The organism is Alteromonas sp. Cnat2-8 (assembly GCF_022348355.1).
Lineage (GTDB): Bacteria > Pseudomonadota > Gammaproteobacteria > Enterobacterales > Alteromonadaceae > Alteromonas > Alteromonas macleodii.
On record NZ_JAKREX010000004.1, the window covers coordinates 346,030 to 461,372 of the forward strand.

The following is a 115,343-nucleotide window of genomic DNA, read 5'->3' on the forward strand; positions in this document are numbered from 1 at the left end:
TTTTCGTCTCAAGGTCTTTAATTATCTCTTTCTCATCTGGAAGATTGAATTCGATGCTCTCTATTATTGAGTCGCCTTGCTTATTATAAGTTGAACAAAATTTCTCAATTTCTCTCAAAACTAAACTCTTACCTGAATTATTTGGGCCTACAAAAAGAGTTATTCCGGTAGGTTTAAGCTCTAAAGGGGCCGAGCCAGTTTTCGCTCCGAACTTTAAAGTAAGGGACTTAATGAGTTTCATATTTCTGAGAATTCCTTATAAATGTGCACACAGGCCGTTGGTGACATAGACACAATGGCTCCCTGTAAAAGTGCTAGCCCCCGCATTTTCGTGGGTTAACTTTTCAGCCAGAGCCATAATTAGTTTGTTCAATACTAAATCAATTTGGAGGCTAGCATGAACAAACATAGCATTGTAAAAAGATGACTGTCTTGTTAAGTGTATTTCTTGTACGCTAAGATACCTGTCTCGTTTAGTCTGCTACACAGGGCATCGTGCAATCTCAACGAAAAGGATTTTAATAATGAAAAAAGATTTACTTCTAATACTGCCAATATTTCTTTTCTATGGCTGTGGGGAAAAAACATATTCCAGTAAAGAAATTGAAGACTATAAGCTCACTGTGTCTTGTGAAGGCTATACGCAACCGAGCGACCTATCAGATATTGAAGATGAAACACTGAGAAAAGCGGCGTTAGAAGTTTGTGAAAGACAAAAATTCTTAAGTACGGACAACATAAAACCTAGTAAAAAACAGGGGTTCTAAAATAAAACAGGCATCATTCAACTTGGTAAGGCACGGTATTTAGACACAAACATGCCTGTCTTGTTTAGTTTGCTGAAGGGACCCCTCGCTGATTCATCTATAATAATTTTATCAGTGAACCACCATTTTTTAAGATCATAATGTTCAATGAGTCTAAAAATTTGTTCGCGTTTCAACTCTTCTTTCTCAGTGCCATTGGCAAGAGAAACGTCAATTTCGGCAGCAGCAATCTGCGATATAAAAAGAGTCAATATAGCTACTTTTATGAGTTTCATTTCGACCTCCTTGTCTTTGCAATTACCTAAGTAAAATAAAGGGTAGACTGGCAAACAATGTATGACTTTGCACACAAACATGCCTGTCTTGTTTGGTCTTTTTTAGTGTTCCTACAGCAAAAAACAAAATATCTAGGATGTTCAACTTGACTGTTTCGTTAGCTTTATGTGACTAGTGCCACTATAAAATCGACTGAAAAATATGTACTAAAACAACCGAACATAAATATAGTAACTGAAATACTACCGTGCCTTAGCAGCCAACGACTAGGCAGGTAAGCAAGAAAAGATATTAAAACCAGTAGCGCACCAAACATGATCATAGGTACGCTGTTAATATTTGTTGTGGGGATCACCTCCACACCATTTCGAAACGTGTTTATGTAGATCCAGCTTCCTTGAGGGCTTGATTGAATCAACTTGACTTGATCACCAATTTCAATCTTTCTATACAACCCTTGAGGAATTGCCTGCTTCTTCTTTTTGACACTTCCCCCGCTCAAATGAACCATATAACTATCGGTTTTTCTATTATCTTCCACCCATTTTTTCATGACACTTGCATCTACCGAGGGCGTATCTTTAGGTGTAAGCGCTGCAGAAAAAAGACATAGAAAAAAAACTAACGACGGTATCACCATCAACCTCAAAAGTAGTATTTTCTTTTTATCACTCATTATTTGATCATGGTTCTTAGAGAGTTAACTTTTAAATAAGGGCGCATACAAGTGGGGCGTAATAGCGAAGCCGCCGCGTTACTGTCCCAGTGACCGAAGGGAACGTGTTTAGCGCTTTGTTATGTGCCATTCTTGCCGGACTTACCATCAGTCCATACATCATGCATTTTTCGGATATGCTCGCCAATCCAGGTGAGTCTCCAAAACCTTGTTGATATAGCTATCCCAAAAATTCTAAAGGTTAAACTATTGTTAATTACGATATCTTTTTTCTCAAGTTCTCTAAGGTAATATGATTCTCTATCCGTTTCTGCAAGAAATTCCCATCTTTTCAACATTTTCGAATATTTAAAATGGAGCAATACTTCAGCTTCATGAGGAGTCATTAGTTTTGTTTTGTCAATTACAACAGGATCAATGGAAACACCATTTTTGATGTCTTTAAGGATTCCTCGCCAAATTGCGGACAGCTCTTTTTGCGTATCACTTATATTTTCGGCCCCTTCTAACCATTCAGAAAAAAGCTCTAATTGTTCTATAGATTCAACTTTTCCTTCTGGCTCTCGTTCGATCACTGCCGCTAAATGTAAGGATGTATTTTCACGTTTCTTCTTGTCCTTGTGCTCTTCTAGTTTAGCTTTGACACTGTCTCTAAGCTCTTCACCGAGATACTGAAAAGTTGGAGTAAGCAGTTTGTCAAACCCAACTAGCCAGTTCGTCGATTCCTTAGATTCTTTTTTTTCGTCAGTCATTTATTAATAACCTTTTGGCACATAACGCCGCGCTAAGCGGACTAAAATAGTGGGTTATAATGTGTAGCGAAGCGAAACTTAACCCACTGTTTTAGTTCCGTTTTAAGCGCCTTGTTAGGCTTTCTTTGCACCAGAAATAATTCCTTTGACGGAGTCTAAAACGCTTTTCATGTTATCTTGGTCTGCTCTGTACTTTTCAAGTTCTACGGTGCTTTCACCTTTAGATAACTTGAAATTTCTTTCGGTTTCCGAAAGCGACTCAATTACTTTTGATTGAGAATCGGTCGACTCAAGCATAATTGCTTTTTCCGCTGCAATAAACTTCATTTCTGCATTAGTTAATTCATTTTGGAAATACTTAATCTCACTTAACCCTGCTTTATATAACTTAAGAAAGAAAAATGAAAATATTTCCACAAATAGACTTAAAGTAATACGAGGAAGGTAATATGAAATCAACTCATCATTTGTCAGTTGTTTTTCACCACTTAAAACCGTAGATGCAAGTATCACGACAGCAACTACTGTTGTTAATACGCCGATGATTAAGTTTAAATTTCCTCGGCGTGTCAGTGAGTCAATTTCACGCATCAAACGACGCCTAGTCATCTCACATTGCTCACGTATGCTATCTAAAAAACGGTCACGCTTTATATCTTTAGAAAACTTTTTTTCAATTGCTAAAAGCACACTGTTAGAAGCGTCACCTACAATCGATGATTTTATATCGTCAACTATCTCAGCACGCTGATCACTCGTTAATATTTCCTCTTTATGATCAACTTCACCAACGATTTCTTTAAGCTGTTCAATTTGATGGCGTAAAATATCAAATTCTTTAGAGGATGATCTTCCATGGGCCAATTCGTTTCTCAGATGTCTAATTTCCTCAGACATCATTTCTTGCTTCTCATTTTCATTGAAAAAACTACCTGTTCTCAGATAGTTCATTAGAAAAATCATTGCACCAGATAACATAAGCACCAAAGGGATTATGAAATCTAATTCTGAATTACCAAAAAATGGGACCGTTGCAAACAAAAGTACAAAGCCTGTAACAAGTGTCATTGCTCCAAGGACAACCTTCATTCTTAGTGCTATTGTATTTGGCCGATAATCTGACATTTAATCTCCTGATGATGCTGAAAATATTGAGAAGCCTAACGCCTTACTAATAGGCGCAAAGTGCTTGGCTAAAATCAGCGACGAAGGAGCAAAGCCAAGCGTTTTGCGTCCTTTTGGGTAACTTGTTAAGTAACCTTTTGCCCCTGAACTAACGGAAGCATACGGTACTCACCCTGTTTCTTTTCGTGCATGACACCGGCGAGTTTTACTTCGCTACCATTCTGCGGCGATATTTCCATTACAAATGGAAAACCAGGGGCTGTATTTCTCTCAATTCTTACAGCCTGTGCGTTATATTCTCGACCATCATTTAACTTTATATTAGGGTTGAAGCCACCATACGTCATTGAGCTACTCAAACAATTAAATTGGATTTCACTTTCAGAGTTATGCGTCAAGATTAGGAAGCTCGATATTGGTTCTAAATAAAACTCTGCATGGCACTCAACATAAGTCTTACCTTCTTTTTGATAAGCGTAAGCTCTCATATTTGAAAATTCTTGCGGCCCTTTTTGAAAGGTATTTCTACCACTTGTGACGTCAACGACTTGACGTAGCGCCACCTCTAAGCCTTGACCATATAGATCTATATAAAGCGACTGCATCAGAATTGGCGGCATCATGCAGTCATCTAACTTTACTGGGATGATCTTCGTTTTTCCTTGCGATGCCTTAATAACGGCATTTTGCCACTCCAACTCTACCATTTTACTTTGTAGGCTGTTTTTTGAGACAAAAAATAAGAACAACTCACAATCACCAAGGCCTTGGTTCATACGGTCAATAATGCCATCACCCGGTTGAATTGACCATGCATCATAAAACACTTTGTCTTGACCAAAAAGCTCCTTCAGCCTGATTGCAATTTGTTCAACAACGGGCTTGTCATTATAATTATGGGATAAGAATATCACGGCATTTCCTTATGGTTACTTAACAGCTTACTCGTCCCCAAACCGACATGCTTTTACACACCACATTGGGATACTTGTCCTTTTTATTTATAACTACTCTAAACTATAACCACCAGAGAAATAAAGAAAAAACCGTAATGTCGTTTTTCGCTCATTAATTGAAAACACCAAAACAGCGTTCAACTAACTATGGTGTATTTCACGCAAGCCAAAAACAAAAAAGCCAGCTTCCGCTGGCTTCTAAAACAAATAAATTAACGTCACTTGAACTAAAAACTACTTTCCCTGCCTAGCAGCTAATTTCTCCAACTGCTCGTCAGTGGCAGGAAGCTGATGCTTCTCTTTCCACTCTGAATACGGCATTTTGTATACCACTTCACGTGCAGCTTCGTAGTCGATATCAGCGCCCTGCTCGCTTGCAGCTGCCGAATACCATTTTGCCAAGCAGTTACGGCAGAAATCCGCCAAAATCATCAGGTCAATGTTCTGAACGTCTTTATTTGCGTCTAGGTGTTCTACTAAGCGGCGGAATACCGCTGCTTCTACTTCAGTTTGCGTTTGCTTATCCATTATCTAATACCTCTAAAAAAGCGCTTTTCGTTATAGGTTGGATGTGAGGGTTAAAGAGTAAAACCCAACCCGTTACTGCTTTTAAAACCTAAAACGAAAAAAGGGAGCCAAGCTCCCTTTTTACTTATATACAGCTAACTAGGTTTAAAACCCAATCGGCATTACTCTGCGTCGTCAGACTTAGGCGCAGGCTTTTCTAGAAGCTCTTTAATGCTTAGGCGTACACGGTTTTGGCGATCGATTTCCATAACCTTAACGTCAACCATTTGGCCTTCTTCTAGGTAGTCAGTTACTTTGTTCACACGCTCGTGAGCGATTTGTGAAATGTGAACAAGGCCTTCTTTACCTGGAAGTACTTCTACAAACGCACCGAAGTCTACAATACGTGTAATCTTACCGTTGTAAGTCTTACCAACTTCAATTTCAGCTGTTACTTGCTCAATCTTGCTAATAGCGATGTCTGCTTTCGCACGCTCTGTCGCGAAGATTTTGATAGTACCGTCGTCTTCAATCTCGATGTTAGTGTCAGACTCTTCAGTAATTTGACGGATCATTGCACCGCCTTTACCGATAACGTCACGAATCTTGTCTTGGTCAATCTTCATTGTGTAAATGCGTGGAGCAAATTCACTTAGCTCTTTACGGTGACCGCCAATTGCTTCGTCCATTACGTTAAGAATGTGCAAACGCGCTTCTTTTGCTTGTTTAAGCGCAATTTGCATGATTTCTTTAGTAATACCTTCAATCTTAATGTCCATTTGAAGTGCAGTAATACCTTCGGTAGTACCCGCTACTTTAAAGTCCATGTCGCCAAGGTGATCTTCGTCACCAAGGATGTCTGAAAGTACGACAAAGTTGTCGTCACTCTTAACTAGGCCCATTGCGATACCCGCAACAGACGCTTTAATTGGAACACCTGCATCCATAAGCGCTAGTGAAGTACCACATACCGACGCCATTGAAGATGAACCGTTTGATTCTGTGATTTCAGAAACCACACGTACTACGTACGGGAATTCTTCTTCACTTGGCATTACTGCTTGAATACCACGCTTCGCTAGACGACCGTGACCAATTTCACGACGCTTAGGCGAACCAATCATACCTGTTTCACCAACACAGTATGGAGGGAAGTTGTAGTGAAGCATGAAACGGCTGTCGCGCTTACCTTGAAGCTCGTCAATCATCTGTGCGTCACGCTCTGTACCAAGCGTAGCAGCTACAAGTGCCTGCGTTTCACCACGAGTAAAAAGTGCAGAACCGTGAGTACGAGGAAGAATACCTGTCGCTACGTCAAGTGCACGGATCATTGCTGGGTCACGACCATCGATACGTGGCGCGCCAGATAGAATGCGTGAACGTACAACGTCAGACTCAAGGTCGTGAAGAAGGTCTAGTACTTCTTTCTTGTCTTGTTCTTCGTCTTCAGCAAGGATAGCTTCTAGTGCTTTTTCAGTTGCTGCAGTTACTGCGTCTTTACGCTCTAACTTGTCAGAAATCTGGTAAGCCGCAGTCATTTCTGCTTCAGCTAGTGCTTTAACTTTGTCTTTAAGTGCAGTGTTTTCTGCTTCTGGTGCCCAGTCCCACTTCTCAGTGCCAACTTCAGCAGCAAATTCGTTAACTGCATTAACTACAGTTTGCATTTGCTCGTGACCGAACATAACCGCACCTAGCATAGTGTCTTCAGAAAGCACGCTTGCTTCTGATTCAACCATAAGTACTGCGCCTTCAGTACCCGCAACAACAAGGTCAAGCTCGCTTTCAGCTTGCTCTTCTGCACGTGTATTTAGAATGTATTCACCGTTGCTAAAACCAACACGAGCCGCACCGATTGGGCCGTTGAAAGGAATACCAGAGATAGCAAGGGCTGCTGAAGTACCAATCATAGAGATGATGTCTGTAGGGATATCTGGGTTAGCAGACATTACAGTAACAACAACTTGTACTTCGTTTTTGAAACCTTCTGGGAATAATGGGCGGATTGGACGGTCGATAAGACGTGCAATCAGTGTTTCACCTTCAGATGGACGACCTTCACGCTTGAAGAAACCACCTGGGATTTTACCCGCAGCGTACGCTTTTTCTTGGTAGTTAACAGTAAGTGGGAAGAAGTCTTGATCTGCTTTGGCTTCTTTTTTACCAACTACTGTTACCAGTACAGACGTATCGTCCATGCTCGCAAGAACCGCAGCTGTTGCCTGACGAGCAATTACACCCGTCTCTAGAGTTACAGTATGCTGTCCATACTGAAATGATTTAGTAATAGGAGTCACTATTTGTCCTTTAATTTCAATCTTTATTTTATCGCTTTTAAACGCGGCGCATAGTATAGCCATGAAGTAGCGTTAATACCATGGTCAAATGCAGCCCCGCGCGGAATTTGTCGTGTTATTTGGTCATTAACCGCTACCACCTATAGCACCATGACTATATGAAATATCTGTGAAATTTCAATTATTGACTATATTTTCATCATACTGACACAAAACAGCGTATGCTAGAACAAAAAGCGAACAAAGTAAGAACTTAAATAAACATCACGTGCGACCAATGCGCAGAAGTGATTAACCACAACAAGAACGTCTAATATTAGTGTGCTAAAGGAGATAACCATGTTGGTACTTCGACTTAATAAAGCAGGCATGCCACAAGAGTGGATAGATGTTGAACAAGCCGCAAAGCTTTACAGTCAAGATAAGGTGCTATTTGAGCTAGGTAGCGATGCTATTACGCTTAAGGGAGGCTGGAATCACGAAGGGCTGCAAAGTCAGCTTACCCTGTCTAGTATTATCGCGTGCGACGGCAAGGTAACAGATTTATCTGGCAAAGTTGCCCTTACTAATCGCTATTTGTTTAGGCGCGATAGCTACCTATGTATGTACTGCGGCAATAAATTTACGCCAAAGCAGCTTACCCGAGACCACATTATCCCCCGCTCTCGTGGCGGAAAAGACAGTTGGACGAACGTTGCCACGGCTTGCCAGAGATGTAATCACGCAAAAGGTGCTAAAACGCCAGAAGAAGCCAACATGCCTCTACTAGCAGTACCCTTCAGGCCCAATGTGTACGAGCGCTTTTATTTAATGAACAGGCGAATTTTGGCTGACCAAATGGCCTTTTTACAAGGCCACTTTACCAGCCACAGAGAATGGACGTGCTTGGAATAAACGCTATAGCGCACCGCTAGTAGTTGTCTGTGCTTCGGGCATTGCTTTAGCTTGATTCTGCACTGAAGAGGAATCGCTGTGCTGTGCGTGAAGCTGGCGCTGCTCTTCTTTTTGCGCTTTGAACCACAGACTTAACCAATCTGAGCACATTTTGTGCTCTAACTCGTGAGCTTCGGCTGTAGGGCAAAACAAGCTTACCTTTACCACCACTTTGGCAAGTTCATTGGTTTTAATCTCAACCTCAGGGTCGATGCGAATAAACTCTTGCTCTAAGTGACGTTCAATTAAGCCTTTGTAGCGCTCTGCTACATCGCGGAAATATTCACAATGTGCCTGTGCCCTGGCATGAAACGCTGGAAGCAAACTATAGGCGTTAACAGAAGGCTCGTTCACTATTTCAAATGAATGCAAACGGTAGCGACGCATAAAGTTAAGATTTCGTACGGTTTGGGTCACTAGCTGACTGTTAGGCACGTACACGTGTTTACCCGTGTAGTTAAAGCTTTCAGGGTCTACTTCTAAAAGCGCAGTCTTTGCCCAGTCCATTTCTACCACTTCACCAATGATGTTGTTCATTTGGATCCAGTCGCCTACCCTGAATGGCCGAGCTCCCAAGTAGTAAATGAACCCCATAAAGCACTGAATAAACTCGCGGGTTGCCAACACAATGGCCACCATAAAGGCAGCAATGGAGATTGCCAGTGTTTGGATTTCAGAGCTCCACACCATCATTAACACAATAATGATAAAGGCATTACCCAGCTGCTCTAGGATATTGATTTGGTTTCGGCGGTCTTCGCCACGATGAGAACTAATGCGCCTGATAAGGCGCAACACACCCTTTTTGATAAAGTGCAGTACAATTAAAAGTACTAGAGATGTCAGCAGTTTATAATCATTGGCAAAACTTATAAATTGATGCCATAACTGCGCGGGGTCTATCACAATCTCCATGTAAGCTCCGTCTGTACTCCGAGGGTAAATATTTGAATAGGCGAAAAAAAGCGCCGACGAATGTCAGCGCTTTTAATTATGAAGCATGTAAACTCGTGGCACAATGCCGACCAGTTAAAACATCTTTTTATTAGTCGCGAATTTGGCCTTCGCCATTCACTAAATATTTCTCTGAAGTCAATGACTCCAAGCCCATTGGGCCATAAGCATGTAGTTTAGTGGTTGCAATACCAATTTCTGCACCTAAGCCAAGCTGGCTGCCATCAGAAAAACGTGAAGAGGCATTAACCATTACTACACTTGCATCAACTGCGCGTTGGAATAACTTGCCTTTTTCAGCATCTTCCGTACAAATTACTTCAGTATGGTTACTACCAAATTGCGCAATGTGGTCAACCGCTGCTTCGAAATCGTCAACTACACGGATAGCGATTTCAAGGCCAAGATACTCTTCACCGTACGCGTCTTCAGAAATAACGTCAGCACCATCAAAGTACTGGCTGCCTTTGTCGTTTACGTGAACCTTAACGCCCTTTTCTTTGAATGCATCGGCCACTTTAGGCAGAAAATCACCCGCAACGGCTTGGTGTACAACTAAGCCTTCTAAGGCATTACATACGCCAGTACGCTGTGTTTTACCATTTAGAAGTAGTGCCATAGCTTTATCTAGATCAGCATCTTTGTCTACGTAAAGGTGACACACACCTTTAAAGTGCTGAATTACCGGCACTTTAGCGTTGTCAGTCACGTAGTTGATTAGTCCTTCACCACCACGAGGAATAATTACGTCAATGTAATCACGCTGCTCCATTAGCTCTTGCATTAATGCACGATCGGGATTCGGAACTACCGTTACCAGCGCTTTTGGTAAATTGTGCTTCTCCAGCACGTCTTGCATAAGCTCAGCAATGGCTAAACTCGTATCTAGTGCTTCTTTACCACCACGTAATATCACTGCGTTACCCGATTTAAAGCACAGCGCGCCTGCGTCGGCAGTAACATTAGGTCGTGCTTCATATATCATGCACACAACACCAAGCGGTATACGCATTTTCTTAATCTCAATACCGTTTGGACGTGTACCGATAACGCGCTCTTTACCCACAGGATCGTCTAGTTCAACAATAACTTCGATGCCTTCAGCCATTGATTCAATACGCTCATCGTTTAGGATTAAGCGGTCAACCATCGCTGCGTCTAAGTTATTCTCTTTGGCGCGCGCGACTTCCTTTTCGTTTACTTCAATAATTTTGCTTTTGTTTGCACGAATTGCCGCGGCCATATCAGTTAACACCGCGTTTTTCTGGCTTTCACTTAAAATAGCCAGTGTACGTGCAGCTTTTTTTGCCTGTTGTGCTAACTCTGTAATAATGCTCATTCTTTCTCCAGATTTGCTATGTGCTGATCAGAAATAATTGGCCCAGTCTTTTCCTCAAACTCATGGGCGAATTCTTCGTTTTCCTGATTCGCAATGAAATTCAATAAACAGCTACTGTAATTCGACTTGGCTTTTACCAGTTTAGTACCGTCTTCTTTACGTACTAGAATGGTGTCGCCTACCGAGAACTCACCTTTCACGTCAATAATTTCGCTACTTGTCAGTTGCTCTGCGTCGCCAGCTAAAGAGGCGTCAAAGTCCCCTTCTACTATCACCTCGCCCTGCGCGTTTGACGTATGGCGCATCCAATGCACATTCTCTTGCATTGGCTTGGCGTGAGGTTTGAAATGCGTGCCTGGGTTTTCACCTGCTAGCAGCATATTAAACGACAGTTCAGTAAAGCCGTTAATAATATATGTATCTATACCATGCGAAACGGCTTTTTCGGCCGCTTCAATTTTAGTACGCATACCACCGGTGCCTACACCGCCTTTTACCGCACCGCCAGCCATGTCATAAATGCTTTGATCAATGGTATTAACTGATTTAAGCAATTGTGCGTCGTCGTGTTCATGCGGGTTTTTATCGTACAACCCATCAATGTCTGAACAAATGATAAGTGCATCTGCTTCAGCTGCCGACGCCACCATGGCCGATAAATTATCGTTATCACCCACTTTCAATTTGTCGGTGGTAACGGTGTCGTTTTCGTTAACGATAGGCAGGATATTGTTATCCAATAAACTGAATATCGTTTCACGGATACTTACGTAACGCTCTCTGTCTCGCAAATCAGCATGCGTTAAGAGCATCTGAGCAGACGGAAAATCAAACAGTCTGTCCCACGTGGCAATCATTTCGGTTTGACCCGCTGCTGCCATTGCTTTTTTAACTGCAATATCTGACTTTTCTTGCTCTGGAAACAGGTGCGCGCCCGCTGCGACAGAACCAGAAGACACGAGTACAACTTGTGTACCGTTGGCTCTGCATCGCACGATAAATTGCGCAATGCTCAAAAGGTAATGACTGCTACAACCTTGTTGGTTGGGCGATATCAATGCACTACCCACTTTGATGACTACGCGTTTCCAATTTGGATGACTCATAATAAACTTTTTAACCTTAAGATTGTTGATTTGCTAATTCTTCACTGGCTTGCGCGAATGTTGCCTGTACGTTTGACGATGGGTTTTCGCTAAAGCGACTTACCAAATAAAGCGTTAACGTACTTACCGCAAACCCTGGAATAATTTCATAAATAACGCTGCTTAACGTTTTACCGTCAGCTAAAACGGGCGCGTAAATCCAGAACAGTACGGTTACCGCACCGCTGATCATGCCCGCCATTGCCGCTTTCGCTGTAAGGTCCTTTTTATACAGACAAAACAGTACTAACGGACCAAATGCTGCACCAAAACCTGCCCAAGCATTACTTACTAAAGATAAAATTGTGTTCGACGCATCCATGGCTAATAACAATGCAACCACAGCGACACCTGCTACACCATAACGGCCAATTGTTACCGTTTGCTTTTCACTCAGCGCCTTGGTTGAAGACTTTTTATTTACCATTACGCGGTAAATGTCTTCGGTTAACGAACTTGCGCTAACCAGCAGTTGCGACGAAATTGTACTCATAATAGCGGCTAAAATAGCGGCCATTAAAAATCCACTAATAAGTGGGTGGAACAGCAATTGTGAGAAAATAATAAATATCGTCTCAGGGTCGTCGACAGCAAGACCAAACTGATTGGCATAAGCAATGCCTACGAATCCTGTTGCCAGTGCACCAATGATGGTCACTAACATCCACGACATACCAATATTTCGCGCTGTGCCAATGGCATTAACAGAACGAATTGCCATAAAGCGAACAATAATGTGCGGCTGTCCAAAGTAACCTAAGCCCCAACCTAAACTCGATAGCAACCCAACAATCGTTAGCGTTTCTAACGATTCAGAAAAATTGGGTACAGATTGATAAGCGGCGCTTGTCATTTGCGACACACTATCGAACTCGGTAAACGCGACGATTGGAACCAGTACAAGCGCCACGAACATAATGCACCCTTGTACAAAGTCCGTAAGACTTACTGCCAAGAAACCACCAAGTAGTGTATAAGACACCACTACACCCAGCGTAATAAATAGGCCTAACTGATAATCGACTGAAAATGCGCTTTCAAACAACTTACCACCTGCAACTAACCCGGCAGAGGTGTATAGCGTGAAAAACAGTACGATAATCACCGCTGAAACAATGCGTAAGCTTGAGTTAGGCGTATTAAAACGCTTCGCAAAAAACTCAGGCACAGTCAGCGAGTCGTTCGCTACTTCGGTATAAACGCGAAGTTTCGGCGCTACTAGTAAATAATTGGCTAACGCACCTGCAACCAACCCTATAGCAATATAAACCGCATCGAAACCGGTTAAATACATTGCACCTGGTAAGCCCATTAGCATCCAACCAGACATGTCAGACGCACCCGCAGACAGTGCGGTTACTTGAGGGCTAACTTGTCGCCCTCCCAAAATATAACCAGAAATATCACTGGTAGATTGTCGGTAAGCAAACAACCCTATCCCTAACATCGCTATAAAATACACCGCTAGTGATAGGTAACTTTCCATTGGCATAACGTTCGTTATTTCCTCTATTGCTCTTCGAAAACTCGTAAATGAAAACGCCATTTAACCTTTGCTAATTCAAATTCAAAAGCAAATAATTAAATCGAACAATAATCATTAGAGCTCTAACAATATAAGGATCTGACAGAAAATTTCAAGTGCAATTTTTAAACAACATCGTTTAACAGGCACTTATGTTTAAATTAGCACCAACCATGTTTCACAGCATATTACGCTAATAAAATCCCAAATTACCCCTAGTATTCATTAACTTAAAAACACTAAGTCATTTATGAAACAATTAAACTTTAGCTGAAAAGTCGCAAAAAACAGCAACTTTACTATCAGCTAAAACATTTTCATTAAAAATACTTTGTTACGCGCACTCAGACGAAATAACATCCAAAAGAAGCTTTTCTACAGGCAGTAAATGGGTAAGTTGCGTACAATCTTCACTATGTAGCGAGCGAACCCGATTAATTAGCTTCTCACACGCCTTTTCGTCATTTTTCACAGTAAATAGTTTCGGATGAATATAATATTTCCTGCAAACGGTGGGAGTATTGCCAAGTTCTGCTGCAACACACTTACTTAACGTACTCTCCCATTTCTTGGTTCTGGAGTTTGCTATCTGTTCATACACACTGGGCAGGTTTGTTAGTGCAAATCGACTTGATGCCCACGTTCGAAAGTCTTTACAACTGAACTGTTCACTTAGTTCGTTGTGGATGAACGCATTTACGTCTTCGCTCGTTACGTCGTGCCATTGTTTATTCTCATCTTGATAACGAAATAAACAGTAACCTTGTTGTTGCGCACAGTCACAAACTAATGAAGCAAGCTCAGGGTCATTTACTTTTAGTGTTCTTGGTTTGCCGTGCTTACCAATGTAAGCAAGTTCAACACTATCGTCACACTGCGCTTGTACATGCTTGCGCCGCAATGTAGTTAACCCATATGTGTTATTTTCCTTGCTATATTGAGCGTTGCCAACTCTAGCACCTGTGTAATCGAGCAACAGGCACACCAGCGCGCAAGCTCTTTCTTGCGTCCATGTTGGCTGTGAAATTAATGAAAGACAGTGCTCACGGAACTCAGGAAGTGCATTACCAAAGGCAACCAAACGCTCAAATTTTTCTACTTGCTGCTGCTCGTGCCATTTGCTGTGATAGATATATTGTTTACGTCCTTTTTCGTCATAGCCGACGGCTTGAACGCTGGCTTTACTGTCACGGCTTATAAAGGTGTCGCGCCAATTTGGAGGAATGACAAGCTTTTTGATACGCTTTAGCACGCGCTCTCCTGTGACTTTTTTTCCACTTGCATAGCGATAGTAAAACCGTTTATCACCGCAAGCGATGCGCCTTATTGATAGATGGCTATCATCAGAGTAGACGTTGCAATAGCCCTTAATCCGTTTCATTTATAGATACTCCTGTCCTTACCAGCTAAGAAGACCGACTGTTAAGGTGCTGCTACGGCCGCAGATGCTCGCTGTGCTTTCTTAGTCAGATTGCAAACAACGGTACCAAATCTCAATTTATAAATAGAATCTACAGAAGAACGTACAGAAATGATCACTACACGCAATTAACCTTGCCGCAAGCCGACGCTTCCACGGCAAGACAGTGATTTTAAAGGCCATAACGAATTTTCACGCTATGTGTAAAATTATCACAGTACCGGTTGCTTGGTCCGGCAGTGACGCTTGCTAAAACTCAGCATATCGCTTCGAAATCCTTCTTTATTTCGCCTTCCAGCTTACTAAATCATATTTAACATTCCGAAAATAACCATTAAAAACAACAATATAAAAACGAACCCTCTCTTTTTTCTACTAAAGTATAAACCGCTACTTTTCTTCGTCGGAATGCAACTTGAATAAGTATGAACAATAGTTGTCGAGTTACTTATGCACTTAGGTGAAGCCGAACAGCAATACCCTTTGAAGTGCAAGTGAAGTGGATTGATTTAGAGAGTCCAAGTAAGAAGTCGAGGATTTAAAGATGAATGTTCAAAGTTCGAAAAACGTAGAGTCAAAAAGCGAAAACAGTAATGAACATGAGAATTTGAGAGCCCATGTTGTATCAACCGGTGATTTGCAAGTCGCGGCTGTATTTCCGTCAAAACTTAAAGTGCAGGAAGTACTTGAGATAGTTCAAGACCAAACATCTGTTGAGGTATCTCAAGTAGAAATTATCGAAGCTGGCGACCCTAAAATGAGTGAAAAACTTGAACGTAACAGCGCATCCATTGGCAAAAGCATGTGGTCGTCCCACCTGTTGCTTGGTTCAATCGGTCTGATTGTAGGTTTAGTGGCGGCATTTTTGTTAACGCAGTTTGGCCCAGCGCTTACTCAACAAAATCCTTTGTTTACCTACATAGCACTAATTAGCCCAGGCATATTCATTGGGTTATTCATAGCGGGTTTAATCGGTTTACGTCCAGACAGAAATGAGGTTATACAGACCGTAAGACACGCGGTTAGATATGGTAAAGTTGCGCTGGTAATTAACCTTAAAAAGTCACAGTCTGCTTCTAAAGTCTCGCAATTACTGAAGCAGCACACCGACAAAGTGGTCGAATCTATTCGGTAGCAAGACTAGCGACATAATATGGAACGCTGCTTCAAAGCAGAATGTGATACAGTAATCATAGCGGAGTTATCAATCTAGCTGTTCCAATATTTTCGAAGGGCAATATAACGAACTCCACGTTTATTGCCCTTCGTCGTTTGGTCGGCGTTATTCTGAAAGAGAGATTAGGCACCAATTGTATGGATTTAATATTTTTTGATTTAGATGGCACTTTATTAAATAAGTCTTCTGAAATCTCCTCGTTTACTAAAGAGACGTTGGGCTTGCTTGGTGAGAGAGACATTGCATTCACCGTAGCAACGGGTCGTACCATGCATTCAGCGCAATTTGTGCTACAAGGTCAGTCTTTTGTACTCCCTCACATTTATAATAATGGGGTGGCAATTTGGGATCCTGCCGGAAACGCGCTAACACTAGAAAATTTGCTCGCGCCCAGTGAAGTAAATCTTATTATCGAGCACGCCGTAAATAATAATATTACGCCTTTCATTAACACAGTGAATATGGATAGCCCAGATCACGAGCACGTGATTTACCATTCGTCGCCTAAGCATCAGGTGGAACACGATTTAATTGAAAAGTATTTTTCGCGCACTAAAGCGCGATTAGCGTCTATTGAGTCGCTACCTGCTAATGCACATATAACAAACATCAGTATGATCGGAGATGCACCGCTAGTCTATGACATGTATAAGCAGCTCAACATGCACGAAGGACTGATAGCGTACTCTGGGCCAGCTATCGAAGGAGATGAGTACCGTTGGATGGATGTACACCACAATCTTGCGAATAAAGGTAGTGCGGTAGAGCTTTTGCGCCAACAGTTGAATGCAAGCAACGTTATTGTGTTTGGTGACAGTGATAATGATTTAAGCATGTTTAAGCTAGCAGACGAGGCTTATGCACCTTCTAACGCTAAACCTTATATCAAAGACGCCGCCACTTCCGTCATTGGGCATCACGATGAAGATGGAATCGCCCGCTTTCTACGAGAGCGATTCTCACTTTAGAAGATGCTGATTAAAAAGCATCGTGAAAATGGTAGCCTTCAAACTATATGAATTAGGCTAGTTAATTAAGGCTACCACTCTATAGGCTCTCTATCTTTTAAGAATTGGCCATGGGGACCGCCCTCTTCCATGGTTGCTAACCAAATAGCCGTATCTGCTCCCTCCTCGGGCGTTTTAGGCGCATCACTTCCACCCATTCTGGTATGCACCCAACCCGGGGTCATGCTATTAACGGTTACATCAAGAGACTTACCGTCAGCAGCTTCATCAACTACCGCTGCCATCTTAACCGTAAGCGCATTAATTGCAGCCTTTGTTATCGCATAGCACAGTGGCCCTTTCAGTCCCTCGGCGAAGCTACCGTAACTAGAGCTTACATTGATAATACGTCCAAAACCTCGCTCAATCATTTGCGGTAACGTTTGCTGGATAAGTGTAAGCGGGGCGTTCACATTAATTTGCATCGATTTAGCCAACGTCTCAGAATTTACATCTTTCCATGGCGTATCGTCTAAGATACCTGCATTGTTTATGAGGATATCAACAGGGCCATACACGGCCTCAGCTCGAACAAACGCATCGACGATGGCGGTTTCGTTATCAAGAGGCATCTCAATAATATGCAAATCCCCTCCCACAATATCTTTCTTGGCTTCAAAGCCGGCCTCTTCGTCTCGACACCCCATCAGCACTTTATAGCCTTTAGACAGCATTCCTTTTACTATTTCTAGACCTATACCTCTGTTTCCACCTGTAACTAATACGTTTTTCGTCATTGCCAATACACTCCTTGCATTTACGCTTGGGCTTGTTTTGCCTCAAAACGATTGGATAAATAAAAACACAGCGGGAAGATTACACTCCACACTAGAGCGATAAAAATATAAGAAAGCACTACGCTTGCGCCCAATTCAACCGCGCCGAATTTGGCGCCGGCGATATAACTGAGCGGCGCGAAGATAGCTCCAGCAACCGCCGCAACGGCCATTCGACCATTAAAGGCGGTTAAACTGTGATAGACCGTACCTGCAAAGGCTGCCCATAGAAGACTTAGCCAAATTGGAATTGGCCAGAAGCTGACCAGCGTTTCTGTCTCGTTAAAAATGAACAGCCCGCTTAAGGTTAAAAGCGCATCAACCACCGTGCCCAGTAAAAATACCGTGCCCATTAGCTTTATATCTTCCACTCGCTTGGGCGAAATGACTATCCATAGAAGGATTAACCCTAACACTGGAATTACTGCTTTATTCTGGAACAAGATGACCAGCCACCAAATTCCTTGGAACCATACAAAGTTCGCAACCTTTAGTACCGCACTATTCTTCATTTGAAACGCTCATATTTTCAATACCAAAGCATACGTTTACCGGTACGTGATAGTTCAACCCTATTGCGACAAAAGTAAACGAAAACGCTCTAGTGTAAGTATAGATGCATAGACTGTTTGCTCTTTCCAACTACAAAGGATGTGTTAATCGTGAAAATGGTGAAGTATTACGTACTTGGTGCATTAGTGGCGTTAGCACTAACGCTGACCGTGCCAGTGATATTGTTAAAAGTGGTATTTGGTTGGATTGCATTTTCCCTTATTGCCGTAAGCAGCGCCTATTTGCTCAACTATCCAAGCCTGTTTCGCAAACGTGAGGATGGCTCAATACCATTCTACATACGCTGGATTTTTGTACCTTTTTTACTGGGCTCTTGGCTTTACAATGAATACGCACGCAGAACGGATAAAGTCCCTCCCTTACAAAAAATCGAGCCGCACTTATTCCTTGCGTGCCGCATGTCGGGAAAACACGTTAGCCTTTTAAACGAAAACAACATTGATGCCATTCTTGACGTAACCGCTGAATTTGATGGACTGGATTGGACGGCATATCAAGAAGATTACCGCTATTTAAACGTACCGGTACTCGACCATACCAGCCCCACTCCTGAACAACTTGTTTTAGCAATAAATTGGTTGAATCAACAAATTTCTGAAAAGAAAAATGTTGTTGTGCATTGTGCGCTTGGACGAGGTCGCTCTGTTCTGGTAGTTGCAGCCTATTTACTGGCCAAAAACCCTACGTTGAGTGTAGATGATGCATTACGTGAAATTAACCAGATACGCCAAACAGCAAGGCTCAACAAACGTCAATTAGCATCGCTACAGCAGATTAGAGATGGTGGCCTACTTTCACTACAAAAGAATCTAACCCTTATCGTTAATCCAGTTGCTGGTGGCGGTAAATGGGAGCAATACCGAGATGACGTTCTTTCTCGATTAAATGAAAAATTCAAAGTGACCGTGAAAGAAACCACACCTGAAGTAGATGGTAAGGCACTAGCAGAAAAAGCAAAACAAGACGGCGCCCACATTATTGTCGCATGCGGAGGCGATGGAACGTTAACTGAAGTCGCTTCGGCTTTGGTCAACACCGACGTTACCATGGGGATTATCCCCTTTGGTACAGCAAACGCACTAAGCCAAGTATTGCATGGCTACATTAGTAAAGTCATGCCTATTAGTACAGCATGCGACATCATTATAGAGGGCAACACCTTAGCCATAGATACCGCGACCTGTAACGACCACGTTATGCTTTTGGTGGCAGCAGTTGGCTTCGAAGAAAAAATGATTTCGGCCGCTGATCGCGAAGAAAAGAATGTAGGCGGCCAGTTTGCCTACCTAAAAGGGCTATGGAACGCGATTTCAAATAACGAAAACATGACGTTTAAAGTAGCAAAAGATAACCAGCCAGCTGAAACATTAGAAACGCCGAGCTTTGTTATTGCAAACGCAGCCCCAATGACCACAGCACTTGCTCAGGGCGCAGAGCCGCCCGACATCACCGATGGGAAGCTTGATTTGACCTGGCTATTACCTCAGCCCAGCTCTGATAAACAATTCGCATCGTTAGCAGAGCTAGTGCTAAGTCCAGCTGAAGCAAAAAAGCAATCTGAATCAATACGGCACGAACGCGCATCAAGCATAACGTTAACATTTGATAAGCCCACGGCGTATGCTGTCGACGGCGAGATTTACGAAGGCGAAAAGCTTGAGATAAAAACATGCCCTCGAAGCCTTACCGTTCTCACCAATTTTGAAGAAAAGGATTAAGCAGTACATGACTCAGAAAAGTAACTTTGAAGAAATCTATACCTTTCTTAATGAAAAGTTTGCTAACGAAACGGAATATCTACAGGCGGTACACGAAGTATTAGAAGATATTGTTCCTATTTACAATGCAAACAAAGACTACAAAGCGTTCGATATTATAAGACGCATTTGCATGCCTGAACGCATTATTTATTTTACCGTGTCGTGGATGAACAGTGATGGCGATATTGAAGTCAATCAAGGTTGGCGTGTACAGCACAATTCAGCCATGGGTCCTTACAAAGGTGGCTTGCGCTTTCATCCTACCGTCAACTTATCGGTGCTTAAGTTTCTAGCTTTCGAACAGTGTTTCAAGAATGCCCTGACCGGCTTACCCATGGGCGGAGGTAAAGGCGGGTCAGACTTTAACCCCAAAGGGCGTACTGATCGCGACATTATGTTGTTTTGCCAAGCCTTCATGCGTGAATTACAGCGACATATTGGCGCAAATACCGATGTACCTGCAGGTGACATAAACGTTGGCGCAAGAGAAATAGGATACCTTTATGGCGAATATCGCAGACTAAACAATAAATTCGAAGGCGTGTTAACCGGTAAAGGCTTAGAATTTGGTGGTAGCTATGTACGTACTGAAGCTACAGGCTTTGGCTTAATTTACTTTTTAGAAGCGGTATGTCGACATCAAGGTACTCCAATTGAAGGCAAAACCATTGCAGTGTCTGGAGCCGGAAACGTAGCTTTGCATGCTGCACTTAAAGCGGTAGAGAAAGGCGGAAAAGTGATTTCGCTGTCTAATAGCCGAGGGCTTTTACATAATGAGAATGGGTTAACTGATACCGCGCTTAAATGGGCAATCGACAACCATGCAAACCGCAACAATATCCTTGCTGACATGGCAGATGAAAACATGGGCAAGTGGATAGCTGATAAAAAGCCTTGGCATTTAAAATGCGACATAGCACTGCCTTGCGCTACGCAAAACGAACTACTTGAAGAAGATGCAAAATCACTGCTAGATAACGGCTGTCAAATGGTACTAGAAGGTGCGAATATGCCGTGCACAAATGAAGCGCAGGCTTTGTTTTTAGACGCCCAAATTGCATACGTACCAGGCAAAGCATCTAACGCTGGCGGCGTTGCGCTATCAGGCTTAGAAATGAGCCAGAACGCCATGTTCAATCAACGTAACGCAAGCGCACTCGATGAACAGCTCTATTCAATTATGGAAAGCATTCATCAGCGCTGTGTTGATAAGGGTAAATCTGAAGGCGATGCTGGAAGCAGCTACGTTGATTATATGAAAGGCGCCAATGTAGCAGCATTTCGTAGACTCGCTGACGCCATGGTCGCACAAGGCGTGTAGCGCATATCCCATCTCCCTCTTTCGGTAAATTCACGGACTTACTGCCGTGAATTTATCGGAAACTGACTTGTAAAATTTGCGTTGTCCCCTTCCCCAACTCAATGACTCTGTGTCACTTCATTTGAAATTTCTTTTAAAAATCAGCGCGTAACAAATATCTCATTCATGGAATAAAAATAGCATTACCACAGGTGTGATTCATTTTTTTGGTATTTATAAGGAACTACCCATGAAAATTTTTGAAGCTTTGCGTCAAGACCATGAAAAGCAACGTTTACTGCTTAAAATTCTAGCTGAAACAAGCGGAAACACTGCTGCGCGCCGTGAATATTATCAAGAGCTTAAGACACAGCTTGAAAGTCATGCTATCGCTGAAGAGCGCCATTTCTATTCTCATCTTCTGGAGAAAGATGCCACTGTAGATTTAACACGTCACGGCATTGCAGAGCATCACGAAATTGATGAGCTACTCGCAAAGCTCGATGATACGGATATGAGTTCACCAGCTTGGTTGCGTCATTTGAAAACACTTCAGGAAAAGGTGGAACATCACCTTGCCGACGAAGAACAGGAATTCTTCCAAGTTGCAGGCAATGTGCTTAATGACCGCCAAAAAACAAAACTTGCAGATGAATATCAAAAAGAGATGAAGCAAGAGTTAGACGACGAAAAGCTCACCGCCTAACATGGAATATGTCACGTTGCCGAAATCGTCCTATTCGACAAACGTCATCACGTAAAAAGCCAGCTATTAAAGCTGGCTTTTGTTTATTTCATATTTGGTTGCTGTACTCGCTACGACTATGCGATTGATTGCATAGCCGCCAATACAGCGTTTTTCACCACCTACTTTTTGGCGATGATGTAAACAGCGTGAATAACACCTGGGAAATAGCCAAGAATAGTTAAAAGGATATTAATCCAAAAGTGAGCACCGATACCCACTTGTAAAAATACGCCCAGCGGTGGAAGTAAAATCGATAAAAGTATACGAATGATGTCCATAATAAATTCCTTGTTTTTGAAGTAATTTCACAACTCAGTGGGCAAAATACTCACACTTTGGCGAAGAAATCAGGCCCGCAGAGCGTTTTACACGCTTCATTATTAGTTTTGCATTTACGATGCCATGTCGCCAAATACTGCGACAAAGGCATAGTGATTACTGTAAAACAATAAATTTAATTTGAAGAAATAGCTATTCACCGAAAGGCGTATTTTGAAGCCAGTCTTCAAGGTCTGAACGGCTAAGTGGGCGACTAATGTAATAACCTTGAACGATATCACAGCCCCAGTCCTTTAAGATTTCAAGCGACGCTACGTCTTCAACACCTTCAGCCACAACCTTTAAATTAAACACATTCGCCAAACTCAGCACGGTATGAACAATTTGCTGGTCGTTTTCATCACTCGCCAGCGACAGAATAAAACTCTTATCAATTTTAATCGTTTTTACGGGCAAGTTCTTTAAATAGGCTAACGACGAATAGCCTGTACCAAAGTCGTCGATGGCGAAATGAAAGCCCCGCGCCGTTAGTTCATTAAGGTTCTCAATAGCAAGCGAGGCGTCAGCAACTAAATCGCTTTCTGTTATTTCAAGTTCCAGAGCTTCAGGTGACAGGCCTTCCTGAGTTAAAAGCGACACCAGCTTCCCTAGAAGTACCTTATTTTGAATATCCTGAGTAGATAAGTTCATCGCAACGGTGAACCCATACCCCATACCTCTAAAATAAGCTAAGTCTGAAATGGTTTGCTTCATTACCCAAGTCGTAACTTGCTCAATTAACCCTGCTTGCTCAGCAATGGTAATAAACTCATCAGGTGGAACAAAGCCCAGAACACTATTATTCCAACGAATAAGCGCTTCCATGCTGCATACTTTCATAGTCTGCAGATCTATTTTTGGCTGGTAAACCATAGACAGTTCGTTTTGCTGGCTAGCCAGTGCACGTTTTAGTTCGGTGGTAATTGATAGTCTTCGATTGTATTTATCTTCTAATTCCGTTCTGTAGCGAACGCACCAGCTGTCGCTGTGTATCGCTTCATCAGTAACAATATTCATTTTTCTGAATAATTCTTCTGATGTTGTTGCATCTTGCGGGCACTGGATAACCGCCATTGCGACTTTTACTGGAATTGCAATCAGGTTACTTTCCACTGGTTGCTCTAAAATGTGCTTGAGCGTTTCGAGCTGGTCATCATTAAGTGAATCTTGCGTAATATATAAAATCTCACCGCCAGCTAATCTTGCGGATGTACCAGGCCAACGCTGAAGCCTCTCGGCCAATGCTTTCAGTGTATTATCGCCGTTAGAGTAACCGTAGAGGTCGTTAATGGTTCGAAATCCGATTACGGTAATGGCAACAACCTGTAACTCTCTTTCTTCTTGAAGTTCTGACTCAAAGAAGCCTTCAACATAGTTCCGATTGAAAAGCCCGGTAAGCACGTCGTGCTCTGCTTGATAACGAATATGATTTTCACGACTTTTAATACTTGCTTGCATGCTATCGACTGCGTTGGCAAGTTCGGTAATCTCTTTGAGGTTCGACGGTGCGTCAAGGGTTGCGCCATAGCTTCCTGACGCGACCTTATTCACTGCTTTTACCAAGGTAGACACTGGTCGACTCACGTTCCTGGCAAGCAGCAGAGAAAGACCCAGAGCAATGAATATTGCGACTAAGCAAAATGCCAAAATCGTCAATTGAATACGTGTGAAAGCACTAAATGAAGACGTTGTATCTACAGCTAGAGTTATCTTAACCGGCAAATTGCCATCAGAGGCGATATTCACCTCACGGGCAAAGTAAGTAAGCTCGTCTTTAAAGGTTACATCTATCCACGAGGGGTCGTGTTCTGACGCGAGGATCCGTTGCGCATCATTTTCTTTTAAGGTAGTCGTAAGAACGTCATTGGTATCAGTTCTTGAGATAATAATTTCAGCGTCTACGAGCGCTTTTAGCTCTTCTAATAATCTGCTATCAAACTCAACGCCTATTAGCATGTAATATCTAAGCGTAGGTATTTCTACGCGAATTAGATTTAACTGTACTAATTTGTTATCGACTACGAAGAAACCGCTGTCTTTCCCTTTAGCAACCAATGCTAGGCTACTTTCCACATTTTGACCGACTTCGAATAGGTCTGTACGCGTTACAACTACTTGATGGTCTAGACTTACCAGAGCGATGATATCTGTGTTTAGTCGCTGCGCGTAACTGGTAAACGCGGCTTCAATAGAGGGTATATTCTCTGTGCCAACCGCACGCCTGAAATCAAATGAGCGAGACAGTACTTTTGAAACGTTGCGTATGACAGCTTGACGATCCGCAACCACTTTATCGAATACTTTCTCTGCTAAAACAATATTGTGGTCAATGTTTTGAACAACGAGAGTATTGGCTGAGCGCCACACTGCTCCAATTATCAGAAGTGATGCTATCACAATCCCTATGAATAGGGTTTGGAACAAACTCTGACTAAGTGTTTTTTGCACTATAGTGCCTCGTAAAAATTGTTTTGTTTATGTCGCAGACAGTATGACTAAGTATTGAAAAGCATAGCCGAATAATAAAAATAGGAACAGACATAACATCCTGTAAATTTTAGATTTTAACGCTTTGTTACAATTAACAAGGCCAATTAAAAGTGAGCGTACAGGGTCACCTTAACAAGAATTACACAGTGTAAAAACAGAAAAGGCCAGCATTGCGCTGGCCTTTACATTTATTTGGTGCGGAAAGCGGGACTTGAACCCGCACGAGCTATGCTCACCACCCCCTCAAGATGGCGTGTCTACCAATTCCACCACTTCCGCGAATACTTTTTAGTTTGAACCTTCAGCGTCGTCAGACTTTGGTACGTCTGTTACATCGCTTTCAACAACAGGAACATCACTTTGAGCTGCATCTTCAATAACTGGTACGTCTTGATCAGCTGGTAGCTCTACTGGCTCTTCCACTGCCGCTGGAACTTCTAGGTTGTTCCACTCATCTTCTGCGCTTTCACGGTTTGCAGTCATTGCACCCAAAGAAAGGCTAATTAAGAAGAATAAGCCTGCTAATATAGCGGTCGTACGAGTCATGAAGTTACCTGAACCTGATGAACCGAAAACAGTGTTTGAACCGCCTGAGCCAAATGAAGCGCCCATATCTGCACCTTTACCTTGTTGGATCAAAACAAATCCAATAAGTAATAGCGCTACAATTAGGTATGCTACTAATAGCACTTCGTAAATCATAAATACCTCGTCAGTTTGCCGCTTGGCAAATTGAAATAAAATCTTCAGCTTTTAAACTGGCTCCGCCAATTAAACCGCCATCTACATCTTTCTGTGCAAATAGGGTTTCAGCATTATCTGGCTTAACACTACCACCGTACAAAATACGAAGGCCTTGAGCCAATTGTGCGTCTACTTTATTAAAGTAGCCGCGAATAAATTCGTGTACTTCTTGTGCTTGCTCAGGGCTGGCTGTTTTACCAGTACCAATTGCCCAAATCGGCTCGTATGCAATAACAGTTTTGCTGAGTTCGTCTACCGACATGGCGCTAACTAGTGCATCTAGTTGCTCGCCAACAAACGATTCAACATCACCTGCTTCTCTCACTTCAAGTGGCTCACCTACACAAATGATGGGTACAACACCTGAAGAAACACATTGCTTTGCCTTTAATGCAACAAGTTCGCTTGACTCGCCTTGGTCTTCTCGTCTTTCTGAATGCCCAACAATTGCGTAACCGCAACCTGCTTCTTTAAGCATTTCAACTGACAACTCACCAGTGTGAGCGCCGTTATTAAGATGACTTACGTTTTGAGCACCAATGGCAAACGAATGGGTTTCAAATGCGTGTAAAAGAAGTGAAGGAGCGCAAATTACGATTTCCGAATCAGCTTTTACATTCGCCAGTTTTTGATTAAATTCAGCAACTAATGCCAAATTTCCGTTCATTTTCCAGTTGCCAGCCACGAATGGCTTTCTAAGATTTTTACTCACAACGCAGACCTTAGCCCTGTCTTCAAAGCGGGCGTGATATTAACTATTTAATTGAGAAGATACAAGCACAAAAAGCAAAATTTCCTGCTACGCCAACTAATTGGCGAGATTACGAACAGTTTCAGCAATATGCTCTGCCCATTTGTGAGATTGGCTTTCGTCATTCGACTCAACCATCACACGAATTAACGGCTCAGTACCACTTTTACGTAGAAGTACCCTGCCCGTTTTACCTAACGCAGACTCAGCCTCTTTCTTAGCATTTTGTACATTGCTGTGTGCTAAATAATCCACTTCTTGGTTAGCGTACCTCACGTTAACTAGCGTTTGCGGGTACATTTCAAACCCACTTGCTAAGTCGTGTAAGTCCATGTGCGAACGAAGCATTGCAGCAAGCACTTGAAGCCCAGCTACAATACCGTCACCCGTAGAGCTCATATTAAGATTGAGAACATGACCCGAGTTTTCACCGCCAATAGACCAGCCTTTCTGCTGTAGCAGCTCCATCACATAACGGTCGCCAACATTACTTCTTGCGAAAGGAACACCAAGCTTTGACAACGCATTTTCAAGGCCTAAATTGCTCATCAATGTGCCAACGACACCACCCTGCATTTTGCCGTTCTTGAGCGCGTCGCGGGCAATGATGTAAACAATCTGGTCACCATCAAGCACATTACCAAGGTGGTCTACCATCATAATGCGATCGCCATCGCCGTCTAGGGCAAAGCCAAGATCAGCGCCGGTCTCCTTAACCTTTTCAACAATCGCATCCATTGAGGTTGCGCCCACACCGTCGTTAATATTTAAACCGTTCGGCGCTGTACCAAGTTCGATAACCGTAGCACCTAACTCTCTCAATACATTGGGGGCAATGTGGTACGTTGCGCCATGTGCGCAGTCCACAACAATTTTAAGATCTGTCAGCGATAATTCTGAAGGGAATGTCCCCTTACAAAACTCAATATAACGACCCGCAGCGTCGTTTATACGCGTAGCCTTACCCAGCTTATCAGATGCCACACATGTCATTGGACGCTCAAGCATATCTTCAATCGCTAATTCGATATCATCATCAAGCTTAAAGCCTTGCGCTGAGAAAAATTTAATGCCGTTGTCATAAAACGGATTATGTGACGCACTAATCACTATCCCTGCTTCTGAGCGAAATGTTTTGGTGAGATAAGCAATGGCTGGCGTTGGCATGGGGCCTAGCAAGCCGATATTGATACCAGCAGCCGATAAACCCGCCTCTAAAGACGACTCTAGCATGTAGCCAGAAATACGCGTGTCTTTACCAATAAGTACTTTGTTCGTCCCTCGTCCGGCAAGGACCTTACCTGCTGCCCACCCGAGTTTTGTAACAAACTCTGGGTTGATATTGCTCTCGCCTACCTTTCCGCGGATACCGTCGGTGCCGAAATATTTGCGCTGCGTCATTATTATTCCTTATTTTACTGAATTCAGCATTTTCACGATATTGACAGCATCAGCTGTTTCTTTCACGTCGTGAACGCGAATTATCTGTGCGCCCATTTGGGCGACAATTGTAGCGAGGCTTATGCTTCCCGCCAAGCGCTCATCCACTTTTCTATTTAGCAAATTGCCAATCATCGACTTGCGAGACATGCCTACTAGCACTGGGTAACCCAGCTTCATAAGCGATGGCAAGTGTTTCACCAGCGTATAATTGTGTTCCAGTGACTTTCCGAAACCGTAGCCAGGGTCGAACAAAATCTTGTCTTTAGCAATGCCCGCTTCTTCACATACTTTGGTACGCGCGAGTAGAAACTGCCCCACATCATTCACTACATCATCATACTCAGGGCTTTGCTGCATGGTTCTGGGTTGCCCCTGCATATGCATTAAACAAACAGGTACTTGTGCTTCAGCTGCTACTTGCAATGCACCAGGCTCTTGTAACGCGCGGACATCGTTGATTAGCCCCGCGCCAGCTTTCACCGCTTCGCGCATAACGTCAGCCTTGCTGGTATCAATAGAAATAACACATGGGGTATTTTTAGCTACGGCTTCAATAATGGGTATTGTACGATCAAGCTCTTCCTGCAGCGATACGTCGGGCGCGCCTGGCCTTGTCGATTCACCACCTATATCAATAAAAGTTGCCCCTTCTTCAATCATGCGAAGCGCATGGTCAAGGGCTTGAGATACATTTGTGTGCTTGCCGCCGTCAGAAAATGAATCAGGAGTAACATTTAAAATGCCCATTACCTGAGGCTGTGACAGATCTATGAAGTACTTACCAAACTGCATGAATTACCTGCATTATCTTTATTTTGAAATTACCGTATTTCTTAGACAGAAAATATGTTGAGAAATGAAGCTATAAAGCAAACTGATTTTGACCCGCTGTTTTAGCAATGAAACCTACTTAAAAATGCATGCTCTTTGCCTTGTTGCTTGCTGAATTCTTTAGTTTGTTCTTCGCCGTGTTTTTTTCATTGTTCTTTGCAAAGAACAATGTAAAGCGTAACGAAATAAATAACTCAGCTAACACAGTGACATAAACTGTAAGTCAAATTCCCAGATTAAAATCAATCAGCTCTAACAAAAAACGCCAGTTAAACTGGCGTTTTTCAATGGATGTAGAAGGTTAGCTTGGAATATCGCCCGGCTTACCTACCGACGGTTTGTCTACACCGTCATTTTTAATTTCACCTTCACGAACCGGCGCACCACCACTTGGCTTATCGCCACCCGATGGCTTGCTGTCATCCCAGTCAGCAGGAGGACGAACGTCAGTGCGGTTCATCAGATCATCAATTTGCTTAGCATCAATGGTTTCGTACTTCATCAGTGCGTCTTTCATTGAATGTAAAATATCGATGTTGTCTTCAAGGATCTTTTGAGCACGCTCGTAATTGCGGTCAATCAGTGACTTAATTTCCGCATCAATAGCACGTGCTGTGTCATCAGACATGTTTGTTGCCTTAGACATAGACTTGCCTAGGAACACTTCACCTTCGTCTTCAGCGTAAAGCATTGGGCCCATTTTGCTCGACAAGCCCCATTGGGTGACCATCTTACGTGCAATTTCAGTTGCGCGTTCGATGTCGTTAGATGCACCCGTGGTTACTTTGTCGTCACCATAAATAATGGCTTCAGCAATACGCCCACCAAACAAGCTAGAAATCATACTTTCTAAGTGCTGTTTAGAGTGGCTCACTCGGTCTTGCTCTGGTAAGTACATGGTCACACCCAGCGCTCGACCGCGCGGAATGATTGACACTTTGTATACCGGATCGTGTTCTGGCACTAAGCGACCTACGATAGCGTGACCCGCTTCGTGATACGCAGTCATTTCTTTTTCAGGCTCAGACATCACCATAGACTTACGCTCAGAGCCCATCATGATTTTGTCTTTCGCTTTCTCAAACTCTTCCATAGAAACAAGGCGCTTGTTGCCGCGAGCAGCGAACAATGCAGCTTCGTTTACTAGGTTAGCAAGGTCAGCACCTGAGAAACCTGGTGTACCGCGAGCAATAACTGACGGTTCTACGTTATCAGCCACTGGTACTTTGCGAATGTGAACTTTAAGAATTTGCTCACGGCCGCGGATGTCAGGAAGACCAACCACTACTTGACGGTCAAAACGACCAGGACGAAGAAGCGCAGGGTCGAGTACGTCAGGACGGTTAGTTGCCGCAATAACGATAATACCTTCATGACCTTCAAAACCGTCCATTTCAACAAGCATCTGGTTAAGGGTTTGCTCACGTTCGTCGTGACCACCACCTAGACCAGCACCACGTTGACGGCCTACCGCATCGATTTCATCGATAAAGATGATACAAGGCGCCGCTTTTTTCGCTTGCTCAAACATGTCACGCACACGAGATGCACCTACACCCACGAACATTTCAACGAAATCAGAACCAGAGATAGTAAAGAATGGTACTTTCGCTTCACCGGCAATGGCTTTTGCAAGCAACGTTTTACCTGTACCAGGAGGACCTACCATAAGTACGCCCTTCGGAATTTTACCACCAAGCTTTTGGAACTTAGACGGATCGCGTAGGAAGTCTACCAATTCAGATACATCTTCTTTCGCTTCGTCACAGCCTGCTACGTCAGCAAATGTTGTCTTAATTTGGTCTTCACCAAGCAAGCGAGCTTTGCTTTTACCGAATGACATAGCGCCACGGCCGCCGCCACCCTGCATTTGACGCATGAAGAAAATCCATACACCAATAAGCAGTAACATGGGGAACCATGAAATGAAAATAGACGTCAGAAGAGACTGCTCTTCTGGTGGTTCACCGTACACTCTTACGTCGTTCTTAACCAAGTCAGATACTAACTTGTCATCGAAGTAAGGTACGAATGTTTGGAAAGTTTCGCCTGAACGCTTAGTACCTCGAATTTCGCCACTATTATTGATGCGAACTTCTCGAATATTTCCCTGTTCTGCTTCTCTCAAAAACGTTGTGTAGTCAGTTTGCGAACGAGACGATTCACTCGGTGAAAAGCTCTGGAAAACCGACATTAAAACAACGGCGATGACTAACCATAAGATTAAATTTTTTGCCATATCGCTCAATGCTACTAACCTCTATAAACCCGAATTGCTTGTATATTCAACAAGTTGTTTATTGAATAAACGACACAACTCGCAACGAAAACCGCTTATCTCAAAGCGTACTACACTTTATACCCACAAGCCACCAAATACACCTCTCGCGAACGTGATCTGGACGAGTCAGGCTTACGCGTCTTTATGGTTGTGAAAGATTGTTTAAGTGCGTTCATGAACTCAACAAACCCCTCACCTTGGAACACCTTTATGACAAACGAACCACCAGGCTTTAACACTTGGTGACACATATCAAGCGCTAGTTCGCAAAGGTACATAGAGCGAGATTGGTCAACCGACGCGTTACCTGCAAGGTTCGGTGCCATATCAGACAACACAATATCTACGGTGTTCCCACCGATTCTGTTCAATAGTGCGTCGAGAACAGCGTCCTCTCTGAAATCACCTTGTAAAAAGTCTACGCCCACAATTGGATCCATGGGCAAAATATCGCACGCGATAACTTGACCATTGTCGCCAACGAGCTGTGCGGCTAGCTGTGACCAGCCCCCCGGTGCAGCACCAAGGTCTACAAGTGTCATTCCCGGTTTAATAAGCTTATCTTTTTTCTGAATTTCTTCCAGTTTATAGATAGCTCGCGAGCGCCAACCTTCCTTATTTGCTTTTTGCACATAATGGTCGTTAACGTGTTCTTGTAGCCAGCGTTTACTGCTGGCGGAGTGTTTCTTTTTTGTCATTCCAATACAATGTCATTAGGATTGTAGAGAAGATGGCGTTAGAATACGTTATTTCAAGCATAAACTAACAGATTAATTGTAAGAAATATTACTTCATGAAACTTTCAAATAAACAGAAACAATTCCTAAAAGGCCTTGCACACCCTTTAAAACCTGTTGTGCAGCTAGGTGGGAACGGCCTGACAGAAGGTGTGGTTGCCGAAATTGACAACGCCCTTAGCCATCACGAATTAATTAAAGTTAAGGTGCCAACAGACGATCGCGAAGAAAAAGCGCTAATCATGGATGCCATTGTTCGTGAAACAAACTCAGTTAAGCTACAGGTAATCGGCCACACGCTAATTATCTACCGTCAAAGCGAAGACTGTAAAATTCAGTTGCCAAAATAGCTGAATATAAGGTGCCGATCCCCGTCGGCACCGTAGTTTTTCTTCTTACTTCCCGTTAACATCACATTAATAATAGTGAAAAACTAGGGTTTAAGGGAAATCTATGACGCTAAATAATCTTACTGCCATTGTTACTGGCGGTTGCTCCGGACTTGGTCACGCCACTGCTATCGCACTTCGAGATGCAGGTGCTAACGTCAGCCTTTTCGACTTAAATGAAGAGCTTGGCGCACAGCGCGTAGAGGAATTAGGCAGTAACAACACACTTTTCACCAAAGTCGATGTACGCGATGAAACTTCTGTTCAAGCGGCTATAGACGCGACAACCGAAAGGTTTGGCGCCATTTCTTTAGTGGTTAACTGTGCAGGCATCGCCCCAGCTAAGCGACTGCTCGACAAAGAAGGCAATCCGGCGCCGTTGGGTGACTTCCAGAAAACTATCGATATTAACTTAGTAGGAAGCTTTAATGTTTCTCGCTTAGTTGCAGCGACGATGGCAAAGCAATCGCCAATTAACGAGGAAGGCGAACGCGGTCTTATCGTAAACACTGCTTCAGTTGCTGGCTACGAAGGTCAAATAGGGCAAACCGCTTATGCCGCGAGTAAAGGTGGTATTATCGGCCTAACCCTTCCAATGGCTCGAGACTTAGCCCCGTTGGGTATTCGTGTTAACACCATTGCGCCGGGTGTAATGGGCACGCCAATGCTACTTGCTATGCCAGAAAAAGTGCAAGACGCCCTTTCTGCTAACGTTCAGTTTCCTAAGCGCCTTGGGCTACCAGAAGAATTTGCTAAGTTGGTTATCCATATGGCGAACAATAGCTACCTAAATGGTGAGACAATCCGCTTAGACGGCGGGCTGCGCATGCCTCCAAAGTAGTGAATAAGTACATTAATGCTTTAATCAAAAAAACCGCCTTTCGGCGGTTTTTTTAAAGCGTTATCTATTGTTAATAGTTAGCTTTTCATTTTAATTAGCGTATCAGCTTCTACGGTGAAACGATTAAAGAAATCGTCTTCTAGTTCGCCGGTGATGCGTACGCGCTCGCCTTTCATTAGCGTTAGGTAACCATCCGCATCAACAGGTGCGTCCTCTAACTCATCAAGATCTACCGTGAGGGTGGTATCGCCCACGTCAATTTGTAACGCTTCTTTGCCAATTGATTTAACGGTACCTACAAGCACCATTTCTTCATCGTCAAACTCAATGTTACTTGCTGTACTTAAATAAAGGTCTGCCGAAGCCTGATTAACCGACTCAGCTAAGTAAACAGTATCCATACCATCAACAATCACACTCTGAGCAACTAACCTTTCGCTCGAAAACATGCCATCATCAAGACGCGCCGTTACCATGACTTCTTCGCCTTTCATTTTTGCATAGGCATTACTGTCAAGGTCGGTGTCTCTTAACTCAACAAAGATATTCCCGTCACCGTAATCTAACGTAAAGAATTTTGAATCTACAGCAGACACCTCACCAGTCAACGTAATCCACGTATCACCAGACTCAGATGTTCTGGACTCAGGTTGCACTGACGCTGAAGCTGCTTGCATTTGCGCAGTTTTCATCTCGTCAACGTTAGCTTGTGCCATTGCAGATGAGCCCATCATAGCGAATGAAACCAGAGTTGCTGTAATCGTTCGTTTTGAGTTAAACATCGTAACCTCCTTAAAGGCATCATTGTTATCCATTCGATAATCTCTGATGCAAACCCAATGCCGCGCATATAAATCAACAACTTAAGTGGAACACACTTAAATTATCTATTTGCTAAAAAGAAAAATATTCCGACTATTGAAGAGATTACACTGTATCCTGCATGCGTATTTGTGGGGTGCTTGTCCTTCAGATAAAAGAGTTAAAATAACACGCCTTACTGTGTAAAGTAGTGTTATGGAATTAGGTTAAGCACAGTGGACGGCAAATGTCTCACCCTCATCAACATATTGATACGCCACCTCTTAGTAGTGATGTCGAAAATAATACTGCAGATAAATTAGAAACCGTTGAAACAAAGGATATAGTCACGCCCTATGCGTTTGGCGTGGCTAGCTCGCTGTTGGGCAAGCGTCTGGCTACACCTTTTCAACGAGGGTTGGCTCAGTGTATTGACCTACTATTTGTCGCCATTTTGAGCTCACTGGATGCACTGTTTTTGGCGATTATTGCTACAGTGACGTTTTATAAAGCTAGCCGCAACTTAGCCAATCAAAGCCATAAAAAAACTACGCGTTCATTTCTTCGAATAGGTGGAGCGTTCATGCTCTTTTGGACAGTGTTGCTTACGTTAGATGCTGCCAATGAGGCTAATTACTTTCGTGACGATGCAACTGTCAGCAACGTGATCGACTCGCCTAATCGCCCAGGTGAGAAAAATGGTGCGAATGATGATATTGGAGTAAATGAGCAAGTTGTAAATAAAGGTGTGCATGAAAATCGCCTACAGGAAGCTGAAGGTATTGAAAGTGACCTAGCAGATTTCGATGACGCAACTTCAGAGCCCTCAGCAAACACATACAGCATTGTCGCGTGGATCAAAGGGTTAATTACTGAGCTTGGCTTAGGCTTTGGTTGGGCCGCGCTTTATTACAGCGTGTTTACCGCTTGGTTTAACGGAAAAACTCCAGGTAAACGACTGCTAAATATACAAGTACTCAAACTCGATGGTTCTGGACTGTCGCTATGGGAGAGCTTTGGTCGTTATGGAGGTTATGGTGCGGGTTTAGCAACTGGCTTGTTGGGATTTGTGCAAATTTACTGGGATCCTAACCGACAAGCTATCCAAGATAAAATTTCAGAGACTCTGGTCATCAGCACCCGCGATTAGCGCGCTCTGGTACTTGCGTTTAGCATTGAATGGCTGTGTGCACGTTCTACTGAAAAAGCGCATCTTTATTAGCGCATCAACCAAGATTAATGCAAAAATCAAGAAGCGCGTCTCGACACTGCAAGTACGCGCTTCGTTTTTATCTATTCGCCATCGCCCCCATTAACAATAAGCGCAATATTGTATAGACGGTTTACGGCATGGTAATTGATTGAATTTTTGGGGTAACGACCTTTACTGCTTATTTTACCCGCTTCCTGTTCCATCAAAATAGATAGCGCATCATCAACAGTCTCTACAGTGTAAATATGGAACAGCCCTTTTTTCACTGCGTCGATAACGGTGGCGTCTAATACCAAATTAATCGCATTTGATTTAGGAATAATCACGCCTTGCGTGCCGGTGAGGCCACGGTGTTGACACAAGTCGAAAAAACCTTCTATCTTTTCGTTCACACCGCCAACCGCTTGCACTTCACCATACTGGTTTATGGAACCCGTGATAGCCAAAGTTTGTAAGCAAGGGATTTCAGTCAACGCAGAGATAAGCGCAACCAGTTCACCAAGGGATGCACTATCGCCATCAATATGTCCGTATGACTGCTCTAGCGCTATATTTGCCGATAGGGTTAATGGGAAATGCTGGGCATACTTGTTGCCCAAGTAGCCGTTCAGCAACATAACGCCCTTTGAGTGAATAGGCTGTCCAAGCTCTACCTCACGCTCAATATCAACTACACCACTTGCGCCGGCAAATACAGTAGACGTAATGCGTGCAGGCGTACCAAATGCAGTGTCACCAATATCCAATACCGTTAACCCGTTTACTTTGCCTACCGCTTTTCCTTCAGTGGCAATAAGCACGTGCCCTTCTTTAATATCGTTTAATAGTGTTTGACTGACGCGGCCGGTGCGACGCTTCTTGGCACTTAAGGCTGTTTTTAAATGATCAAGTTCTAGCGTGTCGGCATTAGATTTCTGACAGAAATAATAGGCTTCATTAACTAGCTCGATAACTTCAGCGAAGTGCGCAGATAGCTTTTCTTTGTGTTCAGCCATTCTTAACGAGTACTCAACTAGCCTGCACATCGCGTTAGCGGTAATGCCTTTAAGTCCTAACTGAATAAGGTGCGCACGTACTTTGCCCACGAAATCAAAAAGCGCCTGTCTGGTGACGGGAATTTCCAAATCAAAATCCACCAACACTCTAAACAGTTCATCAAACTCGTCATCGTAATCTTGCAGCGTGTAGTATAAATCACGCGAGCCTAACAGAACGATTTTCACATTTAAGTCGATGGGCTGTGGATTGAGCGTAATATTGTTCACCATACCCACATCTTGCTGGGGTAAGTCCATGCGCAAGCGCTGTGACTTGATGGCAAGCTTAAGAGTATCCCACACGAAAGGTTGTTCAATAAGTTGGTCGACATCCAACAACAAATAACCGCCATTTGCACGATGGAGCGCACCGGGCTGAATCATGCGATAGTTGGTAAACACGCTGCCGTGAATGTTGGTGTACTCTATTTTGCCAAACAAATTTTGATAAGTAGGGTTCGGCTCATAAATAACAGGGGCTGCGTCATCGAGTTTATTCGACACCAAAACGTTAGGAAGAAATTGCTCTTCTAAAAATATCTTCTTGTCGAAGTCATCACTCTTCTCTTCTTTCTGCTCTTCACTGTGAATGACTAAGATAGCATTGACTAATGCAGTTTTAAGCTGCTTGAGGTACTTCATTACCCCTAGCTCAGATGCGTATTTGTGTTCAAGCACTTTTAGCAGCGGCTTAATCCCCTGCTCTGCGGTCTTTTTGTCAAGCTCACGCAGACGCTCAGAGTTTTCGCGTTTCCATGTAGGCAGGCTTAACAGACCTTCGCTTAACCTATTTTCTAGCTCGTCAATAAGAGTATAAAACCCTTCCCGTTGTGCATCAGTTAATGACGCAAACTCTGTGTCACTTATTGGCTTGCCGTTAACGATAGGTGAAAACGTAATAGAGCCACCCTCTTCGTACAGCGCAACATCATTCGCTTGTGCGTAACGCTCTACCGCATCGATAGCCGCATCGTACTTTTGCTCGAACTCTCTGGAAATTGACGCGCGACGGCGCTGATATCCCGGGTTATCAAAAGCAATGGGCAGTGAGTCTAAGACATCGTCAATAAGCGCAGCCATGTCCTTGTGGAATGCTTTTCCACCACCGGGAGGAAATTTTAGCGCAACAGGTTCGCGCTCTTCGTCAAAATTGTTGATATAACAACAATCATCAGGCGCCGGTAGCTGGGCAACTTGGCGTTCAATGTAATCCTTCACTAGAGTGAAGCGCCCCGTAGCGGGCTCACCCATCACGTAAAGATTATAGCCTTTGGTGTAAATACCTAACCCAAACGTAAGTGCTTCACGCGCACGCTCTTGCCCAATGAAGGTCGCATTTAGCGCTTCATCATCTTTTAAGGCACTGTTTATCGCTCGGCGATTTATGGTAGGTGAAAGCGCGTCTACATCTAACGCATATAATTTACTGTCTACAGACATGTCTGTTCTATCTTTGTTTCTTTACTTAAGTGAAACCCTAATTAACATTAGTGTCAAACGCTTATCCTGAATAAGGCAGCTTTGCATCGCTAATTGCACAACAAACAACCACCTTCATGATTTTAGAGAGGAATTGACAAGCACTACGAGCTTTTTGTGGCCTTCATTAGAACTGATAACTTGCGACACAAGGTGTAGCGTTTAATTAAAGCCGAAAAGGAGTTAAGTACGAAAGAACTTACTTCAATTTAACCGCTGCATTTATTTCTGCCACATAATTTGGATCAGAGCATTAAAATCACAGCGATAAGAAAAGCGCGCCAAGGTCAGAGCCGTAAGGACAATGTGGTCAAGACAAAGCTCTGAAGAATCCTGTAACAGTAAGGCTTTAAAGTAGGTAGCAACGCAAGCTGCTTTCAATTACCTTAGAAAACACAAAAACCGAAATTCGTTTTGGCGACGAGACCAGGTTTCGCGCGCAATAACCAATGAACAAAAACAGGGTAATAACAATGACAAAAAAATTGAAAACTCGCTCACCCCTTCTGCTCACCTCCGCTTTCCTTGCTACTTTTCTGGGTACGGCATTTTCTTCAATGAGTATCGCTAACGTAAACTATGCAGATAACTCAGGGTTTTCTATCACCAATGAGAGTGAAAGCTATGCGCCAGTTGAAGTCGTGTACTCTCATTTTATTCAACATGTGGATATGTGGTGGCCGAAAGACCACACATGGTGGAAAGGTGCTTTGCGCATAGATGAGCAGGCTGGTGGCTGTTTCTGTGAAACGACAGACACGGCGAGTGCAGCGCATATGCAGGTAAGCTATGTTGAACCGAACAAAAAAGTGGTGATGACAGGTGGCTTAGGCCCGCTTCAAGAAATGGGTATGTCAGGTGCACTGACATGGGAATTCAGCACAATAGCATCGAGCACTTCATCGGATGCAAACACACAAGACGGTCGCATACCGAAAACTAAAGTCACCCTTACCTACCACGCCTCAGGCAATATTCACTTTAATGGCCAAAAAGCATCTAACGAAGACGCCGCCAATTTAGTTCGAGTAGTCGACAAAGTGCAGGCGCAACAACTAAATGCGCTAACCGCGTTTAGTGACAATAATTAGATGTGACACCGGGGCCTGTTTATCGACAAGATAAGATGGCGCCAAGAGAAAGTAAGATGAGCAAATGGGGCGTGTTCTGGTGTTCAATCGACGAAAACCGTGTCATTAATGCTCACTTTTCAAGCAAGCAACAATAAATATTGCCAAGTTCGGTGTTAAGCTATTGAGGCATGGCTTAGCGCTGGGTTATTCTATTGGGCTATATGTATGTTAAGTGGGTGAATCCCACGCGCGGTTAGTTGGCGTTGCTACAAACTCGCCTTATGCCGCCCCATAAACGTTTTAACTTTTAATGCGGAAGCCTAAGTTTCATGGCCGATAATCAGTACAATCCGAAAGACATTGAACAACGCGTTCAGCAATACTGGGAAGAAAACCAATCGTTTAAAGCAAATGACGACGTAGAAAAAGAAAAGTTCTACTGCCTGTCTATGTTCCCATACCCTAGTGGCCGACTTCACATGGGCCACGTGCGCAACTACACCATTGGTGACGTGATCAGCCGTTTCCAGCGCATGCAGGGTAAAAATGTATTGCAGCCTATGGGTTGGGATGCTTTTGGTCTTCCGGCTGAAAACGCAGCAATTAACAACAACACTGCACCTGCGAAATGGACATACTCAAATATTGATTACATGAAAAACCAACTTCGCTCGTTGGGTTTCGGTTACGACTGGGATCGCGAAGTAACCACATGTAAATCAGATTACTATCGCTGGGAACAGTGGTTCTTCACGCGTCTTTACGAAAAAGGTCTTGTTTACAAGAAAAACTCTACCGTGAACTGGGACCCTGTAGACCAAACGGTTTTGGCTAACGAGCAGGTAATCGACGGTCGCGGATGGCGCTCTGGTGCGCTGGTTGAGCAAAAAGAGATCCCTCAGTGGTTTATTAAAATTACTGACTATGCCGAAGAACTTTTACAAGACTTAGAACAGCTTGAAGAATGGCCAGACCAAGTACGCGCAATGCAGGCAAACTGGATTGGCCGCTCTGAAGGCGTTGAAATTACCTTCGATTTAGCCTCAGCGGTTAACGACATTGCCGATTTGACGGTATATACCACGCGTCCAGATACCTTCTACGGCGTTACTTACGTTGCAGTGGCTGCGCAGCATCCTCTTGCCGAATTCGCAGCAAAATCGAACCCAGATTTAGCGGCCTTTATCGACGAATGTAAAAACACCAAAGTTGCTGAAGCTGAATTAGCAACCATGGAGAAGAAAGGTTTCGCCACGGGTTTTGAGGTTGTTCACCCACTAACCGGTGAAAAGCTTCCAATTTGGGTCGCTAACTTCGTGTTGATGGACTACGGTTCAGGCGCGGTAATGGCTGTTCCTGGCCACGACCAGCGCGATTGGGAATTTGCGACTAAATACAACCTACCTATTCAACAAGTCATCGCGCCAAACGCAGGTGATGAAGATAAGTGCGACCTTACCGTCTCTGCATTTACTGAAAAAGGCAGCTTGATCAATTCAGGTAAGTTCGACGGTCTTGAGTTCGATGCCGCATTTAATGGTATTGCTGATGAACTTGAAAGCAAAGGCTGTGGAAAGCGCAAAGTAAATTACCGTCTTCGTGACTGGGGCGTAAGCCGTCAGCGCTACTGGGGCGCACCTATTCCAATGCTAAATTTGGAAAACGGTGAATCTGTTCCGGTTCCTGCTGACCAACTACCGGTTGTTTTGCCTGAAGACGTAGAAATGAATGGCGTTACCTCGCCAATTAAAGCTGACCCTGAGTGGGCAAAAACCACATACAATGGCGAAGCCGCGTTACGTGAAACGGATACCTTCGACACCTTTATGGAGTCATCGTGGTACTACGCGCGCTATGCCTGTGCTACTAACAACGATGCCATGCTTGATCCAACATCAGCTAACTACTGGTTACCAGTAGATCAGTACATTGGTGGTATCGAGCACGCTATTTTGCACTTACTTTACTCGCGTTTCTTCCACAAGTTGTTACGCGATGAAGGCTTGGTAAACTCTGATGAGCCGTTCAAGCGTTTGCTGTGTCAAGGTATGGTATTAGCCGACTCGTACTATCGTGAAGACGCGTCGGGTAAGAAAACCTGGTTCTCGCCTACCGAAGTAAGCACTGAAAAAGACGACAAAGGCCGTATTGTTAAAGCATGGCTAACCGCTGACGGTGAAGAAGTTATTCACGGCGGTATGACGAAAATGTCTAAGTCGAAGAATAACGGTATCGACCCGCAAGAAGTTATTGACCAATACGGTGCCGATACGGTGCGTTTATTTACCATGTTTGCTGCGCCACCGGAGCAAACCCTTGAGTGGGTAGACTCTGGTGTTGAAGGTGCAAACCGTTTCTTACGTCGTATCTGGAAATTAGTGACCGAACACGTTGAAAAAGGCGCGCCAGAAGCGATTGATGTTAAGGCACTGTCGAAAGACCAACAGGCTCTTCGCCGTGAAGTACACAAGACCATTGAAAAGGTGTCTGATGACCTAGGCCGTCGTCAAACCTTTAACACTGCGGTTGCAGCGGTGATGGAATTGTTAAACCACCTTCAAAAAGCACCACAAGAAAACGCGCAGGACATCGCAATTATGCGCGAAGCCTGTGAATCTATCTTGTTGCTTCTAAACCCTATTACGCCGCACATCGCTCACGAGCTATGGAAAGTGTTGGGTCACAGTGAAGATATCGATTTAGCACCATGGCCACAGGCTGATAAAGCCGCATTGGTTGAAGACGAAAAGCTAATCATTGTTCAGGTTAACGGTAAGGTTCGCGCTAAGATGACAATTGCTGCTGATGCTAGCAAAGAGAGCATTGAAGCATCTGCGAAAGAACAGCCTAACGTTCAGCAATTCATCGAAGGTAAAACCATTCGTAAAGTGATTGTTGTGCCTGGCAAGCTTGTAAACATTGTAGCTAACTAGGTCAGATACTGATGAAAAAGCACTTACAATTCGCAGTCGCTGTGTTGGGAACCGTATTGGTTACTGGCTGTGGCTTTCATTTGCGAAGTAGCCCTAGCTTACCTGACGACATAAACACCGTTGCTATTGAAAGTGCCCGAGCACACGCGCCCTTGGCGCGTGCGCTTGATAAACGCTTAAACGTTTACGGTTTATCCAGTGTTAGCGTAGATAAAACATCGCGCTCTAACCAAAACGTAAACATCTATTTGCTTCCAGAGAAATTAGAACGTCAGCTGCTGTCGGTTTATCCTTCGGGTCAAGTTGCTGAATATGAACTGATATATGTTGTGCGTTACCGCGTGCAGTTTCCTGGTAAGGAAGCGGTAATGGTGCAATTTGAAGTAGTACGTGACTATCAAGACGACCCTGACCAAGTGTTGGCAAAGTCTCGCGAACTTGAATTGATGCTAAGTGAAATGCGCGATGAAGCCGCTGATATCATGATCAGACGCCTTTCCAGTCAGGCAGCCGCTGCACCAAATGCATCAACTTCCGTTAGTCAGTAAACATCAGAATTTTTCATGCAGATTTATCCAAACCAATTTAGCCAAGATATCACCAAGGCACTTCGCCCGTGCTATCTGGTGTTTGGAGATGAACCCCAGCAGAAGTTTGATGTCATTGAGCAAATACGCGCTAAAGCAAAAGCCAATGGCTTTGAAGAGCGTACAGTACTTGTTGCTGAAACGGGCTTTAACTGGAATCAGTTGATTGAAGCCACGCAAAGCATGTCGCTTTTCTCAAGCCAACAGTTTATTGAACTAGAGCTGCCTACGGGAAAACCGGGCACTGAAGGCAGTAAAATGCTGCAAGAAGTCGCGGCATCATTAAACCCCGATATTTTGTTGCTGGTTCACGGCCCCAAAATTGGCAAAGACGTGCAGCGCGGCAAATGGTTTAAAGTGCTTGATGATTTGGGCGCGTCGGTATTGTGTTACCCGTTGGAAGGCAAGCAGCTCAATGCATGGCTAAACCAGCAGTTAAATGCCCACCAACTCTCCGTATCAGCGTCGGGTGCTAAGATGATTGCTGATTTCTGCGAAGGCAACATGCTTGCTGCTAAGCAAGAAATTGATAAGCTCGCCCTACTCTATCCACACCAGTCTATTTCAGACGAACAAATTGAAAAGGCGATGGTCGATCAGTCGCGTTTCAACGTGTTTCAACTAGTTGACGTTATGCTTAGCGGCGACAGTACCCGCTGCATAAAAATGCTATACCGATTAGAGAGCGAGGGTCTGGAGCCTAACATCATTATTTGGGCGCTGATTCGAGAGTGGGAGCAGTTATGGAAACTAAAACTAGTGCAGCAAAGCGGTGCCCCCATTCAGTGGCAAAAATTCGGTATTTGGCGTAATAGACAAGGTTTTTATCAAAGTGCCTTGAATCGTCTGAGCGTCGCGCAGCTAGAAGACATCCAAAAAGCGTTGACTCAGTCAGATCATGCATTCAAACAAAATGTCATTGCCCGCCCTTACGTCGAAATGTGTCACTTGTGCATGATGTTCATGGGTATGGACCTTCGCGAAATTCCTTTGTTACAGGCATAATGGGCAAGTCTAAGTGAGTCTTTCCGGCGCTTCTCGAGCATATCCAACGGTGAAAGCCATTCTTGGTGGTACGTTTAATCCGCCGCATAAAGGCCATATTGGTGCGGCACTAAAAGCGGCAGATGAAATTGGAGTAAACCACGTTCATCTCATGCCTTGTAAATTAGCTCCGCATAAGTCAGTAGGTGTGTCAGAAAGCCATCGGGTAAAAATGATTGAACTTTGCGCCCAAAACAATGACAGACTTATTCCAGAGTTAATTGAACTGACGCTTCCGTCACCTTCTTATACAGTTAAAACGCTGCGTGCACTTAAAGAGAAAAGCGATGACACAATCTGTTTTTTCATTGGCGCAGATTCACTGTATAATCTGGACAAATGGTACGAGTGGGAACACCTGCTCGATTATTGTCACTTAGTGGTTATGCGCAGAGACGATGAGAAATTTTCGCCTCCACCCGCAATACAAGCTTGGTTAGATTGTCATGTGGCTAACGATAAAAGTGTTATTCACGCAAAGCCTGCAGGCCATGTAGTGTTAACCAACACACCGCTTTTTAGTGTTTCATCTACTGAAATTCGTGACGTACTAGCAAGTGCTGCCACGTCCGAGAAATCGGGTACGCCAAACAGTTCAAATGCTGACCTATCTAACTTATGGTTAGAAGAAAGCGTTTTAGATTACATAAACGAACATCAGTTATATAAAAGTTAAGTAAGTGAGGAAAACTCTTGGAGAGTCAACAGCTCAAACAGTTTGTTAAAGACAAAATTGACGATATGAAAGGCCGTGATGTTATTGAACTAGACGTTCGCGGCAAATCAAGTATTACAGATACCATGATCATTTGTTCAGGTAACTCAAAGCGCCACGTTTCATCTATTGCAGAAAATGTCATGGTAGAAGCGAAGAAAGCGGGCCACGCACCTGGAAGCGTGGAAGGTAAGGAAACCGGCGAATGGGTTCTGGTTGATTTTGGTGATGTTATTTTGCACGTTATGCAAGATGAAACCCGTGATTTCTACCAGCTAGAGAAACTGTGGTCGTAGTGGCGTAAACGCCTGCTATAAACATGCAGTAACACGGTCAATAAAGGCCATACTCAAATGCGTATGGCCTTTATTGTATAAGTGAAATACTAATTCCTGCGGTAAGGGTAAAAGAAGTGCGTATACAAATCGTCGCGGTCGGAACAAAAATGCCAAGCTGGGTAAGTACAGGCGTGGATGAGTTTATTCGTCGTTTCCCTAGCGACATGCCAGTGTCCTTTACTGAAATACCCGCCGGAAAGCGAGGCAAAAACGCGGATATTAAGCGCATTTTGGAAAAAGAAGGCGAGCAAATGCTAGCCGCTATTCCCAAAGGAAATCGCATTGTTACGTTAGAAGTAACTGGTAAACCCTGGGACACTCCCACGCTTGCTAAACAACTCGACAATTGGAAAATGGACGGGCGCGACGTAAGCCTGCTTATTGGTGGTCCAGAAGGGCTAGCACCAGAATGTATTGCAGCGTCGGAACAAAAGTGGTCCTTATCAGCCTTAACTCTACCCCATCCACTTGTTAGGATCATTCTTACAGAAAGCTTATACCGCGCGTGGTCGGTGACGCAAAATCACCCTTATCACCGTGAGTAATTGGTCGCTTTATTAATGCAAAGGAAGTCAATGCAACGAAAACGTCAAGCAATACGGGACCACTCCGCTGAAGCGAACTTGTTCGCGCGCCGAGCGACCATTGCTTTTATTATTGTTGTGGCCATGTTGGGCATTGTACTTAACAACCTCTATTCTTTGCAGGTCACCCAGTTTGAAGATTATCAAACCCGGTCTAACGGTAACCGAATTAAAGTGCTGCCCGTAGCGCCTAACCGCGGTCTCATTTATGACCGTAACGGCGTGCTTTTAGCCGAGAACCGTCCGGTTTTCAGTTTGGAAGTTATTCCAGAGCAAGTGGATGATATTGAGCAAACCCTTGCAGATCTGACCGAGTTAATGAGCATCACCAGCGATGAAATTGAACGCTTTCAATCTACGCTTAAAGGAACGCGAAGATTTAAACCCGTTGCGCTTCGCACTCAGCTAAGCGAAGAAGAAGTAGCGTTATTCTCTGCCAGCAAACACAAATTTCCAGGTGTTCAAATTGAAGCGCGTTTAGCTCGTCATTACCCTTATAAAGAAACGCTTACCCATGCACTGGGTTATGTTGCACGCATTAACAAGCGAGACTTACAAAAACTTGTTGAAGCAGGCCAAGAAGATAATTACGCCGCAACCCACGATATCGGTAAGCTAGGCATAGAGAAATACCACGAAGAGCTGCTTCATGGAAAAGTGGGTTATCAGCAGGTCGAAGTAAACAACCAAGGCCGAATTATTCGTGTACTCAGTGTTGAGCCACCAACACCGGGCAAAGACATCGTACTTAACCTGGATTTAGAGCTTCAGTTAGAAGCCCAGCGAATAATAGAAGGCATGCGCGGCGCTGTAGTGGTTACCGATGTTAAAACAGGTGGCGTACTGGCACTTTACTCTAACCCTAGTTACGACCCCAATTTATTCGTGCACGGTATCAGCAGCAAGAATTACTCTGCGCTACTGAATTCGCCAGACCGCCCGCTAATTAACAGGGCGACACAAGGACAATACCCTCCCGCTTCTACCATTAAACCGCACCTTGGTTTTGTTGGACTAGAAGAAGGCATTATCACCAAAGACTACACCATTAACGATACAGGTCGCTATCAATTGCCAAATGTGTCGCACGTGTGGCGCGATTGGCGTAGATGGGGACATGGCAAAGTTAACGTATCAAAAGCAATAGAAGTGTCGTGCGATACTTATTATTACGAGCTAGCGTATAAATTGGGTATCGATAAAATCAGTGAATCTATGTACGAATTCGGATTCGGAGATTTCACGGGTATCGATCTTTACGAAGAGTCAGATGCCAACATGCCTAGCCGAGGCTGGAAACGCGCTCGCTTTAATCAACCTTGGTATATTGGTGACACCATACCCGTTGGTATAGGACAGAGCTATTGGACCACCACGCCGGTACAGTTAAATACATCGGTTAACACGCTGATCAATGCTGGGGAACGCTATATTCCACAAATCATTCGCGGTTATATGAACACCGATAGTTCTGTCGACCTCATCCCACTTAAGTCGCTGCGGCCTATAGAGATTAAGAACCGTAACAATTTAGATGTGGTGTTAAACGCCATGCGCGATGTTGTGAGTGGCGAAGAAGGCGGCGCGCGTCATGCATTTGCAGATACCCCATACGACTCTGCGGGTAAGACAGGAACAGCACAGTTATTTACCGTTGGTCAGAATGAAAAATATGACGCTACTAAAATTGATGAGCGTCTTCGAGACAATGCCATGTATGTTGGCTTTGCCCCTTTCAATGATCCAGAGATATCGGTAACCGTGGTCCTTGAAAACGTAGGCGGTGGTAGTAAGAACGCAGCACCCGTCGCCCGTCAAATCATGGATTTCTATTTCAGAGACCGAGTTTTTGAAACTGCCGAAGCTGACTCGGCAAACACTGATAATGAATTAGGGACAAACTAGTGAAGAGAACCACCATAAACCCTAATAAAATAAGTTTTCTTCAGCGCATTCATATCGATGGCTGGCTGTTAGTCGGGCTACTCGTGCTAAGTTGTGTTGGGCTATTTACTCTGTACTCGGCGTCAGGTCAGGATATGGAGCAAATGGAGCGCCAGTTTATCAGGCTGGGATTTAGCTTTATCGTTATGTTCGGATTAGCCCAAGCCCCTTTGGGCGTGTTTAGGTTTTTCTCAACCTATGCCTATGGTGCAGGCCTGCTCATGCTAATTGCCGTTTTATTATTTGGTGATATGGGCAAAGGCGCACAGCGCTGGCTAGACCTGGGCTTTATCCGTTTTCAGCCCTCTGAACTGATGAAGCTTGCCGTGCCTATGATGGTTGCATGGTATATCAGTAAATTCACTATGCCGCCACGCACCACCCACATTATCGTTGGGTTTGGTTTGGTGGTCGTGCCCACCATTCTCATTGCAAAGCAGCCTGATTTAGGGACCTCGTTACTCATCGCCAGTTCAGGTATTTTTGCCATATTCCTGGCAGGTATGAGCTGGCGTCTTATTTCAGTAGTGGGCGGCCTCATTGGCGCGTTTGCGCCTGTGATGTGGTTCTTTTTAATGAAGGATTATCAAAAGCAGCGGGTTCTTACTTTTTTGAACCCGGAAAGCGATCCACTAGGTTCTGGCTACCACATAATCCAATCTAAAATTGCCATTGGTTCCGGTGGTGTAGACGGCAAAGGCTGGCTGCAAGGCACGCAATCACAACTCGAGTTTCTACCTGAACGTCACACTGACTTTATCTTTTCAGTATTCAGTGAAGAGTTTGGTCTTACCGGTGTAATGTGTTTAATGGCAATATACATTTTTATAATTATGCGCGGCCTTATAATTTCTAGCCGGGCACAAGACGCCTATGCAAAATTGCTTGGAGGCAGTATTACCCTTACCTTTTTTGTTTATGTGTTTGTAAACATGGGCATGGTGTCCGGATTACTTCCCGTGGTGGGTGTTCCCCTTCCTCTAGTGAGCTTTGGAGGAACATCTATGGTGACTTTAATGGCAGGTTTTGGCATTCTTATGGCCATTGCCACTCAGAAACGTTTAATGTCTAGATAACTTGTATGTTGCAGCGCCTTTTTTCGGTACTTGATTTTGTAAAAGCGGGTTTAGTTAATGCGGGTCTTGTTAACCAGAATCTGGCAAACGGGCAGTTCTTTCGCTATGGCTCAGCTGTTTTTATAGTTTTGGCATTAGTGGGATGCCAAAGTGCACCTACACAATCTGGTCGCTATACCCAAAAGCAAGACTCAGCGCCTAAGCACGTAGCCAAGAAACCAGAAACACTTGATGCTGTACCAAAATACGAAGCCTACCGCATGTTTAACAGCAGGCCTTACAAGGTACTGGGCAAGCACTACACGCCAATGGATAGTGGTAAAGGCTATGAAGAGGTCGGCTATGCCAGTTGGTATGGCCAGAAGTTTCACGGTCACTTAACCTCAAATGGCGAAACTTACAATATGTTTGCCATGAGCGCGGCTCACAAAACATTGCCTCTGCCCTCTTACGTGCGTGTTACTAACTTGGAAAACAACAAACAAGCGATCGTCCGCGTTAACGACCGCGGCCCTTTTCACGATGATAGAATTATCGATTTGTCGTATGCAGCCGCAGTAAAACTAGGCTACCACAGCAAAGGCACAGCGCGAGTCAAACTTGAAGTTATCCACTTTGACGAACAAAACAATGTGACGGTGGGAAACAGTCCAACTGTTACTTACGATGAATATTTGGGTATTGCGGTAGTACCCGCACCGGCCTTGGCAGCAACTTCACCTACCCCGCCATTAGCCCCCTCTTCGAACACCGCGGATACCAACTCAAGCAGCAGTGAGAAAAGTAGCAACGCGGTAAGTGATGCGATCTATATTCAAGTTGCTGCGCTTTCAAACGCCGAGAAAGCAAAATCTATCTCTAACGTGCTATCGGCGTTATATCAAATTCCCGCTCACCTGCCAGTAGCAGATAACATTTATAAACTACAGTTAGGCCCTATCCACGATGAAGCAGTCGTCGCGGAGGTTCTTGAACAATTAAAGCAAAATGGCTATCCCAACGCTTACGCGATTACGCAGACCATGTAGTTAGTTGGGTTGTCGCACGCTCATAAAAACAACGACATTGTGGCAGCATTGTGTCATTCAGCAGGCAATATCACGGTTTCTTCGCCTAATACCTACAATCACGTAAACTTTTTTGATAAAACCTAGTCTTATAAGCAGCCTTTCGTTAAGATCTCTCGTCACCTCAGCTAATAAGTAGGTGAAACAACAGAATTCGGTTACGAACTGGACAAAAGCTAAAATTGGGTAGCCATGTTTTGCGGTCATCGTTTCGCGGTCATCGCAACAATAAGGTAAGCTTTAACTCACACGGATAAAACGGTCAAAGAAATTAGAACCATGCTCAGAATAATTCAACGCGCTAAACCGTCATTACTTTCATTTGCCTTTTTGGTGATAGGCACTTTACTACACACAGCAAATGCTGCCGTAGTCACTCCGCCTGCTCCTTCAGTTGCCGCAGAAGGTTTTCTTCTAACCGACTTTGAAACGGGTCATGTGATTGCATCTAAAAATGCGGACATGCAGCTTGCTCCTGCGAGCTTAACGAAAATAATGACTATTTATGTTATTGGCAAAGAACTACAGGCCGGTAACATCAGCTTAGACGACGAAGTGACTATCTCGGAAAACGCATGGGCGAAGAAATTCCCTGACTCGTCAAAAATGTTTATTGAAGTAGGTACACAAGTTTCAGTACGTGACTTACTACGTGGCATTGTTGTGCAGTCAGGTAACGACGCCTGTGTTGCTATGGCAGAACACGTAGCAGGTTCAGAATCTGCTTTTGCCAGCATGATGAATGCACACACGGCATCACTTGGCATGAGTGGTTCTCACTGGGTTAATGCTCACGGTCTTCACGACCCTGACCACTACACTACCCCTCGTGACATGGCGATTCTGTCTCGCGCGCTTATCGCAGAAACGCCAGAAATGTACAAGATTTATAGCGAGAAGGAATTCACCTACAACGGCATTAAGCAATACAACCGCAATAGCCTGTTATGGGACAAAAGCTTAAACGTTGATGGCATTAAAACTGGCCACACGTCTGATGCGGGCTACAGCCTAATCACTTCTGCAGAGCAAGGCGGTATGCGTCTAATCTCTGTAGTTATGGGGACTGATAGCGAACGTGCACGTAAAGTTGAAAACAAAAAGCTACTTAAGTATGGCTTCCGTTTTTACGAGACACTTACGCCATACCAAGCTGGTCATAGTTTCGTTGCTCACCGCATCTATATGGGTGATAGAGAGACAGTAGACCTTGGAATTAATCAATCTACCCCCATTACTATTCCACGCGGTCAGGCGGCTAATTTAGAAGCTAACTTCGAACTTGATGACAAGCTTGAAGCACCACTTGCAAAAGGTCAGGTTGTTGGAAAACTTTATCTACAACTAGACGGTGAAGATGTGGCTAGCTATCCCCTAGTTACCCTTCAAGAAGTAAAAGAAGGCAGCTTCTTTAATCGCATGAAAGACTACATTATGCTTCAGCTAGGATTTGACGACGAGTAAACACCTTTACTGAATACGTTAAAAAGCTAGTTGTGAAGCGGCCAGATTTGTTACAATCTGGCCGTTTTTTTATATGATATTTTAAGTACCAAGGATATCGCATGGATACCCGTTTCGACGAATTACTAGATTTTCCAACAAACCAAACGTTTAAAGTCATGGGCGTTGCTCATGAAGACCTACCTCAACAGGTAGTGAGCTGCCTTCAGCAACATGCGCCAGGCGATTACTCGCCTAACGTAAAACCAAGTAGTAAAGGTACTTACCACTCGGTGTCTATCAGTGTGCGTGTAACCAGCAAAGAGCACATGGAAACCATTTACACTGAACTTGCCAAATTAGAGCTGGTTAGGGTTGTACTTTAAGTGAATGAGCAGTCGATAGCGTCTGACGCAAACGGCGTTATAGTACGTCAGTTAGGGCGTCAGCCGTATGAGCCTATCTTCGAGGCAATGAAACGCTTCACCGATGAGCGAGACCAAAATACCCAAGATGAAATTTGGCTTGTTGAACACGATGCCGTCTTTACGCAAGGACAAGCAGGCAAAGCTGAACACATACTTATGCCTGGTGATATTCCTGTTGTTCAGGTTGACCGAGGTGGCCAAGTGACCTACCACGGTCCAGGCCAACAAGTGATTTATCTGATGCTAAACATAAGGCGCAGAAAGCTAGGTGTTCGCCATTTAGTCACTGCTATGGAAGAAGCGGTGGTCGGACTACTTGGAAAATACGGCGTAACCGCGTATCCAAAGCCCGATGCGCCTGGCGTATACGTCGATGAGAAGAAAGTTTGTTCATTAGGTTTAAGAATACGTAATGGCTGCTCGTTTCATGGCTTAGCTTTAAATGTTAATATGGACTTATCACCGTTTCAGCGTATTAATCCTTGCGGTTATGCCGGTATGGAAATGATCGATACCGCGCGCCTCAATGGTCCAACTACGCTTGAGACCGCTGGTAATGAATTAACGCATTTGTTGCTAGAAGCGCTTTCCATTGCACAGCCAACATACAAAGAAGGTTTTGATGAGTAATGCACGACCTCAAGCGGGGATAAAACTCCGTGATGATGAAAAAGTAAAACACATTCCCGTCACTATTATTCCTACTGAAAAGGAAGAAATGCTGCGCAAGCCGGAGTGGATTAAAATCAAGCTTCCTCGTACTACCGAGAAAATTGATCACATCAAACAGACACTTCGCAAAAACAATCTTCACTCTGTGTGTGAAGAAGCGAGTTGTCCTAACCTTGCCGAGTGTTTCAACCACGGTACAGCCACCTTTATGATTCTAGGTGATATTTGTACTCGTCGTTGTCCTTTCTGTGACGTAGCCCACGGTAAACCTCTGCCTCCTAGTGCAGAAGAGCCTGAGAAGCTGGCTAAAACCATTGCAGAAATGAATTTGCGCTATGTGGTTATTACTTCTGTTGACCGCGATGACCTTCGCGACGGTGGCGCTCAGCATTTCGTAGATTGTATTAACGCCATTCGCGAACACAGTCCAACAACGACAATCGAAGTATTAGTACCCGATTTTCGTGGACGTATGGATCGTGCACTTGAGATTTTCAAAGACGGCGTGCCTGATGTGTTCAACCACAACTTAGAGACGATCCCGCGTTTATACCGTGAATGTCGCCCTGGCGCGAATTACCAATGGTCGTTGGATTTGCTTAAGAAGTTTAAAGCGCAACACCCTGACGTGATGACCAAATCTGGTCTGATGATGGGTATGGGCGAAGAGAACGAAGAAATTCAAGGCGTACTTGATGATCTGCGCGCTCACAATGTGGACATGCTTACGCTGGGTCAATACCTTCAGCCAAGCCGTCACCACTACCCGGTTAAGCGCTACGTACACCCTAAGGAATTCGACGCCCTTGGTGACTACGCAAAAGAAATTGGCTTCACCCATGCAGCATGTGGCCCAATGGTCCGCTCGAGCTACCATGCAGACCAACAAGCAGCGGGTAAAGAAGTTAAGTAGTACCGAACTTCAGCATAGGGCTCAGCCTAACGTTGCTAAAAAGTTGATACAGAATAAAAGCGGTGATCTTCACCGCTTTTTTGTGCCTTCGTATTTCAGGGTGACAAACCCGTGGGTATTGTTAGAATGCCCGTCAAATTACGCTATCCCCTTTTGAAAAGTATTCCCAAATTAAGGGTAAGGTCATTTCATGCGCAAACATATATATATTGCCTATACAGGTGGAACTATTGGTATGAAGCCGTCTAAACAAGGCTACGTACCCGCTGCAGGCTTCTTGTCAGACACACTGAAAAAGATGCCGGAGTTTCACCGTTCTGAAATGCCCCTTTTTACCCTGCATGAATACGATAACCTTATCGATTCATCAGACATGGACCCGTCTGATTGGCAGCGTATTGCCGATGATATCGCCGACAACTACGACAAGTACGATGGCTTCATTATTTTGCACGGTACAGACACCATGGCATACACCGCCTCGGCGTTGAGTTTCATGCTTGAGGATTTGTCAAAACCTGTCATTGTTACCGGTTCTCAAATTCCACTGGCAGAGCTTCGCTCAGATGGTCAAGTCAACCTTCTAAACGCGTTATATGTTGCCGCGAACTTCCCCATTGCCGAAGTCGGACTGTTCTTCAACAATAGACTACTTCGTGGCAACCGCAGCCGCAAAGTAGATGCAGATGGATTCAGTGCCTTTGACTCCCCTAACTTTCCTCCACTGTTAGAAGCTGGCATTAACATTCGTCTGAAAGCCGGTGAATTAGCGAAGACACCAAATAACACCTTAACGGTATCGAACGTCAAAGCCCAACCGATCGGCATGGTAAGTTTGTATCCCGGTATTGCGCCAGAGGTGATTAAAAACACGCTACAGCAACCTGTGAACGCGTTGATTTTACTGAGTTATGGTGTGGGCAATGCACCTCAGAACCCTGAGCTTATTGCACAGTTAAAATACGCAAAAGCCAGAGAAATTCCTGTTTTGAATTGTACCCAGTGTATGCGCGGTCGCGTAAACATGGGTGGCTATGCCACTGGCCATGGCCTACAAGAAGTAGGAGTTTTATCGGGTAGCGATATGACGCCCGAGGCTGCCCTCGCGAAACTGCACTACTTATTAAGTAAAGGGCTTCCTTTTGAGGAAATAAGCCATCTATTAACGCAAAACTTGCGCGGCGAATTAAGCGACTAACAGCGTTACAAATAAAGTTTTTAAGAAAAAGGTTTCAACAAGTGACAACAACATATTCGGGTATGCTTAAAAAAATGCGTACCTCCGCCGATGAAAACAATACCGTGCACTACTCGCTTCCAATTGGTGATGAGTTGGTAGATATCAATTCTCTTATCGGCAAGGAAGTAACGGTAACCTACTCTGGTGAAATCAACTGTGTTCACTGCAACCGCAAAACCAAAAAAAGCTTCAACCAAGGATACTGCTACCCGTGTTTGATATCGCTGGCACAATGCGATAGCTGCATTATTAAGCCAGAAAAGTGCCATTACCACGAAGGGACGTGCAGAGAACCTCAGTGGGGTGAAGAACATTGCTTTAGTGAGCATTTTGTTTATTTGGCTAACACAGGTACGGTAAAAGTGGGCATCACTCGTCAAGTCACCGAAGGCGTGTCTACCCGTTGGATGGATCAAGGTGCCACGCAGGCTACCGTAATGCTGCGAGTTCCTGACAGGCTTACCAGTGGTTTGGTTGAAACGTTATGCAAAGATCACATTGCAGATAAAACCAATTGGCGAACAATGTTAAAGGGCAAACCTGACGAGGTTGATTTAGAACAGGTCAAAACCGAATTAATGGGTAAAATTGAAAGTGAGCTAGAAGCGCTGAAGCAAGAAAAAGGGCTTCAAGCAGTATCAGAAGTGACTACGCCTATCCATGATATTCATTACCCTGTTGAAGATTATCCGGTAAAGATAAAATCTTTAAACTTAGATAAGACACCGTCATTTACTGGTGTATTGCAAGGTATCAAGGGGCAATACTGGATGCTAGATGGCGATCGCGTTATTAATATCAGGAAGTTCGCTGGTTATAATGTAGACCTATCTTTCTAGGTTAAATGTTAGGGTCTTATGTTAACTTACTTATAAAAATAAGACCCTTATTACCCGCCGCTAGCTATCTAATGCGGCAGTTTATTCGAATAGGTATCAACTACTGCCAGAATTCAAAGTAGTCGTTACTATTTCTTTGCGGTTTAGGTGCAGGCTCAAACGCTGGCGTTCCTAAATATAAGAAACCTACCAGCTCGTCTTCTTCACTTAAACCTAATCCGTTTCTTACCGTCTCACAGTGTGCGTAGCCACCGGTGCGCCACATGCCGTTAAACCCTTGTGCTACTGCTGCCATTTGCATCGCCATCACGCCACAGCTTGCCGACGCTATCTGCTCAACACGCGGTACCTTTTCATGTTCCACATGCTTTGCGATGGCTACGATAACCATAGGTGCGCGGTGAGGAAGCTGCACGGCACGTTCAATTTCTTTCTGCGACTTTTCATTTTCAATAGCGGATTGCTCATAGAGTGTACCTAGCTTATCCAGCCCTTTTCCTGTGCACACGATAAAACGCCATGGAGTAAGACAAGCATGGTCTGGGGCACGTAGTGCAGCCTGCATAATATTCTCTAAGGCACCTCCACTAGGTGCTGGCGCTTCCAATCGAGGCTGAGAACTTCTGTTGAGTAACAATGTTAATGCGTCCATTTACGTCCCTACTTTATTTTTTCGCGTTGCTGTTGTCACGCTTCGATTTTCATAATCGAGACAAGCGTGCCAACAACAATAATTTACCTAACCTGAATGCTAGATCCTACGGTTCATAAACGAAAAAGACCAGAAAATTCCGGCCTTTTGTACAGGAAATGGAGCGTCCCTAATTACTTTTAGAACGCATGGCTTTATTCACATAGTAATCGACACTAAAGAAGCGTCCACCACCATAGATAAACAAAACTAAAAGCATAATAAAATAGGTCGCAGCGAATTCGATGCCGTTGTTAAGTACCACAAAGTTACCGCTGGATGTAAGCCAGTCATAATGGCCATGCTCTTGTAACAATGATTTAGCTGCCGCAAGCTTTTCTGGCGCAGCCATAATGTTTTCATTCAGTAAGATAGTACCGTCGGCTAACCATGAAGACGCATCAGCAATAGCGAGCCATCCATTCTTAGCGTGAACACTCACCATAGCGACTATCATGGTTACCATTAATGGAATACTCACCAAGCGCGTCAATGCACCCAATAACAATAGAACACCGCCCACGAGTTCTGCGGCTGTAGCTAAGAACGCCATTACCAAAGGCATTGGTAAACCAAGCCCATAATCATCGTTACCAAACCAATCTACAATACTGTCGAAACTGGATGCTTTATTCCAGCCAGCCTGTATCATCACTGGTGCTAAATACAAGCGCAATAAAAGTAAAGGAATGCCATCTGCCACTTGCAGTCGGGCTACGATTTGTTGGTAAATGTGTGTCATTGTTTTGCCTACTTTGTGTGATTAAGAAATAAGAACGGCACTTTATGAAAAAAATTTCATCGCGCGAAAATAAGCCCTCACCGTTTTTACGACTAATGAAAAAGGGCCATGGAAAAACCGGCTATAAAGCAAAGAATGGAAAATTTCTTATGACGATGAGCGAAGATAGTCACAAACGTATTGCCTCCCTCATTCGAAAGTGGCTGGAACAAGACGAAAAAAAGAACGCAGAATAAAAGTCATCGTAAGTCGCCGAAAACAAAGACACTCACAAAAAATTACAATTAAGTTCGCGATCTTACTCGATTTAGGTAACATAATAGAATGCAGTACGTGAGTAAGGTATGCCTGATCTATCTTGCTCTGGTTAGTTAATTCAAAAAAAGGTAGTGATTAAAATGGCAGCCAAAGGAAATTGGACTAAATCCTTGTTTATTGGCTTGTGGACGGTGCTTAACTTCACCCGCAAACTTTTCTTTAATTTGATATTCATTGTTATTTTTGTTGGATTGATAATCGCAATAACTGGTCAGGACGATGAACAGTTTACCGTAAACAAAGACAGTGCTTTGTTTCTAACGCTTAACGGCAAGCTAGTTATAGAAAAAGAAAGCATTGATCCTTTCGAACAGTTCTTACAAGAATCGCTAGGCAGTGAACCTGAAAACCCAGAAGTACTGGTACGCGATGTAGTGAAAGTGCTTGAAAATGCGCAAAAAGATCGCCGTATTAAAGCTTTGGTTCTTGACCTTCAAGGTCTTACCGGCGGTGGTTTAGACAAGTTGCGCACCGTAGCTAATGCTATTGACGCATTTAAAGAATCTGAAAAGCCCGTTTATGCCATTGGTGATTACTTTTCCCAAGACCAATATTACTTGGCAGCACACGCTGATAGCATCTATCTGAACCCAATGGGCGGGTTAATGTTTGAAGGCTACGGCCGTTATGGCATGTACTTCAAAGACATGCTAGAAAAGTTAAAAGTAACCACGCATATCTTCCGGGTTGGTACTTATAAATCTGCTGTTGAGCCTATCATGCGAAATGATATGTCTGAAGAAGCAAAAGAAGCGGAGAAACAGTGGTTAGATGGTTACTGGGCGCAATACAAAGCGGATGTAGCAGCAGCTCGCGGTATCGATGAAGCAAACTTTGACGAGACCCTTGAAGGTTTATTAGCAAAGTTTGAAGCGGCAGGCGGCGATTTCGCACAGTATGCGTTTGAGAATAATTGGGTAGACGCATTGAAGACCCGCGAAGAAGTAAGATTGGAGCTTACTGAGTTAGTCGGTGAAGATGAAAACAATCACGGCGTTAACCTCACTTCGTTCAATACCTATCTTAAAGTTGTTAACCCGCCTATGCCGGTTATCGAGTCAGACATGGATAAAGTGGCGATTGTAGTTGCCAAGGGCACCATCTTAGACGGTAATCAAAAAGCCGGTACTATAGGTGGCGACAGCACTGCGCGTCTTCTGCGTAAGGCTCGTCTTGATGACAACGTAAAAGCAGTGGTTCTTCAGATTGATTCTCCTGGAGGCAGCGCATTCGCCTCTGAAATTATCCGTCAGGAAGTGTTGCAGCTACAACAAGCAGGTAAGCCCGTTATTGCTTCTATGAGCACCTATGCAGCTTCAGGCGGTTATTGGATTGCAGCAAGTACCGATAGAATAATTGCAAGCCCTAGCACGATTACAGGCTCGATTGGCGTGTTTGGTATGTTTATGACCTACGAGAATTCACTGGATTATTTAGGTATTCACAGTGACGGTGTGGGCTCTACAGAGCTTGCAGGCTTCTCTACTGTGCGTCCACTAGCACCAGAATTCGGTCAAATTCTTCAGCGCAACGTTGAAAACACTTACGGAAACTTTTTGTCGTTGGTTTCAAATGCTCGTGGTATGTCGGTAGAAGAAGTGGATAGTGTTGCCCAAGGACGCGTGTGGATTGGCGAAGATGCAATTGAACTTGGCTTGGTAGACCAGCTTGGTACGGTTGACGATGCTGTAGTTGCTGCGGCCGAGCTCGCCGAGCTAGAAAATTATGATACGTTCTACGTACAACGTACGCTGAGTGCCCAGGAAATTTTCTGGAAGGAATTCTTTGGCCAGGCAATGACGTTTGTGGGCAAATGGCAATTTGCCCATGCCGACTCTGCACTGGTAAATGAATTTAAGCGCGTACTTAAAGAGTTCAGTTTAGTAAACCAACTAAACGACCCTAAGGGTACCTACGTGCTATGTTTACCTTGTGACGTTAAATAATTACGCGCAGCAAATAAGTAGAAACAGTAAAAAGACAGAGGCAGCAACATCGCTTCAAATGACTTAACTCAAGAACAGCGTCGCGTTATTACCGACGCTGTTTTTTATTGCTATGAGCAAGCAGAGCAATACTTCAAGCAAACGTTCAAGCGCCCTACCATCACTTTTAGACGGTCGGGGAAAAATGCGGGCACTGCGTTTTTACAGCAAAACCGCGTGAATTTTCACCCACTTCTGTTTAAAGATAATATCGATGCCTTTTTAAGTGACGTGGTACCACACGAAGTCAGCCATTTGTTGGTTTGGGTTCTGTTTGGCAGAGTTCAGCCCCACGGCAAAGAATGGCAGTCGATAATGCGCAGCGTATTTAACTGCACGCCTAATGCTACCCATCAATTTGACGTGAAACGGGTAGCCCGCACTTTTCATTATGTGTGTGACTGTGACACTTATGCGCTAAGTACACGCAGACACAATAATATTTTAAAAGGGGCACAATACAAATGTAGGAAGTGTCAGGCCTTGCTTCGCGCACCAGACGTTGGCAGCCCAAAAGCCCATTGACCCAAGACGCTGTCTGGCGAGCGGTATTTACAGGATACGTGCTGTTAATTAAACCAGTGTTTAGTAAATGCGTTGTCTAAATCGTTAAACGCTGTCTTAAGAAGTTGCGCTAGCTCTTTATATTTTGGTTTTGATTTAGCATTGGTCATAGCCACACCTTGCGAGCGCATTTTTGAGTGGATTTCTTGGTACCAGCTTTTCAGTTGTGGTGGAAGGTATTGGTCAGAGCGATGTCCTAGCCAAAGCAAACCTTGCATAGGCAGACTTAAGAAGAAAGCACCTATGGTAATGGTTTGAGGTAGATAATCGGCGCCTAAACTCTGATAGAGCAGCGCGCATGAAACCATAGCCACCGGCGGCATGGTTTTAATTGCAAACTTAGTCGCTGCTACAACTCTACACTCTGGGAAAAAGGCATAGAGTTCTTTTCTTACAGGCCATGTCTTCATGTACTGCTGACCGTTTTTCAACATTGTCATTATTGATTGAGACATGCCTCACCTCTTTGATAAACCTTACTATCAGCATTAATGCTGATATCACTCACGTCATTATTCGATAGTTATAACTAAATTGTAATCCGCTTTTTGGCTAATACAAACTGGTTCTTCTAAATCAGTACGTAATTACAGCGATAAACTATCAACATCGATCTTATCAAATATGATTGCACTGTAGTTAATTAAGTTTCGTTGATGTGGCGGCTGCCTTTTCGTCTGCTGTGAAGATCGGCGTTGTGTAACTAATACACCCTACGTTAATAATTAAAAGGTATAAGTTCAATCTATCTTTAAGTGACATTTTTCTCGCTTAAAGGCATCATATAGCGCTTAAGCCTAAACATTGTGCTGCATGGCTTTGTTGTTACTTTTGTTAAAGCAAGTGAATAACGACCTGCAGATGTTGCGCTGGCAAATTACTATAATAAAAGTAACTAGGTGTTGAGCTTGATTTACAGATTTTCGCCCCTACCTAGCTTTCTAAGAGAAATTTTATAAGTAACCCTTTTGGGTGAATTATTTGGAGAGGAAAATGGCAGAAAGCAGACACGTCCGTCTACTTATCTTGGGTTCAGGCCCTGCAGGTTATTCAGCAGCGGTTTATGCTGCACGTGCAAACCTTAAACCTGTACTGTTAACTGGTATTCAACAAGGCGGACAGCTTACTACCACGACAGAAGTAGAAAACTGGCCGGGCGATCCTGAAGGCCTTACTGGTCCTGATCTAATGGTTCGTATGCAAAAGCATGCTGAAAAGTTCGATACTGAAATTATTTTCGATCACATCAATAAGACCGACTTTTCGAAGCGCCCTTTCACGCTTTACGGAGATAGCGGTACTTATACGTGTGACGCACTAATCATTGCTACAGGTGCTTCAGCTAAATACCTTGGTCTTGAATCAGAGCAAGCGTTTATGGGTAAAGGTGTATCTGCTTGTGCAACCTGTGACGGTTTCTTCTACCGCAATCAAAAAGTAGCGGTAATTGGTGGTGGTAACACCGCTGTTGAAGAGGCGCTTTACCTTTCAAACATTGCATCAGAAGTACACGTTATTCACAGAAGAGATAGCTTTAGAAGTGAAAAAATTCTTGAGCAACGCCTTCGTGATAAAGCAGAAAACGGTAACGTGGTATTACACTTAAACCGTACGCTAGATGAAGTGCTCGGTGACGAAATGGGTGTAACCAAAGTCCGTATTAAAGATACGAACAGTGATGCCACTGAAGAGCTTGATGTTATGGGGCTATTCGTTGCTATCGGTCACAAACCGAATACCGATATCTTTGATGGCCAGCTTGAAATGAAAGATGGCTATATCGTTGTAAACAGCGGTACAAACGGCAATGCGACGCAAACAAGCGTTGAAGGTGTGTTTGCTGCAGGTGACGTGAGCGATCACATTTATCGTCAGGCCATTACATCAGCAGGTACAGGATGTATGGCGGCGCTAGATGCTGAAAAATACTTAGACGGTACGATGCCCGAACAAGGTTGATACTGTTTCCCAAGCCCTGCTGTTCAGTAGGGCTTTTTTCTGGCCCGATTATGATAGCGTTACATTACATCGAAGAAGGCGCGCCCTTCCCTCCAGTCGACACTGCATTAGACGAACCTAACGGCCTGCTAGCATTTGGTGGCGACCTCAGTCCTGCACGTTTATTTTCTGCCTACTCACAGGGCATTTTCCCTTGGTTCAGTGATGACGAACCGCTGTTGTGGTGGTCACCCGACCCCAGAGCCATTATTGAACTCGACAATTTTGTCGCATCGAAAAGCCTTAAGAAGCTTGCTCGAAAACAAAAATACACGGTAACGTTAAATTATGCGTTCGACCGAGTAATTGAAGCCTGTTCATCAACCCCTCGTAAAAACCCAAACACAGGTGAACTCAATAGCGAAACATGGATTACCGATGACATGATTGGGGCTTACCGGCAGCTCAATGGTCTGGGTTTAGCACACTCTGTGGAAGTTTGGGACGGCGAAACACTTGTGGGTGGACTATATGGCGTTGGAATTGGCAAGGTATATTGCGGTGAATCGATGTTTCACCGGGAAAGTAATACGTCAAAACTTGCTATGATGGCGTTGGTTGAGCACATGAAGTCTCACGATATGGCCTTTATTGATTGCCAGCTTCCTACCGATCATTTGGCATCCCTTGGTGCGAATGTGTTATCCCGTGAAAACTTTATTGAAAAACTGGAAAACAACAACCACACTTTAACTGAAGACGGTAGGCTGTCAGAAGACTACCTTAATCGTTGGAAGCCAAGAGTGATTACTCCGTGAAGTTTGGTATAACCCAATCATTTTCATGTAGCTATTTGCCCGATGAGCAAGAGCAATTATTAGTATACGCCGAAAACAATGATTTTCAGGCGTGGCGATACTCGCAACTTATTCAAGTGGGATTTCGACGAAGCGGTGAACAAATTTACCGTCCACACTGCCCAGCCTGCAAAGCGTGTAAGTCGGTGCGAATTCCGGTGAATGCTTATACCCCCTCTCGCAGTCAAAAAAGGCTGTTAAAGGCCAACCAAGGGTTTCGCGTTCAGCTAGTTAGTGAAACTAAAAGCACATACTACCCGTTGTATGAACGCTACATTACAGAGCGACATGCCGACGGTAGTATGTATCCGCCGTCACGAACCCAGTTCGACAATTTCGTTTTGTGTGATTGGATGACAACCCATTACCTAGAGGCCTATGATGGCGACAAGCTCATTGCAGTGGCTGTCACTGACGTCGTCGATGCTAACGAACATATGGGTGCCCTCTCTGCGCTCTACACGTTTTTCGACCCTGACTATAGCTCTGCGTCTTTAGGTACATGGATGATACTCATGCAAATTGAGGAAGCGAGGCGTTTAGGCCACCACTATGTTTATTTGGGCTATTACGTAGAGGGTTGTCAAAAAATGTCTTATAAACACAAATTTTTGCCATTTGAGCAGTTTAGTGACAATGAATGGCATCTATTTAGCAAAAATAGTAAAATACCCACTTAATTGCTTTACACCGAACCCAAGATTGGGTAAGGTCTGCGCGGCAAAAATTTTGAATTACTGAGGTAACTGCTTTACATGGCAAAAGAAGATTGTATTGAAATGGAAGGTACTGTGTTAGACACGCTACCTAACACTATGTTCCGCGTTGAACTAGAAAACGGTCACGTAGTGACTGCACACATCTCTGGTAAAATGCGTAAGAACTATATCCGTATTCTTACTGGCGATAAGGTCACCGTTGAGATGACTCCTTACGATTTGACCAAAGGTCGTATCGTTTATCGCGCAAGATAATGAGCCATTTAAGCGGTAACGCATAAAAAAAGCCCGATTAAGATCGGGCTTTTTCGTATCTGGGTTTTACCTATTTCATCCTCGAAGCACTATCGCTAAAAACAAAGTTACTAACGAAGATATAGCGCTTGATAGACGACATTAGTCTTTCTACTTAGCGCTACATGCTTTATTACATTAGCTTGGCTCTGCTTCTTCTGACGTTGCACCTACACCTGTGTACTCAAAGGTAAGTTTGTCATCAACGCAGTCTACTTTAACGTTTCCGCCTTTAGATAACTCGCCAAACAATAGCTCGTTCGCTAACTCTTTCTTCAGGTCATCTTTAATGACGCGCGCCATAGGACGTGCACCCATTGCCTTATCATAGCCTTTCTCAGCCATGTAAGCGCGGGCTGCACTAGTGACCTCTAGCGACACGCCTTTAACGTCAAGCTGTGCCTGAAGCTCAATAATAAACTTATCTACCACCTGCAAGATGATTTCAGGATCAAGATGGTTAAACCAAATAATACCGTCCAGGCGGTTTCTGAATTCAGGTGTAAACACCTTATTGATTTCAGACATCGCATCGTGACTGTGATCTTGCTGCTTAAAGCCAATAGATTTACGTACGGTTTCTTGAACACCTGCGTTGGTGGTCATCACTAACACTACGTTTCTAAAATCAACCTTACGTCCATTGTTATCAGTCAGCGTACCGTGATCCATAACCTGAAGAAGAATATTGTAGATATCGCTATGCGCTTTCTCAATTTCATCTAACAGCACTACTGAGTACGGGTTTTTGATTACCGCATCTGTTAACAGACCGCCTTGATCGAAACCAACGTAACCAGGAGGCGCACCAATGAGGCGGCTAACTGCATGACGTTCCATGTACTCAGACATATCAAAACGTACAAGCTCAACACCCATGATTTTAGCCAGCTGTTGGGTTACTTCTGTTTTACCAACACCAGTTGGACCGGCGAATAAGAAGCTACCAATTGGTTTTGCTTCAGCTCCAAGTCCGGAACGTGATAGCAATATAGCGTCATTAAGCGTCTCTATAGCCTTATCCTGACCAAACACGACCATTTTAAGGTTGCGGCCAAGGTTCTTAAGCACCTCTTTGTCAGAAGCCGATACAGACTTCTCAGGGATACGCGCCATTTTTGCAATAATTTGCTCTATGTCGCCCACACCAATCGTTTTTTTGCGCTTAGAAGGCGGCAACAAGCGCTGGCTTGCGCCTGCCTCATCCATTACATCAATGGCTTTATCTGGAAGATGACGCTCGTTGATGTATTTAGCCGACAATTCCGCCGCAGCTTGAATCGCCTTTTGAGTGAAACGCACATTGTGGTGCTCTTCGTAGCGACTCTTAAGGCCAAGCAATATCTTTGTGGTATCGCTGACGCTAGGTTCAGTAACGTCAACTTTCTGGAAACGACGTGCAAGGGCGCGATCTTTCTCAAAAATACCTTGATACTCTTGATATGTGGTTGAGCCAATACAACGTAGTTCACCGCTTGATAGCTTAGGCTTAAGTAAATTTGACGCATCCATTACACCGCCCGACGCAGCGCCTGCACCAATAATGGTATGGATTTCATCAATAAACAAAATGGCGTTCTTGTCTTTGCCAAGCTCTTTCAGAATTGCTTTCAAACGCTTCTCAAAGTCACCACGGTATTTGGTACCAGCAAGAAGGCCACCTAAATCCAGTGAATAAACAGTACTTTCAGCAATAACATCAGGCACGTCTTCGTTAACGATTCTGTATGCAAGACCTTCTGCGATCGCCGTTTTACCTACGCCCGCTTCACCCACAAGCAGCGGGTTGTTTTTGCGACGACGACATAGAATTTGAATAGTGCGCTCTACTTCCGAATCGCGGCCAATCAACGGGTCTATTTTGCCGTCTTTCGCGTGACGATTTAGATCAGTTGCGTATTTGCTCAATGCTGAGCCACCTTCTTCGCCTGCTTCAGCCTCTTCCGACGCTTCAGGGTTTACGGGCTCATCATCATCCGCTTTGCTTACGCCATGGCTAATGAAATTCACCACATCCAAGCGCGTTACATCCGCCTTCTTGAGAATATAAACGGCCTGAGACTCTTGCTCGCTGAATATAGCAACAAGTACGTTGGCGCCAGTAACTTCGTCCTTACCAGACGACTGAACGTGGAATACCGCACGCTGCAGCACGCGCTGGAAACCGAGCGTGGGCTGAGTTTCGCGTTCGTTTAACTGGTCATCTAAAATGAGAGGCGTAGTATCTTTAACAAAAGCTAACAGTTCGCTTTTAATTGCCTCAATATCGGCACCACATGCTTTGAGCGCATCGCGAGCAGCTGAGTTATCAAGCAATGCCAACAACAAGTGCTCAACCGTCATAAACTCATGACGATGCTCTCTGGCAAATACAAACGCGTTGTTTAACGTTTGTTCTAATTCTTTATTTAACATATTGCTCGCCCTCTACAAAAAACCTTATGCCTGCTCCATCGTGCACATCAACGGGTGCTGATGTTTGCGTGCGTACTGATTAACCTGCATCACTTTTGTCTCTGCTATCTCAGCAGTAAAAATGCCACACACGGCTTTTCCTTGATAATGAACGGTCAGCATAAGTTGGTTGGCTTTCTCAGCGTCCATATTGAAAAACTGCATGAGTACCTCAATGACAAAATCCATCGGTGTATAGTCGTCATTGTTCAACAACACTTTATACATGGGAGGCGGCTGCGGCTTCTGTCGCTGCGCGTCTTTCTGTTTTTCCTTTTCGATACTAATAGCGTTGTCTTTACTCATAACTTAATAATAGTGGTTTAATGGCACATATGTGTACAAACTTTTGGATAAATTTATTCACATTTGCCCTTGACATAATATGGTTAAAAAATCTACATTTTGTATAGTGGTTTTGAGTATTGCACGTTAGCTACGACATAACTTACTGCGTAGCAGCTACAATCAATACTCTTTCCACCGTGTCTCCGGATCTATAATGGGGGCATATACTCGTGAGTTCAAGGATTAAGAGGAAGTCGAAGTATGGCGGTTGGCAAAGTTAAATGGTTTAACAACGCAAAGGGTTTTGGATTTATCGTTCCTGAGGACGGCGGCGAAGATATTTTTGCGCATTACTCAACGATTCAGATGGAAGGCTACCGTTCGCTAAAAGCGGGTCAAGAAGTAACGTTCGAAGTTCAGCAAGGGCCTAAAGGTCTCCACGCTGAGAACATTGGCTTCAAAGAAGAACCAGAGCGTTAAGAAAAGAATTTTTAAAGCCTGACCTTTTACGTCGGGCTTTTGCTTTTCTTGCCATTCAAAATGTGTAGGTGCAGTAAAGCGCCTGTGCGGATAAGTGCGTTTAAATTTTCCCCACAAAAATAAGCATTACGTTATCTTAACGTTGTGTATTAAAGTTGCGTACTAGCTCAAATTAGACAATCAACGAGCTTTTTTCCTGTTCCTTTTATCTCCCGCTTATACATTCGTTTCCAAAACATAAGGTATATCGCCCTACCCCTTATTCCAGTCCGCGTAGACCATTGCCTACTCAGCTAGGCTTAATACCAGTCCGCATAAATAATTACCCACTCAGCGAGAGTTAAAATGTTCGTAATCGTGGCGTGTTACCGCAGGTATAGTGGATCTACATCAAGGTGACACAACAAAGAGTACGGACATTTTAAACTCGCCCTTCGGGAAGGCCTGGTAAGCTTCCTAGCTTCATTCTGGGAATTTGAAAGGGAACAGCCATTCCTGCATTCCCACGCTTCGCTAGGAAACTTGCCAGCGCCTTCTGAGAGGGCAATTATCTATGCGGATTGGTATAAAATGTTCGTAATCGCCGCGTGTTAGCGCAGGTATAGTGGTTCTACATAAAAAAAGCCCTCTCGTTTGAAGAGAGGGCTTTTAAACCTTGTTTTGAAATAGCTTCTCAGGTTTGAGAGTACTATTCTATGCGCTAGACCTATAAGCCTAACGCATATACACAAAATACTATGCGCCTAAGATAGCTTTTAATGTCTTACTTGGAGACATGGTTGCGAAAAGCTTGTCTTCGTCAGGGTAGTAGTAACCACCAATTTCTTGCGCGCTACCTTGCGTTGCATCAATCTCAGCCAAGATGTCGTCAATTTTCGCAGACAACTCTTCATACACTGGCTTAAATTGCGCAGCTAGATCTGCGTCTTCCGTTTGGTTCGCTACTTCTTCAGCCCAGTATAGACCTAGGTAAACATGGCTACCACGGTTGTCCAACTGACCTGCTTTACGAAGCGGAGACTTACCGTTGTTTAGTAGTTTTTCCGTTGCTTTATCAAGTGCAGTAGCAATAACTTTTGCTTTGGTGTTGCTATGCTTAATAGCAACATCTTCTAGCGATACCGCAAGTGCCAGGAATTCACCGAGTGAGTCCCAACGCAAGTGACCTTCTTCAACGAACTGTTGCACGTGCTTAGGTGCACTACCGCCCGCGCCCGTTTCATAAAGGCCGCCACCAGCCATCAACGGAACAATTGATAGCATTTTAGCACTGGTACCAAGCTCTAGGATTGGGAACAAATCAGTAAGGTAATCACGAAGTACGTTACCCGTCACTGAAATGGTATCCAGACCGCGAATTGCACGTTCCATGCTGTAGCGAATAGCGCGTACAGGAGACATAATTTGAATATCTAGACCGTTGGTATCATGGTCTTGTAGGTACTTTTCAACTTTCTTGATAAGTTGCGCATCGTGAGCACGTTCGTCATCTAGCCAGAATACCGCAGGCATACCAGATTGACGTGAACGCGTTACCGCTAGCTTCACCCAATCTTGAATAGGTGCGTCTTTCACCTGACACATACGCCAGATATCACCTTCTTCAACATCGTGAGAGATAAGAACATTGCCGTCTTGGTCAACAATTGAAACAGTACCGTCTGCTTCTAGTTCAAACGTTTTGTCGTGTGAACCGTACTCTTCTGCTTTTTGCGCCATTAGACCAACGTTAGGTACTGTACCCATCGTTGTCGGGTCGAATGCACCATGCGTTTTACAGAAGTTGATAACTTCTTGGTAAATGGTTGCATAAGTACTTTCTGGAATAACTGCTTTAGTGTCGTGCGCCTTTCCATCTGGTCCCCACATTTGACCCGAGTTACGGATCATTGCAGGCATAGAAGCATCAACAATTACGTCACTTGGTACGTGAAGGTTCGAGATTCCTTTGTCAGAGTTAACCATCGCTATTGGCGGACGGTCGGCATAACATGCGTTGATATCTTTTTGAATTTCAGAGCGTTGGCTCTCAGGTAGGCTTGCAATTTTGTCGTAAACGCTACCTAGACCATTGTTAGGGTTAACCCCTAGCTCTTCAAACAGGTCACCCCATTTGTTGAATAGATCTTTGTAAAATACTTTTACACAGTGACCGAATACGATTGGGTGAGACACCTTCATCATGGTCGCTTTTACGTGTAGTGAGAAAAGAATGCCTGTGTTTTTCGCATCTTCAATTTGCTCTTCGAAGAATTCACACAGCGCTTTTTTGCTCATAAACATGCCGTCGATAACTTCGCCAGCTAGCAAATCTACACGCGGTTTAAGGGTTTTCTTGCTGCCATCTTTACCCGTAAATTCGATGCTAACGTGACCGTCTTTCTCAACTGTCACTGATTTCTCACCAGAGTAGAAATCGCCACCGCGCATGTGCGCTACGTGCGAACGAGAAGCTTGAGACCACTCACCCATTGAATGCGGGTGCTTACGGGCATAGTTCTTCACCGCTGTCGGTGCACGACGGTCCGAGTTACCTTCACGTAGCACAGGGTTTACCGCACTACCTAATACTTTACCGTAACGCTCGCGAATTTCTTCGTCTTCAGCTGTTTTAGGTGAATCAGGGAACGCTGGTACATTAAAGCCTTTTGCGTTTAATTCTTTGATAGTTGCACGAAGCTGTGGAATTGAGGCACTGATGTTTGGAAGCTTGATGATGTTAGCGTTCGGGTCTTGGGTCATCTCACCCAGTTCAGCTAGCGCGTCTGGCACTCTTTGTTCTTCAGAAAGATACTCAGGGAAATTTGCCAAAACACGTGCAGCAAGTGAAATATCGCTTAGCTCAACGTCGATATCTGCAGCCGCAGCAAACTTCTGGATGATTGGAAGAAGTGAGTAAGTCGCCAGCATTGGCGCTTCATCAGTCTTCGTGTAGATGATCTTAGACTTGGTCATTATATACCTCAATTTTCTCGACAGGGTACTGTCGTCTTTAGTCCATTAGGTCGCAACAACCCGCAACATGTTCATGTCACGCCCACAGTCATTGCGAAACGTATTTGATGTTTTCCACCTTTTGCTTTTATTAAGCACTAGGTCACTTGCTGTTTTCTTCCCTACATATTATTCAATTCCCTATGTTAGCAATATGCATCTCATGGCTTTGCACTCGACTACCTAGTCGTACGCAATTTCGAGATACGATGTATAAGCAAGCCCGCTTATCACTGCTAAAACTGTCTAATAATTATGCAGATGCGCTCTCTTATAAAAATGGGAGCGTCCATTAGTATAGGGTCGAAAGTTTGAGTTACAAGTCATACCATTGTCTTAACTCATAAGATCACTGAATTTATCGACAAACTTCATTGAGCAAACCACTATTTGCGGTTGATTTTCCCATGCGAAGCATCGCCATTTGTCGTAAAATCCCCCCCGAAATTTTGAATTTAAACAAGCGGAAGTAATATGTCTTCAAACGCTAAAGTGGTGCTTTTTAATAAGCCCTTTCAAGTTCTTTCTCAATTTACTGATGCAGACGGTAGAGAAACCCTAAAGGACTATATTGATGTTCCCGGTGTGTATGCCGCAGGACGACTCGACAGAGATTCGGAAGGTCTTCTCGTACTCACCAATGACGGAAAGCTTCAGCATAAACTTGCTAACCCAAAAGCTAAAACCAGCAAAACCTATTGGGTGCAAGTTGAAGGTATTATGGACGAAAAAGCAATGCAGGCGTTGCGTGACGGCGTAGAATTAAAAGATGGAATGACTCGCCCCGCGAAAGTAAAGGCCATGGAAGCACCTAGCGTGTGGCCGAGGAATCCGCCCGTACGCTTTAGACAGTCGATCCCTACTAGCTGGGTAGAAATTACCATTACAGAAGGCAGAAACAGACAAGTGCGACGTATGACAGCGCACGTCGGCTACCCCACCCTTCGGCTCATCAGATATCGCGTGGGTAATTGGACCATTGATGGTATTGATAATGGCAGCTACGTTCACTTTTAAAGCAATTCAATTTCTAATACTTGAAATCACCTTCCTTGACCACACTAAAAGAGGCACCGAAACGTCACGGATTTTTAGCGCTGTTAAAGGTTGCTGTTCATCTTTGCATATAGACAATTTTTTACAGCAAAGGCCAACGGCCGCTTGGCACATATTTAATTACTTAATCAGATAAGGATTAAATGTGAATTAGCTATCGGAATCTGATAAAATCCGCGACCTCGAAAACGGGCCGATTTGTAAGTGGCTGATTAGTGGTATGGCCCACTGAGTGGGTAAGCGCCTTAGCATATTTATCAACATGTTAATTGGTGACTGATTTAACAAATACGGTTTCTTTTTTATTAATCAAATGAGTGTGCAATCCATAGTGAGTGATATTGAATCTAACGCCAGCAAAAAAGTGATCGTCGGAATGTCCGGCGGTGTCGATTCGTCTGTTTCAGCCTACCTACTCCAACAACAGGGTTATCAGGTTGAAGGTCTTTTCATGAAAAACTGGGAAGAAGACGACAACGATGAATACTGTGCCGCAGCGGAAGATTTAAAAGATGCACAAGCGGTTGCTGACAAACTTGGCATTGAACTGCACACCATTAACTTTGCAGCAGAATACTGGGATAACGTGTTTGAGTATTTCTTAGAGGAATACAAAGCGGGCCGTACGCCAAACCCAGATATTATGTGCAACAAAGAAATTAAGTTTAAAGCGTTTCTTGAATTTGCAGCAGAAGACCTTGGCGCTGACTACATTGCTACTGGTCACTATGTTCGTCGCCGAGAAGTTGACGGTAAATGGCAAATGCTACGCGGTCTTGATAACAACAAAGACCAGAGCTACTTTCTTTACACATTAGGCGAAGAGCACGTTGCTAAAACGCTCTTCCCTGTGGGTGACATCGAAAAGCCATTAGTTCGCAAAATTGCCGAAGAGCAAGGTCTTATCACTCATGATAAGAAAGACTCTACCGGGATTTGCTTTATTGGTGAACGCAAATTCAAAGACTTCCTAGCACGTTATCTTCCAGCTCAGCCTGGCGTTATTGAAACCGCAGAAGGTGAAGAAATTGGCCAGCACGAAGGTTTGATGTATCACACGCTAGGTCAGCGTAAAGGCCTACACATTGGTGGATTAGCCAAATACGGTGACGACCCTTGGTATGTGGTAGATAAAGATGTTGCTCGCAACGTGCTTATAGTGGGTCAAGGTGCCGACCACCCTCGCCTTTACTCTAAAGGCTTGGTAGCAAAGCAGCTGCACTGGGTAGATAGAAAAACGATTACAGAGCCTATGCGCGCTGTAGTTAAAACCCGTTATCGTCAGGCCGATATCCCTTGTACAATAACGCCAACTCAAGACGACACCATTGAAGTGATGTTTGATGAGCCACAAAAGGCGGTAACGCCGGGGCAGTCGGCGGTATTCTATAATGACGAAGTTTGCCTTGGCGGCGGTATTATTGAGAGTTATATTCGCTGATGTTAGATACCGACATAGAAAATAACCTAGCTCTTGCTGGAGTATGTCAAGCTGCTGCGCTGGTTCAGCAGCTTGCCAGACGAGGTTCAGCCGATAACGAAGCGATAGAAGCCAGCTTATCAAGCATACTGGTTACTGACCCAGAAACACCTCAACAGGTTTTCGGCCAGCTCGCCAACTTAAAAACCGGTTACACCACACTCGCAGCACAGCTATCTGACAAACAAGCAACAAAAGATACGGAATTAACCCGCTATATAGCTAGTATTCTAGGCCTTGAAAGAAAGCTAGCGAGAAAGCCTAAAGCAATGCAGGAACTGGGCGAACGTATTTCCCATGTTCAGCGCCAGCTTGCTCACATCGATTTCCAAAACCCACAAATAGTCGCCTCTTTAGCGAGCATTTACAGCGATATCATCAGTCCGCTAGCACCGCGTATTCAGGTAGCTGGTAACCCAGATTATTTAAGCCAACCTGCTACTCAGCATAAAGTGCGTGCGCTTTTGCTTGCAGGTGTTAGGGCTGCAGTAATGTGGCGTCAGATGGGTGGAAAACGAAGAAACATTTTATTTAAACGCAAACACATTCTTAACAGTGCTGTTAAAGCACTACGATTAATAAACTAGTGAGGAGCTTAAGGTGGAACTGAGTCAGTTAACTGCAATTTCCCCTGTCGATGGTCGATATGCTGGCAAAAGCGTAGAATTACGCAGTATTTTCAGTGAGTACGGCTTATTAAAATACCGTGTAGAAGTAGAAGTACGTTGGTTACAAATGCTGTCTACTAACCCACAAATTGAAGAAGTTCCTGCTTTTACAGACACGTCAAATGCACTACTAGACAAAATAGTAGCTGAATTTAGTGTTGAAGATGCTATGCGCATCAAAGAAATTGAGCGCACAACAAACCACGATGTGAAAGCGGTTGAATACTTTCTCAAAGAGAAGGTTGCCGACAATAGTGAGCTTTCAGCAGTAAATGAGTTTATCCACTTTGCGTGTACGTCTGAAGACATCAACAACCTTTCACATGGCTTAATGCTTCGCGAAGCCCGCGAGACCGTTATTCTTCCTTACTGTGACAAATTAATTGAAGCGCTAGTAGAGCTTGCTAAGCGCTACCAGAACGTACCTATGATGGCACGTACTCACGGTCAGCCTGCTTCACCTACCACCATGGGTAAAGAAATGGCAAACGTGGCTATTCGCCTAAAGCGTCAGCGTAGCCAAATCGCAGGTGTTGAGTTACTTGGTAAGATTAACGGTGCAGTGGGCAACTACAATGCACACTTGTCAGCGTATAAAGATGTAGATTGGCACGAAGTTTCAGAGAAGTTTGTTACCTCACTAGGTCTAACCTGGAACCCGTTCACTACGCAAATAGAGCCGCATGACTATATTGCAGAAATGTTTGATGCCATTGCGCGCTTTAACACCATCCTTATCGATTTCGACCGTGACGTTTGGGGTTACATTGCACTGGGTCACTTTAAGCAAAAAACGGTAGCTGGCGAAATCGGCTCTTCTACCATGCCACACAAAGTTAACCCTATCGATTTCGAAAATTCGGAAGGTAACTTAGGTCTGGCGAACGCTATTTTTGACCATTTAGCAGCTAAGCTTCCTATCTCTCGCTGGCAACGTGACCTTACCGACTCAACCGTATTACGTAACCTCGGCGTAGGTGTAGGTTATGCGGTTATTGCGTATCAGGCTACTTTGAAAGGTATCAGCAAGTTAGAAGTTAATGAGCAAAGCTTACTTAACGAGCTAAACAACAATTGGGAACTGCTTGCAGAGCCTATTCAAACTGTTATGCGTCGTTACGGTATTGAAAAGCCATACGAGAAGCTAAAAGAGCTGACCCGTGGTAAGAAAGTAAACGCTGAGGTCATTGCTGAGTTTATTGATAACCTAGATATGCCAGAAGCGGCCAAAGCAGAGCTTAAGGCATTAACGCCTGCTACATACATTGGTGATGCAATCAGGCTTGTAGATCAGTTATAAGCCCTTACGCTTTCCACTACACTGAAAAACGCGGTCATTAGTACCGCGTTTTTTTATTCCTGAATTTCTCTACATTGAATTTTCACCTACCCGTGGGAGCAAGCAAATGGATTTACGCAACACGAACCACACTCCTTTCTCATTGCAGGAAAAACACTGTGTTGTACTTTCCCCCACGGTTTCGAAGGTGTTAAGTACAACGCTGGAAACCAAAAGTAGTGCCGCGAATTTAAAAAGCTGTATAAAAAATGCCGTCGTCATTTTTTGTGACCTATCAGGCTTCCAACAACTCTCAGTTAAATATGGCGACATTACATGCGCCAGACTTGTAGATAGCCTGTTTTCTGAATTCGATGTGCTTGCCGCTGATTTACATCTTTCGCCATTAAAAACAAACGGTGATCAATATATTGCGGTTGGTTTTAGCGGCGAACACAGTAGTACAACACACTCGCTTTTGAACGCTCTGGTGAACGCCATCGAATTCGCATTTCGCGCTCGCGAGCTTGTAAATAGCAACGACCTTTTAGCTTCATCTTCAAGCCAACTGCGAGTTGGCATTGCGACAGGCTCTTTACTTGCCGGCCAATCTTCTCGCCCGCTTGCAGGCTTTGATATTTGGGGGACTACGGTAAATAGGGCTGCAATGTTAGAGCAATACACAGCACCTAATACAATTGCTATTTGTGAGAAGTCTTACAGCCTGGTTAAACGACAGATTATTCATCGCTCTAGCGCGAGTGCGAATAACCCTTGTTCCTTTAATACGTACTTCACTTGTGGTTCAAATATAAACGCTAACACTGAGCTTTCAACGCGTGAACACGACAAGCGGAAACTCAGTGAGTCAAAAATGTGTGGCGAAGATTGCAAAGAAACCACATTCCTACCAAAACAGCTGCACACGAAAACAATGCTAATGAGCGCATACGTTTGCTAACTCCTGTCTAGCGCATCTGATAACCACCCATGCCATGTAAACATTGAGCTAAAAAGCACGTGATTTCTAAGTTAGATGAATTACACCTGCAGTAACTCGCCGCGAGTACGAACATGTTAAGTTTCGCTGAGTGGGTAATTATCTATGCGAACCGTTATGAATTCGGCTCTCCCTACTGAATCAGGTGAAACAAATGCAAGGTAGCAATAAACGTTTCAATAATCGATAATGCCGCCCATAAGCTTCAACCTCGCTTTTGACAAAGTGCTAACGCTTACCGCATATTTGTAACGCCACGCACAATACTTAAATCAACAGATTAACCCCATTTAATTGGCTTACTATAAGAGACACTATGCCCACTAACGACAATTCGTACATTATTGATGCACAATCTGGAAACGGCTTTAATGCAGAAACCTTTCTAAAAAACTACTGGCAGCAAAAGCCGGTAGTCATCAAACACTTCTTTGACAACTTTGTAGATCCTATCGATGAGAACGATCTTGCCGGTCTAGCACAAGAGTCGGAAGTGGATGCACGTATTATCAGCAACGTGAAAGGCAGCTGGCATGTTGAACAAGGGCCAATTACCGATTTTGACAAAGCATGTCAGGGCAAATGGACATTACTAGTTCAAGGCGTAGATAAATATGTGCCCGACGTAACCCCTCTACTAGATCCCTTTTCTTTTATCCCTAATTGGCGATTGGACGACCTGATGGTGAGCTTCGCCACCAATGGTGCAGGCGTTGGTGCTCACATCGACCAATATGATGTATTTTTAGTTCAAGGTAAGGGCCGAAGACGCTGGCGTGTGGGCAAGCCGGCGGACTATAAAGAAGTTTTTCCACATCCAAAATTAAGACAAATTGAAGGCTTCGACCCTGTTATAGATGTTGTGGTTGAGCCTGGCGATGTGGTGTACGTACCACCGGGCTGGCCTCATGATGGAGCGACAATTGAAGATAGCCTGACCTACTCTGTGGGTTATCGTGCTCCGGACAATCTGCAACTAGCGGAAAGCCTGGCTATGATGTTGGATAAAGGCGCACATAATTATCGCTTTACCGATGCAAGCCGCTCTATGCAAGGCAATCGTGCTTGGGTAAATCCAAGCGATGTTGCCATTCTTAAGCAGCAGCTCATAGATGCGATAAACGGTGAAGACTTTACTTTGGCACTTCTAGAAGCCATGAGTGAACAAGGCATTCCTGAATATCCGCTAGAAGACGAAGTATCGCTAGAGCAAATTTCAAATGAGTTTGCCGCAGGCATTAGCTTTGTTCCTGCACCGGGTGTGCGTGCATTACTATGTGACGGTAAGCGTGGTCTTCCTCGCGCGCTCTTTGTAAATGGCAGTCAGTTCGAATTTGGTAAAAGTGACCAAGAATGGTTTGAAGTGCTGGCATCAGGAGGCGTTTTGAACGCAACGTGTTGCCAAGACGCGCCTTCTTTTACATTTTTAGAAACCTTAACTACACTTATCAATAATGGTTACTGGGAATGGTTCGAAGGTTAACAGGTAAGTATGGCGTTTACGATACAAAACGTCGATTGGGAAAAGGATAAACATCGACTGAAAGCACTAAGGGAACATGTATTTGTTTTAGAGTGGCGCGTCCCCGAGGCAAGCGAGTTCGACGAACACGACAGCTCAGCGTGCCATGTGCTTATCGTCAATGATGAAAACGAACCCATTGCCACTGGGCGCTTAACCAAACGAGGCGAACTAGGCCGAATTGCTGTTAAGCGCTGCCACAGAACATTGCCTGTTTATCGCGCTTTGTTTGAAGCGCTGATTGACACGGCAAAGCAAAACAACGTCCCCATTATCAAAGTAGTCTGCAATTTAGAAAGCGTGTCCTATCACCAATCCATTGGTTTTATTCCCGACGGGCAAGTGTTCATGGACGCAGGCGTTCCAAGACAGCGCCTAAAATGTCCGGCAGAGCGATTTCCTCTTCCGGACGTGACTCAACTTCATTAAGCTATGTATTTACAAAACGTCTCACTAATACAGGCTATTGCCTGGACTTAGTTCCAAAGATCTGGCGCGTTCTGCATGGCAAACAAGCTTTCAGCACGATTAATTAGTAAAGCACCAAACGCCTTTTGGGTATCGTCTGCGCCCTCTGCATTAATAAGGTTTTCTGCTTTCAACTGCCAATGCATAGCAAAGTGACGCAGTACGTCCTTGGCGTCTTTGGCGTTATCGACTGATGTGTAATCAGAAGGTAAATCACCACTAATAACCCAATAGCGTTTACTGTCCATTGCTCTAATTTTCCAAACTGCAAGGTACGGCATTAAATAACGACTTTCTTCGGTAATAACAGAATCAAACAACACGCCATTTTCCGCTAAAAATTTGTTTGCCTTTTGAAACTGTTCTCGTACCCATGTTGCGCGTTCTTCATCACTGATTGGTTGGTTTTCTGGTTGTTCTGCCATTTTTACTCTCGTTATTATCGTTATCTGTTCTTACTAGTACTGCTACTTGATACCCATGTCTCACTTACCTTCTAGGCAGTTTTGCCACTAGTTCGTAGCGTACGCCTTTTTTATCTTTGTACTTTATTTCATCCCTGCTTTCCACCGCAATTAGGGCATTGTGCCCACCGAAGGTGTTAACCGCTTACTTATTCGACAATCTTTAAGAATACCCAACACCCAGTTATTCAAAGATCGGGCACAAACATTTACATTTTTCATATTGGCAAATGTGCTTCTTTGAGCGAAACTGTGAGATGAAAACTTCACCAAGCCGAGTGTTTATACATGCGAATAGTAAGACTTACCCTTGGAGCAATCCTGTTTATCGGCGGTATTGTTCTAACATTGCTTCCGGGCTCTATCTTGTTAGTGGTAGGCGGTTTAGTGCTCTTAAGTTACGACTGGCCAAAAGCGCGAAGCTGGCTCAAATACAGCCAAAAAACAATGACGAGTGGTGCCCGTAGAATTGATCGTTTTCTTCTTATGCGAAAGCTGCGTTAATTGTTTTTGTTCTAACAGGTGTGCTTTTAGAAAGTTGAGCACGCCATAACGCACAGTGCGTTTCGCCCCCCTCCTCATCTCTCACCACTTTGTCGCAAAGTGTTAGCAATTAAACTTATGTAAATGCGTAATGATGCAATGCGTGTTAACGTAATCTAAAGTATAAATTGCGAAGCCTTTAACAATAATAATAGTGGCAATTATCTGAGCATGCTCAGCATCTTAGATAGTTCGTATCATCAGGCAATGTAACCGTATCGATATGATTTTGTGCAATGCGTTGACCCCGCATTGCGCTGCTAGGGTAGGCCAGATTTAAACAATCTGGTCCAAGTCATATCTTTCGCTTACCTATGGAGACAAGACCATGATCACGTTTACCGTTAATGGTAACAAACACGAATTTTCTGGTGACCCATCAACACCAGTGTTGTGGTACCTTCGTGACGAATTAAATCTTACAGGACCTAAGTTTGGCTGTGGTATGGCGCAATGTGGCGCTTGTACTGTTCACATTGATGGCATGGCACAACGCTCTTGCGTATTGCCTGTATCAGCCGTTCAAGGCAGAAAAATTACCACTATTGAAGGGCTAAGCGAAAATGGCGATCACCCTGTCCAAAAAGCGTGGGTAGAACATAAAGTACCACAATGTGGTTTCTGTCAATGTGGGCAAATCATGCAAGCTGCCAGTCTATTATCAACCAACCCAACGCCAAGTGACGAAGAAATTGTTCAGAATATGTCGGGCAACATCTGTCGTTGCGGCACGTACCCCCGCATTCACAAGGCCATTAAGTCTGCGTCGAAATCAATAAGCGGCAACGCTGGCGTAAGCTACTTTGACCCAACCCAAGCGGGAGAAGAAGCATGAGTGAGAATACCTATTTTGATATGAATCGCCGCAGTTTCTTAAAATCGACAGCAGCGGCGGGTGCACTGGTTCTTGGTACCTATTTTATGGGTGGTGCACCTCGCGCCATGGCTGGCGTATTAGCAAAGCCGGCGGAAAACGCAAAGCGCGCAAACTTGTTCATTGCACTTCGCCCTGACGGCATGGTTGAAGTAACGTGTCACCGCAGCGAAATGGGTCAACAGATCCGAACCGCCATTGCGCAAATTGTAGCTGACGAGATGGAAGCGGCGTGGGACAAAGTCATTGTTATTCAAGGCAAAGGCGACCCCAAATACGGTGACCAAAACACCGATGGCTCGCGTAGTATCCGCTTCAATATGCAGCGTCTTCGAGAAATGGGCGCAAGCGTGCGTTATATGATGCAACATGCAGCAGCTAAGCGTTGGGGTGTTGAGCCAAGTACCTGTGTTGCCGAGCAGCATGTGGTAACACACACTTCAGGTAAATTGCTTGCTTATAAAGACTTAATAGACGATGCATTAACCATTACGCCGCCAGAAGCAGATAAGCTTAAGCTTAAAGAAAGGAAAGAATGGCGTTACATCAATACCGGTATGGCGCATATCGACCTTCAAGATATCGTTACCGGTAAAGCAACCTTCGCCGCCGACGTGCGCGAGCCAAAAGCACTTGTTGCTATAATCGAACGCCCACCTGTAGTGGGCGGTAAGGTGAAAAGCTTCAATGCAGATAAAGCAAAAGCGGTTAATGGCGTTGTTGATGTAATTGAAATTCCAGCGCCAAAAGGTGCGCCTCAGTTCCAACCAAAAGGTGGGCTAGCCATTATAGCTAACAACACATGGGCAGCATGGCAAGGCCGCAAAGCATTAGACGTCACCTGGGACGATGGCGCAAATGGCGACTATAACTCAGCGAACTTTAAAGAGCAGTTGCTTAACACAGTAAATGCACCTCAAGCGCTTGTTAGAGAAAAAGGCGATGCGTTGAGCGTTTTAGAAAAAGCCAGCGACAAACTGGTTGCTGACTATTACGTGCCGCATTTAGCACAAGCCCCAATGGAGCCACCATGTGCTACTGCCATGTACTATAAAGATCGCGTTGACGTATGGGCAGCAACACAAAATCCGCAGGCTGATATGGAAACCGTGGGCGCTATGGTTGGCATGGACAAAGAAAAAATCAATGTTCACGTTACCATGCTAGGTGGTGCTTTCGGGCGTAAATCTAAGCCTGACTTTTCAGCGGAAGCAGCATTCCTATCAATGAAAACGGGCAAGCCAATTCGCGTTCAATGGACACGTGAAGATGATATTCAGCACGGTTTCTATCACGCGGTTTCCGCTCAACATGTTGAAGCTGCACTTGATGAAAACGGTAAAATTGACGCTTATCTTCACAGAACCGCGTTTTCACCTATTGCCTCTACGTTCCAAGAGGGCGCGAACGCACCCTTTAGCTTTGAGTTAGATTTGGGCTTTACGGATAACCCTATTCTTACGCCCAACATGAAGTTAGAGCGCGGTGAAGCGCCAGCCAAAGCCCGTATTGGATGGATGCGTTCAGTATCGAACATCTTCCACGCGTTTGCTGTACAGTCGTTTATTAATGAAGCAGCCCACAAAGCAGGCAAAGACGCTAAAGATTACCTATTGGAAGTAATTGGTCCTGATAGAATTATTGATGTGACGGATCAAAAAGCCGAATATCAAAACTATTGGGGTGATAAGTCGGTTTATCCTTTGGATACAGGCCGTCTTCGTAATGTAATTGAGAAAGTATCTGACATGGCAGGCTGGGGCCGCAACATGCCTAAAGGCCGCGGACTGGGTATTGCTGCGCACCGTAGCTTTTTAACTTACGTTGCTACTGTGGTTGAAGTTGAGGTGTCTGACGCTGGCGATCTTAGCGTGATTAAATCATGGGTAGCTATTGATGCAGGTACTGTAGTTAACACCGATACGGTCAAAAACCAAACCCAAGGCGGCTCGGTTTACGGTATCACAACAGCAATCAGTGACGGTATAACGTTTGATAAAGGGCGTGTACAGCAGAGTAACTTCCACAACTACCGTGTACCGCGCATGAGCGATTCACCACTAGAGGTAGAAGTTGAAGTAATTGAAAGCGATGCGCCGCCAGCAGGTGTAGGTGAACCTGCAACCCCCGTGTATGCGCCAGCGCTGTGCAATGCCATTTTTGCTGCATGCGGTAAGCGTATTCGCCAGCTACCTATTGGTAACCAGCTTAAAGCGTAAGCATTCTATAGATTCGGCTTAATCGCTGGTTTGATGAATAAATACTAACGCTATTTAAGACAGGCAATCATATCAAAAAGGGTTAACACACAGTGTTAACCCTTTTTTTATGGATGTATGCTGTTTTCGGGTGTGTCTCAATAGTAGCGAAAAAGCGAATTGCTTTATGAATAATAGAAAAGACTATATAAGTTATAGATACTTAGGCAAAAACACGCTATCGAGATAACAACGCAAGCAACAAAAAGGTGAATAAATACACCATAACTTGCATAGGCGAAAACTGCACATATCAGACCAATAGTGAATTCAACCAGCGCAGCTTCACAGAACGTTCTGATGTTACTGATTACAGGTTGTGCAAAAAACTTAAATTTATAAGCCATCTTAGTTTCCCTCCCTGCCTCATGCATACTGTTAGCCAAACGTTATTTACAATAGCACACTAATCCAACCGGACATAATTTAACCAAGTAATATAAGAAGGTCTTGAGTTTTGTTGCACATCAAAAAGGCGAAAAAACCTAGTCATTAGCATATTCGCCATTTCCAACTAACTAAGCCATTGCTTAAGAGCAGCAAACAACCATTAGAGACAAAAAAGGAGGCCAACATGACCTCCTTTCATTCAAACTGTAAATCAACCTGTAACCTTACAATTAGAAGGAAAACACTTTCAGTGTTTGACGGTTAATTCCCGCCTTATTCCAATAGGTTATTCTTACTCGTAGTTGCGTTCCATCCACATTAACTGCATTTTAAGCTCGTTAATTTCTTTTTGCGCTTCCGCCAACTGCTCTACCACAGAGCGTGATTGCATAACGTTTTCTTCGGAAGTATTTACTGAAACTGCGCTGTCATTATGTGCCATGAGAATTCAACCAAGTTAATTATTAATCAAAGATTCAAAGTGAAAGTCACTTTGTAATATTACATTTTTAATTACACAAAGTCATGTTATCAACACGCAAAAATGCATAGTTTTGCTAAATAACCACAGTTTTTTTAAGGAATGAAACACGAGCAAAGATTTGCTTCTAGATGAGTGGCCATCACTTTAAGTTGCCTAACAAAAAAAGAGACCTTATGGTCTCTTTTTCAATAATATCAAAGCGATAACGTCGTGAAATAACACGACGTTAGATAAAAACTAGATAATTCTGACCCTATCTCGCCTTCACATCCGAGCTACGTAATTAGCCGTGCTTTTCAGCCAGGTAAAGCCAGGTTTCAACCACGGTATCAGGGTTAAGTGATACCGAATCAATCCCTTCTTGAACCAGCCACGCGGCGAAGTCTTCGTGATCTGATGGACCTTGACCACAAATGCCTACGTATTTTCCACGCTTCTTCGCTGCCTGAATTGCCATTGACAACAGTGCTTTCACCGCTTCATCACGTTCATCAAACAAGTGCGCGATAAGACCACTGTCGCGATCTAGACCTAGGGTTAACTGCGTTAAGTCGTTAGACCCAATAGAGAAACCGTCGAAAATGTCTAGGAACTTATCAGCAAGCAAAGCGTTCGATGGCAGTTCACACATCATGATAACGCGAAGGCCATTTTCACCTTTCTTAAGTCCCTGCTCTTCAAGAAGCTCGATAACTTGACGACCTTCTTCTAATGTACGAACAAACGGGATCATGATCTCAACATTGGTCAAGCCCATTTTGTTGCGAACGCGCTTTATGGCTTCACATTCAAGGGCAAAACAATCGCGGAAATCTTCAGAGATGTAGCGGCTTGCACCACGGAAACCCAACATTGGGTTTTCTTCGTCTGGCTCGTATTGATAACCGCCCACTAAGTTGAAGTATTCGTTCGATTTGAAATCTGACATACGAACAATAACTTTCTCTGGTGAGAATGCAGCGCCAATGGTTGAAATACCCTCCACCAATTTCTCGATGTAGTATTCCGTAGGCGACTCGTAGCCTGCAATCATATCGCTAATTTCTTCTTTCAACTCTTCAGGCTGGCTGTCGAAATTAAGTAGTGCTTTAGGGTGCACACCAATCATGCGGTTGATAATAAACTCAAGACGCGCAAGACCAACACCTGCGTTTGGCAAGCGAGCAAAATCAAATGCGCGGTCGGGGTTACCCACGTTCATCATGACTTTCAGCGGTAGGTCAGGCATTGCGTCAATGCGTGAGGTCACTACGTCGAACTCCAGTTCGTCACCGTAGATAAAACCAGTGTCACCTTCAGCACAAGATACAGTAATTTTGTCGCCGTTCTTGATACTGTCAGTCGCGTTACCACAACCCACAACCGCTGGAATACCTAACTCACGCGCGATGATTGCCGCGTGACACGTACGGCCACCACGGTTGGTAACAATAGCAGAAGCCTTCTTCATGATAGGTTCCCAGTCAGGGTCTGTCATGTCAGTTACCAGAACATCACCCGCCTGGATTTTGTCCATCTCTTCAATTGAATCAAGCACTTTCGCTACACCAGCACCGATTTTGTGACCAATTGCACGGCCTTCACAAACAATGTTGCTTTGACCTTTCAACTGGAATCGCTCGATGCTCTGTGAGTCTTCACGGCTGCGTACCGTTTCAGGGCGAGCCTGAACAATGTATAGTTTGCCGTCTGCGCCATCTTTTGCCCACTCGATGTCCATAGGACGCTTGTAGTGGTTTTCAATGATCTGCGCCTGTTTAGCAAGCTCCATTACTTCGTCATCAGTCAACGAGAAGGTTTTGCTGTCAGCTGCATCAATATCGACAATAGACACTTGCTTACCGTGTGCTTCATCATCTGAGTACACCATTTTAGTAAGCTTACTACCAAGGTTACGACGAACGATAGCAGGCAGGCCTTTATCAAGTGTTGGTTTGTGAACATAGAACTCATCAGGGTTAACCGCACCCTGCACCACCATTTCACCTAAACCAAATGAGCTGGTAATAAATACAACGTCTTCAAAGCCAGACTCTGTATCGATAGTAAACATAACGCCTGATGATGCAATATCACTGCGCACCATGCGTTGAATGCCTGCGGATAGCGCCACGCCTTTGTGGTCGTACCCTTGGTGAACGCGATATGAAATAGCGCGGTCGTTAAATAGCGATGCGAACACGTGCTTAATTGCCACAAGCACGGCTTCATAGCCTTTAACGTTTAGAAAAGTCTCTTGTTGACCTGCGAAAGACGCATCAGGCATATCTTCAGCCGTGGCTGATGAACGCACTGCAAATGACGCTTCTTCACCTGCATCACCCTGTAATGTGACAAACGCAGTTTTGATTTCTTCTTCTAGCTTCCCTTGGAAAGGAGTGTCGATGATCCACTGGCGGATATTCTTACCCGCTTCGGTCAGTGCGTTTACGTCATCTACGTCTAACGAGTCTAAGACTTCGTGGATGCGCGCTTCTAGGCCACTTTGCTCTAGAAACTCATTAAATGCCTCGGCGGTGGTAGCAAAACCTCCCGGCACCTGCACACCGGCGTTCGCCAGGTTTGAAATCATCTCGCCTAATGATGCATTTTTGCCGCCTACGCGACCCACATCATGCATGCCCAGTTCTTGATACCAAAGTACGTATTCTTGCACAGCCCAAGCCTCCAGCTTTTTTATGTGTAGGGTATGAGGTTAATTTCAGGTTTGTGCTTTTTGTCACCTGAAACTCATCAAATTGTAGTCGATATGTGGTGAAAACCACTGTTAACGCTGTCCATTACGTTTGACAGCAAACCTATTGATATTTGCCATCATTCACAAGAACCGTGTAGCTTTTCGACGAAATCATCTTAGAATGGGGAAATTCAGAATGTAAACCCTTTATTACTTTTGTAATAAAATTACACCAATGTTAAGGATATGTTGTGCGCACAGCTTTTTATATTTCAGATGGTACAGCCATCACTGCAGAGGTCTTCGGCCACGCCCTGCTTTCCCTGTTTCCCGTTTCTTTCAATCACAACACCATTCCTTTCGTTGAAACTGAGGAACAAGCTCACAAAGTTTTACAGCAAATTTCTGAAAGTTTTCAAGACACCGGAGAAAGGCCGCTCGTTTTTTATACAATTGTGAATGTAGATATTCGCAAAATAATCTCGAAATCTGTGGGCATTAACTATAATTTTCTCGATCAATTCGTAGCGCCACTGGAAAAAGTATTGGGTGTTCCTTCAAAACCAGAAAAACATCGTACACACAGTATCCACGAAACCACCTACGATATTAGAATTGAGGCCGTAAACTACGCACTGGCTAATGACGATGGCTCTAATCTAAAAGATTACGATGAAGCAGACATCATTCTTACTGGTGTTTCACGCTCGGGTAAAACGCCAACAAGTCTTTACTTAGCACTTCAATACGGAATAAAAGCAGCGAACTACCCTTTTACAGAAGAAGACATGGGAGACATGCTGAAACTGCCTCCTGCCCTAAGACGATTTAAAAACAAACTCTTCGGACTAACAATTGAAGCCGATAGACTACATCAGATACGTTCAGAGCGACGCGCAAACAGTAAATACGCATCGCTACCACAATGTAGGATGGAGCTTCGTGAAGTTGAGAACCTGTATAGAAAGGAAAAAATTCCATTTTTGAACAGCACTAAATATTCGATTGAAGAAATTTCAGCAAAGATTTTAGCCGAAACTGGACTGAAGCGCCGTAAGTATTAGTGAATCTAACAATTGGCAAACAAAAAAGCGTGCCGCAATGTGCATTTTGCCTGCAGCTAATCGAAATGAACCTAACGATTAATGCGGTGCGTTATCTTTTACCAATTTTCGGTAGCGCGATAGCTGTAAAGATGGAAGCCCCTCAACAGATATTTGCTTGAGCCAACGTCTTGCTTTTTCAGGGTCGTTGCCAAGCGTAGCGTTTTCCGCTATCCGTAACTTAATACTGTTAATTTGAGCGATATCCTTCGCTTGCTCCGCACATGCTAAACCATTCAGGAAAGCCTGCTCTGCCTCCTGATAATTCCTATTGTTGCGAAGCGCTACAGCATAATTGCTGTAGGCGATAGCTTGCTGTTGATAATCGGGTAGCTTCAACGCCCAATTCAACGATTTAATTCGATATTCAATATGTTTTGCGTTATCGCCTTCTTTTAGCGCGGCGTGCCCAAGCTCAGCAAAGATCTCATGGTAAAAGACAGGCGCATTATAGTTTTCACCTTCCAGTTGCTCAGCAAAGTCCTGCGCTTCTTTCGTTTTACCAAGCACAGTCAAAAGATTTAAAATTCTTATACCTAATTGAGGGGACGGCATCTTTTCATATTGTGCTCTCAAGCCCGTCAAAGATTTAGTTAACGCTATTCTTGCTTCCTGCTCTCGGCCGCTGGCACGTAACCACTTGCCGAAAAACAGAGAAACTAGTGGCTTGTACTCTGGCATTCCTTTCAAATTTGTAGCCTCAAGCCATGGTCTTAGAAGGGCATAAAGCTCATCATAACGTTGAAAGTTAAATAAGATATCAAACCTTCTTACTTGAAGGTCCCACCATGGTGGTGTGTTCTTATCTAATAGAGATTGCTGCGCTCTGATTTTCGATAAACATTCGTCGACACTATCCTGGCAAAGAGGCTGAATATCTTTAATCGCGGCATTTGCATGAAATACAAAAAGCGCTAGGAATAATAAAATGGTGGCTAATAGAGATCTCATTATTATTATGGCAATGCGTCTATTTTGTATGAAGTATAGGTTAAAACCAGTTCTTATAATAGTTAGCGGAAGCTCCCAATTTCTCAGCTATTCAGCACAAATTGTTCACACCTTCTATAATCAAACCAATCAAAACTTAATCGATTAAGAATATTTTCGCATATATGTAAACGTTTTACCCGCAAGTGTTAATATGGTGTTAATAAAAAGTGATTTATTCAATATAGAGGAAGTTTTATGGAAGGTTATTTTGATGCAAACAAGAGAATCAGGACAGGACTAGTAACTCTGGCGCTGTTCATTGCGTCCCCTTGTTTTGGAGAAGAGCATACATTTACACTCGCTTCGCCCGATAAGAATATTGACGTTGAAATAGAAGTTAACCAAGGGGTTAGCTATCAGATTGCATTAGACGGAAAGAGTATACTGCTTCCTTCTAACATTGATTTGCAATTAGAAAGCTTACCGTCGTTGAGTGATGGCATAAGGCTAACCGACAAAAAATCACACCAAGTAAATGAAGTTTTAGAGCCTGAAGTTCGCGTAAAGTCTCAAAAAATACTCGACAGCTATAACCAACTCTCCCTTTCTTTTTCAAATAATTACACGGTAACATTTCGTGCATTCAACAACGGCATCGCTTATCGATTCGAGACAGACATCAACCAAGACATTGTTGTTATTGACGAACTCGCAGAGTTTAATTTTCCAGCCCCTTCCACCACGTACTTTCCTAAAGAAGAAGGCTTTTACTCACACAATGAACGAAGCTACCTAAAGGAAAAAGTAAGCGACATCAAAGCAACTGACTTAGCAAGTACGCCAACGCTAATTGATACTGAAGCAGGTAAGCTGTTAATCACCGAAACTGCATTGGAAAATTATGCGGGCTTATGGTTAATAGGTAGTGAAAAAGGACTTAAAGGAACCTTCGCACACTATCCTACACAAAAAGCAGTCGGAGAAACCCCTTGGCAAGATCGAAATGAACCTATAACCCATCGTGCCAAATATATAGCAAAGAGTAGCGGTAAGCGTACATATCCTTGGCGGGTGTTAGCCATCGCAAAACAAGACAAAGATTTGCTTACCAATCAATTAACGTATCAATTGGCAATACCATCAAAGCTCGCGGATACCAGCTGGATAAAACCTGGCAAAGTGGCGTGGGACTGGTTTAACGCGAATAACTTGCACGGCGTTGACTTTGAAGCAGGTCTGAACACTGCTACTTATAAACATTACATCGACTTTGCAGCTGAATATGGCCTTGAATACGTAATCCTTGATGAAGGATGGTATCCATTAGGTGATTTAATGGGAACTGTAGCAGGCTTTGACGTACCAGAGCTCATTCGTTATGGGAAAGAAAAAGGTGTAGGCATTATCTTATGGGCGTCTTGGTTGACGCTTCGAGATCAATTTGATGAAGCAATGGACCGGTTTCAACAGCTAGGCGCAGTAGGCATCAAGCCCGACTTTTTTCAGAGAGACGACCAAGAGATGGTTCAGTTTTATTGGAAGATTGCTAAGGAAGCGGCCGAAAGAGAACTTTTGGTAGATTTTCATGGCTCATACAAGCCCGCAGGACTAAGACGTACCTACCCTAATGTCATTTCCAGAGAAGGCGTAAAAGGCCTTGAATGGAACAAATGGAGCTACGACAGTACACCTGAGCACAACACGACCCTACCTTTCATACGTCAAGTAGCAGGCCCTATGGATTACACACCAGGCGTGATGTCAAATGCGATAGGCCCAGCCGCATTTGAAAATATAAATTACAGTGGTAAAGACAGTAATCATCAGGATTTTACAATTCGCTTTATGCGACCTATGAGTCAGACAACCCGCGTTCATCAAATGGCCATGTTTACTGTGTTTGAGAGCCCACTACAAATGATGGCTGATACGCCCAGTCAGTATAGAAAAAATAGCGAGTGCGCTGCATTCATAGCGAAAGTACCAACAGTGTGGGACGAAACAATTCCACTTGAAGGTAGCATAGGCGACTTCGTTATGGTTGCAAGAAAACATCAGTCTACTTGGCATGTCGGTGCTATGACTGATGAAAACGCGCGAACTCTTCCACTTGATCTATCATTTCTTGAGGAAGGAAAATGGAAGATGGTTATCTTTGAAGATGGCCCTAATGCAAAGCATTGGGCTGAAGACTATCGGTCAAAAACGCTGGAAGTGACAAACGAGACAAAGTTGTACATTTCTCTAGCGCCTGGCGGTGGCTATACCGCTAGATTAAGTAAAATGTAATTTATTGTGGCTGCACATCATTATGTGCGGCCTTTTTTTATGCCTTTCATTAACGACACTTTCCATTCTGACTTTTACCCCGTCAAAGGGGACTCTAACCGATTTTTTCACGTCAAACTTTTACAATAGATGTACCTTTAGTGGCTAGCATCATCGCATGCACCGTGACCTTTCGCTGATAGCAATTATCTATCACGGATAATCAGTTACATTTCATTGATTTAACGATATTGTTAAAACACAATTGATACAGTATAACATAACTATTAATTAAAGGAGTTAGCGTCATGTTTACAGAAGAGATGGTACATACAGCCCTTCAGACTTGGTGCGACAATGTTGTTGCGGTGGGAAAAGTACACGCTGAAGGTGGCGATGCGAAGGCGTTCGCATCAAAGGTTTTATCTGAAAACTACGATTACGATAATGGGAAGGTACTGTTTAAACCTACCTTAACGTTTGGTGCTCAAACATTTCGCCCAACAAAAGAAGGGGCGCTTTCATACTTCGTAGGTGGCAATAGCGACTACCCCAACGACAATGGGTTCAAGCTTAAGCCTTGGGTAAAGGTTTGGTATAGCAAGGAAGATTTCATATTGAACGGCGAGTTAGCCATTGTTCAATGCAACGTACATTTTATTGGTGCAGACGACAGCCATATTTTTGTGAACAAGAGCTTTGTCTTCAAGCAATGCGACGACGGTAAAATTAGAATTATCCTTCACCAATCTTCGTTACCTTATCAGCCATAAGCGTAAGGAATGGCTCTAATGGCACAGGCTTGACGCCTTTAAATGTCAAAAAACACGAGGTACGGTAAAAGTCGTGCCTCGTTTTATTCTAAAGGTGCTGTAACGCTGTAAATAAGTAACCGCCTAGTTTCAAAAGCTTGGCTTAGGATAAAGCCCAAGTTCAGTCGAGTCACGCTAGGTACGGCTATTTAACGCAAGGCGCTTCTACTGCGTCTTAAGCGCGTCCTTCAGCGATTCCAAGTTAGATTCAAATGGCTTCCACTGCCCCATCCCCGTTTTGTAAATAGGCTGACGAACCTGCTCTGAACTTGGAGTTTTGATTATCCGCTTGGTTTTATGAAACGCTAAGCATGCCTCTTCAAACTCTAAACCGCAGAACGCCAGAATACGCTTGACCTGCCCTTCTAAATCGTCGAGCACATCTTCGTGCTGCACCGTTAATATGTCGCCGGGCATCACCGTATGCCAATGTGACATCAACTTTTCATACGCGTTGTAATATCGGCCAATATCACTTAGCGAGTAGCTAAACTCCTGCCCTTCACCAAATAGTTGTTTGTACCCACTAAAACAGCAATCCATTGGATCCCTTCGCGCGTCAATAATTTTAGCGTTAGGCAGTATCTTTTTAATAAGCCCAATATGAATGAAATTGTTGGGCATTTTGTCAATAAATAACGGTGCGCCTTGGCGATATGCACGGGTCTGCTGAATATATTGCTCACCAAGTTTCGCCAGTGTTTCTTCACTCAATGCTGAAATATTAAACGGATATGGCGTAGATTGGTGGCTGAGCGAAGACGCTATACCCAGAATGTTATGCAGCTCCATGGTTCCGTCGACATTAGAGTGCGACGCTAGGATCTGCTCAAGCAGTGTAGAGCCAGCACGTGGAAGGCCGACAATAAAAATAGGATCTGACGCTTGGCAACCCTGTGTTTTTTTGAAATTGTCCTGACTAAAAGCCTGTTGCTGGGCATCTAATGCTTGCTCGGTTTTCCCAATATCGAATTGAAGCGTACTGCGTTTAAGCTCATTACCTTGCTGGTAATACGCAAAGGCCTTGTCATACTGAGCGTTATCTTCAAACCCTTTCCCGAGCGCAAAACAAATATGAATTTTATCGTCTAAGTTAATTGCATCATTGCTGGCTTGCTCAGTCATTTGCTTAAGCATCTTGTCACTAAACTTATACGTCTTCGTATTCGCCAAGCTCCAATAGGCATCGCCATAGTCGCGGGCAAAATCTACCGCTTTTTCGTAAGCGTTAACCGCATCGGCAGTATCGCCTTTGGCTTTTAGTGCATGACCCAACGACACCCAAACTTTAGGTCTATCTGGCGTTTGTTCTAGTACGCCATGGTAAATATTTATCGCTTCATCTAATTGCCCTACACCAACAAGCGCATGGGCAAGACTAGTTTTAATAACAAAACTGTCTGGGCTTTTTGAGAGTCTTTGTCGCGCAACGTTTACGGCCTCTGGAAACTTACCCAACTTTGAAAGCACGTTTTGATACGCTAGCGCCGATCGCTCGTTGTCCGGGTATAATTCCACACAACTTTCCAACAAAAATTCTGCATCACTGTACACCTTCAACTGCATACCAATCTCAGCCAACAACATCATAGCTTCAGGGTGATGCTTTTGTTTAGCCAAAAATTGGCGGCACACTTGCTCTGCCGCAGCGAACTGCTTTTCGTACATAAGGTCGTAGGCACCCAGAATTGGCGGAGGAAGAGACTGCAAATGCGCAATCTGATTTGATGCCATTTGTTCAGCGGTAGCGTCGCGATGATTTTGATAGATTAAGAGCAGCTTTTTCCAACTGCTTATAAGAGCGGGGTTAAAATGCGTTGCTTTAAAGAACGCACTTGCTGCGTTTTGCTGGTCTCCCACAGCTTCATGACAGTATGCAAGCTCTTGGTATCCCCTGCCGTAATCTGGGCGAAGAGATAGAAGAGTGTCGATAGCCTTAAAAGCATCGCTATGTTGGTTCGAGAGCCTGTAAGTGACAGCGGCCAAATAAAGTACTTCTGCTTCTTGCTGCTCATTTAGCGACAAGGGCAATAAATCTTGAATATACGATTTCGCAGTTGATAACTGACCGCGTTGAAGCGCTTGCTTAATAGCGCGAACTTGATGTTGAAAATCTTCTGTTGTCATAGCCTTCGTTATAATTCTTGGTAGCGCAGGTGATAATTGGCGAAAGCCAAAAGGGTATGTATTTAATACTACCGAATTTTTCTAAGATAAGTAATGAAAACGGCAGGCCTAGGCCTGCCGTTTAATGCACTGTGTACAATCTACTTCTTCGTTTACGACAAACGTCTATTAATAGTAATCGTAAGAGAAACGAAGACCTATAGTACGAGGGCGATTAGTCACAACCTTAGGCGTATACTGCTGTGTATCAATGTTCAAGATTGCTGATTTGTCGAAAACGTTGTCAACGAATGCTTCAACTTTCCAGTTTTGATACGTCATCCCCACAGATACGTTACCAATTACGTAACTTTCCTGAATGTAGCGGCCACCACGAATTGTTTCGCCATCTGCACCTGGATACGTTGCGCCTTTAAACTCGTCACCCTCATCTTTAATTTTCAGACCCGAGCCCGTGCCATAAATCAATCGAGTTGCATCCTCCATGGCATAGGCGTTCATCACCATGCCAGCAAGACGGTCGCCGGTGTAGGTAAGTGATGCATTAACATACCCTTCTTTACCGCCATCTAACTCAAAGAAATAACGTGCACTAATGTTGCCTGAGAAGTCAGCAGAGTACGGAAGCTCACTGCCTACGCCAGCCGCAATACCTTCTAGTTCAGGGTTAATACTAACCAGTTCAGTATCCAGTACGCTAAATGCTGCGTTAATGACTAGGTTATCTGTCGCTAACCAAGTAATGTCTGCATCAATCCCTTTAACTTCTGCATCACCAACATTATCGGTAAAGACTAAGAAACTAATATTCGCAGGATCGAAACGCGACGTTTGCAAGTCACTGATTTCTGAATAGTAACCAGTAGCATTAACACGCAAAATTCCGTCTAAGAAGTCACCTTTCAGGCCAATTTCGTAGTTATCCAGCGTATCTGTTGTTGAGTAAACCGGAACACGGAAATCCGCAAATGCCCCAGTGTCATTTGCCGCTGCGTCACCGCCTAGTCTGTTTGTTACTGGTGGACGGAAGCCTTCTGAATAGTTCGCGAAAAGCAATACGTTTTCATTTACTTTCCAGTCGAGGCCGAATTTGAAAATGGTATCGTCAACCGTGAGTACTCCGTCACCGTCTAGTAAGCCAATTTCCAATGAACCATCTTGGATAGCATCGACAACACCTTGGCCGTCAAGACCCAAACCATCATACACGGCGGGATCTAGCACGCCTTGACCATAGGCTTCTAATCGGCTTGTTACGTCGCGTGTTGACGTAGCGCCGCGATAAATATCGTCAATTTGATACCAGCGCGCACCAATGGTAGCAGTAAGCGTATCAGTAATTTCATAGCCTAGCTGACCAAATACTGCGATCTGCTCGATAGTATGCGTAACGTCGTTTACAAAGCTAATTTCAGGAGAGAAAGGGCCACCATCGCTGTTAATTCCACGGTCACCCGCCAGCGCATTCCATGAACTTGCAAGGTTCTCAAAGATTTCAGGGCTTGCGATTTTAAACTGGCCTACTGAGCCTACTTCCTGTTCGTCATAAAACACACCCGCCGTCAGCTGCCATGGTGTATCCATCGTTGTGCTGAAACGTAGTTCGTGGGTTAAGCGAGTGCTAGTAGTGTCTTCTTTGTAGTATTTACTCGGATCGAGGCAGCGCGCGTCATCTGGATTATCTGGCGTTTCATAGTGCGTACACACATAGTACGCGGAAAATAAGCCGCCGTTGGTGTAGCCGGTGTAATCGGTAAGCGTGTCTATTTCACGATCAAGGTAACCACCGGTATACACCACATCTAGTTTTTCCAAACGACCATTTAGGGTCCATGTGGTTAAGCCAAATTCGTCGGAGTTTTCATCGCTTTGAAAGCGAATTGCCGAGCTTTCGCCTTCCACTGTGGGGTCGTAGGCAAACACACCTTCAGTATCAAGTGTTTGTTGAGTGTGTTGAACCAGAACATCCCAATCTTCGTTGATAATGTAAGACAACCCGAATCGCGCCCCTGAGTAGACCGCGTCATTAAAGTTATCTTCAACATGTTCGCTGTTTCTTGGCGACACAACGGCGGCTTCACTGCGAGTAAAACCATTAATTTCACGACGTGCATCCATCGCAGCCGGATCGATGCCCTGTTTCTGCAATGCATTTCCAGAAATACGATCAATAACTACTGCACTTCCAATGTAACCACCATTTCCTGGCTCATTTTCAATGTTGTCAATCCAACCGCCCTGACTTTCATTGTAGGCAGCCACACGCAGCGCAAGGTTGTCAGTTGGAGTAACGTTGAAATATGCCTCCACCGTGTTACTCATATCTCCGCCTTTTGTGGTAGAGATACTGGTATCGAAGCCTGCAGCAAATCCAGAATGATCTGGCTTGTTTGTGATTAGGCGGACTGTACCTGCCTGAGAACTCGCACCAAATAACGTACCTTGCGGCCCAGGTAGAACCTCTACACGCTCAACGTCGGTAGCAAAAATATCTAAGTTTCGGCCAGCCATAGAAACAGGCATTTCATCAAGATAGAAAGCCACTGAGGGCTGAAGTGCTTGAACAGATGACAGGGTAATGCTTGATTGCGTGGTCGCCGCACCACGAATGTATATTTCGTTTTGCCCTGGACCTGTACCTTGGAATACCACATTCGGTAAAAACTCTACGTAGTCTTGGAAGTTATCAATACCGAGGTTTTCTAATGCTTTTCCATCTAACGCAGAGACTGCGACAGGGACATCTTGGATTGATTCACTTCTTTTCGTGGCGGTAACTTCTATGGTTTCAAGTTTAGCGGGCGCTTTAGATTCTTGCGCAGCCAGAGAGGTGGATGCCAGTGCAGCGATGATTGCACAGCTAAGCTGAGTTTTTCGCATTTGTGTGTGTTTCCTTCAATTGTTTTTTTATTCTTCGGACAGTGTTTACTTAAAACACATATCAAAAAGATCATATATTACGATACACAATCTATTAATTATTTCTACTCTAATGATTAATAATTAACCAAAAACACCTAAAACCTAGCAGAAAGTCTAATTTTTATTGTAAAAACAACTGCAAAAAAAATACTGCACTTTGACTCATTGACCAAATACATACAAATCAAATAATTTCATCTGATGTTTATAAAAAATGCTCCATGCGGTATATTTCTGCGTATAAACCGAAATTTATAAAAGGTGAAAGGAATTTACTGCGTGATTGAGAACGAAAATAAATCTCCACTCAACAAGCCGGTGTTTTTTACATCGTCAGCTTTAATCCTATGTTTACTTATCTTCGCTGCTGGTGCTCCTGAAACAGCAGACGCGCTTTTCCAAAAGCTTCAGAGCGCAATTGTGACCAACGGTAGTTGGTTTTATGTATTTACTGTCGCAGTAATTGTGGTGTTTGTTGTTTTCCTCGGCATGTCACGCTACGGCGAAATTAAGTTAGGCCCAGATCACGCAAGCCCCGAATTTAGCTTTGGGACTTGGCTTAGTATGTTGTTTGCAGCAGGAATGGGAATTGGGCTTATGTTCTTTGGCGTTGCCGAGCCCTTAATGCACTTTTTAGCGCCCCCCACTGCACAGGCTGAAAGTATTGATGCTGTTCGCGAAGCAATGAAAACCACATTTTTCCATTGGGGTGTTCATGCTTGGGCAATTTATGCGGTAGTGGCCCTGATTTTGGGCTATTTTGCGTACCGTCAAAACTTACCTCTTACACTGCGTTCTGCTTTATATCCATTAATTGGTGACCGGATTTATGGCTGGCCTGGGCACGTGGTTGATATATTCGCGGTTACATCAACAGTGTTTGGTGTATCGACGTCGCTAGGCTTTGGCGCTTCGCAAGTAAATGCGGGTTTTAACTATCTATTTGGTCTACCGTCAAATACTGGTGTTCAAATAGCTATAATGGCAGGCGTTGTTGGTTTAGCCGTAATTTCTGTAACTACTGGCCTGGAAAAAGGCATACGCCGTCTGTCAGAAACCAATATGGTTTTAGCCTTACTGCTACTTTTAATTGTTCTTGTTTTAGGCCCAACCGTATTTTTACTACAAGCGTTCATGCAAAACACTGGGGCTTATCTGTCTGATTTAGTGCGAAACACATTTAACCTGTTCGCCTATGAAAAAACGGATTGGATTGGTGGCTGGACTATCTTCTACTGGGGTTGGTGGTTAGCTTGGGCTCCGTTTGTTGGCCTGTTTATCGCGCGTATCTCATACGGTAGAACCATCCGCGAATTTGTAATGGGCGTACTGCTTATTCCATCAGCATTTACACTATTTTGGATGACCGTATTCGGCAACGCCGCTATTGATCAGGTGTTAGTGCAAGGTAAAGACGTACTTGCACAAATGGTAAATGAAGATACTTCAGTGGCACTGTTTGTATTTTTAGAGCAGTTCCCTTTCGCTTCAGTACTAAGCCTTATAGCAGTATTGATGGTCATTGTGTTCTTTGTAACCTCATGTGATTCGGGTGCCATGGTTGTCGATATGCTGTGTTCACACGGTGAAAACAATACGCCGTTGTGGCAACGAGTATACTGGGCTGTTGGCGTTGGTGTGGTGAGTTCAGTGCTGCTTTACGCTGGTGGGCTTGGCGCGCTGCAAACTATGACGATTGCCGCCGCACTGCCATTTGCTATTGTGTTGCTTATCGCTATATCGGGACTATTGAAAGCCCTTCGTATCGAGGCGTACAAACGTGAAAGTTTACAAGTACTAACGGGTACACCGCAGCATAATGACTCTGACAAAAACTGGAAAGAGCGCCTTGAAAATATTGTGACCTTTCCAGATGAAACTGCCGTTCGTCGTTACATCAACAAAGTGGTGAAGCCTGCGCTAACAGAAGTAAGCGAGGAGTTTAAAGCGCAGCAATTCGAAATAAAAATTGAAGATACGGACGAAGCACTCATATTAACCGTTGATATGGGCAATGACCCTGAGTTCATTTATGCTGTGCATCCTGTATCGACAGAACAGCCTGAATTTGGTCCAAGTGACACACCAGCACTGGACGAAAACAAAAAGGCCACGTACTATCGCGCCGAAGTGCACCTTAGTGAAGGTGGTCAGAACTATGATATTATGGGCTGGTCGAAGATTTCGGTCATTAATGACGTCATCGATCACTATCATAAGCACCAACATTTTATTCATTTGCTTAAGTAACCGCTGGGTTACGCATTTGTTGGAAGTAACATGCGAAAAGAAGAAGAACTATTAGTGGCACTACGGCGCGTAATACGCGCTGTAGACCTGCGCAGCAAGCAGCTAAGTAAACACGTGGGTTTAACAGGCCCACAGTTATTGGTGATGCAAAATATTGAAGAGCGCCCGGGTATAATGGTGCGCGAAATTGCAGAGAATATTAACTTAAGCCCTGCAACCATCACGAATATTCTAGATAGACTAGAATCACGAGACTTAGCTACGCGCATAAGAAGTACGCAAGATAAACGAAAAGTGGGCGTATTCTTAACCGAACGCGGTAAAGAGGCAGTGGTTGACGCACCTCGCCCTCTTCAAGAACACTTTGTCGAGCGTTTTTCACAGCTTAAAGAGTGGGAGCAAAGCCAAATGGTCGCTACCGTTCAGCGAATTGCTAGCATGATGGATGCTGAAGATATTGATGCCTCCCCTTTCCTGGAGTTAGGCAGTATTTCAGAAAAAAGCTAATAGCCTTTGTCTTCTTTAAAAAAAATGGCCTTCACTTGAAGGCCATTTTTGTATCTATCTTTGGCGCTGGCGTAGAAGCGCTCAGCTGACTGCTATGACTTCGCCTTAAGTGGATTTACCTTTCCACCTGTGATTTTGTCAGCGCGCCCTTCCTCTTTCGCTTTCTCAGCACGGCGCTTGCGGATTTCTTTAGGATCAGCAATAAGCGGGCGGTAAATTTCAATACGGTCGCCATCGGTAAGCGTGTCGCGAAGCTTAACCACGCGGCTCCAAATACCCACTTTCGTTGCTTTCAAATCAATCTCGGGAAACTGCTCAAGCACGTTAGACGCGTTTATCCCTTCTTCTACCGTCGCATTTTCATGAATAGCAACATCAATGATAGTTTGCTTGGTGGGTAACGCGTAGGCAACCTCAATATTGATGAGCTTCTTACTCATGCGTAAACGCTCCGCGCTCGGTCTGTAAACGCTGCAACCATACTGCTGGCTAAACTGTTAAACACTTTACCAAAAGCCATTTCAGCTAGCTTATTGCTGAATTCAAACTCTAGGTTTAATTCAATTTTACAGGCTTCTTCTGATAACGCTGAAAATGTCCAGCCACCGGTAAGCGAGCGAAACGGACCGTCGACCAGTTGCATTTGAATACTTTTACCTGGCTCTAACACATTGTGCGTTGTAAACCATTGCTTGATACCTGCTTTTGCAACTAACAATGACGCTTTCATGCTTTGCGCTGAAGTGTCGAGGATTTTGCTATCGGTACAGCCTGGCAAAAACTCTGGGTAGGAAGCTACATCGTTGACTAAGTTAAACATGGCTTCTGCGCTATGAGCTACCAGCGCGCTTCTATGAATACTTGGCATTGATTCCACTACAATTAAAACTCTTGGCCGCATTGTATCACAGAAAATTTGGTTCGCTCGTATTCGGTTTTGAACCAAATGCCCCAATATAAGATAACAATGACAACTAAAGACATTCCTTTGAACAATCAGTATAATAGCCAGCATGAAAAAGAATAAAGCCAACAAAAACACCACAGGAAATATCGCGCAGAATAAAAAAGCGCGTCACGACTATTTCCTAGAAGACAAGTTCGAAGCCGGACTTGAGCTTCAAGGGTGGGAAATTAAAAGTATTCGTGCCGGTAAAGTGAACATTACCGATGCGTACATTATTATCCAGAATGCCGAAGCGTATTTGGTAGGGTGTAGAATTAGTCCGCTGAATCAAGCCTCTACCCACGTTATCGCTGCTCCAGAGCGTGCTCGCAAATTGTTGCTGAACAAACGAGAAATTGACCGCTTAATGGGTGCACGAGACCGCCAAGGTTATTCAATCGTTGCCACATCTATGTATTGGAAAAAGTGTTGGGTGAAACTAGAAATTCACCTAGCAAAAGGTAAGCACGCCCATGACAAGCGTGACACCATTAAAGACAAAGATTGGCAACGTCAAAAAGAACGAATGATGAAACACAGCGTTTAACGCTGTGTTTTTATTTGGGCTGCCAAAAAAGAAGTGTAATAGGTTTAACCTACGTCTCGTTTCGTCATTTTCTTGCGATGTAGCATATCAAGAATCAGACTCCACAGCGGTGACGGGTTTCTTAAAGTGGTTAGGTTGTTCCCAAGGCGTCTAAGTTGTCTTCGCACCATGGCCATATTCGCAAGGCTTGCAAGCGATTTATCTTTCCAAGAGCAGTGTGGAATTATTCCCGAATACGCCCATTCTTGTTGCCACTTTTTAGCTAAGTCTGGCGTAATAGCAAGGGCACTGGCTAATCCAACAAGAGCACAGCCCTGCTCAATCACTTCCTCTGCTACCTCGGCCCTTTTTATACCGCCAGTTGTCATAAGCGGAATATCAGTTTTACTTACCAGTGCCTGCGCAAATTCCAAAAAGTACGCTTCTCTGGCCAGCGTGGTGTCGTCACGGGTTTGCCCTTGCATAGCAGGCGCTTCATAACTGCCGCCAGACAACTCTACAACATCAACACCCAAGGCTTCCAAGCGATTTACCACCTCACAGGCATCATCAAAAGAAAAACCATTTTTCTGAAAGTCAGCAGAGTTAAGCTTTACCATAACAATAAAGTCTTTAGCGCAAACCGCTCGAACCTGACTGACTATGTTTATCAGCAAGCGTGCGCGATTAATAATAGAACCGCCCCACTCATCTTGGCGCTGATTAGTAAGCGGTGATAAAAACTGCGTAAGCAAATAGCCGTGGGCAGCGTGAATTTCAACGCCATCAAACCCGGCTTTTTCAGCTTGCTTAGCAGTTTGAACGAAACGTTTGCATACATCGTGAATGTCTTGGCAGGTCATTTCTCGTGGTTGAGCAAACAGCTTGGAGTGTTTACCCATATCAAGCGGTACAGCAGAAGGCGCAATTGCTTTGCCTTTCATCGCTTTAAATACCTGTCGACCAGGGTGATTAATCTGCATTATGGCCAAAGCACCATTAGACTTAATGATTTTTGCCCACTTTTGAAACGGTGCGATGTCGGTATCTTTTTCTAGTGCAACGCCACCTGGCCCTGTCATGGCGCCTTTATCGACCATAACGTTGCCTGTGATCACCATGCCTAAATTGCCGTGGGCCCAATATCGATAGAGTGAGTACAAAGACTCTCCGGGAATATTTCCCATACTCGACATATTTTCTTCCATAGCAGCTTTAACAAGACGGTTTCGCGCTGTTACGCCACATGGCAAGGTATACGGAGAATACAATATGGAATCTGAAGACATTTACACTACAAGCCTTTTAATTATGCTCACGTACTTTAATGGTTCTTGCTACTAATTGCATCATTACATCAGCACTATTTCCTTAAAAATTCGCTAAAGTAATCAAATAAAAAGCGCTAATTTAGTTTATAAATTGCGTTTCTTGCACAGCCCTTGTGCGCTCGGCACTTGAATTTTACTCAAGCATCCACATATCTATGATAGTTCAATAATACTCAATGTTTGTGTGTTGCTGTTTAAGCAAAGCTTCAACTGAAGGCCACACAGGTAAGCTTTTGAAAAACTAGATGTTATTTTTGGTTGATTTATAGCCAAACCCTTAAAATTTATAGTAATTTTCAAAAGAATGTATTTCACCATGTAACAATTGTGCTATTATTGAAAATCACACTCGGGGCTGATTAGGATTCGACAGGATCTAGGAAGCCGGAGGTGCATGCAGAGGAGCGGTTTGCCTCTTAAAAAGCCGCATTTAAATAGTCGCAAACGACGAAACATACGCACTAGCCGCTTAATAACCGGCATAGGCCCTTCCACCCTAGTCTTTTCCTGCTAGCGGGGATTCGGAAGGTCATCCAAGTAGGATAGCGAGGGAACCTTGTCTAAGGGTGAACCGCGAAACAGTATTAGGCCAGCTGTAAGGAAATCCTGTTTGTCGGAGTTCCAAGCAGTTAAATAAATGACAAACTAAGCATGTAGTACCAAAGGTAGACATTTTCTGGACGCGGGTTCAAATCCCGCCAGCTCCACCAATTCCAGAAGCGGTCTAGACCAATCTAGACCGCTTCACCCCCTTAAATTCGCCACTTCTGGCGATACCAATCAAAACCAACCACAGGTCTCTAACGGTCTTAAAAGGGCTGTAAAGTGTCGCGAATCTGTACCTGAATGTCGCGAGACTGTCACTTCTCCAGAACAAATCACTTATGGTTTAGGCACACGGGAATGTCATAAATTTCGTGCTGAATTATTCAGTACAATGCCCTCACTAGCCTATGACGCTGCGCACAAATACGTAAAAATTTCAAAACAAGCAAGTTATGTTCAAGCAAATCTGTTTCTATCAAATCTCAGCAAAGAGCTTCAAATAGCAGACTTAAACCTTTCAAAAGATGTTCGTGAACTCAAGCTTTTTGCCAAGCAGAAAGCCAATCAATGCTTAAGGAATACCGCCCACCTAAATACTGAACAAGCGTTTGACTACTGCTTAAGTAAATTCGAGAAATACGGTTTCTCTATTCCATGTGATATGACACATGTGGAAGCCCTCACACTGTTTAGAACTGAAAAGTTTTGGTTTAACAAATTCAAAACGCTGGCTACGCAAAAAATGGAATCAATCAGACGCCAGCTTGATTTAGTAAATCAGTCGAAAAGCGCTTATTGCAGCGACGAAAGACTCAGACAACACCAGTGGGAAAAAGCGCAAGCAGAAGAATACATGCAAAACAAATGGTTTTGCAGCGCAGATGGTGAATATGTCTCCATGCTTGATGTATACAATTCTAATGTATCGAACCCAAAAGTAAGACGCGCTGAATTAATGGTGAGGATCAAAGGCACTGAGGAATACTCACAACTGCAAAAGCATGAGAGTTGGTTTTACACGCTTACTACACCCTCCAAGTATCATTCTCATTATCCGTCAGGTAAACCCAACCCTAAATACAAAGCATACTCGGTAAAAGATGCTAATGATTACCTTAACGGGCAATGGCAAAAGGCACGCGCTCAGTTTGACAGAGAAAACATCACAGTTTACGGGATACGCGTTGTTGAGCCACACCATGATGGAACACCACATTGGCATTTGATGCTATTTATGCCACCACATCAGTCAGCCAGAGTTACAGAAATACTCCATCAGTATGCTTTAGAACAAGATACAAATGAACGTGGTGCGGCAAAGAACCGCTTTAAGGCTGAGAAAATAACAAGCGATAAAGGCTCTGCACAAGCGTACATCGCTAAATACATTTGTAAAAACATAGATGGTGAATTTCTAGATACTGACACCTACGGAAACGACGCAAAAGTATCAGCAACAAAAATTACTGCATGGGCTTCGCTTTACAATATCAGACAGTTTCAATTCTTTGGATTACCGTCAGTTTCATTGTGGCGGCAGCTTAGAAAAATAAATCATACCATCGACGATATTGAATTGAACAAGCTAAGACAAGCCGCTGATGCATCTGATTGGCTAGCCTACTTATTGATGATGGGTGGCACTAATATTCGCAAATCTGAACGCCCTTTCGCCATGGAATATGAAAAGCAGTTAAAAGAACTATATGAGCATATAGAGCCTGAAAGCTTGTCTAAACATGCATATAACAATGTTCCCAAAACAATCTTATCTGTTTCCGCAAGATACCCCATCGAAAACAAACAATGGCTGCTTTTGGAATCACCCGCTGAACAAGTTGACAGTCCGCCCTTCCCTTGGGAAGGACGGACTGTTGACGAAGTCTCAGGGGGTAGCCGAAGGCAGTTGGGAGGGCCTCCGCCCTGCGGAGAGGGGCCCAAAAGCCGAAGGCGTCTTGGACTTGTGTAAATAACTGTACTGAAACTAAACCACCATATAAAGAGAATAGAAAATGAAAGACCCGTTAAGCATTCCATGTAATTGTGGAAGTGGAAAAAAATTGAAAGATTGTTGTCTTTTCGGACGAAACAAAACCGTAAACACCAGCATATTAGATAGCAATAACGTACCTGACTACACTGGCGTTTCTGTATTCTATGGCTTTCGCTCACAACTCAAAGACGTTAACCCATTTGAAATAGACTTTGAAACAGCTTGTTGCCAAGTAATACAAGCCAATAAATATCTTGCTGATACTCACAATACAATGATTCAGTTCCAAATGTTAAAGCCTGGCGACTGGTATGTCATGGGTAAAGAGGACGGACAAATGAAATATAGCTTTCGTTTCGATAACGAAGTTGAAGCAATGGAAGTCGCAAAAGAAAAGTTCCACGCAGTTAGATTCTTGCAAATGCCAGAGTTCGTTTGACTCTGGCCCGTTCTTTAACAATTTGACTTATTAACGTAAGAACTTACCCGTTTTTGTAACGTGGTCAAAAGAGTAAATATGCTCAGTAGGTGCAACAGTGCATTTACCGATAAAGCGTCCATTAAACTCTTTGCTTTTTTCTATGACAATATTTTCACCACAAATACCGCATTGAGCTTCGAAGGTCACGGCTTGCATTTTGAGTGAAACATTATCGTCTTTTCGCTCTTTATAAAGCACAAGCAAAGCATTTTTAGTTCGAATCGGAGCCATTAACGTAGGCAATTCGGTTATACCTTTATCGAGAATTTCTTTTAGCTTTGAAAGCAAATAAGCACTTGGAAAGAAAGTCGTAATCAAGGCTAGTTCCAAAACTCGCTCATCCCAACTAAAAACGTCGAGTAAAGTAAGAATTGCTATTAAACTGAGTAGTATCAATATAATAGAAACAACCATTACTCTGGAGAGTTTTAACTCCATATCTAAGAAAGGCTTCGTGAACGGGTACACCTTTGGAAGCTGTATTGCAGAGTACTGAACATTTGGGTTTTCGCTATTAAAGTTATACGTAGTGTTCTTACTTTGTATGACCGATAAACTTATTTGGGTTTTGCGCCCCCCAGTAGAAGATTCAACAATCAAAGAAAGCGGTGATTTTCCATGTTCCTTTAACTTTATATTTAGTGAGCTCGTTATCGCAAAACACTCATTTGTAACTTTCATGTGTCTTCGTATGTCGGCAGACGCTTTAACGCTATCAACCTCTTTACCCCACACTTCTTTGTAGATTTCTGAGTAATCGAAGTAAATATCCTTTAAACCGACACCCTCATTGATATAGCCAAGAGAGAGTTCACAGACTGCCCTTGCTATCTCATCACCCTTTTTAAGAAGTTTTTCATTAGTTTCAAAGTGTTCTAAGGCAATTTCAATAGAACTCTTAAGCTCTTGTATATCCATAATATTTTAGGACTGTATAACCCGTTCCTTACCCGTTAGGAATCTGTTTTACCAGACCATTGAGGACCAATCTAGTACTTCATTTATACGGGAGTACAAATTAATGAGCGGATTAGTAACAACAGACAAGCTTTCAGAAATGACGGGCTATACGAAAGAAGCGATTCGGATGAAAGTTAAAAAAGGGGTTTGGATAAAGCAACAACACTACCTGAAGGCACCTGACGGAAGACTAATTTTTATCGTCGAAATGATTTACCAATGGATGAAAGGAGACCAAGCAAATGAGTGTTAAAACAGTGAATGGCGGCTACGCTATCGACTTTACAATAAACAATAAGCGTTATAGGGAAACAATACCTGCACCACACAATAAGAAAGCGTTGCAAAGAATACAAGACCAAGAAAAAGTTTACAGAATGGCGATATTACTTGATGACAAAGCGATAGCAGACCGTTTTCCTAGTAGCAAGATCATTCAGAAAGCTTTTAATACCGAATGCAATTTTACTATTCATGACTATTCAAATATTTGGTTTAAACAAAAGCAGCGTAACTGGTCTCACACAACTATTCGCGGCTATTCCCAAAAGTACAATCGCTACATCAAACCTAACTGGGGTCACCTCAAGCTGACTAAGTTTAAAGCCAGTATGTTTGATGAATGGGCATCAGAGGTTCAACTTTCGCCTAAGTCGATAAACGAAACTAGAAATGTACTTCAGCAAATTTTTACTCGTGCAGTTAATGATGAAGTTATTGAAAAAAACCCAGCGAGCTTAATACAAAGATACAAGCAGCAGACTAAAGAACCTAAACCGTTCAGTCTTTTTGAAATTAATAAAATTCTCAATGCATTAGAACATCCTTATAAAGAGTTTTTTCAATTCGCTTTTTATACAGGATTGCGAACTGGTGAACTTCTAGGCCTTCGATGGCAAGACATTGACTTTGATAAGGGAGTTGCTCACATACGAGTTAACCTTACTTCAGGGCTAGAAAAGGAACCTAAAACCAAAGGTAGTCTGAGGACCGTAGAACTCCATGATGAAGCATTAATCGCATTAAAAAGCCTAAAAAATAGCGATTTCTTTGATAATTATAGAGTTTTTATTGACCCAAAATATATGAAAGAGTACAAATACGCTGACGGGTTAAGAAAATATGTTTGGAAACCTACGCTAGAAAAGCTAAACATAGAATACCGCTACCCTTATCAATGCCGCCATACATATGCATCTATGATGCTATCATCTGGTAAAAACCCCATGTGGGTTGCTAAGCAAATGGGTCACGCTGATTGGGGCATGATTAGAAAAGTGTACGGGCGGTGGCTTAATCAAGAATGACAATCTTAAAATAAACGGATTTATGGTGAACAAGCTGTGGCAGATTTGACGATTACCTTCGAAGGCGACTTGGTACAAGATAATCGTGTTCCTCTAAGAGTATTAGGGAGGACGCTCTTTCATCTTCAAAAGTCTCTTGATAGAGCATATCTAGACCTTAATGGTAACCTGTACAAAAATGCTAAGTTACACCCTTCTCATTATGCTGAAACAGAAATAATGGTTTTAGACGCTTATGAAGGAAGTTTTAAACTTGATTTAGGTAAACGTGGGCAATGGGTACAGGAGCAATTAGAAAGAGTGAAGCAGGCTCTTTCTGGTGTCAATGAAGAAATGGAGAGCCAAGGGATTGACACACTTAATAGGCTTAAGGTTGCGCACTCAGCTCGCATAAATCAGGTTGCACAGAACAGTGTTGAACCAATTCCATACGAACAAGCCGTACATGTTTTATCCCAAGAACACAGTAGGCGATATGGTGATAGAGCAATTCTGAGAGAGCTTGACCAAATATTAGCAATAATCAGATCTCCCACTTCTGGAGAGAGTTTTTTCGAGATTGAAATAGGCGGGACTAAGAGACAGAAGTTTTCTTTTGACCGACAAGATGCAGAATTATTTTCAAGCCTAATTAAAAGAAGATCGCTAAGTGTCCCAATAATCTTCAAAGGTCGACTAGAAGTAATGAGTCGAAAAAACCGTTCTGGTAGAATCGTCAACCTCGATACGGGAAAATCTTGCAACATTTATTTTTTCAACGAAAATTCATTTATTGAAGTCGTGGACAAATTCCGGACAAATGATGTGTTTTCATTCATCGGTTCTTCATTGGTTGAGTATGAAGCTTTTGACCCCGAAGCTGGTGATATTTATTACATAGGTTTGTGTTCCCCAGAATAGTGTGACAATAATGAGCAGCATAACTAGCACTTTACAAGACCGTTTTGCAGAAGAGATAGCAACCAAATATCCAATCTATAAATGTTTCATGTTCTTTGTAGTATTTTTGGGGTTGTTCATTGACAAAAGTTTTGACAAAATTTTTTCAATCTGGACTATTTTGGGCAAGATGAAATTGCAAGACACTTTTAATTTTAACAATGGAATGTATAGCCAAATGTCTATTCAAGACGTGTTGTTTTCATACCTTTTAGTCAGTGCAATTTGTTTTCTCTATGAGCGGTACAGCTTTGTTTTTTTCAAATTTGGTCAAAGCTCACTAAGTGATAACTACCTTAATGATCTGCACACGAAAGCCAAGGACAACATTTCTGATAATACAGACACAAACATGTCTTTCGCTATTACAGTTAAAGAAGAACTAAATACCACCAAAAAGTATCTCCAACAAAGATCCTTCCTAAATCAGGTTTTAATTTCTGTTCTTGTTGCTATTGGTTACAATCATAGATTTTTAGATGGCTGGCAAGAGTACATAGGGTTCGCATTACTTGCGCTATTCGTCGGTTATAACATTAGATTGGTGATAAAGCATTACGTTGTATCATTCATTCCTTTACATGTACAACTCGCAGTTCTTCATGGTAATAAAATAAGTTTCCCAGATGTCAACGAGGTGGCTAACCCAAATGCATCTTTATGATTTTCAAAAGAAATACGCGGGTTCAAATCCCGCCAGCCCACCAATTCGTATTAAGCCCCTATCTAAGGGGCTTTTTGCCTTTTTGCCCATCAATGAACATGTTTTGGTAAAAATGGAGAGGCTCAACAAAATAATTAGGAATATAGAGACTATGAACTAGTTATTCAGAAGAGCTCTAACCTTGTATAATCGTTGAAAAGCTTTTCACCGTTTACAGCACCTTCTAACAAGCCAAAATTTTATGTTTCGTTTTTAGATTTTGATGATATCAGCAGATATGTCGGCGTACCTTTACTTTTACAGAACTACCTCTAGTACGAATCCCTGTTCCTTTTAAAACATAGAGATGAAAATTCTAAAAACCTTCCAAATGCTCCAAATATCAAAAAATTAAAAGCCAATAGCGGCTTATACGCAGACGACAGAAGCCCCATTGAAACTCAATAGAATCAAAATAATAATATTGAAGCTATTGTAAGCTACCTCACTTCAATTTAACTCTTTAAAGTTTATAAAGAGTTTGTGCCTCTTCATTTTTAAATAAGCTGCAGTTAAATTGGTAGTTTACAGTATTGAAGTAACTCAGAATTCGCTCTACTGAATTTAGATAGGAATGAATGAATATTAGATACATTAAGTTATAATATGTTCAAAAAGAGTGACGCCTGAGATACTATTACTTAGAAAGCGAGAAGAATAGGTATTTGCCTGTAAGACGAGGGTTACCCCTTTAATCCCATTAGCTTTATAATAGAAATAATATGATAAAAATTTACAAATCACTCACTAAAGATCGCCCAATCTTTACAAGAAAAACTTTGTCTAAATTAGCTAAAACAATTCGTTTATTTGTCATTCCTATGCTAACAGTAGCCTTTAGTTATTTAGCTATTAAATCAACAGAAGAAAGTGCCGAAAATGCGTTAAAGGAGTCAAGGAAGTCTAGCGAAATTGCGTTAAAAGCTACCATGGAGGCCAACAACGAAGCGCTTAAAAATAGTCAAAAAGCCTATGAACTGGCTTTACTTTCTCATAAAGAAAGTATTGAAGTCACTATAAAAAATCATACTGAAAATTATAAGCTTTCAAAACAGCTATTAGATCACTTACTCAGCTCCCACGAAGAAAACTTAAAACAATCCGTTGATATATATAGACAAAACATCGAAAATAACTATAAAAACATTGTTCACCAACAGGATAGAGAGCGTTACTATCAGGTCTCATTGCAAATATCACGTCTGATACCAAGCTTAAAAAAACAGATGAATTTCTGTAATAAATATAATTATGAAATTCGAATGGCACATATAGAAGAAAAAAATAAGTACAGAGACTCTTTAATTTTGTTTGGTAAAAATTTCATAGAAAATGAAATAGAAAAACACTCTCAACTAGGTAAAACCCAATCTTATTATTTAGCATCTGAAGCGCTTTCATCCAGTTATTCATATCTTCAAGAAAGCGACACATTGTATTTGAGCGATGAAGAAAAGAGAAAAATTGAGGATACAGTTGAGTTCAAAAGATACCTTAAACTACATATTGAATCTAAAAAGTTCTATCAATATTTAGATAAGGAGTCAATACTTTGGGAATTTATACATTTAAAGCTAAGGAAAGAAGGAACGATTAGCTACAGCAGCAACTTTGACAATCCTAAATATAATTTGGAAAAATTGAAAAACAAATTCAATGATATATACAGAAAAGATGATAGTTTGGAGGAAATATACATTATTTTTAAACAATTGCAAAATATGTCTAGCCTCGCCGACTTTTTGTTTTTTAGCGAGCTACAGCACTTGTCTGATGTAGTACCGACTCTTCTTACAGTAGAAAGTTATTATAAGTTTGAAGATCTCCAATACACTGAAGAAAAAGGGGGATTATTTAAAACTCAATCGGAGTTATACCTCTTTAGTTTCTTCGAGCTATTATTATGGAATAAATTGTTTCTTGAGTCGACATCTGAATATATGAGATATACGAGTTACGAAGAGCACATCAATAACCAAAACCCGACTGATGAGGTGTTTAATATGATGTTAAAAAAACTCAATGACAGTAAAGATGAACAAAAATTCTTTATTTATAGATGCGAAAGTGCTTACGCTAAATCTACCGAAGTTATGTCCGCACTCTTGTCCGCACTCATAAATTATGATGATTCGCAACACATCAGCAATGATGAAGCTATAAATTATTTTTCATCAGTTTATAGTATGCTCTCATTTGATTCCGTTAGAATAAACGAAAGATTAAACGAGCTAAGTCTTATCGGGCCAGACTCAAAGAAATGAAACACAATCTATATATGTCTATAGCTTTACTGCTGTGACGAAATAGAACAACTAAAGCTCTTAAGGACTTTCAAAGCGGTTAAATTACACTCTCTAAAGATATACACAAAGTTTTGCGCTTGGCTTCATTTTTCGTAGACCCAGAGAGCAAAACAGAAATATAAACAATATGGTATTGGCAAGCATAGCTACTGTGCCGGCTATAGCTGTAAGGCCGCCAATTGCTTTACCGCCTTTTGCTAGAAATGATAGGCCGAAAACAACGGCTGCTAAACCTAACAATAGTTTTGCCGTATAGTAAATCATGAAAGATAAAGACACCACGCCGCCGACTAAAGGCTTAGTCCCTTCTACTGCGCCAGCGACTTTGTCGAAGGCCGTTGCTCACCTGGACTATATTAATCACTGCGCCAAAAGCAACAGCCGACCAACCTAGTTGCGCCTCTTCAGCTTGCACCATTGCGGTACTCGCAAAAGCAACTAGCACGGTAAAAATTGTCGCTTCAAATCCCTAGGCATACTGTCTTGAAAAGCTAATTCCGCCGCTGTAAAGCGCTGTAAAAACAGCCTGTGTTATTGCTAATAGTAATAATAACGACGCTGTAATTTGAATGGTGCGCTTATGTGTAAATTCCATTATGGCTCTCTTTTAATTTCATAGGTAAATAGCATTTATTGGTGTTGCTAAAAGACAGGTAAAGCAAACTAATAATTTCACAAAATTCGGTAAAAGTAGAAAAACCTCTAATAAAAATAGAAAGCTCAAATTCAATGAGATAGCCATATACTCATTGGTATGCTCTTTTCGTTCATAACTTCGACACTTTTCTGTTACGCCCTGCTTTTGTTCCTTGATTGGTCATTCCACACGCACTTTAAAGTAAAACGTATTCCCAACCACAAAGTTATAATATAACATTACTCAAAATTTCTGTTACGGCACGTTATACAATGCAAACAAATTCAGTGATATGCGCGGATGCGCTTACCGTGTGTGTTGACGATCGCACGCTTCTAGACAATCTCAATTTTAATGTAGGAAAAGGCGAAGTATTTGCACTTTTAGGTGGAAATGGCGCAGGTAAATCCACCACCCTTAAAACTTTTTTAGGGCTTATGAAGGCAAGTAGCGGTAGCGCCACTGTATTAGGGCATAATGCCTCTACCCAGCCAAACCAAGTTCAAAAATCTGTTGCCTACTTACCCGAATCTGTCACCTTATATGGCCATCTTTCTGGCGTAGAAAACATTCGTTATTTCTTGTCAGTGGCTGGAGTCGATAAGTCTGACGACGATATGTTCGCCGCACTTCGCAAGGTCGCACTTCAAGAAGATTCGTGGAATAAGGCGCTATCTAATTATTCAAAAGGCATGCGTCAGAAAACCGCAATTGCCTTGGCGCTACTGCGCAATGCGCCTGTACTGTTCTTAGACGAACCCACATCTGGGCTAGATCCAGCAGCCATCGACGAATTTAATGCGCTAGTGTCAGAGCTGGCAGCGGGTGGCGCTACTATTTTTATGGTTACCCACGACGTGTACGGTGCCTGCCAAGTTGCCCATCGAATTGTGCTTTTAAGTAATGGCAAATTAACCGGTTCTTTCGAGCGCGCTGGCGATACGCCAATAGATACTGAAGCCGTTCACGCAGCATTTGCAGGGCGTAATGTATGATACTGAATGTTGCTAAAATCATTTGTGCTGAACAGTGGCGCTATTGGTTGCGAACAAAAGTAGCAGCGACCGTTTTATTGCTAGGCGCTATGCTTACCATAGCTGCACTGGTAGTTAACGCCTTTCACATCGATGAGGCTGCCCACACCAGAGACCACCTTCAAACAGAAGCTGAACAACGCTTTGAGGCACAGCCCGACAAGCACCCTCATCGCATGGTGCATTATGGTCATTATGTATTTCGTGCCCCCACTCCACTGAGCGTAATTGAACCGGGTGTCGATACCTACACGGGGAACGCTATATTTTTAGAAGGACACCGCCAAAATAGTGCGATGTTCGCCGAGCAGCGCCAATCCGCAGAGCTTACACGCTTTAGTAGTTTAACACCCAGCTTTTTAGCTTTGGTTCTCGCACCTTTATTTATTATTCTAATTGGCTACGGCAGCGTGTCACGTGAACGCGAAGCCGGCACGCTAACCTTACTGCTTTCTCAAGGCACCACCCGTTGGCAATTGCTCTTAGGGAAGCTTCTGGCTCTCGTAATCGCTAGCAGCCTATTTTTACTCCCGCTACTGTTTGCCTGTCTTTATGTCGCGTTTTCAAACGAAAGTGCACTTGTCGTAATACTCTTTTGCCTTAGTTATGTGGTTTACTTTTTACTGTGGGCCACGGTAGTCACTGCGTGCTCGGCCATATTTGAGAAAAGCAGCGTTAGCTTCACCGTACTTGTTGTCATTTGGATGAGCGCTTGTGTGTTGCTTCCTCGTTTAGGGAGCAGCGTTGCCACAAACATTGCCCCTTCAATGGGAAAACTTGAAGCCGATTTCAAAGTGGAAGAAAAACTTAGAAGTTTAGGTGACGGTCATGACGTTAACGATCCTGCATTCAAAAAGCTAAAAGAAGATTTACTAGCTAAATACAATGTAGATTCAGTTGACGACTTACCCGTTAACTTCAGGGGCATTGTTGCCCAGTACTCCGAAGGTCGACAAGCCAAAGTGCTTAATGAGTTTGCTGAAACCCGCATGACCGAAGAGTTGGAACAAGCCCAAATAGCACGGCAGTTTGGCTGGCTTTCGCCTACGGTTGCGGTGCGCTCTATTTCTACGATCCTTGCGGGAACTAGCCTCGAGACACACCACCGCTTTTTAAGGGAAGCGGAAACGCTGAGACTTGAGTTTGTTCAGGCTTTAAACAAGGTTCACGCTGAAAAACTCGATTACAAGTTAGATATGAACCGCAACGCCAGTGAAGAAGCAGCAGACAAAGCTGTGGTTGGCGCAGATAACTGGGCGATCTTAGCAGAGTTTGATTTTAAACCAGAAGCAGGAAGCACACGCATCAGTAACGCGTTGATTTATTTTATTCAGCTGTTGCTTTGGATGGGACTTACCGCACTACTTCTTCAAGCTGCAGTTAGGAGATTAAATCCATGATGCGTTATAGCGATATTAAACGAGAAGCGGGTTTCGTATTTGGCCATCGTCAGACAAAACTAACGCTTTTGGTCGTGTTTCTTTTAAGCTCGGTGTCGTCGTGGTCTGGCTATTCGGAAATGCAAGAGCAGCAAGCCACTATAGAGCGCTTGTTAGATAAAGATGAAACAGAGCGCAACGCTGTCCTTACTCACCAATCTAATTATGGCATGGTAGCCTATTACGCCTTTCATTTGACCTATGCCCCGCCCTCGCCGTTGGCGTTTGCTGCCGTAGGAGAGCGCGATGTGTTTCCGTGGAAGCACCGTATTAGAATGCTAGCGCTAGAAGGTCAGATTTATGAAAGCGATACAGACAATCCGGAGCTTGCTTTCCTAGGGCGTTTTGACTTTGCTTTCGTTACCAGTGTGCTGTTGCCTCTGTTTATCATTTTGCTCCTTTACGACTTAAAAGCGAAGGAACGCGAAGCCCGCCGTTTTGACTTACTTAATGTAACCGCACGCAATTCGCATGCTATTTGGTCATCACGCGTATTGGTAACCCTGGTGCCCTTGGTACTAGTTACACTTATTCCGTTTATTGCCTTTAGTGTAGTGAATGGCGCGTCTGTGTTTCAAACAGTAACGATTTGTACCATCGTCATTGGCAGCATAATTGTTTGGAGCGCTATTGTGCTTGCTATAGGTGCTGCTAAGCGTTTTGCCAATTTCAGCGCCACGCACCTAGCTTCAATCATGTTAGGCGTATGGCTTGTCACAACGGTTATTGTGCCAGTTACCGGGCACACCATAATTAATGCGTCGGTCGATACACCTGAGGGCGGCGACATTGTGCTCACGCAGCGAGAAGCCGTTAACAGTGCATGGGACAAACCTGTTGAACAAACATGGGAAGCGTTTATTGAAACTCACCCACAGTGGGCGGATAAAACCGACTTTGATCCACAGCGAGACAGTTCATTTAATTGGAAGTGGTATTACGCATTTCAACAAGTTGGCGACCAAACGGCGAAGGAACTTTCAGAGGCTTATCAAGCCGCCACCTTACGCAAAGATAAAATTGCAAGCTATGTTGCTCTGCTATCCCCGTCTTTGTTAACGCAACGCTTATTAACGAGTGCGGCTGATACCGATGTTAAAGCCATGGTTAACTACGAAAATAATGTCCGCGAGTTTCATGCGTCGTTGCGCAAATTCTACTATCATCACTTGTTTGAAGCCCCGGAGTTTTCATCGGCCAGTTTTAAACAGCTACCTCAATTTTCACCAAAAATAAGAAAGACACAGGAAAACACTAATGAAGACTAGTTGGGTAAAATCTACCCTCGCCCTTTCTATCGCAACGCTTTTGAATGCGCCTGCAAATGCGCAAAATACTGATATTCAATCGGAAGCGGATGTAGAGAAAATTACGGTGCATGGTATGCACCGTGCGTATCAAGGGGCATTTGAATATAAAGAAGTGCCGGCAGCAGCGCAGGATATCGACCTTGGTCTCATCAATGATGCAGGCGCTATAAACCTTAACGACGCTTTAGACCTGTCCGCTTCGGTAGCAAGGCAAAATAACTTTGGTGGCCTTTGGAACAGCTTTGCTATTCGTGGTTTTTCAGGTGACGAAAACTTACCTAGCGGGTTTCTGGTAAACGGTTTTAACGCAGGACGCGGATTTGGCGGACCTCGTGATCTCTCTGGCATTGATCATGTTGAAGTCTTAAAAGGTCCTAAAGCTGCGCTGTTTGGTCGCGGTGAACCAGGTGGAGCGGTAAACCTTGTTACAAAGCGCCCCCAGTTTCGTCAAGGTGGTGAAATTAAAGCAACTTACGGAAGCTGGTCGCAGAAGCGCATTGAGGCTGATGTACAATCGGTTGCAGGCAGTACTGAAAATGTAGGTGTACGCTTAGTAGGCTTTTATGAAGATGCTGAAAGTTTCCGCGATACAGTAGAAACTGAGCGTTTTGGCTTTTATCCATCGGTTACTTGGGAAGCATCAGCAGACACCACGGTTACGTACGAACTTGAATACACCGAGCAAAAAATTCCTTTCGACCGTGGCGTAGTGGCCATCGATGGTGAATTGGGCCACCAGCCAATTGAAACCTTTACTGGCGATCCTAATGGCGACACCATCGATACGGAAGTGGTTGGTCATCAAATTGAGATTTCTCATAAACTTGCTGACGAATGGAACCTGCTTTTGGGTGCTGGCTTACGCGATACCACTTTCGAGGGTAATGCATTAGAAAACAACTTTGGTGGTCGCCAAACGTTATTTATCGATCCTAATCAAGCCTTGTTGTCTCGTTTTAAGCGCTACCGTAATTTCCAAACCGATTACTTCGTTTTACGCGGCGAAATAGCGGGACAATTCGATACTGGGTCGCTATCACATCGCGTGATTATTGGTGCTGACTACGATAAGTTTGAAAATGACCAGATTATTCTGCGCTATCGCCCGCCATTCTTTTCAAGCGATACTGACATTAACGACTTGGACTTAGAACAGTACTTAGTGGTCGATATTTTTAATCCGGATTACTCACCACTTCCAGATGTGGAATTGTCTGACAACTTGGACCGTTTTGAAGTTCAGGAAGCGTGGGGTATCTATTTCCAAGACCAAATCAACATCACTGATAATTTCCAAGTTAGGCTGGGTGGTCGCTTCGATAAGTTCGAGCAGGAAATTGATAATCGCCTGGCGTCACCTGTAAGTACCACATCACAAGACGACACACGCTTTTCTCCACAAGTGGGTGCTGTTTATCTGTTTGATGACACCACAAGTGTGTACGCAACTTACGGTGAAGGTTTCCGTCAGCTGACGGGGTCGGATTTCGCCGGAAACCCGTTTGAACCTAACGAATCGAAATCTGCGGAAATTGGTGTTAAAGCCGACCTCACATCAATGTTTAATAATATACGGGGTGATATCACCTTCGCCGTGTTTAATATCGAGCAAAGTAACATCCTTGTTTATGATGATAGCCCTGAGGCGTCTGACGGCTTCTTCTTAACCCCTGCTGGCGAAGCCCGTAGCCGTGGTGTTGAGTTAGACATTAACGCTGAATTTGAAAATGATATTTCGCTTTGGGTGTCGTACACCTTCGTAGATGCTGAAAGTACAAACGATGCGGCGGATGCTAACTTTGTTGCAGCCATTGAATCTGGCGATCCTTTAATTAACGTTCCAGAAAACCAATTGAGCATTCAGTTGAGCAAGGGACTTACATTTGCTGATATGCCAGTACGTATCGGTTCAGGACTGTTGTATGTTGATGAGCGCTTAGGTCAAACCGCTACCGACTTCTACTTACCAAGCTACACCACGGTTCGTGCGTTTGCTGAAATAGAGCCTATAGAAAACTTGTCAGTTAAAGTTGCAGTAGATAACCTGTTTGATGAAGAGTTTTATACTAACTCTTTCGCAGATGTGTGGGTTGAACCTGGCGCGCCTCAACGCTTTAGGCTTACCGCCGCCTATCGCTTTTAAGGTTTAAGGAGAGGCTTTTAAAGCCTCTCCGTTTATGATGTTCAGGTGTTGTTTTAACTAAATTAGGCGTTG

Annotated in this window: 103 protein-coding genes, 1 tRNA gene, 1 other RNA gene and 1 pseudogene (2 of these 106 only partly in view); 62 read left to right on the forward strand and 44 right to left on the reverse strand. The window is 43.6% G+C overall.

The window, feature by feature from the left end; all coding sequences use genetic code 11:
- Positions 1-241: the beginning of an AAA family ATPase gene (locus MHN00_RS12400; RefSeq protein WP_239301321.1), read on the reverse strand. 1,439 nt of this gene lie to the left of the window's left edge; 241 of the gene's 1,680 nt are visible here — the first part of the coding sequence; it begins with the start codon at positions 239-241; its stop codon lies off the left edge, out of view.
- Positions 242-524: 283 nt separating this feature from the next.
- Between MHN00_RS12400 and MHN00_RS12405 the strand changes: the two genes are divergently transcribed.
- The gene (locus MHN00_RS12405) at positions 525-767 is read left to right on the forward strand and encodes a hypothetical protein (protein ID WP_239301323.1); all 243 of its coding nucleotides are present in this window, start codon (positions 525-527) and stop codon (positions 765-767) included.
- 17 nt (positions 768-784) lie between these two features.
- Here the strand turns inward: MHN00_RS12405 and MHN00_RS12410 are convergent, their stop codons facing one another.
- The 7 genes from MHN00_RS12410 to pnp all read right to left on the reverse strand — a co-directional run bounded on the left by MHN00_RS12410 (position 785) and on the right by pnp (position 7,353).
- Positions 785-1,042, reverse strand: coding sequence for a hypothetical protein (locus MHN00_RS12410; RefSeq protein ID WP_239301325.1), 258 nt, complete (start codon positions 1,040-1,042; stop codon positions 785-787).
- A gap of 164 nt (positions 1,043-1,206) precedes the next feature.
- Entirely contained in the window at positions 1,207-1,719 is a 513-nt protein-coding gene (locus tag MHN00_RS12415; RefSeq protein WP_239301327.1) for a hypothetical protein, read from the reverse strand.
- Positions 1,720-1,838: 119 nt separating this feature from the next.
- Positions 1,839-2,471 (reverse strand): hypothetical protein, encoded by a 633-nt coding sequence (locus tag MHN00_RS12420; RefSeq protein WP_239301328.1) that lies wholly within the window; start codon positions 2,469-2,471, stop codon positions 1,839-1,841.
- Positions 2,472-2,585: 114 nt separating this feature from the next.
- The gene (locus MHN00_RS12425; RefSeq protein ID WP_239301329.1) at positions 2,586-3,596 is read right to left on the reverse strand and encodes a hypothetical protein; all 1,011 of its coding nucleotides are present in this window, start codon (positions 3,594-3,596) and stop codon (positions 2,586-2,588) included.
- Positions 3,597-3,721: 125 nt separating this feature from the next.
- Positions 3,722-4,510 (reverse strand): toll/interleukin-1 receptor domain-containing protein, encoded by a 789-nt coding sequence (locus tag MHN00_RS12430; protein WP_239301330.1) that lies wholly within the window; start codon positions 4,508-4,510, stop codon positions 3,722-3,724.
- Between the two features lie 276 nt (positions 4,511-4,786).
- Positions 4,787-5,080 carry a DUF1244 domain-containing protein gene (locus MHN00_RS12435; RefSeq protein WP_012518312.1) on the reverse strand — a complete coding sequence of 98 codons (294 nt, stop codon included), beginning with the start codon at positions 5,078-5,080 and terminating at the stop codon, positions 4,787-4,789.
- Positions 5,081-5,241: 161 nt separating this feature from the next.
- Positions 5,242-7,353 carry a polyribonucleotide nucleotidyltransferase gene (pnp, locus tag MHN00_RS12440; protein ID WP_239301331.1) on the reverse strand — a complete coding sequence of 704 codons (2,112 nt, stop codon included), beginning with the start codon at positions 7,351-7,353 and terminating at the stop codon, positions 5,242-5,244.
- 339 nt (positions 7,354-7,692) lie between these two features.
- On the opposite strand from pnp, the gene MHN00_RS12445 reads away from it, so the two are divergent.
- Positions 7,693-8,247 carry an HNH endonuclease gene (locus MHN00_RS12445; RefSeq protein ID WP_014949384.1) on the forward strand — a complete coding sequence of 185 codons (555 nt, stop codon included), beginning with the start codon at positions 7,693-7,695 and terminating at the stop codon, positions 8,245-8,247.
- A 3-nt stretch (positions 8,248-8,250) separates the two neighbouring features.
- Here the strand turns inward: MHN00_RS12445 and MHN00_RS12450 are convergent, their stop codons facing one another.
- The 5 genes from MHN00_RS12450 to MHN00_RS12470 all read right to left on the reverse strand — a co-directional run bounded on the left by MHN00_RS12450 (position 8,251) and on the right by MHN00_RS12470 (position 14,630).
- The gene (locus MHN00_RS12450) at positions 8,251-9,201 is read right to left on the reverse strand and encodes a mechanosensitive ion channel family protein (protein ID WP_039229391.1); all 951 of its coding nucleotides are present in this window, start codon (positions 9,199-9,201) and stop codon (positions 8,251-8,253) included.
- A 130-nt stretch (positions 9,202-9,331) separates the two neighbouring features.
- Positions 9,332-10,579 carry a glutamate-5-semialdehyde dehydrogenase gene (locus MHN00_RS12455; RefSeq protein ID WP_061485817.1) on the reverse strand — a complete coding sequence of 416 codons (1,248 nt, stop codon included), beginning with the start codon at positions 10,577-10,579 and terminating at the stop codon, positions 9,332-9,334.
- Positions 10,576-11,685 carry a glutamate 5-kinase gene (gene proB, locus MHN00_RS12460; RefSeq protein ID WP_014949381.1) on the reverse strand — a complete coding sequence of 370 codons (1,110 nt, stop codon included), beginning with the start codon at positions 11,683-11,685 and terminating at the stop codon, positions 10,576-10,578. Before proB ends, MHN00_RS12455 begins: the two co-directional genes overlap by 4 nt.
- A 16-nt stretch (positions 11,686-11,701) precedes the next feature.
- Positions 11,702-13,216 (reverse strand): sodium/proline symporter PutP, encoded by a 1,515-nt coding sequence (gene putP / locus MHN00_RS12465; protein ID WP_156087337.1) that lies wholly within the window; start codon positions 13,214-13,216, stop codon positions 11,702-11,704.
- A gap of 367 nt (positions 13,217-13,583) precedes the next feature.
- The gene (locus tag MHN00_RS12470) at positions 13,584-14,630 is read right to left on the reverse strand and encodes a DNA topoisomerase IB (RefSeq protein WP_110289664.1); all 1,047 of its coding nucleotides are present in this window, start codon (positions 14,628-14,630) and stop codon (positions 13,584-13,586) included.
- A 583-nt stretch (positions 14,631-15,213) separates the two neighbouring features.
- On the opposite strand from MHN00_RS12470, the gene MHN00_RS12475 reads away from it, so the two are divergent.
- Positions 15,214-15,804 (forward strand): hypothetical protein, encoded by a 591-nt coding sequence (locus MHN00_RS12475; RefSeq protein ID WP_039229403.1) that lies wholly within the window; start codon positions 15,214-15,216, stop codon positions 15,802-15,804.
- 179 nt (positions 15,805-15,983) lie between these two features.
- The gene (locus MHN00_RS12480) at positions 15,984-16,814 is read left to right on the forward strand and encodes an HAD-IIB family hydrolase (RefSeq protein ID WP_014949377.1); all 831 of its coding nucleotides are present in this window, start codon (positions 15,984-15,986) and stop codon (positions 16,812-16,814) included.
- 71 nt (positions 16,815-16,885) lie between these two features.
- On the opposite strand, the gene MHN00_RS12485 is transcribed toward MHN00_RS12480, so the two are convergent.
- Positions 16,886-17,590, reverse strand: coding sequence for an SDR family NAD(P)-dependent oxidoreductase (locus MHN00_RS12485; RefSeq protein WP_239301332.1), 705 nt, complete (start codon positions 17,588-17,590; stop codon positions 16,886-16,888).
- A 20-nt stretch (positions 17,591-17,610) separates the two neighbouring features.
- A complete protein-coding gene (locus MHN00_RS12490; protein ID WP_131136470.1) occupies positions 17,611-18,141 on the reverse strand; it encodes a DUF2878 domain-containing protein in 531 nt (176 codons plus the stop codon).
- A 150-nt stretch (positions 18,142-18,291) separates the two neighbouring features.
- Here MHN00_RS12490 and MHN00_RS12495 point away from each other — a divergent pair, with 150 nt between their 5' ends.
- The 3 genes from MHN00_RS12495 to MHN00_RS12505 all read left to right on the forward strand — a co-directional run bounded on the left by MHN00_RS12495 (position 18,292) and on the right by MHN00_RS12505 (position 21,968).
- Positions 18,292-19,920 (forward strand): diacylglycerol kinase family protein, encoded by a 1,629-nt coding sequence (locus tag MHN00_RS12495; RefSeq protein WP_239301333.1) that lies wholly within the window; start codon positions 18,292-18,294, stop codon positions 19,918-19,920.
- Between the two features lie 7 nt (positions 19,921-19,927).
- Positions 19,928-21,283: an NADP-specific glutamate dehydrogenase gene (gene gdhA, locus MHN00_RS12500; RefSeq protein ID WP_239301334.1), complete on the forward strand. Its 1,356-nt coding sequence runs from the start codon at positions 19,928-19,930 to the stop codon at positions 21,281-21,283.
- A 229-nt stretch (positions 21,284-21,512) separates the two neighbouring features.
- Positions 21,513-21,968 carry a hemerythrin domain-containing protein gene (locus tag MHN00_RS12505; protein ID WP_014949372.1) on the forward strand — a complete coding sequence of 152 codons (456 nt, stop codon included), beginning with the start codon at positions 21,513-21,515 and terminating at the stop codon, positions 21,966-21,968.
- A 161-nt stretch (positions 21,969-22,129) separates the two neighbouring features.
- Here the strand turns inward: MHN00_RS12505 and MHN00_RS12510 are convergent, their stop codons facing one another.
- The 9 genes from MHN00_RS12510 to rlmE form a co-directional block, all read right to left on the reverse strand.
- Positions 22,130-22,288 (reverse strand): YqaE/Pmp3 family membrane protein, encoded by a 159-nt coding sequence (locus tag MHN00_RS12510; RefSeq protein ID WP_014949371.1) that lies wholly within the window; start codon positions 22,286-22,288, stop codon positions 22,130-22,132.
- A 193-nt stretch (positions 22,289-22,481) separates the two neighbouring features.
- Positions 22,482-24,776 (reverse strand): GGDEF domain-containing protein, encoded by a 2,295-nt coding sequence (locus MHN00_RS12515; protein WP_061485811.1) that lies wholly within the window; start codon positions 24,774-24,776, stop codon positions 22,482-22,484.
- A 235-nt stretch (positions 24,777-25,011) separates the two neighbouring features.
- Positions 25,012-25,097 (reverse strand) — tRNA-Leu (locus MHN00_RS12520).
- A gap of 9 nt (positions 25,098-25,106) precedes the next feature.
- A complete protein-coding gene (secG, locus tag MHN00_RS12525) occupies positions 25,107-25,520 on the reverse strand; it encodes a preprotein translocase subunit SecG (RefSeq protein WP_039232721.1) in 414 nt (137 codons plus the stop codon).
- A 10-nt stretch (positions 25,521-25,530) separates the two neighbouring features.
- On the reverse strand, positions 25,531-26,274 hold the full coding sequence (gene tpiA, locus MHN00_RS12530) for a triose-phosphate isomerase (protein ID WP_039229431.1): 744 nt from the start codon (positions 26,272-26,274) through the stop codon (positions 25,531-25,533).
- Positions 26,275-26,370: 96 nt separating this feature from the next.
- Positions 26,371-27,714: a phosphoglucosamine mutase gene (glmM, locus tag MHN00_RS12535; protein ID WP_014949367.1), complete on the reverse strand. Its 1,344-nt coding sequence runs from the start codon at positions 27,712-27,714 to the stop codon at positions 26,371-26,373.
- A 9-nt stretch (positions 27,715-27,723) separates the two neighbouring features.
- A complete protein-coding gene (gene folP / locus MHN00_RS12540; RefSeq protein ID WP_239301335.1) occupies positions 27,724-28,548 on the reverse strand; it encodes a dihydropteroate synthase in 825 nt (274 codons plus the stop codon).
- A 340-nt stretch (positions 28,549-28,888) separates the two neighbouring features.
- Positions 28,889-30,835: an ATP-dependent zinc metalloprotease FtsH gene (ftsH, locus tag MHN00_RS12545; RefSeq protein WP_014949365.1), complete on the reverse strand. Its 1,947-nt coding sequence runs from the start codon at positions 30,833-30,835 to the stop codon at positions 28,889-28,891.
- Between the two features lie 101 nt (positions 30,836-30,936).
- The gene (gene rlmE / locus MHN00_RS12550; protein WP_014949364.1) at positions 30,937-31,566 is read right to left on the reverse strand and encodes a 23S rRNA (uridine(2552)-2'-O)-methyltransferase RlmE; all 630 of its coding nucleotides are present in this window, start codon (positions 31,564-31,566) and stop codon (positions 30,937-30,939) included.
- A 95-nt stretch (positions 31,567-31,661) separates the two neighbouring features.
- Here rlmE and yhbY point away from each other — a divergent pair, with 95 nt between their 5' ends.
- Together yhbY and MHN00_RS12560 are read left to right on the forward strand one after the other, a co-directional pair.
- A complete protein-coding gene (gene yhbY / locus MHN00_RS12555) occupies positions 31,662-31,955 on the forward strand; it encodes a ribosome assembly RNA-binding protein YhbY (RefSeq protein WP_014949363.1) in 294 nt (97 codons plus the stop codon).
- A gap of 103 nt (positions 31,956-32,058) precedes the next feature.
- Positions 32,059-32,835, forward strand: a complete 777-nt coding sequence (locus MHN00_RS12560) for a 3-hydroxyacyl-CoA dehydrogenase (protein WP_239301336.1) — start codon at positions 32,059-32,061, stop codon at positions 32,833-32,835.
- Positions 32,836-32,912: 77 nt separating this feature from the next.
- Here MHN00_RS12560 and MHN00_RS12565 read toward each other — a convergent pair whose 3' ends face one another.
- Positions 32,913-33,617 carry a hypothetical protein gene (locus MHN00_RS12565; RefSeq protein ID WP_075176515.1) on the reverse strand — a complete coding sequence of 235 codons (705 nt, stop codon included), beginning with the start codon at positions 33,615-33,617 and terminating at the stop codon, positions 32,913-32,915.
- A 266-nt stretch (positions 33,618-33,883) separates the two neighbouring features.
- Here MHN00_RS12565 and MHN00_RS12570 point away from each other — a divergent pair, with 266 nt between their 5' ends.
- A complete protein-coding gene (locus MHN00_RS12570) occupies positions 33,884-34,786 on the forward strand; it encodes an RDD family protein (RefSeq protein WP_239301337.1) in 903 nt (300 codons plus the stop codon).
- A 143-nt stretch (positions 34,787-34,929) separates the two neighbouring features.
- On the opposite strand, the gene MHN00_RS12575 is transcribed toward MHN00_RS12570, so the two are convergent.
- Complete coding sequence (locus MHN00_RS12575) at positions 34,930-37,326, reverse strand: ATP-binding protein (RefSeq protein ID WP_239301338.1); 2,397 nt, start codon at positions 37,324-37,326, stop codon at positions 34,930-34,932.
- A 512-nt stretch (positions 37,327-37,838) separates the two neighbouring features.
- On the opposite strand from MHN00_RS12575, the gene MHN00_RS12580 reads away from it, so the two are divergent.
- The 16 genes from MHN00_RS12580 to MHN00_RS12655 all read left to right on the forward strand — a co-directional run bounded on the left by MHN00_RS12580 (position 37,839) and on the right by MHN00_RS12655 (position 54,261).
- Positions 37,839-38,456, forward strand: a complete 618-nt coding sequence (locus MHN00_RS12580) for an SRPBCC domain-containing protein (RefSeq protein ID WP_239301340.1) — start codon at positions 37,839-37,841, stop codon at positions 38,454-38,456.
- A gap of 311 nt (positions 38,457-38,767) precedes the next feature.
- On the forward strand, positions 38,768-41,371 hold the full coding sequence (leuS, locus tag MHN00_RS12585) for a leucine--tRNA ligase (protein WP_239301342.1): 2,604 nt from the start codon (positions 38,768-38,770) through the stop codon (positions 41,369-41,371).
- A gap of 11 nt (positions 41,372-41,382) precedes the next feature.
- Positions 41,383-41,919 (forward strand): LPS assembly lipoprotein LptE, encoded by a 537-nt coding sequence (lptE, locus tag MHN00_RS12590; RefSeq protein ID WP_014976413.1) that lies wholly within the window; start codon positions 41,383-41,385, stop codon positions 41,917-41,919.
- 15 nt (positions 41,920-41,934) lie between these two features.
- Complete coding sequence (gene holA, locus MHN00_RS12595) at positions 41,935-42,963, forward strand: DNA polymerase III subunit delta (protein ID WP_239301344.1); 1,029 nt, start codon at positions 41,935-41,937, stop codon at positions 42,961-42,963.
- 13 nt (positions 42,964-42,976) lie between these two features.
- Positions 42,977-43,678, forward strand: coding sequence for a nicotinate (nicotinamide) nucleotide adenylyltransferase (gene nadD / locus MHN00_RS12600; RefSeq protein WP_232379148.1), 702 nt, complete (start codon positions 42,977-42,979; stop codon positions 43,676-43,678).
- A gap of 17 nt (positions 43,679-43,695) precedes the next feature.
- Positions 43,696-44,013, forward strand: coding sequence for a ribosome silencing factor (rsfS, locus tag MHN00_RS12605; RefSeq protein ID WP_014949353.1), 318 nt, complete (start codon positions 43,696-43,698; stop codon positions 44,011-44,013).
- A 116-nt stretch (positions 44,014-44,129) separates the two neighbouring features.
- Positions 44,130-44,600, forward strand: coding sequence for a 23S rRNA (pseudouridine(1915)-N(3))-methyltransferase RlmH (gene rlmH, locus MHN00_RS12610; RefSeq protein ID WP_014949352.1), 471 nt, complete (start codon positions 44,130-44,132; stop codon positions 44,598-44,600).
- Positions 44,601-44,630: 30 nt separating this feature from the next.
- Positions 44,631-46,544, forward strand: coding sequence for a penicillin-binding protein 2 (gene mrdA / locus MHN00_RS12615; protein WP_014949351.1), 1,914 nt, complete (start codon positions 44,631-44,633; stop codon positions 46,542-46,544).
- The gene (gene rodA / locus MHN00_RS12620) at positions 46,544-47,659 is read left to right on the forward strand and encodes a rod shape-determining protein RodA (protein ID WP_039232696.1); all 1,116 of its coding nucleotides are present in this window, start codon (positions 46,544-46,546) and stop codon (positions 47,657-47,659) included. The genes mrdA and rodA overlap by 1 nt, the downstream gene beginning before the upstream one ends.
- Before the next feature lie 5 nt (positions 47,660-47,664).
- Positions 47,665-48,687, forward strand: a complete 1,023-nt coding sequence (locus tag MHN00_RS12625; protein ID WP_239301346.1) for a septal ring lytic transglycosylase RlpA family protein — start codon at positions 47,665-47,667, stop codon at positions 48,685-48,687.
- 318 nt (positions 48,688-49,005) lie between these two features.
- A complete protein-coding gene (locus MHN00_RS12630; RefSeq protein ID WP_014949348.1) occupies positions 49,006-50,190 on the forward strand; it encodes a D-alanyl-D-alanine carboxypeptidase family protein in 1,185 nt (394 codons plus the stop codon).
- Between the two features lie 101 nt (positions 50,191-50,291).
- On the forward strand, positions 50,292-50,555 hold the full coding sequence (gene ybeD / locus MHN00_RS12635; protein ID WP_014949347.1) for a DUF493 family protein YbeD: 264 nt from the start codon (positions 50,292-50,294) through the stop codon (positions 50,553-50,555).
- The gene (lipB, locus tag MHN00_RS12640) at positions 50,556-51,227 is read left to right on the forward strand and encodes a lipoyl(octanoyl) transferase LipB (protein ID WP_239301348.1); all 672 of its coding nucleotides are present in this window, start codon (positions 50,556-50,558) and stop codon (positions 51,225-51,227) included.
- Positions 51,220-52,182, forward strand: a complete 963-nt coding sequence (gene lipA, locus MHN00_RS12645; RefSeq protein WP_049588697.1) for a lipoyl synthase — start codon at positions 51,220-51,222, stop codon at positions 52,180-52,182. The genes lipB and lipA overlap by 8 nt, the downstream gene beginning before the upstream one ends.
- A gap of 190 nt (positions 52,183-52,372) precedes the next feature.
- On the forward strand, positions 52,373-53,380 hold the full coding sequence (ansA, locus tag MHN00_RS12650; protein WP_014976407.1) for an asparaginase: 1,008 nt from the start codon (positions 52,373-52,375) through the stop codon (positions 53,378-53,380).
- A 41-nt stretch (positions 53,381-53,421) separates the two neighbouring features.
- Complete coding sequence (locus MHN00_RS12655) at positions 53,422-54,261, forward strand: DUF2797 domain-containing protein (RefSeq protein ID WP_014976406.1); 840 nt, start codon at positions 53,422-53,424, stop codon at positions 54,259-54,261.
- A 100-nt stretch (positions 54,262-54,361) separates the two neighbouring features.
- Here MHN00_RS12655 and MHN00_RS12660 read toward each other — a convergent pair whose 3' ends face one another.
- Both MHN00_RS12660 and MHN00_RS12665 read right to left on the reverse strand, forming a co-directional pair.
- The gene (locus tag MHN00_RS12660) at positions 54,362-54,913 is read right to left on the reverse strand and encodes an NAD(P)H nitroreductase (protein ID WP_239301350.1); all 552 of its coding nucleotides are present in this window, start codon (positions 54,911-54,913) and stop codon (positions 54,362-54,364) included.
- Positions 54,914-55,082: 169 nt separating this feature from the next.
- Positions 55,083-55,694, reverse strand: a complete 612-nt coding sequence (locus tag MHN00_RS12665; protein WP_014949341.1) for a DoxX family protein — start codon at positions 55,692-55,694, stop codon at positions 55,083-55,085.
- Positions 55,695-55,738: 44 nt separating this feature from the next.
- On the opposite strand from MHN00_RS12665, the gene MHN00_RS12670 reads away from it, so the two are divergent.
- The 3 genes from MHN00_RS12670 (at position 55,739) to MHN00_RS12680 (ending at position 58,522) form a co-directional block, all read left to right on the forward strand.
- A complete protein-coding gene (locus tag MHN00_RS12670; protein WP_014949340.1) occupies positions 55,739-55,930 on the forward strand; it encodes a hypothetical protein in 192 nt (63 codons plus the stop codon).
- A gap of 162 nt (positions 55,931-56,092) precedes the next feature.
- Positions 56,093-57,958 (forward strand): signal peptide peptidase SppA, encoded by a 1,866-nt coding sequence (gene sppA / locus MHN00_RS12675; protein ID WP_239301352.1) that lies wholly within the window; start codon positions 56,093-56,095, stop codon positions 57,956-57,958.
- 87 nt (positions 57,959-58,045) lie between these two features.
- The gene (locus MHN00_RS12680; protein WP_239301444.1) at positions 58,046-58,522 is read left to right on the forward strand and encodes a SprT family zinc-dependent metalloprotease; all 477 of its coding nucleotides are present in this window, start codon (positions 58,046-58,048) and stop codon (positions 58,520-58,522) included.
- Between the two features lie 44 nt (positions 58,523-58,566).
- Here the strand turns inward: MHN00_RS12680 and yfbV are convergent, their stop codons facing one another.
- Positions 58,567-59,016 (reverse strand): terminus macrodomain insulation protein YfbV, encoded by a 450-nt coding sequence (gene yfbV / locus MHN00_RS12685; RefSeq protein WP_014979203.1) that lies wholly within the window; start codon positions 59,014-59,016, stop codon positions 58,567-58,569.
- 538 nt (positions 59,017-59,554) lie between these two features.
- Here yfbV and trxB point away from each other — a divergent pair.
- The 4 genes from trxB to infA all read left to right on the forward strand — a co-directional run bounded on the left by trxB (position 59,555) and on the right by infA (position 62,330).
- Positions 59,555-60,520, forward strand: a complete 966-nt coding sequence (trxB, locus tag MHN00_RS12690; RefSeq protein WP_014949336.1) for a thioredoxin-disulfide reductase — start codon at positions 59,555-59,557, stop codon at positions 60,518-60,520.
- A 50-nt stretch (positions 60,521-60,570) separates the two neighbouring features.
- Complete coding sequence (aat, locus tag MHN00_RS12695; protein ID WP_061486964.1) at positions 60,571-61,317, forward strand: leucyl/phenylalanyl-tRNA--protein transferase; 747 nt, start codon at positions 60,571-60,573, stop codon at positions 61,315-61,317.
- Positions 61,314-62,036, forward strand: a complete 723-nt coding sequence (locus MHN00_RS12700; RefSeq protein ID WP_014949334.1) for an arginyltransferase — start codon at positions 61,314-61,316, stop codon at positions 62,034-62,036. The genes aat and MHN00_RS12700 overlap by 4 nt, the downstream gene beginning before the upstream one ends.
- 75 nt (positions 62,037-62,111) lie before the next feature.
- On the forward strand, positions 62,112-62,330 hold the full coding sequence (gene infA / locus MHN00_RS12705; RefSeq protein ID WP_014949333.1) for a translation initiation factor IF-1: 219 nt from the start codon (positions 62,112-62,114) through the stop codon (positions 62,328-62,330).
- A gap of 177 nt (positions 62,331-62,507) precedes the next feature.
- On the opposite strand, the gene clpA is transcribed toward infA, so the two are convergent.
- Both clpA and clpS read right to left on the reverse strand, forming a co-directional pair.
- Entirely contained in the window at positions 62,508-64,784 is a 2,277-nt protein-coding gene (gene clpA, locus MHN00_RS12710; RefSeq protein WP_014976401.1) for an ATP-dependent Clp protease ATP-binding subunit ClpA, read from the reverse strand.
- 24 nt (positions 64,785-64,808) lie between these two features.
- Positions 64,809-65,129, reverse strand: coding sequence for an ATP-dependent Clp protease adapter ClpS (clpS, locus tag MHN00_RS12715; RefSeq protein ID WP_014949331.1), 321 nt, complete (start codon positions 65,127-65,129; stop codon positions 64,809-64,811).
- A gap of 243 nt (positions 65,130-65,372) precedes the next feature.
- Between clpS and cspD the strand changes: the two genes are divergently transcribed.
- Entirely contained in the window at positions 65,373-65,591 is a 219-nt protein-coding gene (cspD, locus tag MHN00_RS12720; RefSeq protein ID WP_014949330.1) for a cold shock domain-containing protein CspD, read from the forward strand.
- Between the two features lie 735 nt (positions 65,592-66,326).
- On the opposite strand, the gene MHN00_RS12725 is transcribed toward cspD, so the two are convergent.
- Positions 66,327-68,546: an NADP-dependent isocitrate dehydrogenase gene (locus MHN00_RS12725; RefSeq protein WP_075176505.1), complete on the reverse strand. Its 2,220-nt coding sequence runs from the start codon at positions 68,544-68,546 to the stop codon at positions 66,327-66,329.
- A 513-nt stretch (positions 68,547-69,059) separates the two neighbouring features.
- On the opposite strand from MHN00_RS12725, the gene MHN00_RS12730 reads away from it, so the two are divergent.
- The 7 genes from MHN00_RS12730 to MHN00_RS12760 all read left to right on the forward strand — a co-directional run bounded on the left by MHN00_RS12730 (position 69,060) and on the right by MHN00_RS12760 (position 76,019).
- Complete coding sequence (locus tag MHN00_RS12730; protein WP_014976399.1) at positions 69,060-69,602, forward strand: rRNA large subunit pseudouridine synthase E; 543 nt, start codon at positions 69,060-69,062, stop codon at positions 69,600-69,602.
- Between the two features lie 352 nt (positions 69,603-69,954).
- Positions 69,955-71,082, forward strand: a complete 1,128-nt coding sequence (gene mnmA / locus MHN00_RS12735; protein WP_101564456.1) for a tRNA 2-thiouridine(34) synthase MnmA — start codon at positions 69,955-69,957, stop codon at positions 71,080-71,082.
- Positions 71,082-71,708 carry a high frequency lysogenization protein HflD gene (gene hflD / locus MHN00_RS12740; RefSeq protein WP_014998222.1) on the forward strand — a complete coding sequence of 209 codons (627 nt, stop codon included), beginning with the start codon at positions 71,082-71,084 and terminating at the stop codon, positions 71,706-71,708. Before mnmA ends, hflD begins: the two co-directional genes overlap by 1 nt.
- A gap of 13 nt (positions 71,709-71,721) precedes the next feature.
- Positions 71,722-73,089, forward strand: coding sequence for an adenylosuccinate lyase (gene purB / locus MHN00_RS12745; RefSeq protein WP_039229483.1), 1,368 nt, complete (start codon positions 71,722-71,724; stop codon positions 73,087-73,089).
- Positions 73,090-73,195: 106 nt separating this feature from the next.
- A complete protein-coding gene (locus MHN00_RS12750; protein WP_239301354.1) occupies positions 73,196-74,029 on the forward strand; it encodes an adenylate/guanylate cyclase domain-containing protein in 834 nt (277 codons plus the stop codon).
- Between the two features lie 355 nt (positions 74,030-74,384).
- The gene (locus MHN00_RS12755) at positions 74,385-75,551 is read left to right on the forward strand and encodes a cupin domain-containing protein (RefSeq protein WP_039229486.1); all 1,167 of its coding nucleotides are present in this window, start codon (positions 74,385-74,387) and stop codon (positions 75,549-75,551) included.
- Positions 75,552-75,560: 9 nt separating this feature from the next.
- Entirely contained in the window at positions 75,561-76,019 is a 459-nt protein-coding gene (locus MHN00_RS12760; protein WP_239301355.1) for a GNAT family N-acetyltransferase, read from the forward strand.
- Positions 76,020-76,066: 47 nt separating this feature from the next.
- Here the strand turns inward: MHN00_RS12760 and MHN00_RS12765 are convergent, their stop codons facing one another.
- Positions 76,067-76,483: a DUF4826 family protein gene (locus MHN00_RS12765; RefSeq protein WP_014949321.1), complete on the reverse strand. Its 417-nt coding sequence runs from the start codon at positions 76,481-76,483 to the stop codon at positions 76,067-76,069.
- A gap of 327 nt (positions 76,484-76,810) precedes the next feature.
- Between MHN00_RS12765 and MHN00_RS12770 the strand changes: the two genes are divergently transcribed.
- The 3 genes from MHN00_RS12770 (at position 76,811) to MHN00_RS12780 (ending at position 80,158) form a co-directional block, all read left to right on the forward strand.
- A complete protein-coding gene (locus MHN00_RS12770) occupies positions 76,811-77,026 on the forward strand; it encodes a PGPGW domain-containing protein (RefSeq protein ID WP_014976394.1) in 216 nt (71 codons plus the stop codon).
- Between the two features lie 367 nt (positions 77,027-77,393).
- Positions 77,394-77,900 (forward strand): (2Fe-2S)-binding protein, encoded by a 507-nt coding sequence (locus MHN00_RS12775; protein WP_014949319.1) that lies wholly within the window; start codon positions 77,394-77,396, stop codon positions 77,898-77,900.
- Positions 77,897-80,158: a molybdopterin cofactor-binding domain-containing protein gene (locus tag MHN00_RS12780; RefSeq protein ID WP_239301356.1), complete on the forward strand. Its 2,262-nt coding sequence runs from the start codon at positions 77,897-77,899 to the stop codon at positions 80,156-80,158. The genes MHN00_RS12775 and MHN00_RS12780 overlap by 4 nt, the downstream gene beginning before the upstream one ends.
- Before the next feature lie 721 nt (positions 80,159-80,879).
- Here MHN00_RS12780 and MHN00_RS12785 read toward each other — a convergent pair.
- Together MHN00_RS12785 and ppsA are read right to left on the reverse strand one after the other, a co-directional pair.
- Positions 80,880-81,029, reverse strand: coding sequence for a hypothetical protein (locus MHN00_RS12785; protein ID WP_155279892.1), 150 nt, complete (start codon positions 81,027-81,029; stop codon positions 80,880-80,882).
- A gap of 325 nt (positions 81,030-81,354) precedes the next feature.
- Positions 81,355-83,727, reverse strand: coding sequence for a phosphoenolpyruvate synthase (gene ppsA / locus MHN00_RS12790; RefSeq protein ID WP_014949316.1), 2,373 nt, complete (start codon positions 83,725-83,727; stop codon positions 81,355-81,357).
- 272 nt (positions 83,728-83,999) lie between these two features.
- Here ppsA and MHN00_RS12795 point away from each other — a divergent pair, with 272 nt between their 5' ends.
- Complete coding sequence (locus MHN00_RS12795) at positions 84,000-84,812, forward strand: pyruvate, water dikinase regulatory protein (protein ID WP_014949315.1); 813 nt, start codon at positions 84,000-84,002, stop codon at positions 84,810-84,812.
- A gap of 78 nt (positions 84,813-84,890) precedes the next feature.
- On the opposite strand, the gene MHN00_RS12800 is transcribed toward MHN00_RS12795, so the two are convergent.
- Positions 84,891-85,802 (reverse strand): hypothetical protein, encoded by a 912-nt coding sequence (locus tag MHN00_RS12800; protein WP_039229490.1) that lies wholly within the window; start codon positions 85,800-85,802, stop codon positions 84,891-84,893.
- 237 nt (positions 85,803-86,039) lie between these two features.
- Between MHN00_RS12800 and MHN00_RS12805 the strand changes: the two genes are divergently transcribed.
- Positions 86,040-88,073, forward strand: coding sequence for a glycoside hydrolase family 97 protein (locus MHN00_RS12805; RefSeq protein WP_239301357.1), 2,034 nt, complete (start codon positions 86,040-86,042; stop codon positions 88,071-88,073).
- Between the two features lie 287 nt (positions 88,074-88,360).
- Positions 88,361-88,825, forward strand: coding sequence for a hypothetical protein (locus MHN00_RS12810; RefSeq protein WP_069944203.1), 465 nt, complete (start codon positions 88,361-88,363; stop codon positions 88,823-88,825).
- A 204-nt stretch (positions 88,826-89,029) separates the two neighbouring features.
- Here MHN00_RS12810 and MHN00_RS12815 read toward each other — a convergent pair whose 3' ends face one another.
- The gene (locus tag MHN00_RS12815; protein WP_239301358.1) at positions 89,030-90,991 is read right to left on the reverse strand and encodes a sulfotransferase; all 1,962 of its coding nucleotides are present in this window, start codon (positions 90,989-90,991) and stop codon (positions 89,030-89,032) included.
- A gap of 168 nt (positions 90,992-91,159) precedes the next feature.
- Positions 91,160-93,871, reverse strand: coding sequence for a TonB-dependent receptor (locus tag MHN00_RS12820; protein WP_039229498.1), 2,712 nt, complete (start codon positions 93,869-93,871; stop codon positions 91,160-91,162).
- Between the two features lie 321 nt (positions 93,872-94,192).
- On the opposite strand from MHN00_RS12820, the gene betT reads away from it, so the two are divergent.
- Together betT and MHN00_RS12830 are read left to right on the forward strand one after the other, a co-directional pair.
- Positions 94,193-96,163, forward strand: a complete 1,971-nt coding sequence (gene betT / locus MHN00_RS12825) for a choline BCCT transporter BetT (RefSeq protein ID WP_014976385.1) — start codon at positions 94,193-94,195, stop codon at positions 96,161-96,163.
- A 30-nt stretch (positions 96,164-96,193) separates the two neighbouring features.
- A complete protein-coding gene (locus MHN00_RS12830; protein WP_012518305.1) occupies positions 96,194-96,670 on the forward strand; it encodes a MarR family transcriptional regulator in 477 nt (158 codons plus the stop codon).
- A 92-nt stretch (positions 96,671-96,762) separates the two neighbouring features.
- Here MHN00_RS12830 and MHN00_RS12835 read toward each other — a convergent pair whose 3' ends face one another.
- Positions 96,763-97,110: an RnfH family protein gene (locus tag MHN00_RS12835; RefSeq protein WP_014976384.1), complete on the reverse strand. Its 348-nt coding sequence runs from the start codon at positions 97,108-97,110 to the stop codon at positions 96,763-96,765.
- Positions 97,107-97,538: a type II toxin-antitoxin system RatA family toxin gene (locus MHN00_RS12840; protein WP_014949308.1), complete on the reverse strand. Its 432-nt coding sequence runs from the start codon at positions 97,536-97,538 to the stop codon at positions 97,107-97,109. Before MHN00_RS12840 ends, MHN00_RS12835 begins: the two co-directional genes overlap by 4 nt.
- A 145-nt stretch (positions 97,539-97,683) precedes the next feature.
- Here MHN00_RS12840 and smpB point away from each other — a divergent pair, with 145 nt between their 5' ends.
- Positions 97,684-98,163, forward strand: coding sequence for an SsrA-binding protein SmpB (gene smpB / locus MHN00_RS12845; protein ID WP_014949307.1), 480 nt, complete (start codon positions 97,684-97,686; stop codon positions 98,161-98,163).
- A 44-nt stretch (positions 98,164-98,207) separates the two neighbouring features.
- Here smpB and MHN00_RS12850 read toward each other — a convergent pair whose 3' ends face one another.
- Complete coding sequence (locus MHN00_RS12850; protein WP_014976383.1) at positions 98,208-99,431, reverse strand: NADH:flavin oxidoreductase/NADH oxidase family protein; 1,224 nt, start codon at positions 99,429-99,431, stop codon at positions 98,208-98,210.
- Between the two features lie 393 nt (positions 99,432-99,824).
- On the opposite strand from MHN00_RS12850, the gene ssrA reads away from it, so the two are divergent.
- From ssrA to MHN00_RS12865, 3 genes are all read left to right on the forward strand, one after another.
- Positions 99,825-100,183: a transfer-messenger RNA gene (gene ssrA, locus MHN00_RS12855) on the forward strand.
- 227 nt (positions 100,184-100,410) lie between these two features.
- Positions 100,411-101,988, forward strand: a complete 1,578-nt coding sequence (locus MHN00_RS12860) for a replication endonuclease (protein ID WP_239301359.1) — start codon at positions 100,411-100,413, stop codon at positions 101,986-101,988.
- Positions 101,989-102,031: 43 nt separating this feature from the next.
- Entirely contained in the window at positions 102,032-102,451 is a 420-nt protein-coding gene (locus tag MHN00_RS12865; RefSeq protein WP_239301360.1) for an SEC-C domain-containing protein, read from the forward strand.
- Positions 102,452-102,481: 30 nt separating this feature from the next.
- Here the strand turns inward: MHN00_RS12865 and MHN00_RS12870 are convergent, their stop codons facing one another.
- On the reverse strand, positions 102,482-103,411 hold the full coding sequence (locus MHN00_RS12870) for a hypothetical protein (RefSeq protein ID WP_239301361.1): 930 nt from the start codon (positions 103,409-103,411) through the stop codon (positions 102,482-102,484).
- Between the two features lie 103 nt (positions 103,412-103,514).
- Between MHN00_RS12870 and MHN00_RS12875 the strand changes: the two genes are divergently transcribed.
- From MHN00_RS12875 to MHN00_RS12895, 5 genes are all read left to right on the forward strand, one after another.
- Positions 103,515-103,706 carry an excisionase gene (locus tag MHN00_RS12875; protein ID WP_239301363.1) on the forward strand — a complete coding sequence of 64 codons (192 nt, stop codon included), beginning with the start codon at positions 103,515-103,517 and terminating at the stop codon, positions 103,704-103,706.
- Entirely contained in the window at positions 103,696-104,760 is a 1,065-nt protein-coding gene (locus MHN00_RS12880) for a tyrosine-type recombinase/integrase (protein ID WP_239301364.1), read from the forward strand. The genes MHN00_RS12875 and MHN00_RS12880 overlap by 11 nt, the downstream gene beginning before the upstream one ends.
- Positions 104,761-104,796: 36 nt before the next feature.
- Positions 104,797-105,660: a hypothetical protein gene (locus tag MHN00_RS12885; protein WP_239301365.1), complete on the forward strand. Its 864-nt coding sequence runs from the start codon at positions 104,797-104,799 to the stop codon at positions 105,658-105,660.
- A gap of 10 nt (positions 105,661-105,670) precedes the next feature.
- A complete protein-coding gene (locus MHN00_RS12890) occupies positions 105,671-106,363 on the forward strand; it encodes a hypothetical protein (protein WP_239301366.1) in 693 nt (230 codons plus the stop codon).
- A gap of 761 nt (positions 106,364-107,124) precedes the next feature.
- A complete protein-coding gene (locus MHN00_RS12895; RefSeq protein ID WP_239301367.1) occupies positions 107,125-108,666 on the forward strand; it encodes a hypothetical protein in 1,542 nt (513 codons plus the stop codon).
- 93 nt (positions 108,667-108,759) lie between these two features.
- Here the strand turns inward: MHN00_RS12895 and MHN00_RS12900 are convergent.
- Positions 108,760-109,303 (reverse strand): annotated as a pseudogene (locus MHN00_RS12900) (thiamine biosynthesis protein ThiC).
- Between the two features lie 314 nt (positions 109,304-109,617).
- Between MHN00_RS12900 and MHN00_RS12905 the strand changes: the two are divergent.
- Genes MHN00_RS12905 through MHN00_RS12920 form a run of 4 tightly spaced genes read left to right on the forward strand, consistent with a single transcriptional unit; the run spans position 109,618 to position 115,271 of the window.
- On the forward strand, positions 109,618-110,340 hold the full coding sequence (locus MHN00_RS12905) for an ABC transporter ATP-binding protein (RefSeq protein ID WP_069944200.1): 723 nt from the start codon (positions 109,618-109,620) through the stop codon (positions 110,338-110,340).
- Positions 110,337-111,779 carry a DUF3526 domain-containing protein gene (locus MHN00_RS12910; RefSeq protein WP_101564424.1) on the forward strand — a complete coding sequence of 481 codons (1,443 nt, stop codon included), beginning with the start codon at positions 110,337-110,339 and terminating at the stop codon, positions 111,777-111,779. Before MHN00_RS12905 ends, MHN00_RS12910 begins: the two co-directional genes overlap by 4 nt.
- On the forward strand, positions 111,776-113,086 hold the full coding sequence (locus MHN00_RS12915) for a DUF3526 domain-containing protein (protein WP_239301368.1): 1,311 nt from the start codon (positions 111,776-111,778) through the stop codon (positions 113,084-113,086). Before MHN00_RS12910 ends, MHN00_RS12915 begins: the two co-directional genes overlap by 4 nt.
- Entirely contained in the window at positions 113,076-115,271 is a 2,196-nt protein-coding gene (locus MHN00_RS12920; protein WP_239301369.1) for a TonB-dependent siderophore receptor, read from the forward strand. The genes MHN00_RS12915 and MHN00_RS12920 overlap by 11 nt, the downstream gene beginning before the upstream one ends.
- A gap of 62 nt (positions 115,272-115,333) precedes the next feature.
- On the opposite strand, the gene MHN00_RS12925 is transcribed toward MHN00_RS12920, so the two are convergent.
- Positions 115,334-115,343, reverse strand: partial view of a LysR family transcriptional regulator gene (locus tag MHN00_RS12925; protein ID WP_239301370.1) — the end only. Its footprint extends 950 nt past the window's final position; 10 of the gene's 960 nt are visible here — the last part of the coding sequence; its start codon lies beyond the right edge, outside the window; the stop codon is at positions 115,334-115,336.

Excerpts from the sequence above, each read along its gene's own strand:
- MHN00_RS12405 (WP_239301323.1), top strand. The coding sequence starts at position 525 with ATGAAAAAAGATTTACTTCTAATACTGCCAATATTTCTTTTCTATGGC.
- MHN00_RS12410 (WP_239301325.1), bottom strand. The coding sequence starts at position 1,042 with ATGAAACTCATAAAAGTAGCTATATTGACTCTTTTTATATCGCAGATT.
- MHN00_RS12415 (WP_239301327.1), bottom strand. The coding sequence starts at position 1,719 with ATGAGTGATAAAAAGAAAATACTACTTTTGAGGTTGATGGTGATACCG.
- MHN00_RS12420 (WP_239301328.1), bottom strand. The coding sequence starts at position 2,471 with ATGACTGACGAAAAAAAAGAATCTAAGGAATCGACGAACTGGCTAGTT.
- MHN00_RS12425 (WP_239301329.1), bottom strand. The coding sequence starts at position 3,596 with ATGTCAGATTATCGGCCAAATACAATAGCACTAAGAATGAAGGTTGTC.
- MHN00_RS12435 (WP_012518312.1), bottom strand. The coding sequence starts at position 5,080 with ATGGATAAGCAAACGCAAACTGAAGTAGAAGCAGCGGTATTCCGCCGC.
- MHN00_RS12445 (WP_014949384.1), top strand. The coding sequence starts at position 7,693 with ATGTTGGTACTTCGACTTAATAAAGCAGGCATGCCACAAGAGTGGATA.
- MHN00_RS12450 (WP_039229391.1), bottom strand. The coding sequence starts at position 9,201 with ATGGAGATTGTGATAGACCCCGCGCAGTTATGGCATCAATTTATAAGT.
- MHN00_RS12455 (WP_061485817.1), bottom strand. The coding sequence starts at position 10,579 with ATGAGCATTATTACAGAGTTAGCACAACAGGCAAAAAAAGCTGCACGT.
- proB (WP_014949381.1), bottom strand. The coding sequence starts at position 11,685 with ATGAGTCATCCAAATTGGAAACGCGTAGTCATCAAAGTGGGTAGTGCA.
- putP (WP_156087337.1), bottom strand. The coding sequence starts at position 13,216 with ATGCCAATGGAAAGTTACCTATCACTAGCGGTGTATTTTATAGCGATG.
- MHN00_RS12470 (WP_110289664.1), bottom strand. The coding sequence starts at position 14,630 with ATGAAACGGATTAAGGGCTATTGCAACGTCTACTCTGATGATAGCCAT.
- MHN00_RS12475 (WP_039229403.1), top strand. The coding sequence starts at position 15,214 with ATGAATGTTCAAAGTTCGAAAAACGTAGAGTCAAAAAGCGAAAACAGT.
- MHN00_RS12480 (WP_014949377.1), top strand. The coding sequence starts at position 15,984 with ATGGATTTAATATTTTTTGATTTAGATGGCACTTTATTAAATAAGTCT.
- MHN00_RS12485 (WP_239301332.1), bottom strand. The coding sequence starts at position 17,590 with ATGACGAAAAACGTATTAGTTACAGGTGGAAACAGAGGTATAGGTCTA.
- MHN00_RS12490 (WP_131136470.1), bottom strand. The coding sequence starts at position 18,141 with ATGAAGAATAGTGCGGTACTAAAGGTTGCGAACTTTGTATGGTTCCAA.
- gdhA (WP_239301334.1), top strand. The coding sequence starts at position 19,928 with ATGACTCAGAAAAGTAACTTTGAAGAAATCTATACCTTTCTTAATGAA.
- MHN00_RS12505 (WP_014949372.1), top strand. The coding sequence starts at position 21,513 with ATGAAAATTTTTGAAGCTTTGCGTCAAGACCATGAAAAGCAACGTTTA.
- MHN00_RS12510 (WP_014949371.1), bottom strand. The coding sequence starts at position 22,288 with ATGGACATCATTCGTATACTTTTATCGATTTTACTTCCACCGCTGGGC.
- secG (WP_039232721.1), bottom strand. The coding sequence starts at position 25,520 with ATGATTTACGAAGTGCTATTAGTAGCATACCTAATTGTAGCGCTATTA.
- glmM (WP_014949367.1), bottom strand. The coding sequence starts at position 27,714 with ATGACGCAGCGCAAATATTTCGGCACCGACGGTATCCGCGGAAAGGTA.
- folP (WP_239301335.1), bottom strand. The coding sequence starts at position 28,548 with ATGCAGTTTGGTAAGTACTTCATAGATCTGTCACAGCCTCAGGTAATG.
- rlmE (WP_014949364.1), bottom strand. The coding sequence starts at position 31,566 with ATGACAAAAAAGAAACACTCCGCCAGCAGTAAACGCTGGCTACAAGAA.
- yhbY (WP_014949363.1), top strand. The coding sequence starts at position 31,662 with ATGAAACTTTCAAATAAACAGAAACAATTCCTAAAAGGCCTTGCACAC.
- MHN00_RS12560 (WP_239301336.1), top strand. The coding sequence starts at position 32,059 with ATGACGCTAAATAATCTTACTGCCATTGTTACTGGCGGTTGCTCCGGA.
- MHN00_RS12565 (WP_075176515.1), bottom strand. The coding sequence starts at position 33,617 with ATGTTTAACTCAAAACGAACGATTACAGCAACTCTGGTTTCATTCGCT.
- MHN00_RS12570 (WP_239301337.1), top strand. The coding sequence starts at position 33,884 with ATGTCTCACCCTCATCAACATATTGATACGCCACCTCTTAGTAGTGAT.
- MHN00_RS12575 (WP_239301338.1), bottom strand. The coding sequence starts at position 37,326 with ATGTCTGTAGACAGTAAATTATATGCGTTAGATGTAGACGCGCTTTCA.
- MHN00_RS12580 (WP_239301340.1), top strand. The coding sequence starts at position 37,839 with ATGACAAAAAAATTGAAAACTCGCTCACCCCTTCTGCTCACCTCCGCT.
- leuS (WP_239301342.1), top strand. The coding sequence starts at position 38,768 with ATGGCCGATAATCAGTACAATCCGAAAGACATTGAACAACGCGTTCAG.
- lptE (WP_014976413.1), top strand. The coding sequence starts at position 41,383 with ATGAAAAAGCACTTACAATTCGCAGTCGCTGTGTTGGGAACCGTATTG.
- holA (WP_239301344.1), top strand. The coding sequence starts at position 41,935 with ATGCAGATTTATCCAAACCAATTTAGCCAAGATATCACCAAGGCACTT.
- mrdA (WP_014949351.1), top strand. The coding sequence starts at position 44,631 with ATGCAACGAAAACGTCAAGCAATACGGGACCACTCCGCTGAAGCGAAC.
- MHN00_RS12625 (WP_239301346.1), top strand. The coding sequence starts at position 47,665 with ATGTTGCAGCGCCTTTTTTCGGTACTTGATTTTGTAAAAGCGGGTTTA.
- MHN00_RS12630 (WP_014949348.1), top strand. The coding sequence starts at position 49,006 with ATGCTCAGAATAATTCAACGCGCTAAACCGTCATTACTTTCATTTGCC.
- ybeD (WP_014949347.1), top strand. The coding sequence starts at position 50,292 with ATGGATACCCGTTTCGACGAATTACTAGATTTTCCAACAAACCAAACG.
- lipA (WP_049588697.1), top strand. The coding sequence starts at position 51,220 with ATGAGTAATGCACGACCTCAAGCGGGGATAAAACTCCGTGATGATGAA.
- ansA (WP_014976407.1), top strand. The coding sequence starts at position 52,373 with ATGCGCAAACATATATATATTGCCTATACAGGTGGAACTATTGGTATG.
- MHN00_RS12660 (WP_239301350.1), bottom strand. The coding sequence starts at position 54,913 with ATGGACGCATTAACATTGTTACTCAACAGAAGTTCTCAGCCTCGATTG.
- MHN00_RS12665 (WP_014949341.1), bottom strand. The coding sequence starts at position 55,694 with ATGACACACATTTACCAACAAATCGTAGCCCGACTGCAAGTGGCAGAT.
- MHN00_RS12670 (WP_014949340.1), top strand. The coding sequence starts at position 55,739 with ATGAAAAAAATTTCATCGCGCGAAAATAAGCCCTCACCGTTTTTACGA.
- sppA (WP_239301352.1), top strand. The coding sequence starts at position 56,093 with ATGGCAGCCAAAGGAAATTGGACTAAATCCTTGTTTATTGGCTTGTGG.
- yfbV (WP_014979203.1), bottom strand. The coding sequence starts at position 59,016 with ATGTCTCAATCAATAATGACAATGTTGAAAAACGGTCAGCAGTACATG.
- trxB (WP_014949336.1), top strand. The coding sequence starts at position 59,555 with ATGGCAGAAAGCAGACACGTCCGTCTACTTATCTTGGGTTCAGGCCCT.
- aat (WP_061486964.1), top strand. The coding sequence starts at position 60,571 with ATGATAGCGTTACATTACATCGAAGAAGGCGCGCCCTTCCCTCCAGTC.
- infA (WP_014949333.1), top strand. The coding sequence starts at position 62,112 with ATGGCAAAAGAAGATTGTATTGAAATGGAAGGTACTGTGTTAGACACG.
- clpA (WP_014976401.1), bottom strand. The coding sequence starts at position 64,784 with ATGTTAAATAAAGAATTAGAACAAACGTTAAACAACGCGTTTGTATTT.
- clpS (WP_014949331.1), bottom strand. The coding sequence starts at position 65,129 with ATGAGTAAAGACAACGCTATTAGTATCGAAAAGGAAAAACAGAAAGAC.
- cspD (WP_014949330.1), top strand. The coding sequence starts at position 65,373 with ATGGCGGTTGGCAAAGTTAAATGGTTTAACAACGCAAAGGGTTTTGGA.
- MHN00_RS12725 (WP_075176505.1), bottom strand. The coding sequence starts at position 68,546 with ATGACCAAGTCTAAGATCATCTACACGAAGACTGATGAAGCGCCAATG.
- MHN00_RS12730 (WP_014976399.1), top strand. The coding sequence starts at position 69,060 with ATGTCTTCAAACGCTAAAGTGGTGCTTTTTAATAAGCCCTTTCAAGTT.
- mnmA (WP_101564456.1), top strand. The coding sequence starts at position 69,955 with ATGAGTGTGCAATCCATAGTGAGTGATATTGAATCTAACGCCAGCAAA.
- hflD (WP_014998222.1), top strand. The coding sequence starts at position 71,082 with ATGTTAGATACCGACATAGAAAATAACCTAGCTCTTGCTGGAGTATGT.
- MHN00_RS12750 (WP_239301354.1), top strand. The coding sequence starts at position 73,196 with ATGGATTTACGCAACACGAACCACACTCCTTTCTCATTGCAGGAAAAA.
- MHN00_RS12755 (WP_039229486.1), top strand. The coding sequence starts at position 74,385 with ATGCCCACTAACGACAATTCGTACATTATTGATGCACAATCTGGAAAC.
- MHN00_RS12760 (WP_239301355.1), top strand. The coding sequence starts at position 75,561 with ATGGCGTTTACGATACAAAACGTCGATTGGGAAAAGGATAAACATCGA.
- MHN00_RS12765 (WP_014949321.1), bottom strand. The coding sequence starts at position 76,483 with ATGGCAGAACAACCAGAAAACCAACCAATCAGTGATGAAGAACGCGCA.
- MHN00_RS12770 (WP_014976394.1), top strand. The coding sequence starts at position 76,811 with ATGCGAATAGTAAGACTTACCCTTGGAGCAATCCTGTTTATCGGCGGT.
- MHN00_RS12775 (WP_014949319.1), top strand. The coding sequence starts at position 77,394 with ATGATCACGTTTACCGTTAATGGTAACAAACACGAATTTTCTGGTGAC.
- MHN00_RS12780 (WP_239301356.1), top strand. The coding sequence starts at position 77,897 with ATGAGTGAGAATACCTATTTTGATATGAATCGCCGCAGTTTCTTAAAA.
- MHN00_RS12785 (WP_155279892.1), bottom strand. The coding sequence starts at position 81,029 with ATGGCACATAATGACAGCGCAGTTTCAGTAAATACTTCCGAAGAAAAC.
- MHN00_RS12800 (WP_039229490.1), bottom strand. The coding sequence starts at position 85,802 with ATGAGATCTCTATTAGCCACCATTTTATTATTCCTAGCGCTTTTTGTA.
- MHN00_RS12805 (WP_239301357.1), top strand. The coding sequence starts at position 86,040 with ATGGAAGGTTATTTTGATGCAAACAAGAGAATCAGGACAGGACTAGTA.
- MHN00_RS12810 (WP_069944203.1), top strand. The coding sequence starts at position 88,361 with ATGTTTACAGAAGAGATGGTACATACAGCCCTTCAGACTTGGTGCGAC.
- MHN00_RS12815 (WP_239301358.1), bottom strand. The coding sequence starts at position 90,991 with ATGACAACAGAAGATTTTCAACATCAAGTTCGCGCTATTAAGCAAGCG.
- MHN00_RS12820 (WP_039229498.1), bottom strand. The coding sequence starts at position 93,871 with ATGCGAAAAACTCAGCTTAGCTGTGCAATCATCGCTGCACTGGCATCC.
- MHN00_RS12830 (WP_012518305.1), top strand. The coding sequence starts at position 96,194 with ATGCGAAAAGAAGAAGAACTATTAGTGGCACTACGGCGCGTAATACGC.
- MHN00_RS12835 (WP_014976384.1), bottom strand. The coding sequence starts at position 97,110 with ATGAGTAAGAAGCTCATCAATATTGAGGTTGCCTACGCGTTACCCACC.
- MHN00_RS12840 (WP_014949308.1), bottom strand. The coding sequence starts at position 97,538 with ATGCCAAGTATTCATAGAAGCGCGCTGGTAGCTCATAGCGCAGAAGCC.
- smpB (WP_014949307.1), top strand. The coding sequence starts at position 97,684 with ATGAAAAAGAATAAAGCCAACAAAAACACCACAGGAAATATCGCGCAG.
- MHN00_RS12850 (WP_014976383.1), bottom strand. The coding sequence starts at position 99,431 with ATGTCTTCAGATTCCATATTGTATTCTCCGTATACCTTGCCATGTGGC.
- MHN00_RS12860 (WP_239301359.1), top strand. The coding sequence starts at position 100,411 with ATGCCCTCACTAGCCTATGACGCTGCGCACAAATACGTAAAAATTTCA.
- MHN00_RS12865 (WP_239301360.1), top strand. The coding sequence starts at position 102,032 with ATGAAAGACCCGTTAAGCATTCCATGTAATTGTGGAAGTGGAAAAAAA.
- MHN00_RS12870 (WP_239301361.1), bottom strand. The coding sequence starts at position 103,411 with ATGGATATACAAGAGCTTAAGAGTTCTATTGAAATTGCCTTAGAACAC.
- MHN00_RS12875 (WP_239301363.1), top strand. The coding sequence starts at position 103,515 with ATGAGCGGATTAGTAACAACAGACAAGCTTTCAGAAATGACGGGCTAT.
- MHN00_RS12880 (WP_239301364.1), top strand. The coding sequence starts at position 103,696 with ATGAGTGTTAAAACAGTGAATGGCGGCTACGCTATCGACTTTACAATA.
- MHN00_RS12890 (WP_239301366.1), top strand. The coding sequence starts at position 105,671 with ATGAGCAGCATAACTAGCACTTTACAAGACCGTTTTGCAGAAGAGATA.
- MHN00_RS12895 (WP_239301367.1), top strand. The coding sequence starts at position 107,125 with ATGATAAAAATTTACAAATCACTCACTAAAGATCGCCCAATCTTTACA.
- MHN00_RS12905 (WP_069944200.1), top strand. The coding sequence starts at position 109,618 with ATGCAAACAAATTCAGTGATATGCGCGGATGCGCTTACCGTGTGTGTT.
- MHN00_RS12910 (WP_101564424.1), top strand. The coding sequence starts at position 110,337 with ATGATACTGAATGTTGCTAAAATCATTTGTGCTGAACAGTGGCGCTAT.
- MHN00_RS12915 (WP_239301368.1), top strand. The coding sequence starts at position 111,776 with ATGATGCGTTATAGCGATATTAAACGAGAAGCGGGTTTCGTATTTGGC.
- MHN00_RS12920 (WP_239301369.1), top strand. The coding sequence starts at position 113,076 with ATGAAGACTAGTTGGGTAAAATCTACCCTCGCCCTTTCTATCGCAACG.